This is a genomic window from Siminovitchia thermophila (assembly GCF_016909185.1).
GTDB classification, from domain to species: domain Bacteria; phylum Bacillota; class Bacilli; order Bacillales; family Bacillaceae_C; genus Siminovitchia; species Siminovitchia thermophila.
Map to the genome: position 1 here is coordinate 57,672 of NZ_JAFBFH010000004.1, position 115,343 is coordinate 173,014.

102 protein-coding genes, 1 tRNA gene, 1 other RNA gene and 2 pseudogenes are annotated in these 115,343 nt (G+C 41.8%); 80 read left to right on the plus strand and 26 right to left on the minus strand.

Annotated features, from left to right (window positions below):
* The first annotated feature begins 151 nt into the window (after positions 1 to 151).
* The 11 genes from hprK to JOC94_RS04045 all read left to right on the plus strand — a co-directional run bounded on the left by hprK (position 152) and on the right by JOC94_RS04045 (position 11,013).
* Positions 152 to 1,081, plus strand: coding sequence for an HPr(Ser) kinase/phosphatase (gene hprK, locus JOC94_RS03995; protein WP_139345676.1), 930 nt, complete (start codon positions 152 to 154; stop codon positions 1,079 to 1,081).
* Between the two features lie 49 nt (positions 1,082 to 1,130).
* Complete coding sequence (lgt, locus tag JOC94_RS04000; RefSeq protein ID WP_077112882.1) at positions 1,131 to 1,940, plus strand: prolipoprotein diacylglyceryl transferase; 810 nt, start codon at positions 1,131 to 1,133, stop codon at positions 1,938 to 1,940.
* Between the two features lie 29 nt (positions 1,941 to 1,969).
* The gene (locus JOC94_RS04005; protein WP_205178725.1) at positions 1,970 to 2,908 is read left to right on the plus strand and encodes a nucleoside recognition domain-containing protein; all 939 of its coding nucleotides are present in this window, start codon (positions 1,970 to 1,972) and stop codon (positions 2,906 to 2,908) included.
* Positions 2,909 to 2,910: 2 nt separating this feature from the next.
* Positions 2,911 to 3,564, plus strand: a complete 654-nt coding sequence (ppaX, locus tag JOC94_RS04010; RefSeq protein ID WP_205178727.1) for a pyrophosphatase PpaX — start codon at positions 2,911 to 2,913, stop codon at positions 3,562 to 3,564.
* Positions 3,561 to 4,103, plus strand: coding sequence for an acyltransferase (locus JOC94_RS04015; protein ID WP_077112879.1), 543 nt, complete (start codon positions 3,561 to 3,563; stop codon positions 4,101 to 4,103). The genes ppaX and JOC94_RS04015 overlap by 4 nt, the downstream gene beginning before the upstream one ends.
* A 264-nt stretch (positions 4,104 to 4,367) precedes the next feature.
* Positions 4,368 to 5,894 (plus strand): tetratricopeptide repeat protein, encoded by a 1,527-nt coding sequence (locus JOC94_RS04020; RefSeq protein ID WP_236016965.1) that lies wholly within the window; start codon positions 4,368 to 4,370, stop codon positions 5,892 to 5,894.
* A gap of 655 nt (positions 5,895 to 6,549) precedes the next feature.
* Positions 6,550 to 7,497, plus strand: a complete 948-nt coding sequence (gene trxB, locus JOC94_RS04025) for a thioredoxin-disulfide reductase (RefSeq protein ID WP_077112877.1) — start codon at positions 6,550 to 6,552, stop codon at positions 7,495 to 7,497.
* 380 nt (positions 7,498 to 7,877) lie between these two features.
* Positions 7,878 to 8,771, plus strand: a complete 894-nt coding sequence (gene rapZ / locus JOC94_RS04030) for an RNase adapter RapZ (RefSeq protein ID WP_077112876.1) — start codon at positions 7,878 to 7,880, stop codon at positions 8,769 to 8,771.
* Entirely contained in the window at positions 8,768 to 9,751 is a 984-nt protein-coding gene (locus JOC94_RS04035) for a gluconeogenesis factor YvcK family protein (RefSeq protein ID WP_205178729.1), read from the plus strand. Before rapZ ends, JOC94_RS04035 begins: the two co-directional genes overlap by 4 nt.
* Before the next feature lie 25 nt (positions 9,752 to 9,776).
* A complete protein-coding gene (gene whiA / locus JOC94_RS04040) occupies positions 9,777 to 10,736 on the plus strand; it encodes a DNA-binding protein WhiA (protein WP_205178737.1) in 960 nt (319 codons plus the stop codon).
* A 19-nt stretch (positions 10,737 to 10,755) separates the two neighbouring features.
* On the plus strand, positions 10,756 to 11,013 hold the full coding sequence (locus JOC94_RS04045; protein WP_077112873.1) for an HPr family phosphocarrier protein: 258 nt from the start codon (positions 10,756 to 10,758) through the stop codon (positions 11,011 to 11,013).
* 55 nt (positions 11,014 to 11,068) lie between these two features.
* Here JOC94_RS04045 and clpP read toward each other — a convergent pair whose 3' ends face one another.
* On the minus strand, positions 11,069 to 11,677 hold the full coding sequence (gene clpP / locus JOC94_RS04050; RefSeq protein ID WP_077112872.1) for an ATP-dependent Clp endopeptidase proteolytic subunit ClpP: 609 nt from the start codon (positions 11,675 to 11,677) through the stop codon (positions 11,069 to 11,071).
* Between the two features lie 237 nt (positions 11,678 to 11,914).
* On the opposite strand from clpP, the gene JOC94_RS04055 reads away from it, so the two are divergent.
* From JOC94_RS04055 to JOC94_RS04065, 3 genes are all read left to right on the plus strand, one after another.
* Positions 11,915 to 11,986 (plus strand) — tRNA-Arg (locus tag JOC94_RS04055).
* 715 nt (positions 11,987 to 12,701) lie between these two features.
* Positions 12,702 to 13,058, plus strand: coding sequence for a VOC family protein (locus tag JOC94_RS04060; protein ID WP_077112870.1), 357 nt, complete (start codon positions 12,702 to 12,704; stop codon positions 13,056 to 13,058).
* A gap of 339 nt (positions 13,059 to 13,397) precedes the next feature.
* Complete coding sequence (locus JOC94_RS04065) at positions 13,398 to 15,077, plus strand: hypothetical protein (protein ID WP_077112869.1); 1,680 nt, start codon at positions 13,398 to 13,400, stop codon at positions 15,075 to 15,077.
* A gap of 507 nt (positions 15,078 to 15,584) precedes the next feature.
* Here JOC94_RS04065 and JOC94_RS04070 read toward each other — a convergent pair.
* Positions 15,585 to 16,136 carry a hypothetical protein gene (locus JOC94_RS04070; protein WP_077112868.1) on the minus strand — a complete coding sequence of 184 codons (552 nt, stop codon included), beginning with the start codon at positions 16,134 to 16,136 and terminating at the stop codon, positions 15,585 to 15,587.
* Between the two features lie 26 nt (positions 16,137 to 16,162).
* The gene (locus JOC94_RS04075; protein ID WP_077112867.1) at positions 16,163 to 16,516 is read right to left on the minus strand and encodes a DUF4064 domain-containing protein; all 354 of its coding nucleotides are present in this window, start codon (positions 16,514 to 16,516) and stop codon (positions 16,163 to 16,165) included.
* A gap of 636 nt (positions 16,517 to 17,152) precedes the next feature.
* On the opposite strand from JOC94_RS04075, the pseudogene JOC94_RS23470 reads away from it, so the two are divergent.
* The 9 genes and pseudogenes from JOC94_RS23470 to JOC94_RS04125 all read left to right on the plus strand — a co-directional run bounded on the left by JOC94_RS23470 (position 17,153) and on the right by JOC94_RS04125 (position 24,779).
* Positions 17,153 to 17,936, plus strand: a pseudogene (locus tag JOC94_RS23470) (pyridoxamine 5'-phosphate oxidase family protein).
* Between the two features lie 241 nt (positions 17,937 to 18,177).
* Entirely contained in the window at positions 18,178 to 18,846 is a 669-nt protein-coding gene (queC, locus tag JOC94_RS04090) for a 7-cyano-7-deazaguanine synthase QueC (protein ID WP_205178755.1), read from the plus strand.
* Positions 18,846 to 19,334 carry a 6-carboxytetrahydropterin synthase QueD gene (gene queD, locus JOC94_RS04095; RefSeq protein ID WP_205178789.1) on the plus strand — a complete coding sequence of 163 codons (489 nt, stop codon included), beginning with the start codon at positions 18,846 to 18,848 and terminating at the stop codon, positions 19,332 to 19,334. Before queC ends, queD begins: the two co-directional genes overlap by 1 nt.
* Positions 19,327 to 20,055, plus strand: a complete 729-nt coding sequence (gene queE / locus JOC94_RS04100) for a 7-carboxy-7-deazaguanine synthase QueE (RefSeq protein WP_077112864.1) — start codon at positions 19,327 to 19,329, stop codon at positions 20,053 to 20,055. Before queD ends, queE begins: the two co-directional genes overlap by 8 nt.
* Positions 20,056 to 20,830: 775 nt before the next feature.
* Entirely contained in the window at positions 20,831 to 20,989 is a 159-nt protein-coding gene (locus JOC94_RS04105; RefSeq protein ID WP_205178757.1) for a hypothetical protein, read from the plus strand.
* Between the two features lie 340 nt (positions 20,990 to 21,329).
* A complete protein-coding gene (locus JOC94_RS04110) occupies positions 21,330 to 22,451 on the plus strand; it encodes a sensor histidine kinase (protein WP_205178759.1) in 1,122 nt (373 codons plus the stop codon).
* On the plus strand, positions 22,429 to 23,118 hold the full coding sequence (locus JOC94_RS04115) for a response regulator transcription factor (RefSeq protein ID WP_077112921.1): 690 nt from the start codon (positions 22,429 to 22,431) through the stop codon (positions 23,116 to 23,118). The genes JOC94_RS04110 and JOC94_RS04115 overlap by 23 nt, the downstream gene beginning before the upstream one ends.
* 246 nt (positions 23,119 to 23,364) lie before the next feature.
* Complete coding sequence (locus JOC94_RS04120) at positions 23,365 to 23,973, plus strand: DUF5957 family protein (protein ID WP_205178761.1); 609 nt, start codon at positions 23,365 to 23,367, stop codon at positions 23,971 to 23,973.
* Positions 23,974 to 24,278: 305 nt separating this feature from the next.
* Positions 24,279 to 24,779, plus strand: coding sequence for a hypothetical protein (locus JOC94_RS04125; RefSeq protein ID WP_077112859.1), 501 nt, complete (start codon positions 24,279 to 24,281; stop codon positions 24,777 to 24,779).
* Between the two features lie 532 nt (positions 24,780 to 25,311).
* Here the strand turns inward: JOC94_RS04125 and JOC94_RS04130 are convergent.
* Positions 25,312 to 25,761 carry a YrvL family regulatory protein gene (locus tag JOC94_RS04130; protein WP_205178763.1) on the minus strand — a complete coding sequence of 150 codons (450 nt, stop codon included), beginning with the start codon at positions 25,759 to 25,761 and terminating at the stop codon, positions 25,312 to 25,314.
* A gap of 185 nt (positions 25,762 to 25,946) precedes the next feature.
* Between JOC94_RS04130 and JOC94_RS04135 the strand changes: the two genes are divergently transcribed.
* Positions 25,947 to 26,954: a YHYH domain-containing protein gene (locus JOC94_RS04135; protein ID WP_236016966.1), complete on the plus strand. Its 1,008-nt coding sequence runs from the start codon at positions 25,947 to 25,949 to the stop codon at positions 26,952 to 26,954.
* Between the two features lie 916 nt (positions 26,955 to 27,870).
* Here JOC94_RS04135 and JOC94_RS04140 read toward each other — a convergent pair.
* Positions 27,871 to 28,191 carry a CotD family spore coat protein gene (locus JOC94_RS04140; RefSeq protein ID WP_083717621.1) on the minus strand — a complete coding sequence of 107 codons (321 nt, stop codon included), beginning with the start codon at positions 28,189 to 28,191 and terminating at the stop codon, positions 27,871 to 27,873.
* Between the two features lie 179 nt (positions 28,192 to 28,370).
* Between JOC94_RS04140 and rpoN the strand changes: the two genes are divergently transcribed.
* From rpoN to JOC94_RS04220, 16 genes and pseudogenes are all read left to right on the plus strand, one after another.
* Positions 28,371 to 29,711, plus strand: coding sequence for an RNA polymerase factor sigma-54 (gene rpoN / locus JOC94_RS04145; RefSeq protein ID WP_205178771.1), 1,341 nt, complete (start codon positions 28,371 to 28,373; stop codon positions 29,709 to 29,711).
* 15 nt (positions 29,712 to 29,726) lie between these two features.
* Positions 29,727 to 29,969, plus strand: a complete 243-nt coding sequence (locus JOC94_RS04150) for a glutaredoxin family protein (RefSeq protein ID WP_205178773.1) — start codon at positions 29,727 to 29,729, stop codon at positions 29,967 to 29,969.
* Between the two features lie 110 nt (positions 29,970 to 30,079).
* Positions 30,080 to 31,117 (plus strand): sugar-binding transcriptional regulator, encoded by a 1,038-nt coding sequence (locus JOC94_RS04155; RefSeq protein WP_077112918.1) that lies wholly within the window; start codon positions 30,080 to 30,082, stop codon positions 31,115 to 31,117.
* Between the two features lie 29 nt (positions 31,118 to 31,146).
* Positions 31,147 to 32,157 carry a type I glyceraldehyde-3-phosphate dehydrogenase gene (gap, locus tag JOC94_RS04160; RefSeq protein WP_205178799.1) on the plus strand — a complete coding sequence of 337 codons (1,011 nt, stop codon included), beginning with the start codon at positions 31,147 to 31,149 and terminating at the stop codon, positions 32,155 to 32,157.
* A 121-nt stretch (positions 32,158 to 32,278) separates the two neighbouring features.
* A complete protein-coding gene (locus JOC94_RS04165; RefSeq protein ID WP_205178775.1) occupies positions 32,279 to 33,472 on the plus strand; it encodes a phosphoglycerate kinase in 1,194 nt (397 codons plus the stop codon).
* Positions 33,473 to 33,508: 36 nt separating this feature from the next.
* On the plus strand, positions 33,509 to 34,270 hold the full coding sequence (gene tpiA, locus JOC94_RS04170) for a triose-phosphate isomerase (protein WP_077112852.1): 762 nt from the start codon (positions 33,509 to 33,511) through the stop codon (positions 34,268 to 34,270).
* On the plus strand, positions 34,263 to 35,795 hold the full coding sequence (gene gpmI, locus JOC94_RS04175) for a 2,3-bisphosphoglycerate-independent phosphoglycerate mutase (protein WP_205178777.1): 1,533 nt from the start codon (positions 34,263 to 34,265) through the stop codon (positions 35,793 to 35,795). The genes tpiA and gpmI overlap by 8 nt, the downstream gene beginning before the upstream one ends.
* Before the next feature lie 28 nt (positions 35,796 to 35,823).
* A complete protein-coding gene (eno, locus tag JOC94_RS04180) occupies positions 35,824 to 37,113 on the plus strand; it encodes a phosphopyruvate hydratase (RefSeq protein ID WP_077112850.1) in 1,290 nt (429 codons plus the stop codon).
* Positions 37,114 to 37,310: 197 nt separating this feature from the next.
* Entirely contained in the window at positions 37,311 to 38,675 is a 1,365-nt protein-coding gene (locus JOC94_RS04185; RefSeq protein WP_205178779.1) for an MFS transporter, read from the plus strand.
* A gap of 159 nt (positions 38,676 to 38,834) precedes the next feature.
* Entirely contained in the window at positions 38,835 to 40,190 is a 1,356-nt protein-coding gene (brnQ, locus tag JOC94_RS04190) for a branched-chain amino acid transport system II carrier protein (RefSeq protein ID WP_077112848.1), read from the plus strand.
* A gap of 555 nt (positions 40,191 to 40,745) precedes the next feature.
* Positions 40,746 to 40,979: a preprotein translocase subunit SecG gene (secG, locus tag JOC94_RS04195; protein WP_077112847.1), complete on the plus strand. Its 234-nt coding sequence runs from the start codon at positions 40,746 to 40,748 to the stop codon at positions 40,977 to 40,979.
* Positions 40,980 to 41,094: 115 nt separating this feature from the next.
* Positions 41,095 to 41,841 (plus strand): alpha/beta hydrolase, encoded by a 747-nt coding sequence (locus tag JOC94_RS04200; RefSeq protein ID WP_205178780.1) that lies wholly within the window; start codon positions 41,095 to 41,097, stop codon positions 41,839 to 41,841.
* Between the two features lie 23 nt (positions 41,842 to 41,864).
* Positions 41,865 to 44,195 (plus strand): ribonuclease R, encoded by a 2,331-nt coding sequence (rnr, locus tag JOC94_RS04205; RefSeq protein ID WP_205178782.1) that lies wholly within the window; start codon positions 41,865 to 41,867, stop codon positions 44,193 to 44,195.
* A 76-nt stretch (positions 44,196 to 44,271) separates the two neighbouring features.
* Positions 44,272 to 44,739 (plus strand): SsrA-binding protein SmpB, encoded by a 468-nt coding sequence (smpB, locus tag JOC94_RS04210; RefSeq protein ID WP_077112844.1) that lies wholly within the window; start codon positions 44,272 to 44,274, stop codon positions 44,737 to 44,739.
* A 109-nt stretch (positions 44,740 to 44,848) separates the two neighbouring features.
* Positions 44,849 to 45,213, plus strand: a transfer-messenger RNA (tmRNA) gene (gene ssrA, locus JOC94_RS04215).
* Positions 45,214 to 46,378: 1,165 nt separating this feature from the next.
* A pseudogene (locus JOC94_RS04220) lies at positions 46,379 to 47,779 on the plus strand (alanine/glycine:cation symporter family protein).
* Positions 47,780 to 48,452: 673 nt separating this feature from the next.
* On the opposite strand, the gene JOC94_RS04225 reads toward JOC94_RS04220, so the two are convergent.
* The gene (locus JOC94_RS04225; protein WP_077112842.1) at positions 48,453 to 48,857 is read right to left on the minus strand and encodes a DUF1259 domain-containing protein; all 405 of its coding nucleotides are present in this window, start codon (positions 48,855 to 48,857) and stop codon (positions 48,453 to 48,455) included.
* A 237-nt stretch (positions 48,858 to 49,094) separates the two neighbouring features.
* Here JOC94_RS04225 and JOC94_RS04230 point away from each other — a divergent pair, with 237 nt between their 5' ends.
* The 15 genes from JOC94_RS04230 (at position 49,095) to JOC94_RS04300 (ending at position 66,198) form a co-directional block, all read left to right on the plus strand.
* Positions 49,095 to 49,424: a PadR family transcriptional regulator gene (locus JOC94_RS04230; RefSeq protein ID WP_077112841.1), complete on the plus strand. Its 330-nt coding sequence runs from the start codon at positions 49,095 to 49,097 to the stop codon at positions 49,422 to 49,424.
* Positions 49,421 to 50,053 (plus strand): HAAS signaling domain-containing protein, encoded by a 633-nt coding sequence (locus tag JOC94_RS04235; protein ID WP_077112840.1) that lies wholly within the window; start codon positions 49,421 to 49,423, stop codon positions 50,051 to 50,053. Before JOC94_RS04230 ends, JOC94_RS04235 begins: the two co-directional genes overlap by 4 nt.
* A 68-nt stretch (positions 50,054 to 50,121) precedes the next feature.
* Complete coding sequence (locus JOC94_RS04240) at positions 50,122 to 50,676, plus strand: hypothetical protein (RefSeq protein WP_077112839.1); 555 nt, start codon at positions 50,122 to 50,124, stop codon at positions 50,674 to 50,676.
* 59 nt (positions 50,677 to 50,735) lie between these two features.
* Positions 50,736 to 51,110, plus strand: a complete 375-nt coding sequence (locus tag JOC94_RS04245; protein WP_077112916.1) for a hypothetical protein — start codon at positions 50,736 to 50,738, stop codon at positions 51,108 to 51,110.
* Positions 51,097 to 51,615 carry an RNA polymerase sigma factor gene (locus JOC94_RS04250; RefSeq protein ID WP_077112837.1) on the plus strand — a complete coding sequence of 173 codons (519 nt, stop codon included), beginning with the start codon at positions 51,097 to 51,099 and terminating at the stop codon, positions 51,613 to 51,615. Before JOC94_RS04245 ends, JOC94_RS04250 begins: the two co-directional genes overlap by 14 nt.
* Entirely contained in the window at positions 51,605 to 51,835 is a 231-nt protein-coding gene (locus tag JOC94_RS04255; protein WP_077112835.1) for a hypothetical protein, read from the plus strand. Before JOC94_RS04250 ends, JOC94_RS04255 begins: the two co-directional genes overlap by 11 nt.
* A gap of 12 nt (positions 51,836 to 51,847) precedes the next feature.
* A complete protein-coding gene (locus JOC94_RS04260; protein WP_077112833.1) occupies positions 51,848 to 52,096 on the plus strand; it encodes a DUF2164 domain-containing protein in 249 nt (82 codons plus the stop codon).
* Positions 52,097 to 52,645: 549 nt separating this feature from the next.
* The gene (locus tag JOC94_RS04265) at positions 52,646 to 53,386 is read left to right on the plus strand and encodes an IclR family transcriptional regulator (RefSeq protein WP_077112829.1); all 741 of its coding nucleotides are present in this window, start codon (positions 52,646 to 52,648) and stop codon (positions 53,384 to 53,386) included.
* A 163-nt stretch (positions 53,387 to 53,549) separates the two neighbouring features.
* Positions 53,550 to 55,253, plus strand: a complete 1,704-nt coding sequence (locus JOC94_RS04270; protein WP_077112827.1) for a M20/M25/M40 family metallo-hydrolase — start codon at positions 53,550 to 53,552, stop codon at positions 55,251 to 55,253.
* Between the two features lie 900 nt (positions 55,254 to 56,153).
* Complete coding sequence (locus tag JOC94_RS04275) at positions 56,154 to 57,557, plus strand: APC family permease (RefSeq protein ID WP_077112825.1); 1,404 nt, start codon at positions 56,154 to 56,156, stop codon at positions 57,555 to 57,557.
* Positions 57,550 to 58,431, plus strand: coding sequence for an agmatinase family protein (locus tag JOC94_RS04280; RefSeq protein ID WP_077112823.1), 882 nt, complete (start codon positions 57,550 to 57,552; stop codon positions 58,429 to 58,431). The genes JOC94_RS04275 and JOC94_RS04280 overlap by 8 nt, the downstream gene beginning before the upstream one ends.
* Positions 58,432 to 59,096: 665 nt before the next feature.
* Positions 59,097 to 59,570, plus strand: a complete 474-nt coding sequence (locus tag JOC94_RS04285) for a CarD family transcriptional regulator (RefSeq protein ID WP_077112821.1) — start codon at positions 59,097 to 59,099, stop codon at positions 59,568 to 59,570.
* A 161-nt stretch (positions 59,571 to 59,731) separates the two neighbouring features.
* Positions 59,732 to 62,692, plus strand: a complete 2,961-nt coding sequence (gene fdhF, locus JOC94_RS04290; RefSeq protein ID WP_077112819.1) for a formate dehydrogenase subunit alpha — start codon at positions 59,732 to 59,734, stop codon at positions 62,690 to 62,692.
* Entirely contained in the window at positions 62,685 to 63,245 is a 561-nt protein-coding gene (locus tag JOC94_RS04295) for a DUF1641 domain-containing protein (RefSeq protein WP_077112818.1), read from the plus strand. Before fdhF ends, JOC94_RS04295 begins: the two co-directional genes overlap by 8 nt.
* Positions 63,246 to 64,545: 1,300 nt before the next feature.
* Positions 64,546 to 66,198: a PucR family transcriptional regulator gene (locus JOC94_RS04300; protein ID WP_077111048.1), complete on the plus strand. Its 1,653-nt coding sequence runs from the start codon at positions 64,546 to 64,548 to the stop codon at positions 66,196 to 66,198.
* Here the strand turns inward: JOC94_RS04300 and pepD are convergent.
* From pepD to JOC94_RS04335, 7 genes are all read right to left on the minus strand, one after another.
* Positions 66,175 to 67,635 carry a beta-Ala-His dipeptidase gene (gene pepD / locus JOC94_RS04305; protein ID WP_077111050.1) on the minus strand — a complete coding sequence of 487 codons (1,461 nt, stop codon included), beginning with the start codon at positions 67,633 to 67,635 and terminating at the stop codon, positions 66,175 to 66,177. The two genes, JOC94_RS04300 and pepD, sit on opposite strands and share 24 nt — an antisense overlap.
* 215 nt (positions 67,636 to 67,850) lie before the next feature.
* The gene (locus tag JOC94_RS04310) at positions 67,851 to 68,798 is read right to left on the minus strand and encodes a S66 peptidase family protein (RefSeq protein ID WP_077111052.1); all 948 of its coding nucleotides are present in this window, start codon (positions 68,796 to 68,798) and stop codon (positions 67,851 to 67,853) included.
* Positions 68,799 to 68,965: 167 nt separating this feature from the next.
* A complete protein-coding gene (locus JOC94_RS04315; protein ID WP_077111054.1) occupies positions 68,966 to 70,177 on the minus strand; it encodes a M20 family metallopeptidase in 1,212 nt (403 codons plus the stop codon).
* Between the two features lie 23 nt (positions 70,178 to 70,200).
* The gene (locus JOC94_RS04320) at positions 70,201 to 71,616 is read right to left on the minus strand and encodes a YfcC family protein (RefSeq protein ID WP_077111056.1); all 1,416 of its coding nucleotides are present in this window, start codon (positions 71,614 to 71,616) and stop codon (positions 70,201 to 70,203) included.
* Between the two features lie 1,002 nt (positions 71,617 to 72,618).
* A complete protein-coding gene (locus tag JOC94_RS04325) occupies positions 72,619 to 73,911 on the minus strand; it encodes an MFS transporter (RefSeq protein WP_077111058.1) in 1,293 nt (430 codons plus the stop codon).
* Between the two features lie 119 nt (positions 73,912 to 74,030).
* Positions 74,031 to 75,209: a metal-dependent hydrolase family protein gene (locus JOC94_RS04330; protein WP_253191868.1), complete on the minus strand. Its 1,179-nt coding sequence runs from the start codon at positions 75,207 to 75,209 to the stop codon at positions 74,031 to 74,033.
* A gap of 53 nt (positions 75,210 to 75,262) precedes the next feature.
* Positions 75,263 to 75,973 carry a GntR family transcriptional regulator gene (locus JOC94_RS04335; protein ID WP_077111062.1) on the minus strand — a complete coding sequence of 237 codons (711 nt, stop codon included), beginning with the start codon at positions 75,971 to 75,973 and terminating at the stop codon, positions 75,263 to 75,265.
* A gap of 820 nt (positions 75,974 to 76,793) precedes the next feature.
* On the opposite strand from JOC94_RS04335, the gene JOC94_RS04340 reads away from it, so the two are divergent.
* Both JOC94_RS04340 and JOC94_RS04345 read left to right on the plus strand, forming a co-directional pair.
* Entirely contained in the window at positions 76,794 to 77,135 is a 342-nt protein-coding gene (locus JOC94_RS04340; protein WP_077111064.1) for a DUF3139 domain-containing protein, read from the plus strand.
* Positions 77,136 to 77,343: 208 nt separating this feature from the next.
* Positions 77,344 to 78,921: an esterase/lipase family protein gene (locus JOC94_RS04345; RefSeq protein ID WP_077111066.1), complete on the plus strand. Its 1,578-nt coding sequence runs from the start codon at positions 77,344 to 77,346 to the stop codon at positions 78,919 to 78,921.
* 799 nt (positions 78,922 to 79,720) lie between these two features.
* Here the strand turns inward: JOC94_RS04345 and opp4C are convergent.
* The 5 genes from opp4C to JOC94_RS04370 form a co-directional block, all read right to left on the minus strand.
* Positions 79,721 to 80,623 (minus strand): oligopeptide ABC transporter permease, encoded by a 903-nt coding sequence (opp4C, locus tag JOC94_RS04350; RefSeq protein WP_077111067.1) that lies wholly within the window; start codon positions 80,621 to 80,623, stop codon positions 79,721 to 79,723.
* A 19-nt stretch (positions 80,624 to 80,642) separates the two neighbouring features.
* Positions 80,643 to 81,593, minus strand: a complete 951-nt coding sequence (locus JOC94_RS04355; RefSeq protein ID WP_077111070.1) for an ABC transporter permease — start codon at positions 81,591 to 81,593, stop codon at positions 80,643 to 80,645.
* 95 nt (positions 81,594 to 81,688) lie between these two features.
* Complete coding sequence (locus JOC94_RS04360; protein ID WP_077111072.1) at positions 81,689 to 83,341, minus strand: peptide-binding protein; 1,653 nt, start codon at positions 83,339 to 83,341, stop codon at positions 81,689 to 81,691.
* Between the two features lie 62 nt (positions 83,342 to 83,403).
* A complete protein-coding gene (locus JOC94_RS04365; RefSeq protein WP_139345602.1) occupies positions 83,404 to 84,420 on the minus strand; it encodes an ABC transporter ATP-binding protein in 1,017 nt (338 codons plus the stop codon).
* Positions 84,401 to 85,399, minus strand: coding sequence for an ABC transporter ATP-binding protein (locus JOC94_RS04370; RefSeq protein WP_077111074.1), 999 nt, complete (start codon positions 85,397 to 85,399; stop codon positions 84,401 to 84,403). Before JOC94_RS04370 ends, JOC94_RS04365 begins: the two co-directional genes overlap by 20 nt.
* A gap of 668 nt (positions 85,400 to 86,067) precedes the next feature.
* Between JOC94_RS04370 and JOC94_RS04375 the strand changes: the two genes are divergently transcribed.
* Positions 86,068 to 86,517, plus strand: a complete 450-nt coding sequence (locus JOC94_RS04375; RefSeq protein ID WP_077111076.1) for a GNAT family N-acetyltransferase — start codon at positions 86,068 to 86,070, stop codon at positions 86,515 to 86,517.
* A gap of 326 nt (positions 86,518 to 86,843) precedes the next feature.
* Here the strand turns inward: JOC94_RS04375 and JOC94_RS04380 are convergent, their stop codons facing one another.
* Positions 86,844 to 86,993: a lmo0937 family membrane protein gene (locus tag JOC94_RS04380; protein ID WP_139345603.1), complete on the minus strand. Its 150-nt coding sequence runs from the start codon at positions 86,991 to 86,993 to the stop codon at positions 86,844 to 86,846.
* 330 nt (positions 86,994 to 87,323) lie between these two features.
* Here JOC94_RS04380 and JOC94_RS04385 point away from each other — a divergent pair, with 330 nt between their 5' ends.
* The 7 genes from JOC94_RS04385 to JOC94_RS04415 all read left to right on the plus strand — a co-directional run bounded on the left by JOC94_RS04385 (position 87,324) and on the right by JOC94_RS04415 (position 95,899).
* Positions 87,324 to 87,926, plus strand: coding sequence for a spore coat protein (locus tag JOC94_RS04385; RefSeq protein ID WP_077111162.1), 603 nt, complete (start codon positions 87,324 to 87,326; stop codon positions 87,924 to 87,926).
* A gap of 144 nt (positions 87,927 to 88,070) precedes the next feature.
* Positions 88,071 to 89,249, plus strand: coding sequence for a rod shape-determining protein RodA (gene rodA, locus JOC94_RS04390; RefSeq protein WP_077111078.1), 1,179 nt, complete (start codon positions 88,071 to 88,073; stop codon positions 89,247 to 89,249).
* Positions 89,250 to 90,084: 835 nt separating this feature from the next.
* On the plus strand, positions 90,085 to 90,897 hold the full coding sequence (locus JOC94_RS04395; RefSeq protein WP_077111080.1) for a carbon-nitrogen hydrolase family protein: 813 nt from the start codon (positions 90,085 to 90,087) through the stop codon (positions 90,895 to 90,897).
* A gap of 386 nt (positions 90,898 to 91,283) precedes the next feature.
* Complete coding sequence (locus JOC94_RS04400; RefSeq protein WP_077111082.1) at positions 91,284 to 92,438, plus strand: iron-containing alcohol dehydrogenase; 1,155 nt, start codon at positions 91,284 to 91,286, stop codon at positions 92,436 to 92,438.
* A gap of 17 nt (positions 92,439 to 92,455) precedes the next feature.
* Positions 92,456 to 92,626, plus strand: a complete 171-nt coding sequence (locus JOC94_RS04405; protein ID WP_171973863.1) for a hypothetical protein — start codon at positions 92,456 to 92,458, stop codon at positions 92,624 to 92,626.
* Positions 92,627 to 92,652: 26 nt separating this feature from the next.
* Complete coding sequence (locus JOC94_RS04410; protein ID WP_077111086.1) at positions 92,653 to 94,056, plus strand: purine-cytosine permease family protein; 1,404 nt, start codon at positions 92,653 to 92,655, stop codon at positions 94,054 to 94,056.
* A gap of 283 nt (positions 94,057 to 94,339) precedes the next feature.
* On the plus strand, positions 94,340 to 95,899 hold the full coding sequence (locus JOC94_RS04415; protein WP_077111088.1) for a multicopper oxidase family protein: 1,560 nt from the start codon (positions 94,340 to 94,342) through the stop codon (positions 95,897 to 95,899).
* Positions 95,900 to 96,065: 166 nt separating this feature from the next.
* Here JOC94_RS04415 and JOC94_RS04420 read toward each other — a convergent pair whose 3' ends face one another.
* Positions 96,066 to 96,344, minus strand: coding sequence for a spore coat protein (locus JOC94_RS04420; RefSeq protein WP_236016975.1), 279 nt, complete (start codon positions 96,342 to 96,344; stop codon positions 96,066 to 96,068).
* Between the two features lie 94 nt (positions 96,345 to 96,438).
* Positions 96,439 to 96,714, minus strand: a complete 276-nt coding sequence (locus tag JOC94_RS04425) for a hypothetical protein (protein ID WP_077111092.1) — start codon at positions 96,712 to 96,714, stop codon at positions 96,439 to 96,441.
* A gap of 230 nt (positions 96,715 to 96,944) precedes the next feature.
* Between JOC94_RS04425 and JOC94_RS04430 the strand changes: the two genes are divergently transcribed.
* The 12 genes from JOC94_RS04430 to sufB all read left to right on the plus strand — a co-directional run bounded on the left by JOC94_RS04430 (position 96,945) and on the right by sufB (position 110,441).
* Entirely contained in the window at positions 96,945 to 99,368 is a 2,424-nt protein-coding gene (locus JOC94_RS04430; protein ID WP_077111094.1) for a 3-hydroxyacyl-CoA dehydrogenase/enoyl-CoA hydratase family protein, read from the plus strand.
* A gap of 36 nt (positions 99,369 to 99,404) precedes the next feature.
* Positions 99,405 to 100,583 carry an acetyl-CoA C-acetyltransferase gene (locus tag JOC94_RS04435; protein WP_077111096.1) on the plus strand — a complete coding sequence of 393 codons (1,179 nt, stop codon included), beginning with the start codon at positions 99,405 to 99,407 and terminating at the stop codon, positions 100,581 to 100,583.
* A 17-nt stretch (positions 100,584 to 100,600) separates the two neighbouring features.
* Positions 100,601 to 102,385 carry an acyl-CoA dehydrogenase family protein gene (locus JOC94_RS04440; RefSeq protein WP_077111098.1) on the plus strand — a complete coding sequence of 595 codons (1,785 nt, stop codon included), beginning with the start codon at positions 100,601 to 100,603 and terminating at the stop codon, positions 102,383 to 102,385.
* Positions 102,386 to 102,536: 151 nt separating this feature from the next.
* Positions 102,537 to 102,896, plus strand: coding sequence for an arsenate reductase family protein (locus JOC94_RS04445; protein ID WP_077111163.1), 360 nt, complete (start codon positions 102,537 to 102,539; stop codon positions 102,894 to 102,896).
* 71 nt (positions 102,897 to 102,967) lie between these two features.
* Positions 102,968 to 103,351 carry a glycine cleavage system protein GcvH gene (gene gcvH, locus JOC94_RS04450; RefSeq protein ID WP_077111100.1) on the plus strand — a complete coding sequence of 128 codons (384 nt, stop codon included), beginning with the start codon at positions 102,968 to 102,970 and terminating at the stop codon, positions 103,349 to 103,351.
* 775 nt (positions 103,352 to 104,126) lie between these two features.
* The gene (locus tag JOC94_RS04455) at positions 104,127 to 104,459 is read left to right on the plus strand and encodes a toprim domain-containing protein (RefSeq protein WP_408021900.1); all 333 of its coding nucleotides are present in this window, start codon (positions 104,127 to 104,129) and stop codon (positions 104,457 to 104,459) included.
* 20 nt (positions 104,460 to 104,479) lie between these two features.
* Positions 104,480 to 104,785: a thioredoxin family protein gene (locus JOC94_RS04460; protein WP_077111102.1), complete on the plus strand. Its 306-nt coding sequence runs from the start codon at positions 104,480 to 104,482 to the stop codon at positions 104,783 to 104,785.
* A gap of 464 nt (positions 104,786 to 105,249) precedes the next feature.
* A complete protein-coding gene (gene sufC, locus JOC94_RS04465; RefSeq protein WP_077111104.1) occupies positions 105,250 to 106,035 on the plus strand; it encodes a Fe-S cluster assembly ATPase SufC in 786 nt (261 codons plus the stop codon).
* Positions 106,036 to 106,052: 17 nt separating this feature from the next.
* Complete coding sequence (sufD, locus tag JOC94_RS04470; protein WP_077111106.1) at positions 106,053 to 107,363, plus strand: Fe-S cluster assembly protein SufD; 1,311 nt, start codon at positions 106,053 to 106,055, stop codon at positions 107,361 to 107,363.
* Positions 107,363 to 108,592, plus strand: coding sequence for a cysteine desulfurase (locus tag JOC94_RS04475; protein ID WP_077111108.1), 1,230 nt, complete (start codon positions 107,363 to 107,365; stop codon positions 108,590 to 108,592). Before sufD ends, JOC94_RS04475 begins: the two co-directional genes overlap by 1 nt.
* Entirely contained in the window at positions 108,582 to 109,025 is a 444-nt protein-coding gene (sufU, locus tag JOC94_RS04480; protein WP_077111109.1) for a Fe-S cluster assembly sulfur transfer protein SufU, read from the plus strand. Before JOC94_RS04475 ends, sufU begins: the two co-directional genes overlap by 11 nt.
* An 18-nt stretch (positions 109,026 to 109,043) precedes the next feature.
* Positions 109,044 to 110,441 carry a Fe-S cluster assembly protein SufB gene (gene sufB, locus JOC94_RS04485; protein WP_077111111.1) on the plus strand — a complete coding sequence of 466 codons (1,398 nt, stop codon included), beginning with the start codon at positions 109,044 to 109,046 and terminating at the stop codon, positions 110,439 to 110,441.
* Between the two features lie 130 nt (positions 110,442 to 110,571).
* Here sufB and JOC94_RS04490 read toward each other — a convergent pair whose 3' ends face one another.
* The 4 genes from JOC94_RS04490 to JOC94_RS04505 are packed head-to-tail and all read right to left on the minus strand — an operon-like array spanning position 110,572 to position 112,112.
* Positions 110,572 to 110,886 carry an ABC-2 transporter permease gene (locus JOC94_RS04490; RefSeq protein WP_077111112.1) on the minus strand — a complete coding sequence of 105 codons (315 nt, stop codon included), beginning with the start codon at positions 110,884 to 110,886 and terminating at the stop codon, positions 110,572 to 110,574.
* Entirely contained in the window at positions 110,864 to 111,205 is a 342-nt protein-coding gene (locus JOC94_RS04495; protein ID WP_077111113.1) for an ABC-2 transporter permease, read from the minus strand. The genes JOC94_RS04490 and JOC94_RS04495 overlap by 23 nt, the downstream gene beginning before the upstream one ends.
* Positions 111,202 to 111,735: an ATP-binding cassette domain-containing protein gene (locus tag JOC94_RS04500; protein WP_077111114.1), complete on the minus strand. Its 534-nt coding sequence runs from the start codon at positions 111,733 to 111,735 to the stop codon at positions 111,202 to 111,204. The genes JOC94_RS04495 and JOC94_RS04500 overlap by 4 nt, the downstream gene beginning before the upstream one ends.
* Entirely contained in the window at positions 111,735 to 112,112 is a 378-nt protein-coding gene (locus JOC94_RS04505; protein ID WP_077111115.1) for a GntR family transcriptional regulator, read from the minus strand. Before JOC94_RS04505 ends, JOC94_RS04500 begins: the two co-directional genes overlap by 1 nt.
* 388 nt (positions 112,113 to 112,500) lie before the next feature.
* Between JOC94_RS04505 and JOC94_RS04510 the strand changes: the two genes are divergently transcribed.
* On the plus strand, positions 112,501 to 112,716 hold the full coding sequence (locus JOC94_RS04510) for a DUF3955 domain-containing protein (protein ID WP_077111116.1): 216 nt from the start codon (positions 112,501 to 112,503) through the stop codon (positions 112,714 to 112,716).
* A 377-nt stretch (positions 112,717 to 113,093) separates the two neighbouring features.
* A complete protein-coding gene (locus JOC94_RS04515; RefSeq protein WP_077111117.1) occupies positions 113,094 to 113,570 on the plus strand; it encodes a glutathione peroxidase in 477 nt (158 codons plus the stop codon).
* Between the two features lie 204 nt (positions 113,571 to 113,774).
* Here the strand turns inward: JOC94_RS04515 and JOC94_RS04520 are convergent, their stop codons facing one another.
* On the minus strand, positions 113,775 to 114,443 hold the full coding sequence (locus JOC94_RS04520; RefSeq protein WP_077111118.1) for a helix-turn-helix transcriptional regulator: 669 nt from the start codon (positions 114,441 to 114,443) through the stop codon (positions 113,775 to 113,777).
* Between the two features lie 271 nt (positions 114,444 to 114,714).
* Here JOC94_RS04520 and JOC94_RS04525 point away from each other — a divergent pair, with 271 nt between their 5' ends.
* Positions 114,715 to 115,098, plus strand: a complete 384-nt coding sequence (locus tag JOC94_RS04525; RefSeq protein ID WP_077111119.1) for a hypothetical protein — start codon at positions 114,715 to 114,717, stop codon at positions 115,096 to 115,098.
* Positions 115,099 to 115,343: the final 245 nt, after the last annotated feature.

Here is a 115,343-nt window from a genome sequence, read left to right on the forward strand (position 1 = left end):
AAAAGTTCCCACGCCATGTAAAACGACAGGCTTTCCTGTCTAAAATAGAAGAAAGATGTTGAAGGGTAGAGATTCACTCTGATAAAATGCTAAAATAGATCTATGATTTTGGAATTGAACAGCAAGAGGCTTTGTTATGGGAGGGATTCCGTTGGCGACAGTTCGTACGGAAGATATTATAAAAGAATTCAACTTGGAGTTGATCAGCGGTGAAGATGGGGTTCATCGGCCCGTGACAACGAGCGATATTTCAAGGCCGGGATTGGAAATTGCCGGCTTTTTTCACTATTATCCAGCGGAACGTCTGCAGCTTTTGGGAAGGACGGAAGTGAAATTCACTGAGATGCTCATGAAGCGGGAAAGGCGTTTCCGGATGGAGCAGTTATGCAGTGATTTGACTCCGGGCATTATTATTACAAGGGAGCTGGATGTTCCGCAAGAATTGATTGAAGTATCTGAAGAAAAGTCTGTTCCGGTAATGCGGACTCCGATGAAAACGACTGGCTTTGCAAGCCGTTTGACATATTATTTGGAAAACAAACTGGCGCCAACGACTGCCGTACATGGAGTGCTTGTTGATATTTTCGGCGTCGGTGTCTTAATTACGGGTCAAAGCGGAGTCGGAAAAAGTGAGACGGCACTCGCTCTCATAGAAAGAGGACACAGGCTAGTGGCGGACGATTGCGTTGAGATCAGGCAGGTTGACATGGATCGCCTTGTCGGAACGGCTCCTGAATTGCTTGAGCATCTGCTTGAAATCCGCGGGCTCGGCATTATTAATGTCATGACCCTATTTGGAGCGGGGGCCGTCAGGCCGTATAAGCGGATTACTTTAACCATCCATTTGGAATTATGGGATGAAAATAAGCATTACGATCGTCTCGGCTTAGATGAAGAAAAAGTAAAAATTTTCGACACGGAAATTACAAAATTGACGGTGCCCGTCAGGCCCGGCCGCAACCTCGCCGTTATTATTGAAGTGGCGGCTATGAATTTCCGATCAAAAAGAATGGGAATGAATGCAGCAGAACAATTTGCCAATCGCCTTTCGGAAGTCATGACAAAAGAACAAGATGATTAATGTTGCTGGAAAATTTTCATATATATTAACAAATTGGAGTTGAGAACGTATGGAGTCGGAAATTCAGCCGTTAAATCCGGTTGCGATCGAGTTAGGACCGCTTCCAGTCCATTGGTATGGGATTATTATCGGGCTTGGAATTGCCATTGCCCTTTATCTCGCCATGCGCGAAGGTCAAAAACATAAACTTGATAAAGAAATTTTTCCCGACTTGCTGATTTGGGCCATTCCCATATCGATCCTTTCAGCGAGAGCTTATTATGTATTGTTTCAATGGGAATATTATTCTCAAAATCCGGGAGACATCATCAAAGTCTGGGAAGGCGGCATCGCGATTCACGGGGCATTGATCGGTGCGGTCGCGACAGCCGTTATCTTTGCAAGAGCGCGCGGACTATCTTTTTGGAAGCTTGCTGACATTGCAGCGCCAAGCATCATTTTAGGGCAAGCGATTGGACGATGGGGAAACTTCATAAACCAAGAAGCATACGGAGAAGAAGTATCCAGGCAGTTTCTTGAGGGTTTACATCTCCCTCAATTTATCATTGATCAGATGTACATAAACGGGGCGTATCACCACCCTACATTCCTATATGAGTCAATTTGGAACATATTGGGCTTTATACTGCTGATCGTGCTTAGAAAAGCAAACTTGCGCCGCGGGGAGCTCTTTTTGTCCTATGTGATTTGGTATTCGATCGGCCGCTTCTTTATTGAAGGCATGAGGACGGACAGTCTCATGTTAATGGGCAGCCTCCGAATGGCTCAAGTCATTTCCCTCATTTTAATAATCGGAGCCATCCTTTTGATCATTTATAGAAGAAAAGCTGGCTATGCCAAAGCCGGTTATAACGAATGAAATATAATACGTTATGAGGAGAATAAAGAATGTTTGCAACTTCGCTGAAAAATGGCGGCATCGTCGGTCTTAAGACAACGTGGACTTTGGGAAAAATTATATTTCCTGTCACGCTGATCGTTGTTTTGCTGCAGCATACGCCTGTCTTGCCAGGGGTGGTCCGCCTTCTTGAACCGCTTATGGGACTGTTCGGTTTGTCCGGAGACGCGGCTATTCCGCTTGCTCTAGGAAATTTCTTAAATCTGTATGCTGCTATCGGTGGTATTTTATCGTTGGATTTGACGGTGAAAGAGGTCTTTATCATTGCCGTCATGCTTTCTTTTTCACATAACTTATTAATCGAATCGTCTGTTGCCGTCAAAGTCGGGGTTTCTTTTTGGGTGATTCTTGCTGTTAGGATCGGTCTGGCCGTCATGTCGGCAATTGTCATTAATCTTGTTTGGAGCGGCGGACAAGAGATGGCCCAATATGGGATGATTCCCGCCCAAGAAGAACAGGTGGCCGGGATGGTCGCTATCATTCTGCTCGCTTTAAAAAAAGCGACGTTGGGGATTGTTCAGCTAGCTATCATTGTCATCCCGCTCATGATGGGGATTCAACTTTTAAAAGACTATCGTTGGCTTGATACTTTTTCCCGCTGGACTTCCCCATTCACCCGGATGCTTGGAATGAAAGAAAATACATCTACAACATTGGCAGCCGGATTGGTGTTTGGGCTTGCTTTTGGGGCAGGAGTCATGATCCAGGCCGTCAAGGAAGATGGGGTATCCAAAAAGGATGCAACGCTTGCCTTTATATTTCTAGTGGCTTGCCATGCTGTTATTGAAGACACTTTAATATTCATTCCCCTGGGGATTCCAATATTGCCGCTGTTTTTAATTCGCCTCGTCACAGCTATCCTGCTTACCATGTTTGTGGCTGTTGTTTGGAGGCAAGTTGAAACTGCCAGAGAAGGGAAAGTGGCTTAAATATGAATGAACAAATTACAACGATTTTATTTGACCTGGACGGAACCTTGCTCGACACGAACGAACTGATCGTTACATCATATTTGCATACGTTTGAGCAATTTTTTCCCGGACGTTTCAAACGTGAAGATGTCATGCCGTTTCTCGGACCGCCATTGTATGACGCCTTTGAAAGTGTCGATCCGGACAAAGCGGAAGAAATGGTGAAAATTTACCGGGATTTCAACATGGAAAAGCATGATCTTCTTGTTCGGGAATTTGAAGGTGTATTTGAAACAATCCGGACACTCCACGAAAATGACATGAAAATGGCGATTGTTTCCACAAAAATTAGAAAAACAGTTGTAAAAGGCTTGAAGCTTACAGGTTTGGATCAATTTTTTGATGTCATCATAACACTTGACGATGTGGAAAAAGCCAAACCCGATCCTGAACCGCTTTTAAAAGCGCTTGGCGCACTTGAATCAGAGCCGCATGAAGCCATTATGATCGGGGATAATTACCATGACATTTTAGGCGGAAAAAATGCTGGTACGTTTACGTGCGGAGTCGCATGGTCTTTAAAGGGAAAGGATTACCTGGAGCAGTTTCATCCAGACTTTATGTTGAAAAAAATGCCTGATTTATTGGATATTGTCAAGGTGGGTGTACAATGAGAAAAACGGATCGTTTTCCCGTCAAGGGAGCCAATTCCCTTTGGCATGTGTATAAAACAGTTCCATTTTGGAAAGTGATCCGAAATTTTATTGTGATACAGCTAGCCCGCTATACCCCCTTTTTGGCAATGAAAAATTGGATGTATCGCTTTTTTTTAAAGGTAAAAGTCGGGGAAAACACTTCGTTTGCGCTGATGGTTATGCTTGATGTGATGTTTCCTGAAAAAATATCAGTCGGTAAAAACTCGATCATCGGCTACAATACGACTATCTTGGCACATGAATATTTGATCGAAGAATACCGGCTCGGAGATGTGGTGATTGGGGATGAAGTGATGATCGGTGCCAACTCCACCATCCTTCCGGGGGTAACGATTGGAAACGGGGCGATTGTTTCCGCAGGTACGCTCGTTCACAAAGATGTCCCTGCAGGTGTTTTTGCCGGAGGCAATCCGATGAGGATCATCTATACGAAAGAAGAAATGGAAGAGCGAAGGAAATCCGATCCTTTATATAATAAAACCGAGACCCGTCAATAACCTCCGACACGGAGGTTATTTTTGTTCCAAGTAGTATATAGAAAGTATATGATTAAATTGTCGCTGTTCTTGGGGAAGGTCGCCTTCACCAAGTTTTTGGCGTTAAAAAAATAAGGAACCTGCCGACATGTGAATTCTGAATTCCGAACATCCTTCATACATTATGTAAGCGGTATCTTCGGTAGATGATTTTTGAGATACAAACAAGATTGTTAGTATGATATACTACAAAAAGCGACAAAGGACGATAAAAACGGAGGAAATATGATGTCCAAACACCCAAAGAAACATGAAGGGCGTGCGAAAGTCTACTCGTTTATACCAACGGGAGAATACTATTTTCATAAAGGTCTGGAAGCGTACGACCGCTTCGACTTTCAAAAGGCGAAAAAATATTTGAAGCGTGCTCTGGAGCTGGAGCCAATGGAGCCGATGATTGCCTGCCAGCTGTCCCTCGTTTATACAGAAACGGGAGAATACGCCCAGTCTAATGAATTGCTTTTAGCCATTTTGAATGAAATGGATGAGAGGATGACGGAATGTCATTACTTTTTGGCGAATAATTATGCCCATTTAGGTGTGTACTCGGAAGCATACCGGCATGCGAAACTATACTTGGAAAGAGATGAAATTGGCGAATTTGCGGAGGATGCGGAAGATTTGCTGGAATGGATCCATCAGCATGAAGGCGATGCAGAATCCTCAATGGAACAAGAAACACTTCTTTATTTGCAGGAAAAGTCCAGAGCGATGCTTGAAGATGGCCACTATATGGAAGCCGTCAAACTGTTAAAAAAACTGATCAAATCCCATCCGGAATTTTGGCCGGCTTATAATAATATGGCCCTTGCTTATTTTTATGGAGGGAATACAGATGAGGCATTCCGCACTCTGGAAAAAGTTCTGGACCACAATAAAGGAAATCTGCATGCGCTATGCAATCTGGCCGTTTTTTATTATTATGAACAAAAAACAGAACGCTTGCAGTCTCTTTTAAAGCTATTGGAAAAAATTCAACCGCTTAATCCAGAACACCGATACAAACTGGGGACGACTTTTGCCCTGACAAAAAGGTATGAAAGAGCATATTGTTTGTTAAAACAACTGCAAAAAACCGGTTACGCCGGCAGTCCGGGATATTATTACTGGCTCTCTAAAGCCGCCTTTTTTACGGGCAATCAAAAGACTGCGGAAGCGGCGTGGAACCAGCTTCTCGTTCTGGAGCCCCAAAAAGCGGGTTCCGAGCCGTGGAATGAGGATGTTAAGCGATCAAAAAATGGGGAAGATAACCAGTATGAGGAACTTATTTTAAAATTGTTGCGCAGCCACGAAATACCAGAACGGCTATGTGCCATCTTTTTCATGGAAATATCCGGGCGAAAGCGCACGATTATATCCAGTCCTTCTTTCAAATCATTGGAAGAGTTTACCTTTCCGGAAAAGGTATATTTAGCAACGATACTTCAGCTGGAAAAAGACCATGAGATGAATATAAATGTGAATGTGAAAACAGGCCATGAAACAGCACTCGAGTTGTATGAGCAACACGCTAGTGACCAATCGGAATTATCTGTACTGCTTGTCGACTGGTTTACGGCTTTTGAAAAGATGCTCGAAACGGGGGAAAAATTGTCAAACCCTTCCGCTTTGGCAGCCGCTACCGAGTATCTTTCTGCAACAGAAAGAAATAAGAAAAAAACACAGCGTGAAATTGCTAAGCAATATGGAATATCTCCGGCCACTTTGCGCAAATATACGAATAAAATTGCAGATTACTTTATTCCGCTCTAACTGGCAGCATTTTAACATGAAAAAGTAGAAGATGACGAAAGAGGAGACGAATCACTGGTAAAACCTGGAAGGAATTTGGCGGCTATACACTTACGCATAAAAAGTACCGTTCTTTTTCAAGGTGTCGATCCCAAAGATATGACGATGTACTGGATATATAAGTAAAAGGGCGAAGTGACAGGACAAGGAAAGCTTCGCCAGCATCGTCATCACACGGCGAATAAGCGCGAGCATCGAGAACGTCGCTCCCAGAGCTGGCAACACCATTGGGATTCTAACCTCTGTTCTACATCCAATCAGGAGGATCGAGTATAGCAAAATCTCGTTTTTCAATAAAACATTGTACTCAATCCGGATGATTTACTTTTTTCGACATTTCGTAGAAATCAGCGTTCGCGCATTTAGATCCATCGTCAGCACCAATCATTTTTCACCTCAATCTTCCATTTTGTTTGCTGATAGCATCAGACTAAGAACGTAAGGCCGTATGGCGACGTCTGGAAGGACTCCACCCGGCGGGCTCGCTTCACTGACTTTATTTGAGCATATGTTTGGACGTTCGGTAAATACTTTATTACGATAGCTATAAAGTGAACTTTACAAGATAAGGTCCACATTTTCAGTGGGTCTTTACCTGCAGAAGGAGTGTAGAAACATGTCAGAAGATAAAGTGTACGATGTAATCGTTGCGGGTGCCGGGCCAGCAGGAATGACGGCCGCAGTGTATACATCAAGAGCGAATTTGTCGACTCTTATGCTCGAGCGGGGCGTTCCGGGAGGGCAAATGGCCGATACGGCAGACGTTGAAAACTATCCTGGTTTTGACCACATTTTAGGTCCGGACCTCTCTGCCAAGATGTTTGAGCATGCCAAAAAATTCGGGGCAGAATATGCATACGGTGATGTTCAAGAAATCGTTGACGAAGGATCATATAAAATTGTAAAAGCAGGTTCGAAAGAATACAAAGCATTGTCTGTTATCGTGGCTACGGGAGCCGAATACAGAAAGCTCGGTGTTCCGGGGGAAACTGAATTGACGGGGCGCGGCGTTTCCTACTGCGCGGTTTGTGACGGAGCTTTCTTTAAAGATAAAGAGCTTGTTGTGATCGGTGGAGGAGATTCGGCTGTAGAGGAAGGGGTCTATTTAACCCGATTTGCCTCCAAAGTAACCATTATTCACCGCCGGGATGAGCTCCGTGCCCAAAAAATTCTTCAACAGCGGGCATTCGCTAACGAAAAGGTCGACTTTATTTGGAGCCATACCGTAAAACAGATCAACGAAAAAGACGGGAAAGTAGGATCGGTCACACTTGTTTCAACGGAGACAGGTGAAGAAAGAGAGTTTTCAACGGACGGCGTGTTCGTCTATATCGGGATGGACCCGCTCACCAAATCTGTGGAGAATCTCGGAATTACGAATGATTCTGGTTATATCGAAACGAACGAAAACATGGCGACAAGCATACCAGGCGTATTTGCTGCAGGAGATGTTCGTGACAAACTGCTAAGGCAAATTGTCACCGCGACCGGAGATGGGAGCATCGCTGCCCAAAGCGCGCAAATATATATTGAACACTTGAAGGATCAACAGCTTGCCCAGTAAGCCGTAATCGCCATTTAATCTGTTTGTAACAGTGGTGAAATGTTATTTGTGTATATTTGTATATGAGATATTGACCCCCTTTTTATACAATATCCCTTTTTGAGCACAGGTGATCCTGTGCTTTTTTTAGATGCTTTTATTATGACGCTGATTCGTCACTGTTTTTCTCGGCGTGAAAATAGTATAATATAGTGAACAGTGTTTTATCTCGTTTCAGAATAATGTGCGGCGAGCGTTGAAACAGAGTCAAGGTGCGATTACGCACTGTTATGTGGATAATCGGCAAGGCGCTTTCGTGTTTACGGAAGAACTCTCATACGGCCTTGCATATACATATAGAAAGGTTCTTATTAGTTGATTAGTGGCAAGGGGTGAGGTCATTGTTAAATGGGACTTCTGAGGACATCCAATTGGTCATCATCACTGGAATGTCCGGAGCGGGAAAAACAGTAGCGATACACAGTTTTGAGGATCTTGGGTTTTTCTGTGTGGACAATTTGCCGCCTGCATTAATGCCGAAATTTCTAGAACTGATGAAGGAATCCGGCAATAAAATGAATAAGGTGGCATTGGTGATGGACTTGAGGGGCAGGGAGTTTTTTGACACGCTCCTTCGAGTGATTGATGAGTTATCGGATTCTAATTGGATTACCCCGCAAATCTTGTTTCTTGATGCTGATGATGGTGTGCTTGTGAGGAGATATAAAGAAACACGCCGCTCACATCCGCTTGCTCCGTCAGGTCTGCCGTTGGAAGGCATCATGCAGGAGCGTAAACTGCTGGAAGAATTGAAAGGCCGGGCACAGCATATTTACAATACGTCGGTCATGAAGCCGAAAGAGCTTCGTGAAAAAATTCTCACGGAATTTTCCGCGGATAGGCAAGCGATTTTTACGGTAAACGTCATGTCGTTTGGGTTTAAACACGGCATTCCGATTGATGCCGATCTCGTATTTGATGTCAGGTTTTTGCCAAACCCGCATTATATTGACCATATGAGGCCCAAAACCGGATTGGAAGAAGAAGTTTCCAATTATGTGTTAAAGTGGAGCGACACGCAAAAGTTTTTGGCCAAAGTGACTGATTTGCTTAGCTTTATGCTTCCCCATTACAAACGGGAGGGAAAAAGCCAGCTTGTCGTGGCAATTGGTTGTACCGGAGGACAGCATCGTTCCGTGGCACTTGCCGAATATATTGGCCAATATTTTGAAAATGATTATCAAATCCGGATCACTCACCGTGACATCGAGAAAAAGAGGGGATTGGCTACATGAATAACAAACCATTGCCTAAAGTTGTCGTCATTGGCGGAGGAACCGGATTGTCGGTGTTGCTTAGAGGACTAAAGAAATATCCTGTTGACTTAACAGCGATTGTTACCGTTGCCGATGATGGCGGCAGTTCAGGGCGCTTGCGCAATGAGCTGGAAATACCGCCGCCTGGTGACATCAGAAACGTTCTAGCGGCTTTGTCGGATGTTGAACCGCTCATTGTAGAGATGTTCCAACATCGCTTTAACACGTCCAACGAGCTTTCCGGGCATTCTCTTGGAAATTTGATTATCGCTGCATTGACGTCTATTACCGGTGATTTCGTCTATGCTGTGAAGGAAATGAGCCGTGTTTTAAACGTACGGGGAAAGGTTCTTCCCGCCGCAAACCAGAGTGTGATTCTTCACGCGGAAATGATGGACGGTACGTTCGTTTCCGGGGAATCAAAAATTCCATATTCGGGAAAAGTAATTAAACGCGTCTATCTGACGCCGGAAGTGATTCAACCGCTGCCGGATACAATTGCAGCGATACAGGAAGCCGATTTAATCGTGATCGGGCCAGGAAGTTTATACACGAGTATTCTACCAAATCTGCTTGTTCCAGGGCTCGGTGAGCAAGTATGCGCTGCAAAAGCGAAAAAAGTGTATATTTGCAACTTGATGACCCAGCCTGGAGAGACCCATGGTTTCACGGCGGCGGATCATGTCAAAGCGCTCAACGATCACATGAAGTGCTCGTTTATTGACACGATCATCGTGAATGACAATGGCATTCCTTCAGCCTTGCAGCATCGATATGAAGAAGAAATGGCTGTTCCTGTATATTATGATTTTGACCAGCTCCGTTCGTTCGGGATGGAAGTAATTTGCGACGAAATCGCCAGCATTGAGCAAGGGCTGATTCGGCATGATACTGAAAAAGTAGCTAACATCCTCTATTCATTATTGGGAACCAACGTGAGCCGCATTGCCAACTCGTAGGAGGTTGGTAAAGGAGGAATATCTCATGTCATTTGCCTCGGTAACGAAAAAAGAGTTGACAAACTTATCTATAAAAGATTGTTGTACAAAAGCCGAGCTGTCAGCACTGATTAGAATGAACGGTTCACTTTCTTTTTCCAACCGGGAACTGATCGTCAATATCCAAACTGAAAACGCGGCCATTGCAAGAAGAATTTATATTCTCATCAAAAAAAATTACGATACGGTGGTTGAACTGCTCGTCAGAAAAAAAATGAGGCTGAAAAAAAACAATGTGTACATTGTCCGACTTCGGGATAAAGCAGAACCGCTATTAAAGGATTTAAAAATTTTGGGGGACAATTTCACGTTCATCCGTGAAATATCCCCAGCTTTGATTAAAAAGAAATGCTGCAGGCGATCCTATCTTCGGGGAGCTTTTTTGGCCGGGGGCTCAGTGAATAATCCTGAGACTTCTTCGTATCACTTGGAAATATTTTCGATTTATAAGGAACATAATGATTCCTTATGTGAATTAATGAACTCATTTCAATTGAACAGCAAGACGTTGGAGCGAAAAAACGGTTTTATCACATACTTAAAGGAAGCTGAAAAAATAACCGAGTTTTTGAATATTGTCGGGGCCCACAGCGCATTGCTCCGTTTTGAAGACGTCAGGATTGTCAGGGATATGAGAAACTCGGTCAACCGCCTTGTAAATTGCGAAACAGCCAATTTGAACAAAACGATTGGGGCGGCACTCCGGCAAGTTGAAAATATCCGCTATATTCAAGAAACCGTTGGCCTTGATTTACTTCCCGATAAATTGCGGGAAATTGCAGAGCTAAGAATGGCCCATCAAGATGTAACACTAAAAGAATTGGGAGAAATGGTGTCAGGCGGACAAATCAGCAAATCCGGCATTAATCATCGCCTTAGAAAAATCGATGAAATTGCCGATAAGCTGCGTCACGGCGATCGCTCTCTTTTATTAAATAAAAAATAAAGAATGGGAGGAAATTATTTTGGCAGAAAAAGATGTAACAGTAAAATTAAAATCAGGATTGCAGGCAAGACCTGCGGCTCAATTTGTTCAGGAGGCAAATCGCTTTTCATCCGATATTTTTATTGAAAAAGACGGAAAAAAAGTAAATGCGAAAAGCATCATGGGCTTAATGAGCTTAGCTGCGGGTTCCGGAGCAGCCATCAAGTTGATTGCTGAAGGACCTGACGAAGAAGAGGCATTGAAGAAGCTTGCCGAATTTGTGGAAAATGAACAGTAAAACAAAAAGGCCACCCCTTGGATTCCGTAAAGAACCCGGGATGGCCTTTTTCATATCATTCATTTTTATCCGTCTTCAAACCTTCATTACGCTGGATAATATGGTCAATGAGACCGTACTCTTTTGCTTTTTCTGCGGACATGAAATTGTCGCGGTCAGTGTCACGCTGAATGACTTCGAGCGGTTGGCCGGTACGTTCAGCCAAAATATTATTTAATTTTTCACGCATGGAAAGGATGCGCCTTGCAGCGATTTCAATTTCAGTCGCTTGTCCCTGCGCTCCGCCAAGCGGCTGATGGATCATAACTTCACTGTTTGGCAACGCGTACCGCTTTCCTTTCGTGCCGGCTGCAAGCAGAAATGCACCCATCGATGCAGCCATGCCGATACAGATCGTTTGTACATCTGATTTGATAAATTGCATCGTATCGTAAATGGCCATTCCGGCTGTAATGCTTCCGCCAGGGCTGTTGATGTAAATGGATATATCTTTTTCAGGGTTTTCCGCTTCAAGGAATAATAATTGAGCTACGATGGAATTCGCCACCGTGTCGTTAATGGGGCTGCCGAGCATAATGATCCGGTCTTTGAGCAATCGCGAATAAATGTCATAAGCACGTTCCCCACGGTTTGTCTGTTCAATGACTGTTGGAATTAAGGTCATAATTTATCCTCCTCATTTTTCAAGGCTTTCAACAAGCCTTTGGTAATTTGTGTATTACATTATATGTAATGATATCATACATGGATGGTCAAGGAAGGTCAAACAATTCGCTTTCTTTCCCAAAAATATATTTCCATACAAACCATATTATCCATATTACCGCATTTTAAACTAAAATAAAGGTTGCAACCTTTATTTAATTGGACTATAATAATATATCGTACGGAAAAAAAACAAGCCCTCGTAGTGTAACGGATAACACGCAAGATTCCGGTTCTTGAAATGTGGGTTCGATTCCTGCCGAGGGCGCTAAAACTTTGAAGCATCAACGTTTGTTGGTGCTTTTTTAATTGAAAGACCGACAATAGTCCGACTGGCTAATTTATTTCCTCTAACTTACGTGAACAATTCTTCTATTGTTTTATTGGGCTGAAGCTTCGACATATGCCCATAGGTTTCTAATAATATACTTTTGTCTCCAATGTAATTTAAAACAGAAATACCAGCTTCCCACATCGTCATTTCATTAGTATGACTAAACATATGTGGTGTTGTGTGTATTAGACCATTACTTTTACACAATGTTTTTAGTGCCCCGCCATAGTTTGGCATTTTAATCAATTCGCCTAGGGATTCATGAAAAACACTTTGGTCTTTTCTTTTAATCTGAGAATCATTTGTTAGCCATTCATCCTATTTGGAAATGTAAAGTCATCCAAACCAATCTCTCTTTCTCCTGTTTTGTCGTGCCATCTTCTCTCATAAGTGTTTTATCCAAGTTTAGTGTACATTTATCCTCATCAAAGTCAGAGAGCCGCAGAGCGCAAATCTCGCCTGCCCTGGCGTCAGTTACTGACAGCAAGCGGGACGCAGGTTTTATTTTTTAACGGCCAAATGTAACAGTTTTAGCTCCAATAACCTGTAAATCCCATTATTTGCTATTATCCTGCCGAATCGATAAGATAAAAAAACAATGATGTTCTGTTGGATAAAATAAGATATGAAAAACGCAGGAGGATGTAGAATGAAGGTTAAAAGAATTGTTGCCAATGTGGAGACACCGAACATTTCTAAAGCAATGTACTTCTATGGAGAAGTGCTCGGACTTGACCAGTTGATGGATATGGGATTCATTGCAACTTATGGCTCCCATGAGAAAATGGACACTCAAATTAACTTTCTTTCAGAGGGCGGCTCTGGGACACCAGTGCCCGATTTGTCAATTGAAGTTGATAATCTTGATAGTGCCCTGGCTCGGGTGAAAAAAGCAGAGATTCCAATTGAGTATGGGCCAGTTGAGGAGCCTTGGGGAGTTCGACGCTTTTATGTAAGGGATCCATTCGGAAAGCTCGTCAATATTCTTACCCACCTGCAGGAATAAAATGAATCTTGCTTTTTTAAGACTGGTTCTTTGCCTTATTTGAGGAGTGTTTATCATCCACTATTGCGTTTTACTTTTTAAAAGTAAATGCCTGTACTTCCTTTAATGACAATAGCAAGTATGCTGAGTTTAGTCACTTAAAAGTATAAGTGATCTTCGCGAAATCCCAGTAATGATGGAAAAAAATGTGTTTTACTCTACCGCAATCATCCAGACTATGGTATTTTCTTCTTAAGAGATCAATCGCATGATTAGGTGAATGTTTCCCTTAATATGGCGGAAACTCTATGGGATCTCTGTATATGACAAAAAGAAGTATTATAGAACAGGGTGGGCAAATTGGTAGAACTGAAGTTAAGAAAAATTTTAAGAAAGCTCAAAAGCAAGCATCCGCAAACGAGATATGATGCGCTTGGTGAGCTTTTTCAATTTAAGCAGCAGGATGATCTTCAGGTACAGGTTGAAGTGCTTGTAGATTGTGTTAAAGTGGCTGCCTCCAAATTTCCTGAACGTGTGGATCATTGGGATAATCCTTCTTATTATCTGATTGATTTTGTCTGTGATTTTCCAATGCCGCAGATTATGGAAGCTCTTATGAAGCATTTCGATGATCTCGATATATATGCAAAGGAGAGGACAATTGAATTTTTATTAACGACGGAGGATGATAAGGCTTTTTATTTTCTTCAAGATAAAATCATCCATTTAATTCAAACGGAAGAATTTCCTCTTCCGATTAGAGCACTTGGTTCATACCCCGTTTTAGTGAAAAATATTCTAAATGCGACTTTGGACAAGATTCATACCGATTATTATAAATTCATGTTCTATCCTTTATTATCGATCATCAATGATTCAGGACTCGATCAAGGATATAAAAAAGAGTTCATTCTTCCTCTTTTACTAGAAGACTATCAGGCTGTAAAACAAGAATATTTACAGTTCGATCCTGATTATTCTACGAGATTTGTCTATGTGTCTTGGAAGGATAGTTATTTTCTGATTAGAAATAAAATGTGTTTGTTGATTCGTTTAATGAATTACTATTTTTCAGCAGAGATTGCAAAAGAGTTAAAAGATGCTTTATCTTTTCGCGATCCTATTATCAAGACTGATGCTTTGCTCGTCTGTATATCAAAAAGCTTGCCTTATGACGATCAGATATTACTGGAGTGTGCGACTCATATTGAAAGTGCTGAAATGCTCTATTGGAATTTTTTGGAACATAATTGGGAGCATCTTTATCCCGTTCACGAAGAAGTTCAGCTATTATTAGCGAGAACAAGGTTCTTTCATACAATAGCAGACAGCCCTAATGAAGATGGGACAGTGAACTATCCCGAGGATATTGAGATTGTAGACCACCTTGATACGGAAAATATCCATGGACGTCTTGTCCGTTACTATTTGATTCGTTTTAAGGTCCAGAATACTGAATATGCTGGTTGGGCCGGAGGCTATTCACTTGAAGCTGAAGACGCGCAAGGAACAATATGGGATGAGACATATTCAGATTATGTTGAATTTGACTCTGTAAGCATAGAAGAACATAAGCAAAAATTTCTTGAAAGAAGAGGCCAGTATTTTGATGCTCATGAGAACCATGTATTTTATGAGAGTTCACCGAAACTTGGTAGTGGTGTTTGGCTCACTTTAGGTCTGTTACTCCCGATTACCATAAAAACAGCCTATACAGTATTTGAGTCCCCGCTTAAATTTATTTTTACCATTGTCGCTTTAGCAATTGGTTGGTCTCTCAATGAGGCAAGAAGAAATAAGAAGAAAAAGGTGCTGATCATAGGTGACCAGCTTGTTGTTCAACACGGTTCCAAGCAGCAAAGTATTGAATTGCAAGAAATCGAGAAAATAGAGTACGACCGTAAGAATGTATTCGTTTATAATAAAAAACTTGAGCTAGCTTTCAAATTCCCGCTTAAATGGGTTCATTATTTTTTATTTCAACAACAAATGAACGAAAATGTAGCTCACTTCAAGAACAGACCATTTATACAGGCTTAGAATGTAAGCAACTGTCCCAATAGCGAATTCCATATGACTTCCTGGGACAGTTGTTTTTCTTTGATAAACCTTCTAAAGAGAAAGCGCGCCATTCGTAACATCAGGTACACGAACAACGCCGTGGAGCCAACATGTTAAGAGTATTGTTTTTGCCCATAAAAGAACTGTAAACGGATGGCGAGCTGACAGATAAAATAGCTCGAATAATGAAGTTACACACTTCATTTGAAAAACCTGCTCTTTGTTAGAGAATCGTTTCTGATAGGAAGTCCCCTGTCCCAGGAATACTGCCGGAAATAGTCGTTTCTCGGCCGCTTTTGCTCACTCCTTTTATTCTAATAGCGTTTTGACTGATTTACTTCCGAATACAAACGGTCTTTAAAAAATTAAATACTACGTTTTCTTCCTATATAAACAACAGATTGTTGCTTTTTTTACTTCTTTTGCACACATTTCAAGTTTCTCACTGATATTTGCATAAAAAAAAGCCCTTTCGGGCTTCTTTCATTACTTTACAGGAACTTCAAAGCTTACAGGCTCAGTTTGCATAAAATCGGCAGTAGTGATATCTCCAAAAACCAATTTAATGCTAGTTATAGATTCAACATCGATTTTCTTTCCTTCAGGAGCTAAAAATTCTATTACTCCATCTTGTTTCACGCCACCCTGAACTTCACCGCCGACTTTACCGGAAGTCATAAACAAATTTGCATCTAATTGCATGTCGCCAATTATAGCTTGGCCCTGGTCAGGGTAAAAATTTAGAGCAGCGCCTGTAGTATTTTCTATGTTCATACCTACAGAAACTTTATCCTCGGCAATTTTGATTTCACCAAGCGCAACCTTCATGCCCAAAACTTCTGTAGACTGATCGGAAGCGTCAAACTTTTTGGCTCCATCATCTTTGCTTTCCTCTTTGTTTTCTTCTTTTTTACCTGCTTCTTCTTTCTTTTCAGCTGTGTTTCCTTCTCCGCCTGTACCTACATCAGATGATCCGCAAGCTCCTAGCATCAAGCCTAAAATTAAAAATACTAAAAACAACCATGACTTTTTAAACATATGAATCCCCCTAATTTGTATGAATATTATGCACTTATCATTTCTGTTTTTGGTTTTGTTTTTCTAAAAATACCCATTAAACCTGCAATCAATAACAGCACAAAAGGCAACAAGTAAAGTAAAAAAATAGAGATTAATCCGCCTATTGCAGATACTAACATAAGTATCCCGCCGACTTTTGGTTTCCCTTTTACCATGACAGAGCCGATGATGCCCAAAATGGATAGAGCAATTGCAACCCAACCCGAGCTGATGATGGAGCTTTCTCCCGAGCTATTAATTGTAGCGTCTACTCCGCCAATAAACAAAGCCATTATTGCTCCAAAAAAACCAAAAATGCTGCCGATTAAACCTAGCACAAATTCAGTAGTCCTTTTCAACTGTGCACCCCCCTGTATGTTATTTTTATATAAACAAGAAAAAGGTCTTGTTTACAGCATGTATAATGGTTACATCTTCATTTTCATGAAGGTGTCGATACATTCGCTCTGCTCGTTTTCCTGAGAAAGTCAAGATCATCTGTATTTATGTATAGAGCAGAACAACTCGAATAAAAACAAAGAGAACATAAGTATGTCGTAAAAATGTAATGAGACAATATATCTAGTTTTTGTCTAAAATTTTTTATGTAAGATAACATTCAAATTTTTTAGAATGGACCACTTATTATCCGCGAAAATATATTTGTCGAGATTCATATTTTTTAAAATCAAACATTTTTTATTCGGTGATGTCTGATCGCTTGAATCTATGTTTATCCATTATCTCAGCCACACTAATGATCTACTTTCTCTTCATATGTCTTGTTGGAATTAAACATTACACACCCATTATATAACCTTACATGGTATCTTACTAACATGCAAGTGTTTGCGGCAATTTTTTCATATGCTTACATAATATGTTTCCCAGCCGCTGTAAAGGCGGGCTTAATTGGTGGATAAAAATAAGTGAAAGGTGCAGGTAGAACTGCTTTTGTGTATATAATAAAGGTAATAAAGGAGGAGTGATTCGGAATGGGGGTTACTCAACGGTTTAGCCAAACGATTGAATCTGAAGAAGAACTTCGTACCATTGTAGGGTTCCCTAGTACAATAGTAAAAAATAAGGTTATTACATATGTAGATGATCATTGTTCAAACTTTATTTCTAAATCACCATTTTTAGTTATTTCCACAGCAGATGAAGCTGGTTATTGCGATGCTTCTCCAAGGGGAGACATGCCAGGGTTTGTTCTTGTCTTAGATGAAAAGCATTTGATTATACCAGAAAGACCGGGAAATAGAAGAATTGATTCTATGCGTAATATTTTATCCCGCATGTAAGGTGCCGTAATACTCCCGCTTCAAGACCTGAGTTGATACAAAAGGTCTAAGTGAGAGCAAACGGCACCTAAATGCCCGATTCGTTCAACTAACATTCAGTAGGAGAAGGAAGAAAACGCCTACTGAATGAAGTTTCACTTTATCCAATCCCAGAGTGGGCCTTCTTTTTATCATCCCAGGTATGGAAGAAACGCTGAGAGTGGATGGCAAGGCAGTCTTAGTGAAAGATGAAGAACTTCTTGAAAAATTGAAAGTGAAAGAACGAAAACCACTATTAGGTATTGGTGTAGAAGTGGCAGAATGTTTTATCCATTGTGCCAAAGCATTTAAACGCTCTCATTTATGGCAACCGGATTTCTGGGAAGATAAAGAAACATTGCCTTCTGCTTCAACCATTTTATCTGCTCACTCGAAAATGTCAAATCAAGATGTTGTTAATATGTTAGAAGAAAGTTATACGAAAAGGCTTTATTAAGTTTCCGTTGTTGAATTGAAATAGCTACTAAAAAGAATATGCACCATCATAGTTGGCGATAGGGAGACTGATATCCGACCGGAGGGGCAGTCTCCAAAGTATTTTTCGTTTATGCTATAATGAGTTGACAACTCGATAATATGTGGTAGAGGTTCTAGCCCCCCTCGTTAAAAAAACTAAGCAGAAGCAATACTTCTATCTTGGGGGTATTGTTTTTTCTTTTTTGTAAAGGAGTTTATCAATGCTAAAGAATGAAAAAGCGATTGTGGTTTTTAGTGGTGGACAAGATAGTACGACGTGTTTATTTTGGGCATTAAAAACGTTTAAGGAAGTAGAAGCTGTAACATTTGATTATCAGCAAAGGCATAGAAAAGAGATTGAGTGTGCCAAAGCGATAGCACAAGAGTTACATGTCAAACATCATTTGTTGGATATGCAGCTGCTAAATCAATTAGCTCCGAATGCTTTGACAAGGGATCAAATTGAAATAACAAACGAAGAAGATGGAGAGTTGCCTTCGACGTTTGTTCCAGGGAGGAACTTGCTCTTCTTTTCATTTGCCGCTGTTTTGGCAAGCCAAGTGAATGCGAAGCACATTATAACGGGTGTGAGTGAAACGGACTTTAGCGGATACCCCGATTGTAGGGACGCTTTTATAAAATCTCTAAATGTGTCTATTAATTTGTCAATGGACAAGCAGTTTGTCATTCATACTCCACTCATGTGGCTAGACAAAGAAGAAACTTGGAAACTAGCCGATGAATTACATGTGTTAGATTACATCCGAGATAAAACATTGACATGCTACGAAGGAATCATCGGTGATGGCTGTGGCGACTGTCCTGCATGTCAGTTGAGAAACAAGGGGCTAGAAAAATACCTTACAACACGAAAAGGAGGGGAGGCATGATGGGCAAAGACTTTTTCGGGTTTCGAATTGTAGAAGATTTACAAAAGCTGGGCCGGGATATTCAAAAAGATGAACTTACATACCATCATAAACGCGTACTTGTCAGTAAGGAGTTTACCTTTGATGCGGCCCATCATCTTCACTGTTATGACGGGAAATGCAAAAATCTGCACGGGCACACTTATAAAGTCATATTTGGTATTAGCGGGTTTGTCGACGAAATAGGTCTTGTGATTGATTTTGGGGAAATCAAAGAGATTTGGAAAGAGGAAATTGAAATTCAACTTGATCACCGCTATTTAAATGAAACCTTGCCAAAAATGAATACAACTGCTGAAAACATGGTTGTTTGGATATATGAAAAAATGAGAGATTCTTTGAAAAAGAGGGCAGGAACATATAATGATGTAAAGGTGGAATTTGTTCGTTTGTATGAAACCCCTACTAGTTACGCGGAAGCTAGACGGGAGTGGATGGAAGTTGAGTAAAGTACCTGTAATAGAAATTTTTGGACCAACGATTCAAGGAGAAGGGATGGTTATCGGCCAAAAGACGATGTTTGTCCGAACAGCTGGTTGTGACTACTCTTGTTCATGGTGTGATTCTGCTTTTACGTGGGACGGTTCAGGAAAAGATACGATCAAGCTCATGGACGCGGAAGAAATTTGGCAAGAGCTCAAGTTACTTGGCGGTGATGGTTTTACTTTCGTGACGATATCTGGCGGCAATCCCGCATTATTAAAAAACCTCAGCTATTTCATCAACCTATTAAAAAAGAACAACGTACAAATCGGCTTGGAAACACAAGGAAGCAAGTGGCAGGATTGGTTTTTGGAAATTGATGAATTAACGATTTCTCCAAAGCCGCCAAGCTCTGGGATGGTAACGAACTTTTCCGCGCTTGATATGATTTTTGACAAACTAAAAAAAGCTGGCCCAACGCATAGCAGTAGTTTAAAGGTCGTTGTTTTTGATGACCGGGATTTCGACTATGCAAAACAAGTGCACTATCGATACCCGGAAATTCCATTTTATCTGCAGGTAGGAAACGCCGATCATCAAACACGTGACAATCAACAGCTCGTTGAACGGTTATTGCAGAAATACGAATGGCTTGTTCATAAAGTAGTAGCAGATAACGAATGGAGGAATGTGAAAGTCCTGCCCCAGCTTCATACGTTGATTTGGGGAAACAGGCGTGGCGTTTAAGAGCGATTGTAAGATGGCAGTTGATATGGTATTACCGCAAAAATTTTTGATGCTGGGACATAACTAAATCAGCTGATGAAAAAACGAACAATAAAGTGAAACTTCATTCAGTAGGGCTACTACTGAATGGTAGTTGAACCAATCGGGCATTTAGGTGCCGTTTTCTCACACTTAGACCTTTTGTATTCACTCAAGTTTTTGAAGTGGGAGTCTAACGGCACCTTACATACGGGATAAAGTAAAACTTCATTCTGTAGGCGATTTTTCCATCTCCTACAGAATGTTCGTTCAACGGCTGGGACATAAGTTGAAAGCTGATTCATATTCGTAAAATCGTGAGAATAAAACCACGTGAAATCAAGGTTTTAAACTTGATTCCACGTGGTTTATTTCATTTTTACAGGGTTTTGTCCGGGCCCCTTTGCTATTTCATATTTGCTTATGTCCCGGCCCTTTTTTATTCTTTCAAAAATAAGTGATGAAGGAGGAGTCGTTTAGAACCCGATTGAGAGTGAAACGCTTTTTTTAAGGATTTAAGAAAAATGTAATCACTTCGTAATTGTTTGGTTAGAATCTTTGTTTACGATTTTGATGTATTCGAAATGGCACCCGAGCAACGGAGGAATTACTATCTGTTGCTGATACGGAAAAGAAGCGGGCTAGCGTTTTCCGATAGAGCTGCCGTGGGCATACTGCTGTTTATTGCTGCTGACTGAAACTTGCTCTGGAACGTCATGAAGATGGATCCGTTAGAGGCCAGGGAGAGGATTGAATAATGAGAAATGACATTTTAAAATTGGAACATAATGGAGATGCGCAAGCAAAGGTTCTGAAAGTTTTTTCATTGGCAGTTAAGGTCCTTACGTTCTGGAAAAAGCTATTTAATGGCGCCGATAGGCAGACTCACCATCGGCCGTGGATTCCAAGTCTTTAAACTGGGAGTCCGGCATGTCGATATGAGTCTGGATGGGAGAGGCGGCCAAGCATCATTTCCCAAAACAATATCAACGGTTGGCACTTGCGAGAGCTTTCATCAATCATTCTTCCATTACTTTCGCTGATGAGCCGACAACGCTCAAAGCAGGGAAGGCGAAAGGAGAGTAGTTGAAATACCTCAAGGTTAAATCCCGCAAAAGCGCCCATCATTGAAGAGCGTATGTTTGATCTCTGTAAAAGTTATCAGATCGGTAATGATAATAATGAGTGTAAAAGATTCGTTTCGTACACTCCGTTTGAGTCACTTTTATATAGCAGTTCATTATTGGGGTGAATAGATGTCCATCAAAAAACGTTTACTTTTATCAAATATAGGCATGGTGATCATTCCTGTTATTTTATTTATTGTTTTGGAAATGATTATTGGATATATTTTGTTTTATCCTTTGAAAGGTGAGATCAATAAAGCATCACTGGATTTTTTTCTGTCGATTAGGCTTTTCATTTTAATCTTTGTACTTATCTTAACGAATGGGCTTTTGACATTTTTAGTGTCAAAAAGTATTATTAATCCACTCCGAAATTTAAAGAAGGCGACCCGTGAAATCAGCAGTGGAAACCTTGATGCGAAAGTGGAGGTAACAGGTTCAAACGATGAATTAAGTGAACTTGCCCATGCTTTTGAAATTATGAGGCGTAAGTTAAAGGAAGCACATGATATACAAAAACAATATGAAGAAAACCAGAAGGAGTTAATAGCGAGTATCTCGCATGACTTGAAAACCCCTTTGACAAGCATCAAGGGATACATTCGGGGCATTTCTGATGGAGTAGCCAATACACCTGAAAAGATGGATCGCTATATAAAGATCGTTGAAAAAAAAGCTGATGAAATGGAATCATTAATTTCCGAGCTGCTCCTGTACTCCAAACTGGATTTACCCCATGTTCCTTATGAAATGCGTGAATTGGATTTGTTAGCGTATTTCGAAGATTATTTGGAAGATTTACGCCCCCATTTGGCCAAGCGAAACATTCACATAACGTTGGAATATGATCGCAGCCATTCTTATTTGGTTATGGCCGATCGAGAAAAACTGAATCGTGTCGTTGCCAATATTGTCCAAAACAGCATTAGTTTTATGGATAAGGAAAATAAACATTTGAAATTCAAGTTGACATCAAACAACAAAGAGGTGCTGATTGAAATTCAAGATAATGGGATGGGTGTTTCAAGAGATGAGTTGCCCTATCTGTTTGACCGTTTCTATCGCACCGATGTGTCCCGCAATTCAACTACGGGAGGCAGTGGACTGGGCTTGGCGATCGTTAAAAAAATCATTGATGGCCACGGCGGGGCAGTTTGGGCAAGAGGTGATATTGGACAAGGATTACGTATATATTTCACTTTGAAAAAGCGAGTGGAGGCGGATCATGTTGAGCAGGATATTGGTGATTGAAGATGAACTGAGTATTGCCGAGCTGGAGCGGGACTATCTTGAATTGAACGGATATGAAGTTGATATTGCCACAAACGGGCGGGAAGGACTCAAATTATTTAAAGAAAAATCGTATCGGTTAGTTCTTTTAGATGTTATGCTTCCCGACAGTGATGGTTACGAAATTTGCAAACAAATGAGAGATATATCCGATATCCCAATCATCATGGTGACTGCTAAAAATGAAGACATAGACATGATTAGGGGACTAGGGCGTGGTGCGGATGACTATATTGAGAAACCTTTCAATCCGAATAAATTAATAGCTAGGGTAAAGGCTCATATAGCAAGATATGACCGCCTTGTATCCCGCGACCAAAAAGCACTGGACGAAATAAAAATAAGAGATTTGCTCATACAGCCTGCTACTCGGAAAGTATATGTACATGATCAGGAAAAAATATTGACAGCCAAAGAGTTCGACTTGCTTGTCTTTTTAGCTTCTTCACCAAATCAGGTCTTCAGCAAAGAACATTTGTTGGAACAGGTGTGGGGATTTGATTTTTATGGCGACATTACGACTGTTACGGTACACATCAGAAGACTTAGAGAAAAAATGGAGGAAAACCCCTCCCAACCAGAATATATTGAAACCGTTTGGGGTGTTGGGTACCGATTGAAACGATAAGCAGGAACCGGGACAAAAGTTGAAAGCTAATGGATATTCTTAAAAATCGTGAGAATAAAACCTAAACCGCGTGAAATCAAGGTTTTCTAAACTTGATTCCATGCGGTCTTTTCATTTTTATAGGGTTCTGTCCCGGCTTTTTTTGTAAAAAACCACATTTAATATTTATGTAAGAAATTCATAAGAGTGTTGTTAGAATGGCTGGATAAAATGACGTTGTAAATAACGTAAACCGGAGGGAATCATATGAATGAAACAATGTCACGAAGGCCGTTACTTCAAAATACGTATATAGGATTGGGCTTTATTTTTTTAGTTTGTTTATTGATTCAATTTTTGCTGGCAGGTTTGTCTATTTTTAAAGATCCGGCAACATGGGCCGCCCATAGAAATTTTGTCCATTTGTTTGGCTATACGCTCCCTATACTGATGATCATTTGTTCAATGATGGGAAGATTTTTTGGCCTTATTTACAAAGAGTTGTTGGCTATTTTTCTTCTCATTTTCTTGATGTACCTAACTGCAAATTCGGGCTGGAAAGTTGGCTGGTTAGGCGCCCTTCACCCGGTTGTGGGCTTACTTTTAATGTGTGTAACAGGTGTTGGTTTAGTGAAAGTGTACAAAAGAGGCGGGCAGAAAACCGATAAAAAAGTGGAGAATAAGAAGAGAGGACTCATTTCGTTGGTTTTGATCGGTGCTGTCGGCGGTTTTGTTGCCGGGCTTCTATTATCAAATATAGTAGGGGGGATTGGAGTTATTCTATTTGAAAAAGCAATAGGGGTTCAATTTTTGCCAATCTATCTTGCTGTTATTTCATCTATTATGGTTCCGGTTTTAAAGTACCGAAGAGAATAAAATGAAAATGCGAGTCTAGAGATGAAGCCATCTGATAACAGGTATTATGGATTGGATATATAAGATAGTTACCGTTGTAGAAAATGCCAATCATGAGGTTTCCAGATGTTGGGCATGAACGGAAGGCTGCCTTTACAGGATGGGCAGGTTATAAAGACTTTTGCCAATTTGATGAAAATGGACGTAATAGAACTCACTCTGGCTGTGGAATTGAGCTCAGAAAAAAGCATATGCCATCTTTTTACTGAGGATAAAAGATTAAGTATATGGCATTTTCATTACCCTACTAGAAAAGAGGAAATAAAATGAAGCAAAAGATAGCTTATGTCTTTATGTTATCCTACCTGTGGGTAACGTTGATTATGTTGGGGGCTTTTGCTCTGGAAGTTTTTATGGTGTATCCTAATATATTTCACGATGTTCCAAATTCATTTGAAATTTCAATGGACTTTATGAAAGTGGCCAGTCCACACACTTTCTTTCCTCCTCTTGGATTGGCAAGCTGGTTGACTGGCCTGGGAGCTTTAATCCTGAGTTGGGAAGCAAAAGCAGCGCGTTACTGGATATTAGGAAGCATTATGGTGATGATTTTATTAGGGTTGATATCAATGGTGTTCGAATGGCCCCGAAACGAGATTATGTTTATCGAAGGAAATAAAGTACATTCAGTTGCTTTTCTTAAACAAACCGCCCGCGAATTTTTGGTCATCAATTGGTTAAGGATAGCATGTAATACGATTGGCGCAGTCCTAGTATTTAAGGGTTTTCTGATGTTTTATCAGTATAGATTGCGTGAAGGTAAATGATACTCGACGAATCAGCGATATTGTGAAACATGCTTCCTGGCGAGAGCCAGACTCCCTTGGAGCGTGTTCGATAAACTGTAAGCCAAACAGGGATCTTCTAAAAAGCCCCAAAAATCTATCAGTCGGAAGAAAACAAAGTGTTTTCCTTCGGCTGATTTTGTACTTTCAGGCCCTCACCTTGCAAGCAACTGAGGTGGGTAATTCATTAAACAAAACTATAACTAAAATAAAGTTTCATTATACTGATTGTAAAGGGATTTACTTCGCCTTTCCGCTTATATTTCTCAGCTCCCAAGCTCTCACAATTGCGAACTTTACTAGTTATTGGATCCTATAAGGCCGAAAATTGTTTAAGGAATGATTCGATATCCTTTACATTCTTTGAATGTGAACGGCCAGTTTATTGCTGAATACCCTACGATGATTTGTATAAACTTCCAGAAAATTGAATGGGTCATGGCCGATATTGAAACGACGAGGGCCTTTAAAAAGTGTTAAAGGTGGTCATGATGCCCAATGAAAATATTCAACTTTACACTGACTTTTTTTCGTCTGTTTCCATTGCGAAATCTATTATTGCAAAAATTAAAGATAATATCATTTTCGTAATGAACTGCAAATCAATAGAATTCATGAATGCATCCAAAAAGGAAATGATAGCCCAGTTTACTAAAAATGAAAACATGAATAGGCCCATTTTCATATGGAGTTTTGACCATTTTCCGGAAATCTTCATTAAAGAGAGCAAAACTTTTACGACACCATCGCCAATAATTCCTAAAAGAAAATAAAATAGGGTAAACAAAAACAGTGACCAAAGAGTATCGTATTTGACGCCTAATATGCTGAATAAACCTAGAATCCCAAAATAATAAATTGCTATTACAAAAGCAATTGCCCCTACTACCAATAAAGTAAGGATCGTAATAATAAAAACCTTTGATCCAAAGCTTTCATCTTTGGATGATGTATGATTGCTCATTAAGAAACACCTCGCTTCTATTATAACAATAAGGGGTAGCATCCAAAAAGGATATTTACAAAAATGAAACACGATACATCAAAAAACACGAAAAAACTTTTATGAGAGGACGTTATTTTGGGCAATTAGTTGCAGAAAAATATATCCTTTTGTCGAAATACAGTATGTGGAAGGGGGAGATACTCTTGTTTAGAAAAATTTTTTCAGGGATATGTTGCATTCTCATTTTTATGCTCATTATTCCAAGCTATTCTCATGCTCATCCTGGCAGAACTGATGCAAATGGAGGGCATACTTGTAGAACGAATTGCGAAAAGTGGGGGTTAAAGCAAGGAGAATATCATTATCATAATGGTGGCAGTTCCGGAGGGGGAGGAGGTTCATCCAATAACAGCGCACCCACTCAAACTCCAAATGTGAATAAGCAAACGGAGGAACAACGCAAACAAGAGGAATTAGCTAGACAAAAAGCGGAAGAAGAAAGAAAAAAAGCGGAAGAAGAAAAACAGAAGGCTGAACAAGAGAGGCAATTGGGGGTAAAAGAAGGAGCCGCCCAAGCTGCAAAAGATTTCGAGGAAAATGTAAATGATCCTGATAAATATCTTAACGACAAGTCAACACATTACGTGGAAGGGTTTAAAAAAAGTTATAACGATACCTGGAACGATAAGCAAGATGAAAAAGATTATTATCAAAAGGGATATGATCAAGGATTACATCAAGAAGAACTTAATGTAGATCAAGTTCCGGATCATAGAGTAGACGTTTTCAAAGAAGGTTTTAAGTCGGGCAACGATGAAAGAATAGAAAAAATAAAAAAAGAGCAGTACAAATTGGGGAAAAACCACGGTAAGAAAAAAGAAGAAATGAATCCTGGCAATACCGACCGCGAGGAATATGTTAAAGCTTATAACAAAGGTTACAGGTCCGGCATAAAAAAGACAATCACTAAAGAGGGAAAAAAGTTTGCAAAGACTAACTATAGTGTCAAAGTTCCCAAAGAGTATAAAAACAATAAAGATTATTCCAAGTGGTTTAAGCAAGGGTTTAAGTCTAATAAAAAAGCAGCAGAAGTTAGAAAGGCGGGATTCAAAAAAGGAAAGAAACTTTTTTCAACTAGTCGAGTCCCCAAAGAGTATAAAAAGTATAGTGAATTATATAAAGAAGCCTATAAAAAAGGCAAGGCCTCTTAAATTATTTTCTTTCCCGCTTTCCATAGGGATCTGCCATTTGGCTATATTAAAAGCCAATAAATGAGCACTTATATTTATTAGCACGAATCCGGTGCTTTATAACATGAAACAGATTATAGTGAAGTTTGGGGAGTCAACCGCCTGGGGCGCTTTGATTCCCGTTTTTTATACACTTTAACGTCCCTCTCACTGTATGCGCGAACCTTTTACCATTATATCCAAGTAGCCTATGAAGAACATATTGGCGATAACTTAATCCTCAAGCGGGCTCTCGGTAACTAAATCATATAAATGGCCCGGCGTTGGCCGGGATTTCGTACTTGATTAAATCGTCGTGACTTTATACTTCCTTTTCGGATAGTCTCGACCTTGCCTGTCCGCTAACCGTGTACATTTACCAATGCATTTTTTCTCTGTATAGTCGCTATTCATGTGATTGTGCGTTTAATCCCTCATCATGCAGAGCGTTTTTGTAAGGATTGTTGCGCTTGACAATATTTCTCTCGACATTTTTCGCAACCTTGAGTAATATCAATATATGAGTAGGTTTAACTGATCTCATTCATGTAGCTACATTTCTTCAAGGTGCAAGCAAAGTGATTATATGAAGCGATAAAATCTTTTATGGCCATAATGGTTAAAGCCTTGAATCATCAACATTTGTTGGTGTTTTTTTGTACAGTCGACCCATTTTTCCTTTTTGTTAGAAAAAAAAGCCCGGAATATCCGGACGGAAAGAAAAAAAGGAGATAACCTCCTGGGAGGCAAAGTCTCCATCTATACTAAAAAGGGGGTATTTACAAGGCCATTCACCTTGCTTATCATCATTGTACAACAAGTTTTTATTGATTACATGTGCCATTAGGCTCGACATTTTATGAGAAAAAAGCCCATATTTGGACTTTATGTTGCATATTTACCAATATTTTTTATGCTTCCAGCCGCAATGGTGTTTTGGAGGGCAGACACAATAATGTTCTTCCGAAATGGAGTTGACGGCAGATTTTGTATGTGGATAGGAATGCATGTATTTATAAGTCGTATGGTTGATTTGGGTTGTATGGCTCGGGTGCATAACCGGGATATAGACATCTTGCCCGACATATTCAGTGTTTTGCTTAGTGGGGCTGATTTGGGCAGGCATCGTTTTGGCGGGCAATTGCATAGCCGGTTTGACCGGTGGATAGCCGCACTTACACGGTTTTTTGCAGCTGCAAGGCTTATGGTACATTCTCATGAAAAAAGCCTCCTTTTTAAAATATCGTATACTCATTCTTATGAAAGACAACCGTCCAACGGTTGTACAACGGCCTAGTTCGCTGAAAAATAGGCCTGATGGGTGAGGCGACGAGAAAATGATTCTATATACGCGAAAATCAAAATATAGTAAAATAGTTGTGGGGGGAGGAAGGGCAAATGAAAATGGAACCGGCTTTACTACAGAAACAGACGCTTAATTTGACAATGACACAGGAATTGCAGCAAGCAATCACCATTTTACAATACACTGCCCATGAGTTAACGGCGTTTCTTGAAATGAAAGAAATGGAAAATCCGCTCATCCAGTTGGAATCACCGATCGTCCAGTCCGTCGATCCCCGCTACGACATGGTGAAGAAGCGGAAAATAACGAACCAGGAACACGATCAAAAGAAGTGGCTCGAACAAATGGCGGAGCCGACTGAAAATTTGGCGGATCACTTGTTTTCTCAGCTCTTGATGAAAGCGTTATCGGAAAAGCAACGCAAATTGGCAGAGCAGTTTATATATAATCTGGATCCTAACGGTTATTTAACGATTACCCTGGAGGAAGCGGCTGCTGCCGAACAAGCAACTATAAACGAAGCGGAAGAAGTGCTTGAAATCATTCAAAGCCTTGAACCGGCTGGAATCGCCGCCCGTTCATTGCAGGAATGTTTGCTGCTCCAAACAAAAAGAAAGCAAAGCACACCGGCGCTTGTGATCGATTTGCTCTCGGGCTTTTTCACAGAGTTTGCGGAGAAGAAATGGAAGCTCCTTTCTGAGCAACTGTCTGTCAGCTTGCAAGAAATCCAAAAAGCGGCTGATTTTATCACGACACTCGATCCGCGGCCCGGCATCCAGTTTGATCATGAGAGGACACAATATGTCATACCGGACCTTATTCTTGAAATCAATGACGGAACACTTGAGTTACGTCTGTTTGAAAGGAACCTTCCCGACATTCGCTACCAATCAGACTATTATAATACGATGTCGCAAATTGCGGATGAAAAGGTGAAGCAATTTTTAAATGATAAACGCCAGGATTACCGCTGGATTGTGCGCAGTATCGAACAGCGGAAGCAAACTTTGATGAAGGTGGGCATGGCCATTTTGGAAGAACAGCAGGATTTCTTTTTAAAAGGCCCGAGTTATCTAAAACCGCTCACGTTAAAGGATGTGGCTGAAAAAATTGATATGCATGAATCAACTGTTAGCCGGGCCGTTAGAGGCAAATACATCCAAACGCCAAGCGGTATGCATGAACTAAAGAGATTCTTCTCGCAAGCTCTCCAAACCGGAGCCAATTCGGATACCGAACAGGCTTCTGCCGCTCAGGCGAAAGCGCTGATCGAGGCAATGATAGCCAAAGAAGACAAAAAGAAGCCTCTTTCCGACCAATTAATCGCGGATAGGCTGAAGGAAAAAGGGTTGAAGCTCTCCAGAAGAACGGTAGCCAAATATCGGGAACAGCTCCGCATCCCTTCATCCACGAAAAGAAAACGGTATGAGTAAGGAATGGAATACAACATGGAAGTTTATTATTATACAAGAAAAAAATGCCCCCTCTGCGATGAGGGACTGCTGGTTTTACAAATGCTTCAACGAAAATATTCGTATGAGTTAATTGAAAAAGACATTGACGAAAGTGATGATTTAACAGAAAAATTCGGCTTAATGATCCCGGTAGTAGAAATTCGTGGAAAAATTGTTCAATATGGGATGATCGATCCTGTCACGATAGAAGATCAATTACGTAAATTTGAAAGTTGAAACGTTGCTGCGTACCTGTTACAATCAGTATGAAGGTAACAGGTTTCTTTTTTTTTTGATGAATTGGGACAAAAAACGTCCATGTGGGACGATTTTGAGGGGGTCGCATATTGCAAAAACTGTTAAAACTTCAACAAAAGCTGGTGCCAGATCTCCTTAAGATCATCCAAAAGCGGTACCAAATTTTAAAGTCCATTCAATTGACAGGACCTATCGGAAGAAGACCGCTCGCACATATGCTCGATATGACGGAACGTGTACTCAGAAGCGAGGTTGACTTTTTAAAAGAGCGGCAACTGATATCGGCACGGCCGGCGGGAATGGAAATTACAGATGACGGCATGGTGCTACTGAAGGAGCTGGCTGAATTAGTTCGCGGGATAACAGGGATTCATGAACTCGAAGAGCAGTTGAACAGGCTGCTCGGAATCGCTGAAGTGAAAATTATTCCCGGCGATTCAGACGACACTCCTGTTGTCAAGGAAGAGTTGGGCCAGGCCTGTGCCGATCAATTAAAAAAGATTTTGAAAGCCCAAAATATCATTGCCGTGACCGGTGGGACAACAATGGCCTGCGCCGCGGAAATGATGACACGGGAAATCGGTAAAGGAAAACAGATACTATTTGTACCTGCCCGGGGAGGCGTTGGGGATGATGTGAAAAATCAAGCCAACTCTATTTGCGCCAAAATGGCCGAACAAACGGGCGGGAGCCATCGGGCATTATATATTCCGGATCAGGTGAGTGAAAAAGTACGTGAGTCGCTTTTGCAAGATCCCAATATATCGGAAGTATTAAATTTGATTCAATCGGCTAATATCGTATTACACGGAATCGGGGATGCCATTAAAATGGCAACACGGCGAAACACGAACGATGCAGATATGGATAAACTGCTCAAAGAGCAGGCAGTGGGGGAGGCATTTGGCTATTACTTTAATATCGAGGGAGAAGTTGTCCATAAGGTATCCACTGTCGGCTTGCAATTGGCAGATCTGCACCGCGCCCGTCATGCCGTTGCGGTTGCCGGAGGAAAGTCAAAAGCAAAAGCGATCCAATCTTATATGAAAAGTGCTCCACCCAACACGGTGTTTATTACAGATGAGGGTGCGGCCAAAGAATTGTTCAAAGCACTGACAAACATATAAACAGCAACCTTTGAAGGAGGACATACATGATGACAGTGAAAATAGGAATTAACGGGTTTGGAAGAATTGGCAGAAATGTGTTTCGGGCGGCCTTGGACAATCCAAGTGTCGACATTGTGGCAGTGAATGATTTGACGGACGCGAACATGTTGGCGCACTTGCTAAAATATGACTCGGTTCACGGCACACTTCGGAATGACATTACAGTTGAAGGCAATGACATCTTAGTGGATGGCCAGCGCTTACAGGTGATGGCTGAAAGGGATCCGTCTCAATTGAAATGGGGAGACCTTGGTGTTGATATTGTCATCGAATCAACTGGCCGTTTTACAAAACGGAACGATGCGGCCAAACATTTGGAGGCTGGGGCAAAAAAAGTCATTATATCTGCGCCTGCAACTGATGAAGATATCACGATAGTCATGGGCGTGAACGAGGAGAAATATGATCCGGCGAATGATCATATTCTTTCCAATGCATCTTGTACAACAAACAGTCTGGCCCCTCTTGCGAAAGTGCTTCATCAGGAGTTCGGCATACGCCGCGGAATGATGACCACGGTTCACTCTTATACGAATGACCAGCAAATCCTGGACCTTCCCCACAAGGATTACCGACGGGCTCGAGCTGCCGCCGAATCGATTATTCCGACTTCAACAGGCGCCGCAAAAGCTGTCTCTCTTGTGCTTCCGGAGTTAAAAGGCAAGTTGAACGGAATGGCGATGCGGGTTCCGACCCCGAACGTGTCAGTCGTTGATTTGGTCGCGGAACTGGAAAAGCCTGCTACGGCCGAAGAGGTGAATGCAACATTGCAAGCCGCCGCGGAAGGGGAATTGGCGGGTATTCTCGCTTATTGCGAAACGCCGCTTGTTTCCCGGGATTTCAACGGGAACGCCCATTCATCCATTGTGGATGCTCTTTCGACGATGGTATTAGATGGAAATATGGTTAAGGTTGTCTCTTGGTATGACAACGAAACGGGCTACTCCAATCGTCTTGTCGATTTGGCGGAATATATCGCCAAACGCGGATTAGCATGAAAAATGGAGAATAGTATTGGATAAATCACGGGTTGGCATCTATAATATAGAGGGGAAATAAAAAAAGGGAGCGGGAAAGACCCACTCTCTTATTTTCTGCTTGAAATAGGAGGCTGTCCAAGTGAGGAAGAAAACAATAAATGATTTACAAGTAAAAGGGAAACGAGTTTTTTGCCGCGTGGATTTTAATGTGCCGATGGATGGTGGAGTGATCGCCGATGATACAAGGATTCGGGCGGCTTTGCCAACGATTCGGCATTTGTCTGATAATGGCGCAATGGTCATACTGGCAAGCCATATGGGACGGCCAAAAGGCAAGATTGTCGAAGAATTGCGGTTGGCGCCGGTTGCAAAACGCCTTGAGGAATTATTGGAGAGAAGCATTCATTACACAAGGGAAGTCATCGGCGAAGAGGTTGAAAAGCAAGTTTCCGAACTCCGGGAAGGCGATATTTTATTGCTGGAAAATGTGAGATTTCATCCAGGAGAGGAAAAAAATGATGCGGAGCTTGCGAAGGCGTTTGCCAACCTGGCCGAACTATATGTCAACGATGCCTTTGGCACTGCGCACCGCGCCCATGTTTCTACAGAAGGGGTGGCAAAATACTTGCCTTCCGCTGCCGGCTTTTTAATTGAAAAGGAATTGGAAGTGCTGGGCAACGCATTGTCCAATCCTCAGAGGCCTTTTACGGCGATTATTGGCGGCGCAAAAGTGAAGGACAAGATTGGTGTTATTGATAATCTTCTTGACAAAGTAGATCATTTAATGATTGGTGGCGGGCTTGCCTTTACGTTTGTCAAAGCCCAAGGTCACGATATCGGAAATTCGCTGCTTGAAGAAGATAAAATAGAACTTGCCAAAAGCTTTATGAAAAAAGCGGAGGAAAAAGGCGTACAATTTCTATTGCCGATTGATGCAATTGTAGCAGATTCTTTTTCTGAACATGCTCAAACGAAGGTAGTCGATATTGAACAGATTCCTTCTGGATGGCTAGCCTTGGACATCGGTCCCAAAACAACCGAGCTGTACAGCAATGTCATAAAAAAATCGAAGCTTGTCATTTGGAATGGGCCAATGGGTGTATTTGAAATGGAGCCTTTCGCTCAAGGAACGAAAGGTGTCGCCCAAGCGCTTGCAGAAGCGGACAATACATATACGATCATCGGCGGCGGCGATTCTGCCAGAGCGGTGGAACATTTTGGCCTTTCGGAAAAGATGGACCATATTTCGACAGGCGGGGGAGCATCGCTCGAATTTATGGAAGGAAAAGATTTGCCGGGCATTGCTGCGCTGGATGACCGTCATTCCGAATAACAGGTGCTTTCGTACAGAAAAGAAAGGATGTATGGTATGCGAAAACCGTTGATAGCAGGTAACTGGAAAATGAATAAAACGATACAAGAAGCGGTCGATTTCGCGAATGAAGTAAAAGGGCTTGTTCCCGACCGCTCCAAGGTTGACTCGATCATTTGCGCACCGGCCCTGTTTTTAGACCGGCTCTTGGCGGCGGTTGATGGCTATAATGTACATATTGGAGCGCAGACTATGCATTATGAAGAAAGCGGAGCCTTTACGGGAGAAATCAGTCCTGCGGCCCTGGAGGATTTAGGTGTGTCTTATTGCATTATCGGCCATTCCGAGCGCAGGGACATGTTTAATGAAACAGATGAATCCGTCAACAAAAAAACAGCGGCCGCTTTTCGTCATAACATTAAGCCGATCATCTGTGTCGGGGAGACATTGGAGCAGAGGGAGCGAAATGAAACAAAAGGGCATGTGGCTAATCAAGTGTCAAAAGCCCTTCAAGGGTTGACCGAAGAACAGGTAAAACAATTGATCATTGCTTATGAGCCTATTTGGGCGATCGGCACTGGAAAATCATCGACAGCAGAAGATGCCAATGAGGTATGCGGACATATCCGCCAAGTTGTTGAAAGCAGTTATTCCGGTTCTGCGGCACAATCAGTGAAAATTCTCTATGGAGGAAGCGTTAATCCCGGCAATATTGATGAATTGATGGCAAAGCCGGAAATTGACGGGGCTTTGGTTGGCGGAGCAAGTCTTGACCCACACTCATTCCTTCGCTTATTGGAGGCGGCCGCCAATGGGTAAATCCCCAGTAGCCTTAATCATTTTAGACGGCTTCGCATTAAGAGAGGAAGGGCATGGGAACGCTGTTGCCCAGGCAAATAAGCCGAACTTTGACCGCTATTGGAATATGTACCCCCATAATACACTGACAGCATGCGGTGAAGCAGTCGGCCTTCCAGAAGGGCAAATGGGCAATTCCGAAGTAGGACATTTAAATATCGGGGCAGGACGGATTGTTTACCAAAGTTTAACGAGAGTGAACATTGCCATTCGAAATGGTGAATTTGCAAAAAATGAAACCATTCAGGAAGCCCTTGCCCATGCAAAGAAAAACGGCAAAAAACTCCACTTGCTCGGTTTACTTTCTGATGGAGGCGTGCATAGTCATATCGACCACCTTCATGCTTTATTAAAACTGGCAGTTGAAGAAGGAATAAAAGACGTATATGTACACGCCATATTGGATGGACGGGACGTCGGGCCGCAAACGGCTGAGCGTTACCTTCGAGAAACAGAAGCGAAAATGAAAGAATGCGGTGTTGGAAAGTTTGCCACCGTTTCCGGCAGGTATTATTCAATGGATCGCGACAAGCGTTGGGATCGTGTGGAAAAAGCCTATCGGGCAATGGCTTTCGGAGAAGGACCGCAATACACAGATCCGCTTCAAATGGTGGAAGATTCTTATAAACAAGGCATATTTGATGAGTTTATGCTTCCATCTATTATTACGGATGAAAATGGAAAACCAAATGCGACTATTGACAGTGGTGATTCGGTCATCTTTTTCAATTTCAGGCCCGACCGGGCGATCCAAATTTCCAATGTGTTTACAAACAAAGATTTTCCTTCGTTTGACAGAGGTAAAAACAGGCCGAAAGATTTGTATTTTGTCTGCATGACCCACTATTCTGAAACAGTGGACGGACATGTGGCTTTTAAAACAGTGGACTTGGAGCAGACGCTGGGAGAAGTAGTGTCCCGTCATGGGCTTCAGCAACTGCGCATCGCGGAAACGGAAAAATATCCGCATGTTACTTTTTTTATGAGTGGCGGCAGAGAAGCGCCATTTCCGGGTGAAAAGCGGATATTGATTGATTCGCCTAAAGTGGCCACTTATGATTTAAAGCCTGAAATGAGCGCTTATGAAGTGACAGAAGCATTATGTGAAGAAATCCAAAAAGATATATTCGATGTGATTATTTTAAACTATGCCAATCCTGATATGGTCGGACATTCCGGCATGCTAGAGCCAACCATACAAGCGGTGGAAGCAGTTGATGAATGTCTCGGCAAAGTAGTGGATTTGATTTTGGAAAAAGGGGGAGCGGCGATCATTACGGCAGATCATGGCAACGCGGATGAAGTTGTGACACCGGAAGGCACCCCGATGACAGCCCATACGACCAATCCGGTGCCTGTTATCGTAACAAAACATGGCCTTCAGCTTCGCGATGGGGGCATTCTCGCCGATCTTGCGCCAACGATGCTCGATTTGCTAAATGTAGAACAGCCGCCAGAAATGACAGGCAGCAGCTTGATCAAATAAAACTTCATTTTTTTAAGGGGAGATATCGATGCCATTCATAGCAAATGTTTATGCCAGAGAAGTGTTGGATTCCCGCGGTAATCCAACGGTGGAAGTCGAGGTTTATACAGAGACAGGAGCTTTCGGAAGGGCTCTTGTTCCGAGTGGGGCATCCACTGGTGAATATGAAGCAGTTGAACTCCGTGATGGCGACAAAGACCGCTATTTCGGAAAAGGCGTTGAAAAAGCCGTCAACCATGTTAACGAAGTGATTGCCGAAGAACTCATCGGATACGATGTGACTGATCAGGTTGGAATTGACATGGCGTTGATGGAACTTGACGGAACAGATAATAAAGGAAAATTGGGCGCCAATGCCATTTTGGGAGTATCCATGGCAGTTGCCCATGCTGCTGCGGATTATTTGGACATGCAACTTTATCAATACTTGGGAGGATTTAATGCCAAACAGCTTCCAGTGCCGATGATGAATATTTTAAATGGCGGGGAGCATGCCGATAATAACGTGGATATCCAGGAATTTATGGTCATGCCTGTCGGAGCTTCCAGCTTTAAAGAGGCGCTCCGCATTGGTGCAGAGATTTTTCACAGCTTAAAAGCTGTTTTGAAGGAAAAGGGTTTGAGTACAAGCGTTGGAGACGAGGGAGGGTTTGCGCCAAACTTGAAATCCAACGAAGAAGCGCTTGAAACGTTAATGACAGCGATTGAAAAAGCCGGCTATAAACCGGGTGAAGAGATCAAGTTGGCAATGGATGTTGCTTCTTCGGAAATGTATAACAGAGAAGACGGCAAGTACCACTTGAAAGGTGAGGGAATTGTCAGAACATCTGAAGAAATGGTCAAGTGGTATGAAGAGCTCGTCAATAAATATCCGATCATTTCAATCGAAGATGGTCTGGATGAAAATGACTGGGAAGGCCATAAACTCCTGACAGAGCGGATCGGCTCCAAGGTACAGCTTGTCGGGGACGACTTGTTTGTGACAAATACGAAAAAGCTTGCGCGCGGTATTGAAGAAGGTGTTGGCAATTCCATTTTAATTAAAGTAAATCAAATCGGCACGTTGACCGAAACATTTGATGCGATTGAAATGGCAAAGCGTGCCGGCTATACGGCGGTGATTTCCCATCGTTCAGGTGAAACGGAAGACACCACAATTGCCGATATCGCCGTTGCGACAAACGCCGGCCAAATCAAAACAGGGGCCCCGTCCCGCACGGACCGTGTTGCCAAATATAACCAACTGCTTCGTATCGAAGATGTACTTGGAGATGCGGCGAGCTACGCGGGTGTCAATGCGTTTTACAATATAAAATAATGTGGGCAAAGGGTCTGGCGATGCGCCGGGCCCTTTGGCTCCAACCATTCCCCTTACACTTGTTCCTCTGACAGAAATCTTCCACTTTTATCTTTCCGGCAGTTCCGTTAAACTTAAATAGTTGTCTGTTTGAAAAATCTGTTCTATAGTAATTCGGAGCATGAATGTAACGAGCCGTATAAAAAACAGGTGATGAAATGGCGAAATACATGGAAAAAAAGCAGTGGATATTCGTATTGACCATCGGGCTTGGCACTATGCTGAATCCGTTAAATTCGTCAATGATTTCAGTTGCTTTGACGCGTTTGCAGCATGACTATCAATTGTCGTTTGCGGATGTTTCTTGGCTCATCTCCATTTTTTATTTGGCAAGCGCAGCGGGTCAGCCGGTGATGGGAAAATTAAGTGACATGTTTGGCGCAAAAAAACTATTTTTGACCGGGTTAATCATCGTGACTGCAGCGTGTCTATTAGCCCTGTTTTCTCCTAACTTTTTGTTTCTGCTTGGCTGCCGGGCATTACAGGCAATTGGGAGTTCCGCATTATTTCCGAGCGGCATGAGCATGGTCCGCTCTCATATTTCAAAAAACCAGGCGCACGCTTTGGCCGTGTTATCTGTCTTTGCTTCGACTTCAGCGGCATTTGGTCCCTCCATAAGCGGTTTTCTCATCGCGGCGTGGGATTGGCACGCCATTTTTTGGATCAACTTCCCATTCACAATCATCGGTTTTGTCTTAGCCATTTTTATTTTGCCCAAAACCGAGAGTGGAACGATTGATATCCGGCGTATCGACTTTAAAGGAATTTTTCTTTTTATCGCTTCCATTGTCGGCTTAATTTTGTTTTTATTATCCCTGGATGGATATATTCGCTGGTGGGCATTGCTGATCTTTTTGGTGGGCGGCATTTTATTTTACGTTCAGGAAAAAGGGCATAATGAACCATTTATTGATATACAAAGCTTGAAAAAGAACCGGAATGTGACGATGGTCTATTTGCAGTTTACAAGTATTAATACGGTTTATTATTGCTATTTTTTCGGTTTTCCGACTTTTTTGCAACAAGTGCAGGGCTATACAGAGGAGCGCACTGGTTTGATCATGCTGGCACTGGCGGGGTTTGGTGTAATTGTTTCACCTATTGCCGGCGGACTCATTGACAGGCATGGTTCGAAATTGCCGATGATGATTGGAGCGGTTTTGCTTTTAATCGGGACGGGGCTCTTGTTGACCTACAGGGAAACTTCCCCGCTTCTTTGGCTGCTCGTTATTATGGCTGTACTGGGAATGAGTAATGGATTTAACAATATTTCGACCCAAACGGCTTTGTATGAACATGTGAACCCGGAAGACACGGGAACGGCTTCAGGCCTATTTCAGACAAGCCGTTATCTTGGCTCTATCCTCTCGGGAAGCTTGCTCGGTCTAACGTTCAACCGCCAATTGGATTTGTCCCAATTTCACCTTGTCGCGATGGTTTGCTTTACTTTTTGCTTATTGATTGTCGCCATGTCTTGGAAGCTTCCGGGGCAAATGGAGATAAGCAGGGAGAAAAAGGTGTAACTGACATAAAAAACCGGTTTTTATTTCGAGTATCTACAACGGGATAGATCGCGTTTTTAGATTTTAGGTCATACATTGCAAGCTGTCGTAAAAAAGAGTAGGATAGTACACATAATCGAATGAAATAGTAGAGGAACACATCTTAGGGGGAGCTATATTTTGAGTAAAAACCTGACATTTTCATCATATTTTGTTATTGGCGTTATGTTATTCGCATTATTCTTTGGAGCCGGAAATTTGATTTTTCCTGCATCGCTTGGTCAAAATGCCGGTACAAACATTTGGCCTGCCGTATTTGGATTTTTAATAACCGGAACCGGACTGCCTTTCCTCGGGGTGTTGGCAATGGGTTTTTCGGGAAGCAGGAATCTTCAGGAGCTTGCCAGCAGAATTCATCCGTGGTATGGCATCATTTTTACCGCACTTCTTTATTTGACAATCGGGCCATTTTTCGCCGCGCCTCGTACAGGGGCTGTTGCTTTTGATATTGGCATTTCTCCTTTTATAGAAGCAGATTTCACAAAAACCGGACTATTTATTTTTACATTTATATTTTTTGCTGTGACAACATGGCTTTCTTTAAATCCATCGAAATTAGTCGATCGAATTGGTAAAATTCTTGCGCCGGGGATTATCATTTTACTTGCTGTATTATTAATCACTGCGCTGGTAAATCCGATCGGATCGATCGAGTCACCACAAGAAGCATATGCCAGCGGTGCTTTTGTGAAAGGATTTATGGAAGGGTATAATACGATGGATGCACTTGCCTCACTTGTTTTCGGAATCATTGTGATCAATGCGATCAGCTCTATTGGAGTGACGACAAAGGCCGGCGTATTATCCGCAACCATTAAATCTGGAATTGTCGCCATTTTCTTTCTTTCTGTCATTTATGTGGGGATTGCTTTTCTTGGCGCGACGAGCACAAAAGAATTTGGCCTTTTTGAAACAGGAGGCCCTGTCCTCAGTCACGCATCTACCTATTATTTCGGAACATTCGGTTCTATTATATTGGCAATCATTATTATATTAGCATGTTTAACGACAAGCATCGGGTTAATGACAGCTTGCGGTGAGTATTTTCATACATTGATTCCAAAGGTAAGTTACAAATGGTTCGTCATTTTCTTTTCACTGCTTTCTTTTATAATTGCGAACTTCGGATTGGCGAACATCATCAATTATTCAATTCCAATTCTTATGTTCCTTTATCCGCTTGCCGTAGTGCTGATGCTTCTGACCTTTCTGTCACCGCTATTCAACCATGCCCGGCTTGTTTATGTGTCAGTGGCGGCGTTGACATTTTGCATAAGTATCATAGATGGTTTCAAAACATTTTGTGACCTGATTAAAATTCCTTATTTTGATTGGATGTTACCTATTATTTCTTTTTACGAACAAACATTACCGTTATATAAGCAAGGGCTTGGCTGGCTTGTTCCCGCCTTAGTCGCCATCCTGATTACTGGAACGATCAGCCGCCTTGCCGGGCTAACTGCTTCAGAAAGTTAAAACGAGCCTTTAGGCTGGGACAAAGCCTTGTAAAAACGAATAAACCGCATGGAATCAAGTTTAAAAGCCCTGGTGGTTAACCCTTGATTTCACGCGGTTTTATTTTTAAGTTCTTTACGAATATCCATCAGCTTCCAACTTATGCCCAGCCCTTCAGCATTAAATGAAGAGATTGCGGATGGGGTGTGGAGAATGGATGGGTGCGAATCATTACATGGAAGCGGCCAGTAATCGAAAAAGTGGTCGTAATCGCTAAAGTCGGTCGTAAAAGGAAAACTAAAGTATAAATGTTGGGGCCCTCTTCACCCTTTATACGTTGCCGAGAAAGCGTACCCTCTAGTCGTTGCTGAAAAAAGGGCTATGTATGGTCATTCTGATCGCTATCGTATTCGGACATCATTCATGCCGACTTTTCCCGATTATTAGTCACGTTTTGATTACCGAAAGATGAAACGCCGGCGGGGGCAGTTTGACGGTGTAAAAAGCACTCTTGTGCAGAAAGGCTGTTTATGCTACATTAAAATTACTGTAGGCAGGCTCGGGAGGTGTGTACCAGTGCATACATTGGCCATTACTTTATTAATTATTGTTTCAATTGCATTGATTATTGTTGTATTATTGCAATCTGGAAAAAGTGCAGGTCTTTCAGGCGCTATTTCCGGAGGGGCGGAGCAGCTTTTTGGAAAACAAAAAGCTCGCGGAATGGATCTAGTGCTCCAGAGAATCACAGTCGTACTTTCGATATTATTTTTTGTACTAACAATGGCCGTTGCTTTTTTTGAAGTATAATGTTGACACAAACCTGGTTTCAATGATAACCGGGTTTTTATTTTGCCTGAAACTGTTACTTTGCTTAAAATAGGGTAATAGTGTAAATAAAGGAAGATATAGAAGGAGAAAGACCATGAAGATAAAACCACCGAAACCCTTTTTGTTTGAAGCCGGGAAGCGGGCTGTCTTGTTGTTGCACGGATTCACGGGAAGCACTGCAGACGTGAGAATGCTCGGCAGGTTTTTGGAAAAAAAAGGATATACCTGTCATGCGCCCCAATATAAAGGACATGGGGTGCCTCCTGAAGAGTTGGTTGTGACCGGTCCGAATGATTGGTGGCAGGATGTAATGGAAGGCTATCAATTTTTACAAGAAAAAGGGTATGAGGAGATTGCTGTTGCCGGGCTGTCGCTTGGAGGAGTATTTTCCCTGAAATTGGGTTACACTGTTCCGGTAAAAGGAATTGTTCCGATGTGTGCCCCGATGTATATAAAGAGTGAAGAAGTCATGTATCAGGGGATATTACAATATGCGCGTGAATATAAACAGTTTGAAGGAAAGTCCAAAGAACAGATCGAACAAGAGATGGAACAGTTTCAAGAAAGACCGATGAGAACATTAAGGGCGCTTCAACAGCTGATTGGCGATGTGCGGGATTGTGTCGATATGATTTATGCCCCTCTTTTCGTAGTACAGGCGCGGCATGATCATATAGTAAACCCCGACAGCGCAAATATTATATATGACAAATCGGAATCCATTCAAAAAGAGTTGAAATGGTATGAGAATTCCTCCCATGTGATTACTCTTGGAGAGGAAAAAGAACAATTGCACGAAGATATACTAAGTTTCCTCGAAGGGCTTGATTGGTCCGTTTAGGGTTATTTTAAGGAGAGATGTATATGGAAGAACAAATACAGCATCAAGTGGACAAAATATTGGCGTATATGAGAGAAGAAGCCTACAAGCCACTAACCGTCAAGGAATTGGAAGAAGTTTTTCAAGTTGAAGGATCGGAAGAATTCAAAGATTTTGTAAAGGCGCTTGTACAGATGGAAGAAATGGGGCTTGTCGTCAGGACAAGAAGCAATCGATATGGCGTTCCGGAAAAAATGAATCTCGTTCGCGGGGTATTGACAGGCCATGCTAAAGGATTTGCCTTTCTCATTCCGGATGAGGCGGGAATGGATGATGTTTTTATCCCCCCTCATGAAAAAAATGGGGCGATGCATGGCGATCATGTCCTTGTCAGAGTATCACCTTCCAGTTCTGGTTCCCGGAGAGAGGGTGCTGTTGTCCGCATCTTAAAGCGGGGGACGGTTCAGGTTGTCGGCACTTACAATGAAAGCCAATACTTCGGTTTTGTAATACCGGATGATCCGAAAATTGCAGATGACATTTTTATCCCGAAAAATGCCAATATGGGAGCGGTTGAAGGGCACAAAGTGGTTGTTCGCCTTACCGCCTATCCAGAAAATCGGAAAAATGCCGAAGGTGAAGTTGTAAAAATCCTTGGGCATAAAAACGATCCGGGCGTGGATATCGTATCGATCATTTATAAGCATGGTTTGCCACTCGCTTTTCCAGATGAAGTCATGGAGCAGGCGAACAGCATTCCAGAGGAGATTGTCGAAAGTGAAATAGGAGATAGGCGTGATTTGCGAAATGAAACGATTGTCACAATTGATGGCGCAGACGCCAAAGACCTTGACGATGCCGTGACGCTTTCCAAACTCGAGAATGGCCATTATAAATTGGGCGTCCATATTGCCGATGTAAGCCACTATGTAACGGAAGGCTCACCGATTGATCGGGAAGCGTTTGAACGCGGTACGAGTGTCTACTTGGTCGATCGGGTAATCCCGATGATTCCCCATCGATTGTCGAATGGAATTTGCTCACTCAATCCGCAAGTGGACCGCTTTACCTTGTCTTGCGAAATGGAAATCAATCCGCAAGGAGAAGTCGTAAACCATGAGATTTTTCCAGGGATCATCCGTACTACCGAACGGATGACCTATTCCGATGTCAATAAAATTTTGATCGACAAAGATCCAGAGCTCCGAGCAAAATATGAGCCTCTTGTTCCCATGTTTGAGTTGATGGAAGAGCTTCAGGGCATTTTGCAGCATAAGCGAATGAAACGTGGCGCGATTGATTTTGATTTCAAAGAGGCGAAAGTGATTGTGGATGAGGAAGGAAAACCGGTCGATGTCGTGGTCAGGGAGCGCTCCATTGGCGAACGCATTATCGAGGAGTTCATGTTGGCGGCCAATGAAACGGTTGCTGAGCATTTTCATTGGCTGGATGTTCCGTTTATTTACCGGATTCATGAAGACCCTAAAGAAGAAAAATTACAGCGTTTTTTTGAATTCATAACGAACTTTGGTCTTCTTGTCAGAGGCACAGCCAATTCCATCCATCCGCGGGCTTTGCAAGAAATCATCGAGGCTGTTCGGGAAAAGCCGGAAGAAATGGTTGTCTCGACCGTCATGCTCCGTTCCATGCAACAGGCCAAGTATGATCCAAAGAGTATCGGACACTTCGGGTTGTCGACGAAATTTTACACGCATTTTACTTCACCGATCCGCAGATACCCTGATTTGATCGTTCATCGGCTGATCAGGACCTATTTATTTGAAGGGAAAATGGACGAGACAACGCGTGAAATTTGGAAAGAAAAATTGGCGGATATCGCCCACCATTCATCAAAAATGGAGCGTCGGGCAGTGGATGCGGAAAGAGATACGGACGAGCTGAAAAAAGCGGAGTTTATGGAAGATAAAATTGGTGAGGAATTTGATGGCATCATCAGTTCCGTCACAAATTTCGGGTTGTTTGTTGAACTGCCCAATACGATTGAAGGCTTGGTCCACGTCAGTTACATGACCGATGATTACTATCACTATGATGACCGGCAATTTGCCATGATCGGCGAACGGACTGGGAATGTATTCCGGATAGGCGACGAAATTACTGTACGCGTCATTAATGTCAACAAAGATGAACATGCGATCGATTTTGAAATCGCCGACATGAAAAAAAGCCGCAAGCAGCCTGAAGAAGGCAAACTCAAAATTGTCAAATTGAAAAATGGGAATGGCAAGAGCAAGGGACCCCAAGGCCATGAAGAAGGGGAATGGACGACAAGGCGCCCGAGAAAAAAGAAAAAGTCATACGAAAATACACCCGCCAATGTTCGGCGTAAGCGCGGGAAAAAACGAAAAGGTTAGAGGGCCAAACTTCTAACCTTTTTCCGTTTCATGTTATAATTGTCCGAAGAGAAAACGGCAAGGGAGGGAAATCAGAATGGCGAAGGGAGAAGGAAAGCTGGTCGCTCAAAACAGAAAAGCGAACCATGACTATTTTATAGAAGACACGTATGAAGCAGGGATTGTTTTAAAAGGAACGGAAATTAAATCGATCCGCGCGGGACGGGTCAACTTAAAAGATGCTTATGCCCGCATACAAAACGGCGAAGTATTTCTTCATAACATGCATATTAGCCCCTATGAACAGGGAAACCGATATAATCACGATCCGCTCCGAACGAGGAAATTGCTGTTGCACCGCAAACAAATCAATAAGCTGATCGGGGAAACGAAAGAACAAGGATATACACTTGTTCCGTTAAAGCTCTATTTGAAAAACGGATTTGCCAAAATTCTTATCGGTCTCGGAAAAGGGAAAAAGCAATATGATAAACGCGAAGATCTAAGACGGAAGGAAGCGAAACGGGATATCGAAAGAGCATTTCGTGAACGCCAAAAAATGTAAACTCGAGTGACAAGTCTTGCATTATTTGCGTTTTCTGCTATAATATAATTTGTACCTGACAGACAGGTACTCCCGAAACGATCCTTTTTAAAGGTGTTTCTCATTTCATGGGGACGTTTTGGATTCGACAGGGATAGATCGAGCTCGAGTTGCGAGTCGAGGGGATCGTCCTCGTAAAAAACGTCAACGCCAATAATAACTGGCAAATCTAACGATAACCTCGCTTTAGCTGCCTAATAAGGCCTAAGCGGATCCTCCCTCCATCGCCCATGTGGTAGGGTCAGGGTCTCACTCTCAGTGGGCTACGCCGGAAGTCCTCCGCCTGGGGACCATGGAAGAGATGAATCAGGCTAGCGCTTTGGAAGCCCGTCGATAGGCCGAAGAAGACGCGAAACGCTAATATATCGACTACACTCGTAGAAGCTTGAGTGGCGATATTCTTGGACGTGGGTTCGATTCCCACCGTCTCCACCAATACATACCTGCGTTCATATGACGGAGATTGTAATTGTGTGGTAACATTCGTGGAATAAGCTATGGTAGCTTTCATTTAATAATTTTAGCAAGCTTGAAGTCGTCTTCTATTTTGAGGACGGCTTCTTTTGTTGGTTCTATGTCAAATGTTGGGTAAGGTGATTTCTGCTAGAATTATTTTCAGATTGTGTTTTTAGGAGTGAGTCAAAAAATGAAAGAAAAATCAATCATAGGACTACTGTTGATACTTACAGGTATTTTAATCACCTTTTTCCTAAATACAGCTACAATGATTATTTCATTAATAATCCTTATATCAATAGCAATTTTTGATATATTTACCAAGCCTTCATTGAAAAAAATTCTTTTTTATGTGATTTTGTTTTTCATCTTTTTTCTTTATCTATATTTCAGATAGAGCTTTTGCATTACTCAAGAGTTTTAATTTCCTAACCCGATCATTAGTCTAGTCGAAAGTTAGTGTAAACAATGATTATAGATTTAGTTTTTTAGTGTACTTCTCCCTTTTCCGTGGCAAGAAAATGGTAAGAACATATTAAAATTATAGACTTATCCTCAGAATTCACAACTCTATTAACCCTTGATACAAAGGCTATAGGGTTTTTTCCTACGTTAAATTTTCATTATGAACAAAAAAAGGCTATGACAGAGGTGTTGACATTTGTTCATTTATTTGACAAGGATTGTGGATATGATGGGGCTTATGTTAGGGGGACAGACTTTAAAGGATTGAAGCGTATTCGCATGGAAGAGAGAATACCGATTGTAAGTTGTCGCAGTGGATTTACCGTGACTTGAAATAAGTTACTGGATTGAGCGAGTACAGGGACATCTTTTGACATCATGAACTCCTATTCGAAAAGCGGAACAGACATCATGAACCCATGTTACGAACATTTTATAATATGAAAGGGATGAAGCCCGGTTACCACTCCACCCTCCACACTTTGGTGAGGGTATTTTTTATGTCAATAACTTTTTTTTCAGTTGATAAAGTAAAAAAATCAATGGACAAATTTTTCTGGGTTGTTTATAATATGAACATGAATGGAAACGTTTTCCGTATATCAGAAAAATAAAGGGGAGCGTTTTCTTCGTCTGCACTAAATGAAAGCGCTATTGCGGATCGAAGGAGAGAAGATTGTTGGAAAAATTGATGGAGCTAATTTCGAAAATATCCGAAGTGATTTGGGGTCTTCCCATGATGTTGCTTTTGCTGGGGGGCGGTTTATTTCTTACTTTTCGTTTAGGTTTTTTTCAGTTCAAGTATTTCCCTCACATTATTAAGCAAACTTTTGGGAAGATTCTGAGCAAACCGGATTCTGGCGAAGGAACATTAACCCCTTTCCAGGCAGCAACTTCCGCATTGGCTTCGACTGTCGGAGCTGCCAATATCATCGGTGTGCCGGTTGCCATTGCTTTTGGTGGGCCGGGTGCTATTTTTTGGATGTGGCTAGTCTCATTAATTGGAATGGCATCTAAATATTCAGAGGTTGTATTGGGTGTCAAATATCGTGAAAAGAATAAAAAAGGGGAATGGGTCGGGGGACCGATGTATTATATCGAAAAAGGTTTGGGGTGGAAACCTGTCGCACTCTTTTTCGCATTTGCCTTAATGCTGGAAATTGTAGCAAGCACGATGGTGCAGTCCAATTCATTGTCAACAACGATTAAGGGCGCTTTTAATATACCTCCAGAAGTGACAGGACTGATCGTAATGTTTCTTGTTGGGATCATCGTTTATGGTTGAATTTCCAGGATTGGCCAGGTGGCGGAAAAGTTTGTCCCCTTTATGGTTGGAGTGTATATTATCGGGTCACTCATCATTGTATTTTCTAATATATCCGTTATTCCGTCCGTATTCACCATGATTTTTAAGCATGCTTTTACGCCAATTTCAGCTGCCGGAGGCTTTGCCGGTGCGGGAGTTGCGGCCGCGATTCGCTGGGGGCTTGCGAGGGGAACCTATTCCAATGAAGCAGGAATGGGAACGGCGCCAATCGCCCATGCCACGGCTAAGATTGATCATCCTGCCAAGCAAGGTTTTTGGGGAATATTTGAAGTAATTGTCGACACACTCATCATTTGTACAATAACGGCTATTGTTATTTTAGGGACCGGGGTATGGAAAGAGGTTAAGCGGGAACAAGCTTCTTCCATGGTGACAGAAGCTTGGAGCCAAGTTTTCGGAAGTCAGCTGGCTGGAACCTTTATGGCGGTCAGTTTATTCTTTTTTGTCCTCTCCACTGTCGTGATCATTATTTTTTACGGCGAGAAACAGGCGGAATATTTATTTGGCACAACATTCTCCAAGGTCATGCGATTTATTTATGTGGTTGCCATTTTTATCGGAGCGATCGGGGGACTAAAGTTTGTATGGCAATTCCTCGACATATTATTGGCTCTGATCGTTGTTCCTAACGTTTTGGCACTCATATTACTAAATAATGATGTAAGAGAAGTGACAAATGACTATTTTACACGAATTTATAAGAAGAATAGGTCATCTTCACAGTCAAACTCCTCTGAGAAACAGGCCGAGTAGTCTTTTGTAAAATAATGTAAATCCGTATACAAAACTTTTGCTCTTTAAATGACCGAAGTGCGGCGTTAAGAGGAAATGATTTTGTTCAAATGACAGTCGGGGTGAGACTAGTTATAAAAGGTGCGAATTGCTCTATCCTTCATTTTAAAAATGCCAAGATCTCGAAGAAATTTTAAAAGTGACCCATTTTAAAATGTACGCATTCTACGTAAGAGGCTCTTGAACAACAACTATCAGTCGCCCATCATGTCAATCATGTCAATTGGAGTTTTTTGCCCATTTTAAAAGAAAAAAGAAAATGTTCTTTAGACTATGGGCTTTGCAATATTTCGGCAAGCATTTGGGATGTCACGGTATACTTGATAAATGGATTCGATTGATTCTGTCCGTCCAGCTTTCAATGAAGTTCTGTCAAGTTGGTGGAGAAAATCACTGGGAGATTGTTCCCTACGATCTGATATGTAAGAGTGATTTGTTTTTTACAGTTTGCCATTTTGAATCTTGGATGTCCCGCGCCTCAGGCCATTAAGAAAATTTCCGAACATGTTGATGTGCATTCATGTCATCATTCAGTTCCACTTTTATAAAATATGTCTCTCTTTCATGAAAGTATCATTTAAAAGTCAATCTTATAAATGTAGGGCACCTCATCAGTTTGGGGTGCCCTGAAAATTTAGTAATCGCGTCCTTTAAATAGTCCTGCTTCTACGGCCGCTTCGAAGCTCGCACGTGCGAAATTAAAAGGGTTGCCTGTATTCTCCCAGTGCATGTACATAAGGCGCGGTTTATCAAATAGCCAGTGGTTATGGACGGCTGTAACAATCAGTCCGCGTTTTCTTAATGCTGACATAAACGGGTTGATTTCCCGCTGAAGTATCACGGTTTCACCCAGGTTTAATGTGTTGCCCCCTTTATTATTCTCAAATGACAATGCAAACGGAAGAGCCAATGGTGAACGTGTTCTTCTGCCTAAAATAGTGGCATTTATATTTCTAAGGCGTTGAACAACACAAACAGGTGCAGCCGTAATGACCTGTCCTCCAATAATATCTGCTAATTTCTGGCATGTTTTGGACATGGGTTCTCCTCCTTTCGAACCTTTAGAATATGCTATGTAAAGGCGGGGGAGCTTGTATAGATAAGAATCTAATAGTAGAAAAACAAGGCAATTAAAATAGAAAGGAATATATAGAAGGAGAAAGCCTGTCTGTCCTCCAGGCTCTATAAAATCCCGCACAACACTTATGAAATCATTGCTTTTTTGACAAAAAAAAGGTATGTTTTATATACATAGAATCTCTAGGTAGGTGCGGACATGTTTGACAGAGAGCTTTTAAAAGGAAGTACTTCTTTGCTCATTTTACAATTATTGGGTGATCGTCCGATGTACGGCTATGAGATTGCCAAGGTCATGGAACAAAGAAGTGATCATACATTGCGTGTCAGGGAAGGGACATTATATCCTGCCTTGCACAAGCTTGAACAGCAGGGGTATATTGATTCCTATTGGGAACAGCAAAAAAAAGGAAAGCCGCGTAAATATTACCGTTTGACAACGGAGGGTGTTAAAATGCTGGAAGCCAAAACGAAAGAATGGACGTTATTTTCAAATATGATGGACCGCATGTTGGGGAAAGAACAATGATACATACAAAGAACGAATATATTGAGCAGCTCAGGGAATTGTTAAAAGATCATTCGGATCGGGATGCCATTGTGGATGAAATTTCGGTTCATATTAATGAATGTTTGCGCCAAGACGGGCTGTCTGAACAGGAGGCGATATCACTGGCAATCAGTCAAATTGGCAGCCCCCAACAACTGGCGCAAGGTTTTATCCGTTCATCCACACCTCATACAACAGCGGCTAAAAAATGGTTTATTTACATGAACTTCATGTTTTTCCTTGCCGGTGGATTCCTTGCGGTTGGGGCGAATGTCTTACAAATCGATATGTTGCAGTGGATGTGGGACATGTTGTCGCAATCCGGTTGGACGATTTTGCTGGCGTATACGGGATACTGGGCATTTTTGGGATTTGAAATGGGCAAAGAATATGGCGTTTCGGGTAAAAAGCTTTTGTCGCGCACGATTGGAATCGCGGTTATTCCCAATTTCATCTTAATGTTGGCGACATTGTTCGGTGTTCTTCCCATTGGGTGGTTTCACACCTTGCTGAACTCTTCATTTCTTATTGCGTGCCTGCTTGCCACATTTTGTTTTTTTCCAATTAGCCATATGGGATATTATGTTGGAGTACGTAAAGCTTTTTAAAGGAGTACTCTCTTTTTTTTGAAAATATACCTAGAATTACGATGTATAAACAGATAGAGGTGAATGAAATGGGATTAACAAGTATTGTTGGTATTGGTATTGTACTCGTCCTGGTTGTTTTGATTAAAAAGAATACAATGATGGAATGGGTGGGGAATCATTGGATAGTACGAAGATTATCTAAGCAACGATGGTTTAAAAATAAGTGGCTGAGCGGTTTGTTTTTATTTTTCTTGAATGCTGTATTATTTTTCTTGGCAACGGCGTTCATTGTTTTGTCAAGTTATATGTTGATTCCTTACCTTCATGTCGCATTCATGTTTGCGGCAACCATTGCGAGTATCTATTTATGGATCGCAGTTCGCCGCTCGGGAAACAAAGGCCGTACAGAACAACGCATTATGGGTTTTGTCGGAAGCAGTTTTTATATGATTCTTTTTTTCATTTTTCTCTACCTGTTTTTGACGTTGGAGCCGGCAACACCGGAGCATGATCCATTCATGGCGGCCATCGGCTTGATGTTTGGGATGATCGTTTCTTTTGTTGCCTGGCTAACATGCTTTTTGATTACTGGAGGGGGAAGCGGGAAACATCGTTTTATAAATAATGTGATGAAAAAATGAACCTTTTTGTTTCGCCAATTGTATTACATATAAAGAGACAAGAAGGGATGTGCTTTGTGATGCCGGTAACAGGATGGGTGGCCAGCAGTATTGTCGCGGGCGTACTTGGTTCCATATTCGTTGTAATCATTGCGCCCATGAATAAAAAAGTTGTTCGCGATAAATGGGGAAGAATTGATTTTTCAAAAACAGATATTTATTTTTATTGGACCCGCTGGGATACGATTATTCTAATTGCTGCGATTTACACAATACTCAATATAACAGGGCTGTTTGTTTTTCTTTTGAGGGGAGATAATATTGAGAGCCCGTTGATCCAATATTTTATTCACCAAACATTTGTGTTCGGCCTTTTCACGTTTATGTGGTTGATTACGAAGCTTGCTTACGTATTTAAGGGAATTAAAGAACGGTGGCCCAATGAATTCAAATAAGGAGATTCGATTGGAAGATGGACGGGTAGAAACAATCGAATCCATTTATCAAGTATACCGGGACCCTCTATATCGGTTCGTTTATCGCTATTCAGGCGACCAGCAATTAAGTATAGACATCGTCCAAGACATATTTGAAAAACTGATCAAAAAACAACAATATTCCCCAGAAAAAGGCCGTTTTAAAACGTACTTGTTTCAAATTGCGTATAATACAATGATCACAAAGTTGAAAAGAAGGCAAAAGCTTAGAACGCTGCTTCCTTTTTTGGCTTCCGAACGGCCCACCGCCATATCGATTGAAGAAAAGATGTCCGTGCAAAAAGCGGTGCAACGATTGCCGGAAGAGCAAAGAGCGGTTATATTATTAACGTATTATCATGATTTGCCGCAAAAAGAAATCGCCACAATATTGGAAGTTCCAGTTGGAACAGTGAAGTCGCGAATACATCATGCGATCAAGAAACTGAAGGAAGAGTTGGAGGTGGACGGGGATGAACGATAAGGAGCCTGAAACGCTTGTTCAAAAGCTTGACGAGTATCAAGTCGATGTGCCGGATTTTCCCATGAAAAAATCAAGATTGGATAGAGTTGCTAACTGGCTGTTTGATCCGGTTTCGCTACCGGTATGGGAAGTTCATTTCACGAAAAAAGGGATGGCAGTCGCCATGTTTTTCCCCGTTTTATTGACCATTATTTCCGCAATTCCCTTCATCTTTTTGTAAAGAGGTGAGTCCATGTTTATGCCCAGGTTGTCACTGGAAAAGAAGCGAAAAATGATCAAAGAAATTCAGGTGTTTTTCCTAAAAGAACGTGGCGAAGAGATAGGAGAATTGGCCGCAGAAATATGCTTTGAATTTATAAAAGACCGCCTTGGTCCCGTCTTTTATAACGAGGGCATCCGTGATGCGCGAGAGGTTGCCAACGAAAGAATGCAAATGCTGGAGGAAGATCTATATTCGTTGGAGCGAAAACTTTTTAATTAGGGCTGGACTTGAAAATGCCGCAGTGCCTTTTTCAGTTTGCTAATTTGGGACGGGGATGCCCCATCAGTTTATTGGGGCTTCCTATTTTTATGGCCTCATCTGTCCCAGCTTTTGAAAAAACAGGCCCTTGTAAAAATCGAAAGAAGAGGGATGGAACCGGAGTGGCCGATTTGGCGGCTTTATGGAACGCCTTCAAAGTATTTTTCGTAGTAAAAAAGCGGCTTTTTTCAAGCCGCATCGAAAGATGGACCGCTTTTTTCTTCCATCACCAACTGTGATATTCGGAAGCACTTGTACATTGTGAGGCAGTAGAGCGAAATACCCGCGGAACGGTTTTTGAGATTTGCCGGAGATAGTGGATGGCGGCGGAAGGACGGGGAGCCCTCATTCCAGTTTGTTGTCAATATGGGGATTAAAAAAAAGATAGTGTTGTATCCAATACAAGTGGAAAAGTTCTCTAGATTCTAGTTTCATCAGCATATTTACTGTAACCTTTTTAAAAAAATAGTATAATTATGGAAACGCTTTTATTAGAATAGGAGAAATAGGATGATCCAGTCGATTGACAGAGCGATGGCCATTATTCACATTTTAATATCTGACCCGTATAAAAGAGAATGGTCGATCTCCGATTTATCAGAGCGGGCAGAATTGCCAATCAGTACAATGCATCGTATATTAAGTTCGTTGATTAAGCACAGACTCGTGACGCAAAATCCTGTTACAAAACACTATAGAGTCGGATATTTTTGGATGGAAGTTGGGATGCAGGTGCTTGAAAGCATTGATTTTCGAGGCGCAGCCCAGCCAGTGATGGAAAATCTCGCCAAAGAAGTGGAGGAAAGCATCTATTTGAACATCCAGGATGGAACCTTTGGCATTACAATTGAGATTGTGGACAGCCCGTTAAAAGTTCGTATCGCTGAAACAGTAGGTACTCGCATTCCCTTATATATCGGCGCTCCCAATAAAGCCATTTTATCTTTTTTAATGGAAGATGAGAGGGAACAGATTCTGGAAGAATCAGAGCTGACCAAAGAAGAAAAAGAAAGTTTGCGTAAAAGCATTGCCATGATTCAAAAAACAGGCTATGCCTATAGTGTGTCCGAACAGACAGAAGGGACAGCGTCGCTTGCCGCGCCGGTTTTCGGTTATGGCAACAAAGTTGTGGCGGCAGTCAGTATCAATGGGCCCAGTTTTCGCATTACGAAAGAACGCATGCCGCTGCTTATTGAAAAGGTTAAAAAAGCAGCGGAAGATATATCAAAAGAATTAGGAAGGCATTACTAATCCACCTCCCCTGATAGTATCAGGGGTATTTTTTGCGCCTGTTATTCTGAATATTCTTTTATTAACTAGAAAGTGATGACAAGAGGAGAGAAATGTTATATATTTAAATTAATCCACGAAGTAGAAATGAATTCCACAATACGGAAACAAAGGGGTGTCAACAATGTATGAACAATTAAAAACAATGAATTTGCCTGAACAGGCAGAATTTTTGACAAAGTATCTTGTGGGAGTCAACAGCATAAATGGCACGGCAGGGGAAGGAACCATAGCTGACATCCTCCAAAACATTCTTCTTAGCTTCCCTTATTTCCGGAAACGTCCGGATCATGTATGGGTGCAAAAAATACCCGATGATCCATATAGAAAGAATGTATTTGCCCTGATAGAAGGGCAGAAAAGATCTAGTCAAACAGTCATTTTTCATTCGCACATAGATACAGTGGGCGTAGAAGATTTTGGACATTTAAAGCCTGCCGCCTTTCAGCCGGATGTGTTGGAAGCGTTTTTTGCCACTTATGATTTAGACCCCAATGTGCAAGCGGATGCACAATCAGGAGATTGGATGTTCGGCAGGGGAGCGGTTGATATGAAAAGCGGAGTTGCCGTCCATTTAGCCAATGTATTGTATTTTTCAGAGCACTTAGACAGGCTTCCCGGAAATATTCTTCTCATGTTCAATCCTGATGAAGAAAGTCATCATAAAGGAGTCATTTCAGCTATTTCGGAGCTAAAGCGGTTACGAGATGAAAAAGGTTTGACATTTGTGTCGGCCATTAATAATGATTTCATTACGCCCCTTTATGACGGCGACCCGCATCGATATATTTATACAGGTGCTGCCGGGAAAATCTTGCCGAGCTTTTATATTTATGGCCGTGAAGCGCATGTGGGGGATACCCTTTCTTCTCTCGATCCCAACTTTGTTGCGGCGGAAATTACCCGTCGGATCCATAATAATGTGGAATTGGCGGAACATATCGAAGGAGAATTGACGCTTCCTCCAACTTGTTTGCAGCAAAGAGACAATAAGGAGTTCTACACGGTACAGACTGCAACAAGCAGTTATCTCTATTTCAATTATTTCCTCTTTGAGTTGTCTGCAAAAGAAGTGATGGAGAAGTTGATGGCCATTACGAAAGAAGCATGTATGGATGTGGAGTATTATTTTAAGAGGCAATATCAGCAGTTTATCGAGCGTACCGATTTACCTGGCAAGGACATTTCTTGGCACATTGAAGTTGTTAGTTTGGCGGACTTCATAAAGGAATTGGAAGGGAAAGGAATTCCGGCGCGGGAAGTGGCGAAAAAAGTGTGTTTGGAAAATAGTGAAATGGAACCGAGGGCGCTCTGTTTTAAAATGGTAGAAGAATTGCAGAACCTTGATCCTAATAAACAACCGAGAGTCGTGATTTTCTTTTCTCCTCCCTATTTGCCACACAATTATTTAAATGAGCAGAATGAAAGGGATGCCAAACTTCTTCAGTCCGTAAAAGAAGTATTAGAGGAAACAAAGTTGCAAACTGGAGAAACATTTGCCTTGAAAAGATTTTTCCCTTATTTGGCTGACGGCAGCTTTCTATCGCTGCACGAGACGGAAGAAGAACTTCACTCATTGATTCAAAATTTTCCCGAATGGGAATCGATTTACCCGTTGCCAGTCAATGACATACGTGAACTAAATATTCCATCCATCAATATGGGCGTATACGGGAAAGACGGACATAAATGGACGGAGCGGGTGTATAAACCTTATTCATTCCACGTATTGCCAAAGCTGATTCGTCAAACGACTGTCAAATTGTTGGAACAGAAAGAAAGCGCCATTATTCATTCATTTTTGAAAACAAAAAGTGCTCGCTTATAGGCTATTTACAATGTCACTTTCATTTATAGAAGTGACTACGACTTGTTGGTATGAGTCCGGTGTTGTGCCGGACCATACCTTTTCATTTTGCCTGAATCCCGTTTCATGCTGCGTTCCAGTGTTCGTTCGACTTTCATCTTGATTACGCCGTTATGTAATAGTATCCTTTATAAATGGCATTTTTGCCTAAGAAGTTAAACAAGGTCTAATACAGTCAAACTCAAGCATTTTTCAAGTTGACATAGGGTTCGCCAATTTCATTGATCGCTTCAAAAGGCGGAAAAATGCAGCGATGTATGTGAGGAAAGAAAGGACTCTAGTAAAAAAGTATTGACAAAATACATAAAAACTTATTTAATATAGTTATGCAATTTCAGAAAGCGATTCCATAATACGGAAATAAGGAGTAGATACATCTCGTACATGCGAACAATAGATGTAACACTTAATTATCAGTCTTTTCCGAATAATAAATAATAACACAATAAACAATCTGTCGTAAGCGATTACGACAATGTATGGGTTAAATGAAATGTAACTGAAATATTGAAAAAGGAGTCATCCAAGAGTAATTATTTTCACCTTGCCATCCCGGGTTTAGGGGAAAAAGCAAAAGATCTCGCAATTCATCAACGACTTTATTCCAGGAACAAGCACATTCCTTTTACCAATAAAGGAAATGGTATGAAAGGAATCCTTTAAAAAATGCTTTAAGGAATGGCAACAACAAGACGGCTTGGAGTCCAAGGGTGTCTTTCGCATTCAAATGGGAGTTTACCTGGATTGCCTACTTGAGTACCATGAACATTTACAATAAAGATTGGAGCGTAAAATGACGATGTAATGATGAAACAAGTTGCACCCAAGATCATTTAACTTTATTGAAGGAGGTCTTTTGTTTTGGCGAAGAATGGGATGTCTCCAAGAGATTATTTTAGTTTGGCATTTGGAAGTATGATTGGGATAGGATGGGTTATTTCAGTTCCTGCCTGGATGTCCTCTGCGGGCAGCATTGGCGCCGTTATCGCCATATTGATAACGATGTGCATCATTATTCCCATCGGCTTTGTTTATGGAGAATTAACCTCGAGCCTTCGGGTTTCTGGCGGAGAGTTTGCTTATACGTTTAAAGCGCTTGGCAAGCTTCCGGCATTTATATGTGGATGGTTTTTAATTTTGGGGTATTTGATCATTCTTCCTTGGGTAGCTATTTCTGTTGCCGCTCTAATTGCTTATTTATTTCCTGTCATGAATTCCATTCCGTTATATACAGTGCTTGGAAGTAAGATTTATTTGCCCCATTTGCTGATCAGCTTTCTTATGGTAGGAATCATTGTTTATTTAAACTGGAAAGGTGCTAAACAGTCCAGTACTTTTCAAAATATAGCAACCCTGTTAATGGTGATAACATTTCTTGTTTTTATCATCGGAGGTTTTATCAGTGGATCTCCAACCAACATGAAGCCGCTTTTCCCAAGTGGAAATTTGTCCAGCGGTATTGCGCTTGCGATAGCTTCCATCATCTTTTTTATGAATGGATTTGATACCATTCCAAAAACAGTTTCGGAGGCAGATTCTTCCATAAAGTATTCGAATCTTGGGAAGGCGATTACGGGAACAATAGTGATGGGGAGCTTGCTCTATGTTCTCATCGTTTTATCTTCAAGTTTTATTATGCCGGCATCACAATTGGTAAACCTGGGTGAACTTCCGCTTATTGCCGCTTTCGAGACAGCTACCGGCTCCAACCTTTTGGCAGGCATAATCGTCTTTGGGGTTTTAATGGGAGTCATCACAACGTTTAATGGCTTTTTGTTTGCGGGGAGCCGTTTAATTACTTCTTTTGCGAAAGCCGGATTTTTACCAAAAATATTTTCCAAGGTTGACTCTCGGTATAAAACACCTAAAAACTCTCTGATATTTATGTTGGTGATCTCGGTAGCCGGTATTGTGATGGGACAAGGAATTCTTCTTCCGTTGATTGTAATGGGGGGAATCTCCTTTTTAATTGCTTGGTTTTTCATGGCGCTCAGCAGTATCAGCCTCAGAAAAAAAGATCCCAACTTGCACCGTCCGTATAAAGCGCCAGGCGGTATTGTGATGGGATATATCGCTGCTGTATTTTCGGGCCTGCTTTTGCTGTTGATGATTGTCCCCGGGACCCCTATTTCTTTAAAAGGCATCGAATATGTTCTATTTATCATATGGGCAGCTGCCGGCTTGCTGATGTATGCTATATATCATAAACAATACATTCAGATAGAGGAATTAACGTATACAAAGGGAGAGATTGTAAATGAGTAATGAAAAGTTTGGCATTGTAGGTTTTCCGTGGGATGGGGGAGCATCTTTAGGAAGACCTGGCGCCCGCTTTGCACCAAAAGAAATACGGGAAGCTTTCTCATGGTTTGCCAATCGAATTGAAGATAATCAAGTGTACGATGTTGAAAAAAGAAAGACATTTACACTAAGAGAAGACGGAATGGTAGATTACGGGGATATTGATATTGTCTCTTACAGTACAGAAGAAACATTTAAAAATGCGGAGACGAAAGTAAAAGAGCTGCTACAAAAAGATGTTTTTCCTTTTGTTCTAGGAGGGGATCACTCCATTTCGTACCCTATCATTAAAGCTTTGCATGATGAGTCAGAAGGAAAAGTCGGGATCATACAATTTGATGCGCACCTCGATTTAGTCGATGAAACACCAGTTCAGGGAAGATTTTCCCAAAGCAGCCAAATTCGCCGTTCCTTGGAATTGCCCAGGATTCAGCCCGAACACGTCGTGCAGATCGGTGTGCGAAGCTATAATTATCCATGGTATGGAAAATATTTAAAAGAAAATGGCATTGTTCAAATATCAGCAAGAGAAGTACATGAATCTTCTCCTGCCCAAGTTGTTAAACAGGCTCTTGATGCCTTAAAAGATGTTGAGAAAATTTATTTGACATTTGATATCGATGTATTGGACCCGGCATATGCACCCGGATCGGGTGCCAACGAACCGGGTGGCTTGACCCCTGTCCAGTGCATGTCCATGTTGGAGAAGTTATACAATGTCGTTGATGCTTTCGATATAGCTGAAGTCAATCCGCTATATGATCATCAGGATATTACAACTGCCTTTGCCGCCCGCATCATGTTTGATTGCGCAGTCGCTAGGTTAAGTGTTGAATAAAACAAGGAAATAGAGGAGAAGCAACTTTTTGCGATATTTGTTGGCGCCAGTTAGTCAACGAAGGGAAAAAAGCAATTTGCCGAATGTAAAACAAGGCTAACTATATAAAGTCAATACTGTGTTATTGATGTACTCCATCCATTTTCTCAGTGAAAATTAGGCATGACAAAAAAGCTTGATGATTCAAAAATGTAAATTTGGATCATCGAGCTTCTTTATAATCCTCATCAGTTTCGTGCCTATCCAAGAGTAAGTCGAAAAGCGTTCCCCCAACCCTAGTCTCGTGCCTGTAAGGAGAAAGTCGGAAAAACGTTTCCCAACTCGGGTCTCATGCTCATCCCAAATCAAAAAAAGCGTTCATCCAATCGGTTTTGTACCCGCTCAAGGTAAGAAGTCGGAAAAAACGTTCCTGCCCGAGTTATTCATACATACTCCAAGTAAGAGTGGTTCTATCACCTTTTGCCGCCCCTGCTTTCCCTTTAAAAACGTTGTAATATCAACGTTTTTCAATTTTCCCTTTTAAGGAGTCGGTCCTTTATTTTTGGATATAAAAAGCCTATATAAAATCGTTGACATTGTATTAAAATCATGATATTATTACAAATTTTGCATTTTTAATTATTTGTGATATAATGAACATAAGAGATGAATGGGAGGTCGGTCTTTTGTTTAATGTTGGCGATAAAGTATTTTATCCAATGCATGGTGCTGGAATGATTCAGGCGATTGAGGAAAAAGATTTTCTTGGTAAAAAAGAAACCTATTACACGATCTTTATTCAGACAAGCGATATGAATGTCATGATTCCAAAAAAGAATGCGGAGGCTGTAGGTCTTCGCTCAGTCACCGACAGGGAAACGGCCAAAGAGATTTTAACAATTCTTCACGACTCGGGGACAGCTTCCAATTTGACGTGGAAACAGCGATACAGTTCAAATGTGGAAAAAATGAAAACAGGCGCTTTTGATGCGACTGCAGAAGTGATACGTGATCTTTTAAGCCAAAGAAGCGCAAAGCCGTTGAACGGCAGTGAGAAACAATTGCTGAATGAGGCGAGAAAATTGATGATCAGCGAATTGGCGCTTATTACAGGTGTAAGTGAAACCCAAGCGGCCAAATTATTAAAGCAAACTAGCTAAGGGATGATTCCTCATATAAAGGAGTCGTCCCTGTTTTTATTTTTAAAAAAAGGGTACATAATATAAGGGTATCCGATTTTATCGTTTGAAAACCGAGGTCCTTATGTTAGACTTTTAACTAATCAGAACTTTCTAAAATATGAAAAGGAGGAGAGAGCCGGGTGGCGAAAGAATACTTTGTAACCATTAACGGTGAAAAGGTTCAAATGAAAGGCGTCGGAACGATCATGGAAACATTGAAGGCTTTGGAAATTTCCGTTCCGGACGTCTGTTTTCATCCGAGCCTTGGTGCGATTGAAACATGTGATACGTGTCTCGTAAAGGTGAATGGGGAATTCGTCCGATCTTGTTCAACTGAAATTAAGGCAGAAGATGTTGTTGAGACGATAACGGATGATGTCAAAAAAGCCCAAGTCATCGCAATGGATCAAATTTTGCACAACCATGAATTGTATTGTACCGTTTGTGATTACAATAATGGAACATGCGAAGTACATAACACAGTCAAAGAGATGAAAATCAACCATCAAAGCATTCCGTTTGAGCCCAAGCCTTATGAAGTAGATGACTCTCATCCGTTTTACCGCTATGATCCCGATCAATGCATTTTATGCGGACGCTGCGTGGAAGCATGCCAAAACGTCCAGGTAACAGAAACGCTGACGATCGACTGGGAACGGGAACAACCGCGGGTGATATGGGACAACGATGTTCCCATCAACGAGTCGTCATGTGTTTCTTGTGGCCATTGTTCCACCGTCTGCCCTTGCAATGCCATGATGGAAAAGGGAATGGAAGGGGAAGCGGGATATTTAACACGTCTTAAAAGGGAAACGTTGCGACCGATGATTGACTTGACAAAAGACGTTGAAACCGGGTACGGCTCGATCTTGGCGATTTCTGATATGGAAGCGGCAATGAGGGAAGAACGGATAAAGAAAACAAAGACAGTCTGCACGTATTGCGGAGTTGGCTGCAGTTTTGATATTTGGACAAAAGGACGGAAAATCTTGAAAGTGGAGCCGACCGTGGAAGCGCCCGCCAATGGCATTTCTACATGCGTAAAAGGCAAATTTGGCTGGGACTTCGTGAATAGTGAGGAACGTCTGAAAAAGCCGCTCATCAGGGATGGAAATGTTTTTCGGGAGGCGGAATGGGACGAAGCTTTAACACTTATTGCCGAACGGTTGACCGCCATCAAAAATGAATTTGGGCCCGATGCCCTCGGTTTTATCAGCTCTTCTAAATGTACGAACGAAGAATCTTATTTAATGCAGAAATTGGCAAGAGGGGTAGTCGGTACAAATAATATTGATAATTGTTCCCGCTATTGCCAGACTCCGGCGACGGTAGGATTGTTCCGGACGGTGGGATATGGGGGAGACTCAGGTTCCATCACAGACATTGAGCAATCGGACATGGTGTTAATTGTCGGCTCCAACACGGCCGAATCTCATCCTGTCCTGGCGACAAGGGTGAAGCGTTCCCATAAGCTCAAGGGGCAAAAGCTTGTCGTTGCGGATCTGAGAAAACATGAAATGGCGCAACGGGCAGATGTGTATATAAAGCCGAAACCGGCATCCGATCTTGTCTGGTTGTCTGCTGTTACGAAGTATATCATTGATCAAGGATGGGCAGATGAAACGTTTATCGCTTCTAAGGTCAATGGCTTTGATGAATATTATAAGAGTTTAGAGTCATATACGCTTACATTTGCGGAAAAAGAAACGGGTGTATCACAGGAAACACTTATCAAGATTGCCGAAATGATTCACGAATCAAAAAGCCTGGTCGTTCTGTGGGCGATGGGTGTGACGCAGCAGCTTGGCGGAAGTGATACGAGTACAGCCATATCCAACCTTCTGCTTGTTACCGGAAATTATGGGCGGCCCGGTACTGGATCCTACCCGCTTCGCGGCCATAACAATGTCCAGGGGGCAAGTGATTTCGGCAGTATGCCGGATCGGCTTCCCGGATATGAAAAAGTGGTGGATGAGCAGGTGCGAGCCAAGTATGAAAAGGGCTGGGGCGTAAAACTTCCGAAGCATCCGGGATTGAATAATCATGAAATGGTAGATGCCATGCATGACGGCAAGTTAAAGGCCTTATATTTAAAAGGGGAAGAGATGGCCCTCGTTGATTCAAACATTAACTACGTGCAGGCGGGATTTGAAAAATTGGACTTCTTTATTGTGCAGGACATCTTTTTTTCAAAAACGGCCCAGTATGCGGACGTTGTTCTCCCGGCAGCGCCAAGTTTGGAAAAAGAAGGTACATTTACGAATACAGAGCGCCGAATCCAAAGACTTTACCAAGTATTTGAACCGCTCGGCGAATCCAAGCCCGATTGGCAAATTATGATGGAAATCGCCAACAGGCTCGGAGCAAATTGGAAATATGAGCACCCAAGCGATATCATGAGTGAAGCCGCCAGCCTCGCCGCACAATTTGCCGGTGTCAGATATGAACTGCTTGAAGGCTATAACAGCCTGCAGTGGCCTGTAAAAGAAGATGGGACAGACACCCCGCTTCTCTTTACAGACGGATTTCCATTCCCGGACGGAAAGGCACGATTATTTCCGGTTCAATGGACAAGACCATTGGAGTATGACGAACAATATGATCTTCATCTGAATAATGGACGATTACTTGAGCATTTCCACGAAGGAAACATGACATACCGCTCCGAAGGCATTTCTTCGAAAACGCCAAGCGTATTCCTGGAAGTGTCTCCGGAATTGGCAAAGGAAAGAAAACTCGTAAGCGGCACACTCGTCCGGCTTACGTCACCTTATGGCCAAGTCGTTGTCAAGTGCCACGTCACTGACCGTGTACATGGAAAAGAAATATACTTGCCGATGAATGATGTCGGCGATGCCACGATTAACAAACTTACGAGCAGTTACGCGGATAAAGACACCGATACACCTGCCTATAAGGATCTCATGGTCAAACTTGAAGTTCTTCAAGAAGAAGGGGAAGACCCACTCCCGCCAGTGAATCATAGATTTGGCAACCCGCAACCGCAAAAAGGAGTGGAAGTGGAAAGAAAATGGGCAAGGTCTGATTACGTATTTCCGGGTGATCTCGTAAAAAGGGAGGGCAAAGCGACACATGGCTGAACCGATTAAAGATATTCAATTTCAAGTACCCGATAAAGAAAAGCAGAAACAAAAAGAACTGCAAGAAATACAAGAAGCCCTTTTAAATAACAAAGAGGCAATACTTGAGACGATGGAGATCCTCGGTTACTTGAAACAAAGGGGCCTCCTTGATCTTGTAAAGGGATTGCTCGGACAAGGCGACAAAGTGCTGGAAGTTCTTGTGAATACGGCAAACATGAACGAAAATAAAAATACCATTAAAAATATTCTCCTCTTGCTCGGCACAATTGGAATGATTAATGTTACTCAACTTGAACCATTCCTTCTCAAACTAAATGCGGGAGTCGCAAGAGTGGCTGAAGTTGAGGAACAGCAACAGGGGAAAACAGGCTATATTGAGCTTGCCCGTGCTTTAAAGGACCCTGAAATCAACAGAGCCATTACGCTGATGCTTGAATTCTTAAGAGGGATGGGGCAAGATATGAGCGATTTGGAAAAAAACAAACCATCCTCTTCTCCGGATACTAAACAGATGATGGACAGTGGAGAAACAATGGAACCAAAACGATAAAATGGAGCTGGTGAATCGCCTGATCTTTAAGAGCGGGCGGTCTCTGAGCTTCCTAATGAGAACGGTGCTGGGACATAAGCAAATACGAAATAGCAAAAACCGAACAATTCATTTATAATTGTTCGGTTTATTTGTGTTAAAAAAATCCCTATCATCGCTACGTCAAAATACTTCGCTTTCCGCAGGTCTCTTCAGCTTCTTCGGCTTTCCTGCGGGATCTTCAGCTCGAGCTATTCCCGCAGGAGTCTACCTATTTTGACCACGCTAAAAGCTTGCGTATTAAGCACTGGGGCAATTTATCCCGCATGTAAGGTGCCGTAAAAAAGACTCCCACTTCAAAATCTTGAGCGAATACAAAAGGCCTAAGTGTGAGAAAACGGCACCTAAATGCCCGATTGGTTCAACTAACATTCAGTAGGAGATGGAAGAAAACGCCTACTGAATGAAGTTTCACTTTATCCCGCATGTAAGGTGCCGTAAGACTCCCACTTCAAAATCTTGAGTGAATACAAAAGATCTAAGTGTGAGAAACGGCACCTAAATGCCCGATTGGTTCAACTAACATTCAGTAGGAGATGGAAGAAAACTCCTACTGAATGAAGTTTCACTTTATCCGGCATGTAAGGCTCCGTAAGACTCCCACTTCAAAATCTTGAGTGAATACAAAAGATCTAAGTGTGAGAAACGGCACCTAAATGCCCGATTGGTTCAACTAACATTCAGTAGGAGATGGAAGAAAACTCCTACTGAATGAAGTTTCACTTGATCCCGCTCAGTTACTTTTTTTCCGGACGGTAAAGACAGAAAAATATCTGAAACAGTCATACATCCTCGAATAACATTTTGAAATGGTGGCGACTTTCTTTCATATGTCTACAAGCATCATTTTTAAATGCCTGATCTTCCCGGTTCGATGTTCGTTTATAACTTTGAATCTATGCTTTTTCTTTCTTTTTACAATCAAAAAGGGCTGTGTGAGGGTTCGCGCTGTTTTGCTTGAGTATTGCATTGTGAATCGTTTTGCCACGATAATGTATACTAGAAGCAGGATTGTAGAGGTAGTCTAACGCCTAGGCACCCTAAACGAATCGATCGGGTTTATTTTATCACACATGTAAGGTGCCATATACACCACTTCAATACTTGAGTCGATACAAAAGGTCTAAGAGGGAAAAACGGTATCTAAATGCCCGATTGGTTCAACTAACATTCAGTAGAAGCCCTACTGAATGAAGTTTCACTTTATGGCGGATGAATAAATGGTTGTGGCTTCACCATTTATTTGCAGGGGGTTAAGAACATGTCTAATGAGCTAACGCTGACCGTACAAGATATTATGCGTCGTCCTCTTTTTCAACGAGCTAACATGATTGCCGGATTAAAAGGGAGAGATCGTCCGGTAGAGTGGGTGCATATTCTCGAAGATGGCCACTCTGGCATTGAGATCAATGGAAATGAATTCATTCTGACGACTGTTCATTTTTTTGATCGTGCCAAAGACGTATATATGTCTTATTTGAACGAGTTATTACGTCAAAAAGCGGCTGCGCTATGTGTCGTGGCTACAGCCGAACAGATTCCGAGTGACGTATGTCGATTTGCCAATGAGTATGAATTTCCGATTATTTTGTTGGATGACAAAGTCAGATTTGTCGATATAACAAAGGATATCCATATGTCTATTGTGAATGACCATGCGAAAACGGTTTTAGAATTGGAAGCTTATTCAAAAGAGCTATCTCATCTCACGTTACAATCCAGAAGTATCGGTCATATTTTGCAGGCTTTTTATCGATTCACCTCACACCACATTGTATATTATCCGATGGAGGGAAATGCTGTTACGTTACCGCAGACTCAAAAGCAAGATTATGAGAGTTGTATACAAATATTCCATGAACAGATTCTCCGTGACCATCAAGGGGCACTCACTCGAACTGAAACGATAACGGCTGGCAACATCACCATTTTATATCAACCAGTAACGGCAATGGGGCAAGTACTCGCGTATGTTGCTGTTCTGCTGCATGAGGGCGGGGGCGATCGTTATATGACTCGTGCGTTGGATTATACGGTAACAGCGATCGCGCATCACTTATTACGGGAATTATTTATTGAAGAACGAAATTTACAGAATCAAGCATTGTTGTTAGATGATTTGGTGAACAACCGAATGCAAAGTGAAGAATTGATGCGGACGAAGCTAGGGATTGTTACTCAAGATATTCATAATTTTTCTTATTATTGTGGCGTGATTCAGTGGGGCTTTTCGAAGTCGAATTGGAATGTGGGGGAACGTAATTCATTATTGCAGAACATCGCTATTGTTACGAGGACGATTATGAACCGGCATCAGTTTCATCCGATTACTCTTACAATGGGCAACCGTCTTTATTTTCTTGTTTATCAAGTGCAAGCGGAACATAAAAATATGTTGCCCATTCAAAAGCGAATTGAAACAGCGACAGATCAAGTGAAACATGCGATGACTCAATTTTTAACAGATGGGGATTTTCTGATTGGCATGAGTAAAGCCAACCATATGTTGACGGATGCATATGAGGCGTTTCAACAAGCGCGGCAAGTGATTGAAGTGGCGCAAATTACGGAGTCTTTTACGGATCCGTTTTATGAACACATCGGGATTTTTCGCATTTTACTCAATGTAAAAAACAATCAGACTATTCATTCGTTAATCCAAGATTATGTGGGAGAGGTATTGAAACATGATCAACAAAATGGGGCGGAATTATTAAAAACCCTTAAAGCGTATTTGAATAATAATGGTTCCAAACAAGCTACAGCCAATGAGTTATTTATTCATCGGCAAACGGTCAATTACCGTGTGGAACAACTGCATGAGTTGCTTGGTGATTTTATGCATCCAGACCGTCGTATTTGTATTGAAGTTGCTTTAAGGGCTTATGAATTACATCGTATTCATTTCTTTTAAAATAGTAAGTAAGTATTCCCACGTTTTCAATGTGGATGAAATGCTTAAGTGTTCACTGGGCGTATCAATGTTATGGATGTCAGGACCAATACAGACCGCGTCGACATCCATTTTTTTGACGAGGATGCCACACTCAATTCCTGCATGAGTAGAAACAAATGTCACTTCTTCATTATATGTTTCCTTGTAAATTTTTTTGCAAAGGGAGCGAATATTCGAAGTGGGGTGATACGGCCAAGCAGGATATTCTGAATGAAAAATAACACGACTTTGTAATAGCCTGGCTAACACCTTCATTTGCTGGCTGATATGTTCTTGCAAGCTATATACGGAGCTTCTGATTTCATTTTTTAACATGATGTGATCACTATTTGTCCGCATTGTACCTAAGTTATTCGAACTCTGAACCAATCCAGGGACTTCAGTAGACATGCTTTGCACACTATTTGGCATGAATGTTAAAGCTGTTATTACTTTTGTCATTGTTTCTTGGGAAAAGACGTTATTTCCTTTTCGCATCGAGGACGTACACTGTACGTAAACTTCAGGATCTGCCATATCCAGTTCTTTCTTTAATGTTTCATCCCATTTAAATATGAATGAATGGATCAGAGGAATATGTTTTCGTTCTATCGCAATCGTCGCTTCTGCTTCTCTTGGAATGGTATTTGCCTTTGCGCCTCCGCGAAGGTGAACGAGTTGATAGTCAAAATGTTCCGCGCAATGTTGCAGCACTCTACCGAGCAGTATATTGGCATTGCCTCTTCCTTTAACGATGGAACCGCCTGAATGTCCACCTTTCAGTCCGCCAATATGAATGTCGTACAGTACAGTATCTGGCTGTCTTTTATCGTACATAATCGGGATTGTAAATTCAGCAATCACTCCGCCTGCACTGCTGACAAGCAATGTTCCTTCTTCTTCCGCATCAATGCTGATGAGGATACTTCCGTTTAGAAGTGCCGGATCAATACGTTTGGCTCCGTTCATAGTTGTTTTTTCTTCTGTTGTGAGCATGACTTCAAGGTTAGGATGTGGAATATGTTTCGAATCTAATAATGCCAGAGCATAGGCGATTGCGACTCCGCTATCGGCACCTAGTGAAGTGTCCGTAGCATAGAGCATATCTCCTTCTATCCTTAATTCAAGAGGGTCTTTGTTAAAGTCATGAGGATTGTCTCGATTTTTTTCACAAACCATATCCATGTTTCCGTGGATAATGACGGTCGGTGCGAATTCATATCCGAAAGTTGCCGGTTTTTTAATAATGACGTTTTTTGCTTCATCTTGAATGACTTGCAGACGATGTTTGTGAGCAAAGGAAACTAAATAATCGCTCATTTGTTGTTCTTTACCTGAACACCTTGGGATACGTGAGACTTCAGAAAAATAATGAAAAATACGGTATTTTGTCAGTTCCTGTATACTTGTATACAAATTTGTCCCTCCTGTAGCACTATCATCTGAATAGGCGGGTAGTCCAATAGATTAAAAAAAGAAACAAGCACTGATTTCGTCGCTTGTTTCTTTTTATTGTAACATATGGATTACAGGGGGACACATGGTGAAATCATACCCCGATCACCCTGCGTTGTGCTGGCAGATGTTTTTCGCAAGGAACAGGAAGGTTGCATATAATGTTCCGGCGTGAATTATAATACTCCCGATTCTTCAATAATCAGTTGTCGTTTTGTCGCATTTACATATGCTTTCGCACCTATCGGGATTGTTGCAAGGTCATTTGTATGGCCTAAAGGCAGCCCGTAAAAGGCCGGTTTTTTCACTAGTTGCGTAAAGTGTTCAAAGATTTCTTCCAAGGTTAAAGAGTTTTCAAAGCCGATATTGTTAAAAGGTATACAATTCACACATTCCCCAAATACAATTCCGACCGCATCGTGGAGCTTTCCGGCATTGTATAAATGGTTCATAAAATGATCAATTTGCCATGGTTCCATGTTCCATTCTTCAATGAATAAAATCTTTCCTTTTGTATCTATTTCGTACTCTGTTCCTAGCGAAGCACTTATTAACGCTAGATTTCCACCGACAATCTCCCCGCGTGCCTCACCAGGAAAAAAAGTATGCAACCATTTTCTCTCGTCGGCCCGCTTTATTTCTCCCAGTGTTTCATTCGTAGTGATCGCTTTTAACATTTGTTCTTTTGTATATTCCGTCAACTCTTCACGATTCAATCGCAAGAGACCAGGGCCATGGAATGTTGTCAGCCCTGTAAACTGATGAATGGCGATATGGAGCGTCGTAATATCACTGTAACCGATTATTATCTTTGGGTTCTTTTTGATTACGTCATAGTCAATTTTATCAACGAGCCTTGCGGTCCCATATCCCCCGCCTGTCACCATAATGGCATCGACTTCATCATCTCTGAACATTTCATTTACATCATGGGCACGTTGTTCATCACTTCCAGCTAAATAGCCCATTTGTTCATAAATATATTTGCCTAGTTTTACGTTATATCCCCATTGTTCTAACTCATAAACGCCTCTTGCCAAAGCGCTTTTATAGTAAAATGGGCTTGCCGGTGCAATAATACCTATCGTATCGCCTTGATGTAAGGCTTTCGGCTTTAATGTCATTTGCGTAAACCTTCTTTCCTATATTTGCTAGGACGCATGTAAGGTGCCATATACACCACTTCAAGACCTGATTTGATACGAAAGGTCTAAGTGGGAGAAAACGGCACCTACATGCCCGATTGGTTCAACTAACATTCAGTAAAAGCCCTACTGAATGAAGTTTCACTTTATGAAATAATGTGTTGATGTTCTTGTTTTATCTCCGCCACTTTTTTTGGATCGCGAAATAGTTCTAATGCACTTGACGATAATGCACGGATTACTTGTGTCATTTTAAGATAGGCGTAGTGAGAGTTTACGTATTTCAAAGCATCTTCTTCATGCACCCTAAGCGGTTGGTCAGCCTCCAGATCAACTTCTACATACAAAGTCGGGCATTTATAACTGACGTTTCCAATGTCTGTTGATCCAGGAGGCGGTGCTTCTTCTTTCGATAATATGTTATGGATTCCCGCTGCTTCGAGATGTTTCTTTGTCAGTTCCATCAAGGAAGGAACATTGATTAAATCGTCGAAGGAGTTCCCGAGCTCTTTGTAGGAAAAAGAGGCGCCAGTCATGAGCGCAGCTCCTTTTCCACAATCAATGATGCGTGATTTTACATGCTTTAAGTATTCCCTGTCTTCAGATCTTACGGTAATAAGACATACTCCTTTATCTGGAATAATGTTTGCTGCAGCGCCACCTTCCGTAATAATTCCATGGATACGAACATCCGGTTTCACATGCTGCCGCAGGGCATTGATTCCCATAAAGGTTAGTTGGACAGCGTCAAGTGCATTAATGCCTTCCTCTGGATAAGATGCGGCATGGGCAGCTTTTCCAGTAAATTCAAATTGAAAGTCGGTCATCGCAAGTGCTGACGAGTCGATGACAGTTTCATCCGCCAAATGTGCTTGAAAAACAACATCGACGTGATCAAAGGCCCCTTTTTTCAACATGTTAATTTTTGCTCCGTAAGTTTCTTCAGCAGGTGTGCCAATAAGGAGAATTTTTCCTTTAAAGTGTTTTTTTAGCTTAGATAAAACGATTGCACAACCACACATTGTCGCGGCAATCCAATTATGTCCGCAAGCATGGCCGTTTCCGCTTGGCGTATTGTATCCCGGTAACGCGTCATATTCCGCTAAAAAGGCAATAGCAGGACCGTCTTCATCCCCGAACTCTGCAATAAAAGCCGTTTGCAATTCGGCATCATCAGGGTATGGGAAATGAACGCTAAATCCAAACGCTTCCATCATATCCGCTACATACTGAGAGGAGATATATTCTTTTCCACTTAATTCGGGGTGATGAAATAAATAATCACTGATTTGTTGAAACTGTTCCCGATAAGTTGCTTCGATTTCATTTATTTGATCTTTTAAAGCATTGACATCCATTTTCAGCCCTCCGTTTTATTTCATTAAAATATTGCTGTCGCTACCATCATTAATATGACTTGTAACACAAGCATGATTCCAAATAAAGGCATGATAAACCTGTACCATCTAACCATGGAAATGCCCATAATCGCACATTCAATCGCTACCCCGGTTGGCCAGAACATGTTGGAAAATCCATCACCAAATTGAAAAGCAATAACGGCAATTTGTCGGTCCATTCCCGCCAAGTCGGTAATGGGGGCCATGATCGGCATGGTTGCCATCGCTTGTGCAGCTCCTCCCGATATAAATAAGTTTATTAGATTTTGAGAAAAAAGCATCCCTAGTGAGGTCAAGTAACTATTTGTGCCTACTAAGAAAAACGACAAATAGTAAATGACAGTATCGAGAATCGCGGCATCTTCCATCGTAATAATGGCTCCCTTTATAAAACCGATCGTCAGAATCCCGAATAAAATTTGTTTCGCGCCATCAATAAAGATGTCCATGATTCTTCCCAAGGAATATCCGCTCAAAAATCCTACAATGAAAAACATGAGTAAAAACAGCGCGGCTAATTCATCAATATACCATCCCAATTTTAACGTAGAATAAATGATCATAGCGAATGTAATGATTAATGCAAGGAGACTTAACTTATGCTTCCATAACAACTTCTCTTTTTTTAGTGTGATTTGATTAATGGCGGCCACTTTTGTTCCATATAAAATTGATTTTGTAGGGTCTTTTTTTACTTTATGCGCATAATACATCACATAAGAGATGACTGCGATTTCAAAGATGATAAAGACGATCAAACGAAACGATAAACCAGAAGAGAGGGGGACATTTGCAATTTCTTGAGCAATTCCGATTGTAAATGGATTTGTAAGCGCGGCGGCAAAGCCTGTCGCAACACCGACAAAGACGATGGCCCCGCCAACGATGGCATCGTAACCAAGGGCGATTGCCACGCCGATAAATACAGGAATGAGTCCGTATACTTCCTCATAAAGTCCAACAGTTGCCCCTAAGATTCCGAACATCACCATTGAAATAGGAATAAATAGGAACGTTTTATTTTTTAATTTATCTACAACATTACCTAATACGACACTGAGTGTTCCATTTACTGTTAATATGTGGACAAACACATAAGCGAAAATAATAAAGAACGTGATCGATGCTGTATCAACGAATCCCAGTTGAATATTTTTAAATAAAGCAAAGACAGATGGAAGGTCTTTTTCAATGGTTTTATAAGTGCCGGCAACGACAGTTACGTCACCATTTTCATTTTCAACCCGGTCAAACTCTCCTGATGGAAGTACTAAGGAGAGAATGTAAATAAGAAAGACGATACTTAAAATGACAACATATGGATGAATGTTTTCAAGATTAAAAAATTTCTTTTTAAAGTTACGAGGTTCTTGTTTTTTTGCTTGAACAGTATCCAATATTTTACCCTCTCTTCATCGCTTTGTTCTGTCATTTTGCTTGGTTGTCGTCAGGGGAGGTGGGCGTGACAATAGTGTAAAAGATTGTAAAAGTTGACTGACAGAACTATGGCATTGCTGTCAGAAGCAAGTTAACGGATTATATAACTAAAGTCTGAATGAAAGGCAGAACACATTTTTAGCAATCGCTTTCAAAAAGGATTCAACCACGTTCTTGCTTCCAAGATGATTGCCCTCAGACCTACCGCACCTATCGACAAAACAAAATACAGACAAAGTTAATATGGACCTTATCATTCTCTTTCTTCGAGAAGAAAGAGAATCACAAGATAGTAAATGTATCTTATCCCATCTTTATCTTCCTTCGATATATACAACTTGTATAAAAATAACAAGTATACTTATCCGATACGTATAAATCCCTTATAAAAGCTTATATATCCGGACATTCTATCATCTTATAAAAGACTAAGCACGAATATAAAGACGAGGCTGGCATTAATAAGGTTGGTGGTATAACTCGATCTAGAAACATTCCGTGGGCGGCTGGTGAGCCTCCCCGTGCTTGTGTGCTTTTGCAGAATCATTCATGCCTTTCTCTTGCGGGAGAGTCTACGTATCTTCCATCGTTAATACAGTGCATTGTGTGTCGCCCATTAGCGTCGATCCTTTGAGATATGCTCCAGGCTTGTTTTTCCTTCGCATGGAAGGTAGATATTCAACATCGTCCGATTTACGACAACGATGTGTGATCCGGCTTAGCCGAATAGGTGCATAAAGAAAAAGAGGTGCCGGTTTTTCTAAAGAAGACAAAGCTTCAAAGGAGAGAAACGACAACCTCTATCTGATTGATAACTTAATGAGGAATTATCATTTAAAACGAGTTAATCTATACGAGGAAAAACATCAATTCCTCTTATAAGTTAAAAGTGAAAAATAGTCAATAACTTATAACACGTTTGCATCAAGGACTCCATTTTTTAAAAAAAGTGATGTGACAAGTTACTGTTGTTCGTCACCAGCAGGTTCTCCAATTTTCATATTGAAGAGAACGATTGTCGTAATAATGGCACTAAAGATAACATAAAATGCTGGCGCGATTTGCATGTTTGTTACTTGGATTAAATAGGTGGATATAAACGGTGCTGTTCCGCCGAAACAAGCCACTGCGACATTGTAACTAAAGGAAAGTGTACTGTGTCGCACTTTTACTGGGAAAATTTCTACTACGGTTGCCACACCCGGTCCAGAATAAAGCGCGATCAACAATGCATAAATAATCATGGCGATAACAATCAAGACTGATTTACCTGTTGCGATCATGAGAAACAGCGGATATATTAAAATGCCTAACGAAATAGAGGAAGCGAGCAATAATGGTTTCCGCCCAACTCGATCAGAAACAAATCCAAAAATCGGAACAAAAATTAAAATGATCATTGGTGCGATAATTTTTGCAATTAAAGATACTTTATCTGGAAGTCCAAGTACACCAGTTAAATAAGTCGGAATAAAGGTTAATAATCCATAATAAGAAACTGTCCAAAAAATGGTAAAGCCAATTCCGGTTAACATTTGTTTTCTGTATTTTGAAAATAATGAAATAATATTCCCGTTACTTGTATCTTCACTTTTCTTGGCATCCTCGAACTCAGGAGATTCATTTGCTTTTTGGCGAATATATAACCCTGCCACACCGAGAATACCTGAAACGAAAAATGGAATTCTCCATCCCCATTCTTCTAACACAGGTGCGGGCATGAATGTCGTTAAGAGTACGAAGAACATTGCGCCACTTAGTGTGCCGACCGTGACACTGACTTCTTGAAAGCTGCCCCAAAAGCCCCGTGAATGTTTGTTTGCTGATTCAACGATATAGGATGCGGCGGCTCCGTACTCTCCGCCTGCTGAAAACCCTTGTGATAATCGGGCGATCACAAGTAAAATCGGTGCCCAAATCCCGATTATTTCATGGCTCGGTATGATCCCCATTAAAAAAGTTCCGAGCGACATGATGATGATTGTTAACGATAAGGCTTTTCTTCTCCCCACTTTATCCCCATAGCGACCGATAACGAGTGCTCCGATCGGCCGCATCAAAAATCCAACTGCGAAGGTAGCGAATGTTTGCAGAAGACTTGATAAAGAGTCATCTGTCATAAACACATTGGCTGCGATATATGTTGCAAAATAAGCATAAATACTGTAATCAAACCACTCGACGACATTTCCGATACTTCCTGCAAAAACGGATTTACGGATGTTTCTATTGTTATTTACTGCTGTTGAGGCCATCAAAAAACCCCTTTCTTGTAGAAATATGAGCTGTCGCGGATCGTTTTGTTTTTATGTTTGACGTAAAAATGTATTTGGATCCGCTATCATTGCAGTATTTATGATGATAAATGGCGTCGTTATGGATAATTGTCGACTAACTTGCCATTTTTCATGACCATTTTATCCGATTTTAAGATGTGTAGGTTTTCTAATGGGTTGTTAGGTAATATGAGTAAGTCAGCTTTTTTTCCTTCGGCAAGCACGCCTCGATCAGGTAAATCCAAACATTCCGCAGCTACCCGGGTCGATGCGTGGATGACTTGCATAGGTGTCATGCCGACATCATGCATAAACAATAGTTCATCGAAATAGGCGTCTGCACCCGTGACAGATGAACCGGCATCTGTTCCAGTAACGATATTGACACCGATTTCAATTGCTCTTTCAAGCATTTGGCGATGGGGTTCTAATACTTTTTCCGACTTCATACGAACCCACGCTGGCACACGTTCATCAAACGCCAGTCGTTTGTAAACTTCGAGTGTAGGAATCAAATAAGTTCCCTGTTCTTTCATCTGTTGCAATGCTTCTTCATTGGCATATATACCATGTTCAATCGTGTCAATTCCCGCTTCTAAACAAGTAAGAATTCCTTCCAATCCGCCAGTATGGGCCGCCACTTTTTTATTGCGCTTATGTGCCTCTTCGACAACAGCTTGTAATTCTTCTTTCGTTAACTGCGAGGAACCGGGCTCTTCTCCGTAAGTCGTCATTCCACCGGTAGCCATTACTTTGATAAAGTCGGCTCCTTCTTTAAACAGTTGTCTCGTTGCTTTTCTAGCTTCATCTGCTCCATCGATTTCCCGGCAAATATGGTATACATGCCCGCCAGTCATTGAGATGGCTTCTCCACAAGTAATAACGGTTGGACCCATCAATAATCCGGATTCAATGGCGTTGCGCAGTTCAATGATCGTACGATGTATCGAACCGACATCCCGAACGGATGTGATGCCTAATGACAACGTTCTCAACGCGTTACGATATGATTTTAACGCAATAAAACTATCATCTTTATGGTGCATGACAAATTCATCGTCTGCACTCCCATCCCACATTAAATGGACATGGGCATCAATAAGTCCGGGGATAACGTATTGATTTGAACAGTCTATCACGTGATCTTCCAGCCCGATGGAAGGAGGTTCGTTGCTCATTTGTATAATCATATCCCCCTCGATGACAATGTTCATATGAGGTGTCACATCATTCGTTTTCCCATCGATGACATGACAATTTTTTAAAATCGTTTTCACAAAGATCCTCCTTTAGTCATTACGGCTCGAGCAAAACATAGAGTACTAGTTTGCTATCTGAAATTTACTTTATATTTCCAAATGTTTGTGTTGACATAGTGAGTGTTTATATCAATTGGGTTGGAATCGGTATCCGATGAAATACGAGTGATTTTTAATATGGGCTCACCTATTTTTATATCCAAGTGTTTGCCAACTTCTTCATCCGTTATAAAAGGTTCTACTTCTTCTTCCACTTCTTTAATTTCAATATCCATTTTCTCTTTTAACATTTCCCCGAGGACGACAAAATCATCGTTTTCTTCAAACACTTTGATCGGGATATTCGGATCAGGGTAGTGATGAATATAAATAATCGGCTTCTGATCGATGTAGATCACTCTGCTGACCTGTGTAAGAAGCCGTGACGCTTCTACGTGATAAAGTTGGGCGATTTCTGCATTCGTCACTTGATCAATGGAAAGAACTTTCGCTGATAAATGTCCTTCTTGTTCTAGATAGTTTAGTTTAAATCCGGTCATTCTAGTCCAAGCTTCAGAGACTGTGCGACTAGCGACAAAAGATCCTTTTCCTTGAAAACGATAAATATACCCATCGCTTTCTAATTTCGCCAAGGCTTGCCGGACAGGAGAACGACTCGCATTGTACAGTTTGTCCAATTCAGATTCAGAAGGCAATTGTTCACCAACTTTATAAGTTCCACTTAAAATCTTGCTCACCAAATCATCATAAATTTGTTGATGAAGCGCTTTTTTTGCTCGCAAGTTTCTTCCTCCTTTCTTGTCATCGGTAGTATAGAAGAAAACGGTAACATAATGCGTGCTGCTTCTTCTCTCATTTGGTGTTTACATAAAGTGATTGCAACTTATTATAACAAGTTAAAGTTATTATAATAAGTTGGAGAAGCAAAGTAAAGAAGTTTTTTATGGGAAATTTTGGATTTAGTGTTAAGAGTTACGTGTTTTTGGGAGGAAATGAAGTTCAAAAATCCTTAATCGTAATAGAGAACGAGGGAGATGACAACATTAAGGAGGAAATACTAAAGGATAGGAGGAAGTTGTGAAAGAATAACCGTTTTCGGTGTTCAGATATTGTGGCAAACAAAACAAGGTGACTTTGATAAAGACTAGAAGGTTTTCATCGGAGGGTCCTTCTTGGCTTGATCGCCATTGAAAAACATATGAATGTGTGTTATTGATTGTTAAAATCTCATTTTATTCTAAGAGATGAGTCAGAAAGCAACAAAATCGGCTAGTTTCAGCTTTGAAAATACTATTGTAGGAAGCCTTTCAAAGGCTATGTGCTTGAACCATGACGGCAATCTTTAAAAAGCGCAATAAAGCCAGCGCTTCGTGGTTAATAGAACACTGTCTAATTTTCCAAAAGGGAGGCATCCTCTTATTTTTATAGAGAGCCAACGGCGCTCGATATATAGCGAATGCGTCATCCAGCCCATTCAAATAATGGTGCCAGTTTTTCTAAGGAAGGCAAAACTTTAGCGACAACTTCTATATTGAAACATGATACTTTGAACTAGCACTTGTAAAAAGACAGGTAATCACAATATACGGGGAGGTCGTCATAATGAAAAAGTATGTAATTGTCATTTTTTGTTTGATTACGTTTATTTTGGGGAGTGTTTTTGCTGTTAAATGGTACGAACGACACCAAACGAATAAAATCGTGATGAATTATTTACAAGAAAAAAAGTACGATAAAAATATTAAAACCAAAGAAATCAAGTATGATTGGAAGCAAGGGGGGTTTTACATAGAAGTGATCTATAAAGATGAGCCGGAATACAGGTATGAGTATTATCCTCGACGTAGTGAGAAGCATGGTGTTTTTATAATGGGATTTGATGAACAAAATGTTAGTCTTAGAATTAATAATAAAGGTAAGTATATGGATTATGATGATTCGTGAATCTTCACGATCGTTTCAAAATGTAAACACGACACTGTATGCAGCGACTTTACCCTTCGCGTCAAGCTTTCAAAGAATAAAGGATAAATATTCCAATATTTACACACTGATTATTCAGTTTATTTAAAAACATCATTCATTTTAGAATTGAACAACCACCCGCTTTCATAATGATCAATAAATGATCAATTAAATGGAGGAGAATTAAATGAGAAGCCGCTTGCTCGTCATGTTCTTGTTGGGATTGTTTGTCCTATCCACTCCAATCCATGCATTTGCCCAATCAGGAGGTTTGCAAGAAGAAAGATGGGGCAGCAAAGAAAATGATTTTTCGAAAATGGGGAAGATCGGCAATAGAAATAATGAAACACCAGGGGAATGGTTTTTAGGAGACACGCCCCCTAATCCACAACCAGATGCTCCGGTTTTGTTGTTTGTTCCTGGTTTAAACAACGTTGCTCAAATTTTTCTAGAGAAAAATGGTTTGTATCAAGCGGCATATGAGGCAGGTTATGAAACGGCCTTCATCCAATTGTATGATGCAGGTGGAACCTCAGCAGATATGTGGAAGAATGGAAAGTTACTTGCTGAAAAAATAAAAGAAATATCGGAGTATTTTAATGGTAAGCCGATTACCATTATCGCTTATAGTAAAGGGGGGATTGATACACAAGCAGCGGTGACGTATTATGGTGCATGGCCATATGTGCACAATGTGATTACATTGTCCAGCCCCCATCATGGGTCTGAATTGGCGGATTTGGCAAATAGTAAGTGGGCTGGATGGTTAGCAGATTTATTAGGTGTACGAGGCGAAGGAATGGCAGCAGTAGAAACAGGTTATATGGAATATTTCCGCTCAATGACAGATGACAAACCGTATGCGTATGTAAATGATTTTTATACTGTTGGCGGAAGAGATTGGGGAAAAATATTTTCTCCGACGTGGTTTGGTGGTGTATACTTATCTAAATTTGGCGAAAATGATGGAGTAGTTACAGTAGCGAGCTCACGTTTGCCAAAAGGACAAGAAATAGAAATTGGTAATTGGAATCACATCTCCATCCGTAGCAGCATTATTTTCCCCGTCATTGAACATTATCTTTCAGCCCCTGGGAAGAAAAATAATAAACAAAAATCAAACTTAATGTACCTGACAGTACCTAACGGTGACCGATTTATACAAGGGAATAAAATAACTAAGAATAAGAAAACCAAACAGTTTTTTCCAATTGAGACGCATGTAGATAAGGCAACATTACAACTATACACTGGACATCAACTAGCTGAAGTACACCTTGTTGATCCCAAGGGAAATGTTCATGCTGTCACACAAAATGTGACCATGGAAGACACAGGTATTTTTGATGGCGCAAAAGCCTACTCTGTTGAAGTGGAGAACCCTTTACCAGGAGAATGGTCGATTCAAATGAAGAGCTTACAAGAAAATGCTTATTTGCTTCATGCTCAGTTTAACAAAGCAAAGACCAAGAACATTATTTCACATGTCAACCATGACAAAAATGTCGTTAAAGAATATCAATTAAAAGTGGATAAATCTGCTGTAAAAGAAACTAGTTTGGAAGCGGTATATACAGTAATTGATTCGAAAAACAGGACCAACGTATGGACATGGAAAACGAAGGGAACTTTAAATTTATCAAAAGATCTCTCTCATTTGCAAAAGAATCGCAACTATAATATCACGGTTGATATTACTGGAGAGACGAATTCGGGATCGCCATTCAAACGGACAATTATCGATTCCGTGTACTTGTCTAATTAAAGGGAGCATATCCAATCTCGTCCATGATCAGGATGGTAGGACTCGCATGTTGACGCAGAAATTTTTGGATCTAATTTGAAAAAGAGTTAAGAAGAAAATTCTAATAATTGGCATATTTATTGTTGTATTAGTAGTGATTGCTGTTGCTGTAGGTTTTATTTCATTAGCGTTGCCGTACCTTTCTTTAAAATGATACTGATTGACTATCGCGGATATGGTGGATCTGGGAAATATTTCCCGCAATATAATAACTGAAGATATTTCGGCTTTTTTAGATGCTCTTTCTCTTGATCGTGTAAACCTTGTGGGAGTATCTCGAGGGGGACAGAATGCTACCTTTGTTGGCCATAAAGAGATCTGACATAATAAAGAATTTAGTTATCGCAGATAGCTTCAGTAACCTCCCTCATTGAGCTCTAAATTTGTATAAATATCAAACGCTTTGTTTTCATTACTTCCTTACAACGATTATCAATCTTATGCCATATCCATTATGAGTATTATCCTCGGCGTAGTGAGAAGCATGGTGTTTTTATAATGGGATTTGATGAACAAGGTGTTGATCTCAGCATTAATAATAAAGGTAAGTATATGGATGATGATTCGTGAATTTTAGATGAATGAAAAAACATGATTTCGAGTTTAGGTATTTGTGGCAAAGGTGACAACTGGTCACCTTTGTGATTCCAATGACACAATCGCGGGGTAATGATAAAAATGTTTGTGCAAATATATACGCTTTACGCGCTTTTGTTGAAACAGGGAAGGTAACTTAATAAGTATATTCGCTCTTGCCTCATTAACGTTCTTTTGGATCGAGTGCATCCCGAAGTCCGTCTCCCACGAAGTTAAAGCATAAGACCGTAATGAATATCATGAACCCGGGAAAAGCGGGATACCAGGGAGCTTTCATAAGGACGGTGACATTTTGGGCATCCTGCAGCATATTCCCCCAACTTGGTGTTGGCGGCTGGACGCCCAGTCCAAAGTAGCTCAAGGCGGCTTCAGTCAAAATGACCGTGCCAATCAGTAAAGTAGCCGTTACGATAATCGGACTCATGGCATTTGGCAACATATGGCTGAAAATTATTTTATACGACCTTGTCCCGATCGTTCTTGACGCTAGTACAAACTCTTTTGTCCGCAATGCTAAAAATTCCCCGCGAACAATTCTTGCAGTGCTTGTCCATGATATCAGGGCTAAGATGAAAATAAGTTTGTTCATGCCGGGCTCAAAAATCGTGACAATTGTGATTAAGAGAAAAATAGAAGGAATGGAGAGCACAATATCTACTAATCTCATTAAAACAGCGTCGAGGAATCCGCCATAATAACCTGCAAGCGCTCCAATGGTCGTGCCGATGACAAGGGTGCCTGCAACTGAGCTGAATGCTATAAGCAAGGAAATTCGGCCTCCATATAGTAAACGCGCTAAAATGTCACGCCCCAACCTGTCTGTCCCAAGCCAGTGTGCGGCACTGGGCGCCGCGAGTTTATTCGCTACATCTGTTTCAGCCGGATGATAGGGGGAAATCCACGGGGCGAGTATTGTTAAGAAGATAATGATCAGTAATACAATAGCACCAAAAACAGCTAGTTTATTTTTCTTGAATTTATGAAAATATAGCTTCATAAGCGTTTCAGGCTTCTCTTGGATTGATTGAATATCGTTTAACATTGATTCACAGTCAGGGTGTGCCATCCTAATCCCCCTTTCTCCTTTAATACTCGATCCTCGGATCAATGACAGCATATAGTATATCCGCCAATAAATTTCCGAAAACGACAAAAATGGATGAGAGAAATGTAAGAGCCATGAGAACTGGATAGTCACGGCTAAATGCGGATTCAATAAAGAGTCTGCCAATACCCGGCCAGCTGAAAACCGCTTCTGTAATGGCTGCTCCCCCAATAAGTGATGGAAGCATCAGGCCGAAGAGGGTAATAATGGGAATCATTCCATTTCTTAATCCGTGCTTCAACACGACTGTCCTCTCATCAAATCCTTTTGATCTGGCGGTTCTGATATAATCTTGTTGTAACACCTCCAACATGCTGGCGCGAGTGTATCTCGTCAGAGCCGCCATATCGGCAACAGCAAGCACGAATGCCGGCATGATCAGATGGTGGAGCCTGTCCCATATGCTGAAAGGAGCATTCAATGTTGCCGCACCACCGGTCGGAAACCACCCAAGCTGTACTCCGAACAAAATAATCATCATCAGGCCCAGCCAAAAATTGGGGGTAGCCATTCCCAAAAATGAGCCGGCTGTCACTGTATAATCGAGTTTCGTATAGGGCCTTATGGCCGACAATATGCCAAGCGGTATCGCAAGGAGGAAAGTGATAAGTAAGGATACGCCCATTAGTAAAAGGGTATTGGGCAAGCGATTCATGATCATTTCACTAACCGGGACACCTCTTCTGATCAAAGAAGTTCCAAAATCGCCTTTCAGGATGTTTCCCAGCCATTTCCCATATTGGACGTGGATTGGTTCGTTCAACCCGTATGTTTCTTCAAACTTTTCGATATCCTCATGTTTGATCCTCGGATCCATATACAGACTTGCGGGGCCGCCCGGAGCTGCTTTCATAATGGCGAATGAAATCATTGTGATGCCGATCAGCAGCGGGATGGCCATCAAAATCCGGCGAATAATGAAAGAAATCATTCGTATGCTCCTTCCGCTAAATCAGAATGCCCGACCCGCTCTATCATAGGTTGGATGAAAACAGAGTGGATCCCCATCCCTTTTCATCAATTATCTTATTTGCTCAGCCACCATTTATGTGGTTTATATATCTTGTGTAGGGGATGGAACTCATACCCTTCAAGTTCTGCGGGCATTGCCCGATATTCTGTTGGATAGAAAAGCAACGTATAAGGCAAATCTTCAGCAAGTTTTACTTGAATGTTTCCAAGCAGTTTTTTGCGCTTTTCGCGATCTCTTTCTTTCAACTGTTGTTCCAGCAATCTATCAAGTTCCGGATTGGAATAGCCAATAAAGTTGAGTCCTTTTTCAATTTCCTTTGAATGAAAGAAAATGCTTGGATCCGGGTCTGTCCCAAGTAACCAGGCGAAAATGACCGCATCAAAATTCCAAACACCTGGTTTAACGTCGTTGGTAAAAGTACTGTACTCTACAAAAACCGGCTTTACTTCGATCCCTACTTTTTTCAATTGTTCTTGTAAAAGAACAACAACATCTTCTCTTACTTGGCTGCCAAGGTTTGTTTTTAGTTCAAAGGAAAATCTTTTACCGTCCTTTTTAAGAATGCCGTCTTTTCCCGGCTTCCAACCCGCATCGGCAAGGATGCGCTTTGCTTTGCCGGGGTCGTATGTAAACTTTGGCACATCATCATGATAAGCCCAGCTTAAAGGACTTTCTGGAACATGGGCCACTTCGCCGTGACCTTCCAAAATTTCATTTACAATCGCTTCCCGGTCAATTGCGTGGTTGATGGCCTGGCGCACTTCTTTGTCTTTGAATAATTCATTTCTCATATTCCCGGCAAAAAAGGTGTAGGAAGGGGCCAATCCTTCTTTCAGTTTAATTCCGATCTTATCTTGGAATGACTTTACTGTTTCAATATCCGAAGCCGGGATGCCGGCATAAAAATCAATGTCGCGGTTTTGTAACTGGGTGAGCAAGGCATTGGTGTCAGTGGCAAATTTCACCGTAATCGTGTCCAAATGAGGCCTGCCCTGATAATAATCTTCAAAAGCTTCGACCTTTACAAACTCCCCATCTTTCCATTCAACGAATTTAAAAGGCCCTGAACCGATCGGTTTTTTTGTGTTGAATTCGTGTTCAGCCAGTTCGTGAATGGGAACATCTTTTAAAATGTGTTCCGGCAGGATCCCAAAACTCAAGCCAATCGAATGAAACTGGGCATCCACTTTGTTCAAGTGGAATTTGATTGTTCTATCGTCAATTTTTTCAACACTTTCCAATGCTTCAAAGTAGGATTTTCTGGGCCCGTCGTAATCATCGTTCAGGGGAATACGGTAGGTAAAGACAACATCATCTGCAGTAAGAGGCTCGCCGTCATGAAATTTGATTCCTTCTTTTAATTTGACTGTGTAAGTCAGTCCATCTTCTGATTCCTTAACACTGGCTGCCAGTTTTTCGGTGTTAGGGCCGAAGTCTTTCTTGTTTGAACCAACAAGACCTTCAAAAAGGAAGTCTTGAATATCTGCACTAACGCCATCAGAGGAATAGAGCGGATTAAAAAGGATAGGTGAACCAATCGATCCAATAATCAAATCTCCGCCATCCTCAGGATCTTTCTGTTCTGTCAGTGTTTCGCCCCCCTGAGACGCGCGATCGTCGGTTGTCGTTTTTTTTTCCATGCATCCACTAAAAAGCAGCGATAGAAAAAGCATGATGCCTAGCAATAACCATGCAGGTTTTTTCATGAAAAATCCTCCTAACTGTCTATATAGAAAAACCCCCATGTGTTTGATGATTTGTGTCTTTTTCAAGTCATTTTGCAGTTTTTATATAAATGACATGTGACAAAATGCTCTTTCCTTATCTCATAAAAGTGAGGCTCAGTATGCTGGCAAATATCTATTGCTGCCGGGCAGCGGGTATGAAATACGCATCCCGTCGGGGGATTTGCCGGACTGGGCAAGTCTCCTCTTAATACAATTCTTTCACGGGGTTTTGCCCCTTTTTTTCGTAGAACCGGTACTGTTGACAGCAAAGCTTTTGTATATGGGTGAAGCGGGTTTTCATACAAGGATTTTTTATGGGCAAATTCCATTATTCTTCCAAGATACATCACAGCAACGCGGCTGCTGATGTAACGTACGATGCTTAAATCATGGGAAATGAAAATATATGTAAGACCAAACTCAGCTTGCAACTCTTTCATTAAATTAAGAATTTGTGCCTGGATGGAAACGTCAAGTGCCGACACGGCTTCATCCGCGATAATTAGTTCGGGATGAAGAGCCAATGCCCTGGCGATGGCTATCCGTTGGCGTTGGCCTCCAGAAAGTTCGTGTGGATAACGATTCATATACGCCGGGCTTAGGCCTACTTTCAAGAGTACTTCCGCCATTTTTTGTGTGCGCGTGTTGCGGTCGTATAGGCCATGGGTTGCAAAAGGTTCGTTTAAAATGGATTTTAGTGCTTTTCTCGGATTCAAAGAAGCGTATGGGTCCTGAAAAATCATTTGGATATTTTTTCTGACGGAGCGGAACAGTTCCCTTTCCGATAGATGCGATATATCTTGTCCCTTAAAAAAAATCTTTCCTTCCGTTGGTTCGTATAAGCGAACAAACATCCTGCCGGCTGTTGACTTGCCAGAACCCGACTCTCCGACAATACCGAGTGTTTCTCCTTTTTTGACATACAGATTGATACCGTCCACAGCTTTTATTTGCCCTACAGTCCTTCGGAAAACACCAGCTTTGACAGGGAAATGTTTCTTAAGATTTACGGCTTTCAACATATACTCGTTTGACTTATTAACCGGTATTTTCGACATCTCTTTCCCCCTTGACATCATATAAAAAGCAGCGCACAGATCGGGCGGTGCCGATTTTTTTCAAATCGGGGGAGTCTGTAAGGCAACGGTCAAATGCGTGAGGGCAACGCCCAGCAAAACGGCAGCCTTTTGGAAGGTGTTCCGGTAAAGGAACGTTACCCGGAATCGGAATCAGTTTCCCGGTGTCATCATCCATGACAGGAATCGAATTAAGCAGACCAATTGTGTATGGATGAAGCGGTTCATGAAACAGGCTATCTACTGGAGATTCTTCAACAATTTGTCCACAATACATGATCAGCACTTTGTCTGCTACTTCGGAAACAACCCCAAAATCATGGGTAATGAGGAGAATCGCTGTTTGAAATTTTTTATTTAGCTCCTTCATCATATCTAAAATTTGCGCTTGTATCGTTACATCCAATGTTGCGGTTGGTTCGTCTGCTATCAGAAGCTTTGGGTCACAACTCATTGCCATGGCAATCATAACCCGCTGTCTCATTCCCCCTGACAGGCTGTGGGGATATTCATTTACCATTTCCCTCGCCCGCGGGAACCCGACCATTTTTAGAAGTTCAACGGCTTTGCGGGAAGCTCCTTTTTTCGATAGTTTTTTATGATACATTAAGACATCGATTATTTGCTCTCCTATTGTTAAAACAGGATTTAAAGAGGTCATCGGTTCCTGAAAAATCATTGAAATCTCGTTTCCCCTTATGTGATACATTTCCTTTTCCGGGAGGGGGAGCAAATCAACGTCATTAAATATCATTTGGCCCTCCACTATCTTGCCCGGCGGATTTGGAATGAGTTTCATAATGGATAAAGCTGTGATGCTCTTTCCTGATCCCGATTCTCCGACCAGGGCAACGGTCTCTCCCTTTTTGATGAATAAGTCGACTCCGTCAACTGCTCGAATGCACTTTTTATCAACAAAGAAATACGTCTTTAAATTTTTTACTTCGAGCAATGCGGTCAATCATACCACCATCCTTGTTCAGACTTATCATGATGCTTGTTTGAGGTAATGATAAAGGGAACTCGATTGTGTCATTATAGGAAAATTTTGAACAAAAATAACAAGGAACCGCCTCAATAATTCATTTCCGAATATATCATAATTCAGTATTTTATTCATGAGTGTAAAGGGCTATTCATAGGACCAGGAAGCATCATGATTGAATAAATAAGAACAGGTTTTCCCTCTAATTGTTTCTGTTTTCAGCATTCCGTGATCCGACTGTTCATGAACGGTGGAATTGTCTGGTTGTACAGATCAAAAGGCCTATACCTAATAGCTGACCATGCAGCTATGGTTTATAAGACCATACTAGTACAAAATGTATTCCAGCACAATCAGTTTTTGGCGAAAATTGTCAAATGATGTCGTTAAAAGTAATAGTAACCGTTTTCTTTCGTGTTTATTTGTACCACCACGTTGCCGGGAGTTATTAATGAGTTTTCCTCTCCGTACTTGCCGGATATTAGGCAACATAAAAAGTCTGTACGTCGGCTGATTCATCTGCCCTGTTTGTTTAAATAAGTATCGACATTGCTGAATGACCAAGCCGGTTTTCTATTATTTTTTGAAACTTAAGTCATGTGTTATAATGAAAATTTTAAAAAAGTTGGCAAGGGGTAGAGGAAATGGAATGGAAATTGAAAACGTTCGATGAATTGACAGTGGACGAACTGTATTCAATACTGCAGGCAAGGGTAGATGTTTTTGTTGTAGAGCAGGAATGTGCTTACCGTGAACTTGATGATCATGATCGGGTCGCTTTTCATCTGTATGCTGTCGATGCTGGAAAATTGGCCGGATATGCCCGGATTTTGCCTCCGGGAAGTGCTTATCGAGAACTGTCGATAGGAAGGGTGCTCATTCGAAAAGAGTATAGAAGAAAGGGGTTGGCGAAAGAGTTAATGAAAAGGGCTCTGCGGTTTATTCAACAGCAGACAACGGTAGACTGCGTAAAAGTTCAAGCCCAGGAGTATTTATTATCCTTTTATGGCTCATTTGGTTTTCAACCTGTTTCGGAAGTCTATATGGATGAAGGAATACCACACGTAGATATGATCTTGCAATTGGATGACTAAAGCCCGTTCGATGGTCTAAATGGTGTTTGTCGAAATATATACTCAGACGGGCAGGACGGTTTTTGGACCTCTATCGCCACCGGACCTGAAGGGCTTTGATCAAGAGGCAAACTTGGAACAATACATGCTCCTGCGACGTACGGTATTTACTAAATAAGATTCAGGCATTTCCTGCGATGAGCCGGTCAGCATCGACTTGGTTAAATGTATCCAGTCAAGTTCCATGAACATCGCAGGAAATTGAAAACGAGCTGATTGAATCGGGGGTTTCATACGTGAGCAGGCAAATGAACGGGAAAACGGAGCCACTCAAGAAACGTGCTGGATCAATCGGTGCCGCGTCTTCCTGTAATCAAGTTAATAATGAAGATAATGATCGCTGCAACGAGAAGAATATGGATAAGGGCGCCGCCTACTTTGACAACAAGTCCGAGGATCCACAGAACAATTAATATCCCAATAATGGTCCAAAGCATATTTTTCACTTCCTTTCTTTGTCATAAATTACCCAAAAACAAGCAAATGAAACAACTATTTTCAACAGAGTGTCCCCCTCAATCTTTCGAATGCGGTTCAGGTAAAGAACAGATACAGGCGGATGGGCGGAATACTCTTCTTTTACTGTGTATTTTATGGATGGTTGATTGATTTTATAAATCGGACAAGAAATTTTTGGGAAAATCAATCGCAGGCTGTTTTAAGCGAAAGATCGGTGGAACAGGTGCTTTTAGCATTTTTCATGCTTATTTTTTTCGCATAAAAAAGAGAAAGAGATCAACAATAATCGAAGATGGAGGTGAAAAATGATGCAATTAGCAGGACATGAACTACGGGATCTCAGTGAACTCATTGCAAGCTGTTACAACACGGTCACTTGCATGGGAGCTTTTATCAACCAGGCGCAAGATCCTGATTTGAAGTCGATGCTTCAAAGGCATTACCCGAAGCATATTGCCGACTATAACTTGAAAGTGGAGTTTGTCCAAAGCAATACCACTCCTGATATTTCCAAGTTTATGCCGGATGATTTAATGACGAAACTGGATAACTACACGACTCCGCCTGTACAGCCTGTGCCTGCCGGAGCACCAAGAACAAATGCTCAGACACATACAGACAGGGAGATTGCCCTTGCCTACTTATTGAACCAAAAGGCAGCGGCTAAAAATTATGCGGCAGCCGTTTTGGAGTGTGCCAACCCGCACCTGCGGACTTTTTTGGAAAATGCTTTCTTGAACAGCAGCAGGCATTCCTATGAGGTGTGGCAGTATATGACAGAAAGGGGATATTACCCGCTTTCCCCAGCACCCCAGCCAGATATTCAAATGGTGGGGAGTATGTACGAAGTTGTTCCACAGCCGGCGACTTACATGGGAGATCAAGAGCCTCCCCAGCAGTTTTTACAGTGAGAAATGGAGACAGGCAAACGTTTGCCTGTCTCAGTTTCATTTCGGAGGCGGCATCTTCAAAATTTGTTCCTTTTTAATTCGTCCCTAATTCAGTATAATGTTAAGATGGTAGAGCGTTATTTTTATGGAAGAGGAGTAATCGAGATGACCTCTGAGAAAAAGCCCATCCCTAAACTGGATTACGGAATTGTTTTAACAATCATGTTAATGATGATTGCAAGCGCAGTTGTCATTTACAGTGCCCAAACGACGGGACAATATGGTGGAACAAACTTTGTTTTACAGCAACTCGTGTGGTATGGAATCGGAACGGCTGTTGCAGTGTTTGTCATACAGTTTGATTCCGATCAGCTAAGAAAAGTGTCCTGGTACTTGTATGGAATTGGCTTGTTGATGTTAATCATCTTATTTCTCGCACCTGAAACCTGGTCGTTTACAAAGAAGACAAATGGTGCGCAAAGCTGGTTTTTTATTCCTAAAGCCGGGGCTATTCAACCGTCGGAGTTTATGAAAGTGTTCACGATTCTTGTCCTTGCAAAAGTGACGGCTGATCATCATGTGAAATTTATTCGAAAAACGACGAAAACGGATTTTTGGCTTCTGACCAAGCTAGGTCTCATCGTGGTAGCTCCCGTTGTGTTTATTCTAAAACAGCCCGACCTTGGAACATCTCTTGTGTTCGTGGCCATTTTTCTTGGAATGGTGTTTGTGTCAGGCATCACCTGGAAGCTTTTGGTCCCCATTTTTTCTGCAGTCTCGTTATTGGGCGGCACGGTCCTGTATATCGCGATCAACAAACCGGAGCTGTTAAAATATTTTGGTGTGAAGCCATACCAATTTAAGCGGATCTATTCGTGGCTTGATCCATACACACATCAATCGGATGCAGGGTTCCAGCTCATGAGATCAATGCTTGCCATTGGCTCGGGACAAACGAGTGGAAAGGGATTTGGGAACCGTGAAGTATACATGCCGGAAAGCCATTCAGACTTTATTTTCAGTACGCTCGGCGAGGAATTTGGTTTTATCGGCGGAAGCATTCTCGTTAGTTTATTCTTTTTATTGATTTATCAGATTACAAGAGTGGGACTAGATACAAAAAACCCATTTTATTCTTATATTTGCGTCGGGGTAATCTCGATGATCACTTTTCATGTTTTTCAAAATATCGGTATGACAATCGGGCTTTTGCCGATTACGGGAATCCCGCTTCCGTTCATCAGTTACGGAGGAAGCTCGCTCTTGTCGAATATGATGGCGATCGGACTTGTTCTATCCGTCCGATATCATTATAAAAAATATATGTTCTCTTCAAGTGAATAGCATGGGCAAGCTGATTCAAAAATGAATTGCAAGTCACTTTTGCATCGATTAAATCGACAAAGATGCATAAGTGACTTGTTTTTTTGTTTTAGCATGTGTTTGTTAGTTGGCATGAATTTTGCGAAATATAAAAAAGAACTACAGGCAAGACATGCTTGCAGGTGAAATGATCAAAGAAGGGAGATAGATGATGAGAGGCAACAGTGTCCGATAAACGATCCCGTGATGATTTAACCAGTTTCAGTCATTTAGGGCAAAATGAGTGCGTGGATGGAAATAAATAACAGAACAACAGAACTTCTGTTTGTGTTTTTCACACCCATACATTGTTGTAGTATGACTTGCGGAATTCACGACATTGATGAAATGCGTTTTGTATGTCTACTGCGATGAGAGTATTCAGTGGTTTTCACAATAGGTCAACATACACTCTGGAAGTATCGCTGCTTTTGGCGTTTCCCTTGAAACCGCTTTTTTAATGTCTGAGTTTAAGACGATTATGGGAGCGTGGATTGTAACCCGGCTAAACCGATTTTCGCGATTGTTTAACTGTTTTCGATATCGTTACAAAAATATGCTTCATCGCGGATGATAGCGCTTGAAATACTGTCTTATAAAAGATGCTTTTTGGGCATTTGTGTTGGCGTATTTGAGTCCGCTTTCTGTGGGTACGTTAGGAACGTAATGTGCTGGTGTTCCTTTCCAAATTTCAGCGCCAGGGGATCGAGAGGCTTGGCACTTGCCAGGTTTAATGAAATGACTGGATTCTATGCGTTGGTCTGGCAAAAGCAACGTATTCCAGTTCCATCAAGAATATGGAAGGTGAATAAGGGGTATGGCGAATTGGATGCTGGCAGTAGTACAAGATGATTTTAATAGTGAAAATAACTTGGGATTAATCGAATTCTATATACATGATTGTGTCGAAAAGTATCCCGAAACGAAGCTTATTTTATTTCCTGAAGCGGCAGCCTCGGGCTATCTTTTTTCGGAAGACCATGTGAAATGGAAAGCGGAGGCCGCAGATGGAGCTTCATTCGTTTTTCTATCCAATTTGGCAAAAGTGTATAAGCTATACATTGGCTATGGTTTTATCGAAAAGAAGGATGGCAAGATTTATAATTCAGTGAATTTGATTGGACCCGACGGCGAACTTTTGGCTACTTATCAGAAAATGCACTTGACTCCTTTGGAAAAGCATCTGTTTACACCAGGAGGCCGCCTTGTCACTGTAAAGACCGAGCTTGGAACGATTGGTTTTGTTATTTGTTGGGACATGGCTTTCCCGGAGTTATCCCGTCTGTTGGAAAAACAGGGAGTGGATTTAATCCTTGCTCCCAGTGCATGGGAACGTCCTTATGAAGATTCATATGAGCGAATGGCGACTGCCCGGGCAATTGACAATACTGTATTTTTGGCAACATGCAATTACACTGGTGGCAAAGGAGAAATTCAGTTTTTCGGAAGGTCCGCCATTTATGGTCCCGATGGCGGGATGATCAGTGGGAGGCCAAAAGAGGAGAAAGGTATTGTCGTGGCTCCTATAGAAATCGGCAAAAGAAAAGAATTGAAAGAAAGCTTTTACTCTATGCGTGTGGATGAACGAACGGATTTATATACGATTCTATGGAGAGACAAAACGGACTGAGAATCAGTGGGGCATATTGGGATGTTTCCGGTTGATGCCAAACCGAAATCCGGCCCGAACATGCAGGGGTATTGAAATCATATAACTGTACTGATCACATACGAGCACAGGAATAGCTGTTTCCTGTTTTTCCATAAGGATGAATTGCCTGCTTCAGTGAGGAACTTTTAAAAAAGACGTGAACTTTACAATGTCGCTTTACTGATGGGAAGTAAGGCAAGTCAAATGCTGAGGCCTAGACGCTTTTTATTGATGTGAATAGGGGGAAGGATATCGCGCACTTACCTGGTGAATGCTCTATATCATTCTCGTCGGTCTTTAGAAGTTTGTGGAAAGTTTTCAGTGACCTAGGAGATATAGGAAATGAACGCTAAGGAGGCAATAAAATGGAGTATCAATTTATTTTGCGTACAAAAGTGATTTCTGAACAAGGCGCAACGAACAAAGCAGGCAGCTTTTTGAAAGAATATGACGTCAAAAAAGTGCTTCTTGTGACGGATCAGGCGATTGTCAATGCAGGTCTGTTGGGAGGCATGCTCGAGAATTTGAGGAAGGAAGGTTTAAGCTGCGTTGTTTTTGACCGTGTGAAACCTAATCCTAAGAATACAGAAGTGGAAGCTGTAGCCAGCATTGCCAAGGAAAATTCTATTGATGGCCTGATCGCTATCGGCGGAGGAAGTGTGATGGATTTTGCCAAAGGTGTGGGCGTGTTGCTGACACATGAGGGCAGTGTAAGGGAGTGGGAGGGCGATTTTACGCTTGAAAGGGATATTGCTCCTTTAATTTGTATCCCTACGACGGTTGGGACAGGTAGTGAAGTAACATGGATTGCGGTTATAACGGATACGGACAGAAATTTTAAGATGGGAATCGTTGATCCAAAAATTGCTCCAAAAATAGCATTACTAGATCCGGATGTAATCAAAACATTGCCTTCTTCTACTGTCGCCAGTACCGGCATGGATGCATTAACACACGCGATTGAAGCATACACTTCCCGTCTTTCGTCACCAATGACAGAAACACTGGCTTGCAAGGCGATCGTGATGATCAAAGAGAATTTGACAAGTTTGGTTAACGATTCAAGCAACCTCCGGGCTTCCCGGGCCATGCTGAGTGCCAGCATGATGGCGGGAATTGCTTTTAACAACGCTAATGTCGGGAGTGTGCATTGTCTTTCCGAAGCGATAGGCGGCTATTATGATCTTCCTCACGGTGTTTTAAACAGTATTTTCTTGCCTTTTGTATTCCGGCGTAATATTTCGGCCGATCCCGCCAGACATGCAGAAATCGCTTATTTATTAGGTGCCGAGAAACGATTTGCATCTGAAGAAGAGGCGGCTCTTGAAGGGCTCAACATAATCATGAATATAAGAAAAAGCTTACAGCTTCCCAAATTCAATGAATTGAAAAAGGTTTCGCCGGAAAACTTTGAATATTTGGCGAAGGTGGCGAAGGAAACGCCTATGGATGAAAGCAATATAAAAGAAATAAGTGAAGAGGAATATTTGGACATCATTAAAGAGGCGTTTAATGAGTGAAACAGGAGGAAATTGTGATGGATGAGAAAAACCTTGAATATAGAGAAGAACTTGACCGGAGAATTTCAATACTCACGGAAAACGGAAAAAAAGATAGTGTTATTGAACAACTGCAAACCTTAGATTATATCATGATGGTGATGATTGGAATGGCTTCATTTCTAACCTTTTATTGGGGTTGGCAGTAAGCTTACTATAAAAAGGGGAATTAGTGATGAATAAAAACGATAGTGCATTTGGTCTTTTACCCGTTTTGCCTAAGGAAAGGGTATGGAATGGCTTTGATTTTTCGATGGTGAATATTGGACTGGCTATTGCCACTTGGGGATTTTTAATTGGCGGCACACTGTCGGAATTTGTCGATTTAAAAATGGGAATTGCCGCTTCACTTGCGGGTAATACTCTTGCAGTAATGATTATGGCACTGGTTACGACTTTGCCGTCGACTAAATATGGGATCGATCAATATGTTTCTTTTCGAAGTGTGTTTGGCATTCAAGGAGTTAAATTGACTCTGGCGGTGATGGTTTTGATCGAGTTCGGCTGGTGCGCCGTTTTGGCGATTATGTTTGGCCGCGCTTCCAGTAATATTCTTGGAGAAGTGACCAATATATCATCTACATCGGTGATGCCAATTATTATTTTTGCATTTATAGCGATTGTCATAAGTTGGCTCATTGTCGCTAAAGGACCTGTTTCTATTAAGTGGCTTAATCGAATTGTTGCCCCTGGCTTAGTTTTGATCCTTCTTATTATGCTGGGCATATTATTAAGCAAATATTCGGTTGCTGAAATTTTTTCCTTCAAACCTTCTAATCCCGCTCCCGACCGCTGGTGGAATTATATGATCGCCTTTGAATTAAACCTTGCTGCTGGGCTTTCATGGTGGCCTATCATGGGAGGGCTTTCAAGACTTTGTAAAACACAGCGTGCCGGCTTTTGGCCGAATTTGATTGGATTAAACTTTTTCGCGGTATTTGGGCAAATTGTCGGTTTGATGGCAGGGCTTGCTCTTGGAACGAGTGATCCTACAGAGTGGATGATCCCGCTTGGGGGAGCGGTGCTTGGTATGATCGTACTTATATTTATAGCATTCGCCAATATTACGTCAATTACCTCGCTTGTTTTTTCAACATCTATGGCTTTAAAGCAGATTAAATGGGTTGAAAAAATGGAGTGGTCAAAGCTCACATTTTACTTTTTGTTATTGACCGTACCGCTCATCTTTTTCCCAGATGAAGTGTATAGTCGCTTTAATACATTTCTAGCGGTGTGTGGAACTTTCTTTGGGCCGCTTTCCGGGATATATTTTGTGGATTATTTTATTCTTCGGAAAAGACAGCTTGATATTCGCAATCTTTATTTCACCGATTCCGGAAAGCCATATTACTATTGGGGCGGATTTAACTGGTCCGCAATAGCGGCATTTGTGATTTCGACGGCCGCTTATTTCATTATGTTAGATCCGATTACATTTGAGCATTCTACGGCTTTTCTCTATTCATCAGCGTCCATTCCAGCGACGATTTTTGGTGGAATCCTCCATTATATTTTCACAAAAATGATTGTGATTCCGAAACAATTGGGTGGATATGTTAAAAGACAAGAGGAGACATGAACATGAAAAAAGCTGTAATTGTCGGTAAAGGTGTCTTTCAGCAGTCTCCTAAAGGCGTCGCAAGGGGGTGCTTGCGATCTTAGCTTTTTTTTCTGCTTCTTAACAGCGGACTAAAACCCCGCTGCTAGAAATTTTGCTTATTTTCATGAGGGAACGCTCCCGTTTGTACCTCGCTAAACGGGCGCTCGCCATTTTCTGAGCATTTCCAGAATAAGCAGGCACTTGCTCCAAACAAGGCTGTGTTGCATAACATGGCATTAAAAACAGTGGAGGTGCCTTTTAAATGAAAACACATGATAAACCAGCGGCTGCTGTTGACCCTTCGAAACCCGAGACAATCCCAAAGTTCATTGATGATCTGCCCATTCCTGTAACGGCCAAACCCAATCATAGAGAGGGGAAGGATTATTACGAAATCACAATGTTGCAAACTAAACATCGCTTTCATACATTTTTTCCGCCCACAACGGTATGGGGCTTTAACGGGCAGTATGCCGGACCGACCATTCAGGCGGATTCACATAAACCAGTGCATATAAAATGGAGAAATAATCTTCCTGATAAACACCTTTTGCCGGTGGATCGGACGCTCCATGGTGTAGAGGGTAATCCCGAAGTACGAACCGTTGTCCATCTTCATGGAGCACATGTGTCCCCGGACAGCGATGGAAATCCCGAAGCCTGGTTTTCCAGAGATTTTGCGCAAACAGGCCCTGCTTTCAAACGAAAAATATACGAGTATCCCAATTCCCAACCGGGAGCCACCTTGTGGTATCATGACCATGCAATCGGTATTACAAGATTGAATGTGTATGCGGGGCTTGCCGGTTTTTATTTCATTCGTGACCCCTTTGAGAAACAGCTGAATCTTCCGGACGGAAAATACGATATACCGCTGATGATTCAAGATAAAGCTTTTCATGCGGATGGCTCCCTGTTTTACCCTGAAAATTCAAATCCTCCGGCATCAGTGAATCCATCCGTTCTTCCCTTTTTTGTCGGCAATACGATTACAGTGAACGGAAAGCTGTGGCCTCGTCTGAAGGTTGAGCCAAGGAAATACCGCTTGCGATTTTTAAATGCATCCAATACGATTGGGTACACATTGAGGCTGGGGGACGGACGGGAGTTTTACCAGATCGCGACGGATGGAGGATTGCTGGAAAAGCCGGTTAAACTTCAGACGTTTTTGCTGGAGCCGGCTGAGCGGGCAGAGATCATTGTTGATTTTTCAAAGTTTCAAGGTAAAAAAATGATCCTGCAAAATACAAATGTTGAAGGAGATATGGGAGTGATCATGCGCTTCGATGTCACTTTGCCACTTTCTAAAAAAGATACGAGCCAGGTTCCCGAACATATGAGGCCCACACAATTTCCAGTAGAAGAGGCAGCTGATAAAATAAGGCTGCTTACATTAAGTGCCAGTACGGACAAATACAATCGACCAGTTTTCTTGCTTGATAATCGGACGTGGGATGACCCGGTGACTGAGAAGCCGGTTCGCGGCAGTACAGAAGTTTGGAAGTTTATCAATCTCACAGATTTTCCGCACCCTATGCATATCCATCTTGTCTTCTTTAAAATTTTACATCGGCGGCCGTTTGATCTTGAACGTTTTCAAGAGGACGGATCGATCGTGTATACGGGACCTGAGGTGGAGCCGGAGCCGTATGAACGGGGATGGAAAGACACGGTGAATGCCGCACCCGGTATGGTCACCAGCATTATCATGGAATTTAAGGAATTTACCGGCGACTATGTGTGGCATTGCCATATATTAGAACATGAGGATTATGATATGATGCGGCCGATGAAGATTGTCGATGGGCCTGAAAAGTTTTAGAAAGCAAGTTTCGTTCCATCAGCCGGCGCTATTACATTCAAAGTCGGTGAGATGTTCCATAGTTCTTGTTTTCCAACTTTACCTGGATTGGGAGATCTAAAATGCGCACCCACGCTGTTCAAAATAAAAAAGCAGACCAAAAGGTCCGCTTTTTTATTTTGAAATTTTATTGGATGTTGCCGCTATAGGGGAATTGATTCGTATAGCCAGTGTGCTGCTGGTATGATTGCTGGATTTTTTGCTCGTTTTCAGCATCCATTGCATACCAGCCCTTTTTGAACATGAGTTCAAACAGTCTTCTTTGTGCATGCTGGGTTTCATTAAAAATAGTCAACAAATCGTCGTATAAATGTTGATGGCTCGCTTCGTGCAGAGCGACCGCATAACTTCTTGTCAAGTATTTTTCCGTGGAAAGCATGTCATTCGTAAAGTCTCTTTCATTCATTTGCGGCGTTTTCGGCACTTGTGTGGCCGGGTTCTGGATTTTACGGCCTGTCTGGTTGTTGTGGTTTGTTTGCAAAATGATTTCTCCCTTCATCTTACATGAATTGGTTGTTCTGTTGTTTTTCTTGTAAATGGGTCATAAGTAATTCGTAGTGGCGTTGATGCATTTGCCCGCACTGGTCCAGTTCAGATTTTATGTCCCTATCCTGGCACTGCTGTGCAAAGAAATGGGCTTTTTTCATCGCCAGCAAGTTCCACGCCAACATATCATTGATATACGCCAAATCTTTCGTTGTAATAACATGGGGCGGCTGCTCCATCATCGGCTGCTGATTTTGTGCTTGCTGCGGATTCATTTGTTCATTATGCATTTATTTCCCTCCTCAATGATGTCGGGATTAGTCTTTGTGGAAAAAATTGTTTTTATACATAATGTTGAGGAGAAGCCATTTTTTAAAAGGCAAAAATGGCTGGAAAGAGTCTCTAAAAGATGAAAAATAAAAAATTTTATAGAATTGATTGCTTCACATAGAAAATTTCGATATATTAATAAATAACCATACTTCATTTTCTAAAGGCATTTTTTTTAAAAGGAAAATGAATGAGCATTCATTCAAAAAGTTGCAGAGGAGGAATTGCATTGTCATTTCGCATTCGAAAAGCGGCAGTCCTTGGCTCGGGTGTTATGGGATCCGGCATTGCCGCGCATCTTGCCAACGTGGGCATTCCAACTATCTTGTTGGACATCGTCCCGAAAGAACTGACTGCAGAAGAAAGGGAAAAAGGCCTGACACTGGAAGACAAAGCAGTACGGAACCGAAACGCGGAACAATCTTTAAAAAAGCTGTTCAAACAAAAACCGGCTCCGCTTTCCAGTAAAAAGAACATCAAGCTTATCACCGCCGGAAACTTGGTGGATGATTTGGAAAAGCTCGCTGAAGTAGACTGGATTATTGAAGTCGTTGTCGAAAATCTTTCCGTTAAAAAGCAAGTGTTTGAACAGGTGGACCGATACAGAAAGCCGGGAACACTTGTCAGCTCCAACACTTCGGGCATCTCCGTTGAAGCAATGGCCGCAGGGAGATCGGAGGATTTTCAAAAACATTTCATGGGAACGCATTTTTTTAACCCGCCGCGCTATTTAAAGCTGCTGGAAATCATTCCGACAGAGAAAACAGATCCGGAAGCATTGGCGTTTATGAAAACATTCAGTGAGGATGTCCTTGGCAAAGGAGTTGTCATAGCGAAGGATACACCTAACTTTATTGCCAATCGAATCGGGACGTACGGGTTGCTCGTAACGGTCAGGGAAATGTTAAAGGGAGGCTACAGCATCGGGGAAGTGGATTCGATAACCGGACCGCTCATCGGAAGGCCGAAAAGCGCCACATTCCGCACCCTTGATGTTGTCGGGCTAGATACTTTTGTCCACGTCGCCAATAATGTATATGAACAAGTTGACGGGGAAGAGAAAGAAGTATTTAAAGTCCCCGGTTTCATGATGAAAATGCTTGAAAACGGCTGGCTGGGAAGTAAATCGGGACAAGGATTTTATTTGAAAAAAGGAAAAGAGATCCTTGAACTAAATCCGGAAACATTGGATTATGGAGAGCGAAAAAAGCTAAAAACCCCTGCTTTGGAAATGGCAAAACAGGCCAAGGGAACGAAGAAAAAGTTGAAAGCGCTTATTTATTCGGATGATCGAGCAGGGAAACTGCTTTGGAACATCACTGCCCCCGTTTTGTCCATCTCAGCTGAATTGCTAGGTGAAATCGCCGATGACATTGTGTCCATTGACCGGGCCATGAAATGGGGATTTGGCTGGGAGCTTGGGCCGTTTGAAATATGGGACGCCATTGGAGTCGAACAATCCGTCCAAAAAATGGAAGAAGACGATATCAAAGTGCCTGAGTGGGTGAAGCAAATGATCGCCCGCGGAGAGTCCCGTTTTTACAAAGAAACGGAATCAGGACGGCAATTTTACATGGGCGGCGAGTATAAGGAAGAAACACAGAATCCGAAGGTCATAGATTTGCGGCAATTGAAAAAACAAGGAAAAGTGCTCAAGAAGAACACTGGCGCGAGTTTCATAGATATCGGAGATGGAGTAGCCTTGCTGGAATTCCACTCTCCCAATAACGCGATCGGCTTCGATATTATTCAAATGATCAATCATGCCATCGAAGAAACGGAGAAGAACTTTAAAGGACTTGTCATTGGCAATCAAGGAAAAAATTTCTGTGTCGGCGCCAACTTAGCGATGATATTGATGGCTGCCCAGGATGACGATATTTTTGAAGTGGATCTCGTTATCCGCCAATTCCAGCAGGCGATGATGAACATTAAATACAGTGAGAAGCCCGTTGTGGCAGCCCCATTTGGGATGACGCTGGGCGGAGGCACGGAAGTATGCCTGCCAGCTGCGCGTATACAGGCATCTTTGGAAACATATATGGGTCTTGTTGAAACAGGTGTTGGCCTGATTCCGGGCGGAGGCGGAAATAAAGAGCTGTATATAAGAACGTTAAAACATTTTCCGGAAGGCATAGAGTTCGATTTGCAGAAAGTGGCAAACAAAGTGTTTGAAACGATCGCTATGGCGAAAGTATCGACATCCGCAGAAGAAGCAGCAGAAAACTTCTTTTTAAGTAAGGACGACGGGATCTCCGTCAATGGCGATCATTTGATCCATGATGCGAAACAGGTCGTTCTTGACCTCCACGAAAAAGGATACAAGCCGCCTGTTCGAGAGAAGGTTCCGGTTACGGGCGAAACAGGCTATGCGACACTGTTGCTTGGCGCGGAAGCGATGCGTCTTTCAGGGTATTTAACGGAGCATGATATGAAAATAGCGAAAAAGCTGGCATACGTCATTGCTGGGGGAAAAGTGCCTTATGGAACTGAAGTGGATGAGCAATATTTGCTTGACCTGGAAAGAGAGGCATTCATCAGTCTCGTGGCAAACCCGAAATCACAACAGCGCATGCAGCATATGCTCGTTAAGGGAAAACCGTTAAGAAACTAATTATAGATAGATTGATAGAAAGCGAGGAGGAACATCATGCGTGAAGCGGTCATCGTAGCCGGTGCGAGGACACCGGTGGGAAAAGCGAAAAAGGGGACACTTGCCCATGTGCGTCCGGATGATCTAGGGGCGCTCGTGGTCAAAGAAACGCTAAAGCGTGCGGGCAATTATGACGGAAATATTGATGATGTCATTTTTGGGTGTGCGATTCCGGAAGCGGAGCAAGGATTGAACATGGCCAGAAACATTAGTGGACTGGCGGGCTTGCCGGACGATGTTCCGGCCATTACGATCAATCGGTTTTGCTCATCAGGCTTGCAGTCAATCGCTTATGCGGCGGAAAGAATCATGCTTGGGGCATCCGATACGATCATTGCCGGCGGCGCGGAGTCGATGAGCCTCGTACCGATGACGGGGCATATTGTCCGTCTAAATGCCAAGCTTGTCGAATCAGCTCCAGAATACTATATGAGCATGGGCCATACGGCGGAGGAGGTTGCCAAACAATTTGGCGTAACCCGGGAAGACCAGGATGCATTTGCCGTCAGAAGCCATCAAAAAGCAGCGAAGGCCATTTCTGAAGGGAAATTCGATGAGGAGATCGTTCCGGTTGATGTGGCAGTTAGAACTGTTGGTCCCGATTTTAAACTCAAGGAAAAACAAGTCCAGTTTACAAAGGATGAGGGTGTGCGTCCTGATACCAACATGGAGGCACTCGGAAAACTGCGGCCGGCATTTTCAGTCAACGGCTCGGTGACAGCGGGCAACTCATCGCAAACAAGCGATGGGGCGGCAGCTGTTATGGTCATGGAGCGTACAAAGGCCGACTCCCTTGGACTTACCCCCTTGGTAAAATTCCGTTCTTTTGCTGTGGCGGGTGTTCCACCGCAAATTATGGGAGTAGGGCCTGTAAAAGCCATACCGAAAGCACTCGAATTGGCAGGCTTGGAATTATCCGACATTGGTTTGTTTGAATTGAATGAAGCATTTGCGTCACAGGCAATTCAGGTGGTAAGGGAGTTAGGGATTAATGAAGAAATCGTAAATGTCAACGGCGGTGCCATTGCGCTTGGGCATCCGTTGGGATGTACGGGCACAAAACTCACTTTGAGCCTTGCCCATGAAATGAAAAGAAGAAATGTTGAATTTGGCGTTGTGACGATGTGTATTGGCGGAGGAATGGGCGCCGCGGGAGTATTTGAATTACTATCCTAAAAAGGGAGGTTACTATTATGGAAAAAGAAACAAAAGATTTGGTAAAAGGCGGGGCATTTTTAATAGAAGATATTTCTCCGGATCAAGTGTTCACACCAGAGGAATATACGGAAGAACAAAAAATGATTGCGAAAACGACGGATGACTATGTCACGAATGAAGTCATGCCAAACATGGAGCATCTTGAAAACCACGAGTTTGACCGCTCAGTCAAATTATTAAAACAAGCAGGAGATCTTGGCTTGCTCGGAGCGGACGTACCGGAAGAATATGGCGGACTGGCGCTTGATAAAATCAGTTCTGCACTCATTGCGGAAAAAATGTCAAAAGCAGGCGGCTTTTCGATTTCTCACGGGGCGCATGTTGGCATCGGTTCCTTGCCGATCGTATTGTTTGGAAATGAGGAGCAAAAGCGAAAATACTTGCCCGCTTTAGCCACGGGCGAGCTGTTGGCGGCTTACGCCCTGACAGAACCAGGCTCGGGATCAGACGCGCTGGGAGCCAAAACAACGGCCAAACTGAATGACGCCGGGACTCACTATGTTTTGAATGGTGAAAAACAATGGATCACAAACGCGGCATTTGCCGATGTGTTTATCGTGTATGCCAAAGTGGATGGCGAGCATTTTACAGCATTTATCGTTGAGCGCCAATTTCCTGGTGTCTCAACGGGGGCCGAAGAAAAGAAAATGGGCATCAAAAGTTCCTCCACTAGGACACTTATTTTGGATGACGCCCACGTTCCTGTCGAAAATGTTCTTGGTGAAATCGGCAAAGGCCATAAAATTGCGTTCAATATTTTAAATATAGGCCGTTACAAGCTTGGTGTCGGCGCAGTTGGCGCATCAAAACTGGCATTGGAAATGACGCTGAAATATGCGAATGAACGCAAGCAATTTAAGACGCCGATTTCCCAGTTTAATTTGACGAAGGAAAAATTCGGAACGCTTGGAGCGGAAATTTATGCTTGTGAAAGCTCAGTCTACCGTACAGTTGGCCTGTTTGAAGAGCGGATGAGCAGGTTGACGGAAGAAGAGATCAACGACGGAGCGGAAGTGGCGAAGTCGATCGCTGAGTATGCCATAGAATGCTCACTGAATAAAGTGTTCGCAACTGAAGTTCTCGATCATGTTGTCGACGAAGGTGTGCAAATTCACGGCGGCTATGGTTACATGCAGGAATACGAGATTGAAAGAGCTTATCGGGATTCGAGAATAAACCGCATCTTTGAGGGAACAAATGAAATTAACCGCCTGCTGGTGCCTGGCACTTATATAAGAAAGGCATTTAAAGGGGAACTGCCGCTTCTTGCCAAAGCTCAGAGTCTGCAAGAAGAACTAATGATGCTCATGCCGGATGAGCCGGGTGATGAGCCACTTGCCAAAGAAAAACATTTGGTAAGGGGTGCTAAAAAGGCGGCTTTAATGATCGCCGGCCTTGGCGTACAGAAATATGGTCAGCAATTGGAAAAAGAACAGGAAATATTGGCGAAGCTTGCAGATATCGTTTCTTTTGCCTATGCAATGGAATCGTCTGTACTTCGGACGGAAAAAGCGATTGACCGTGATGGTCTCGAAAAAAATAAGCAGAAGCATTTGTATACGGAAATCTTTTGCCAGGATTACATCGTTAAGGTGGAACACTTGGCAAGAGAGTGCCTGGCCGCTCTTGAGCAAGGGGATTCGTTCCGCATGATGAACTCTGCTCTCCGCAAGCTGATCCGTCACAACCCGATTAATGTAATCGCCAAAAAACGCGAAGCGGCCGATGAATTGATCGCGGCGGAACGTTTTATCGTGTAACCATTTTTTCAAGCCATCGTGAAGCAGTCATTTGCCTGCGCACGATGGTTTGTTTTATATTTATGGTATATTTTATTTTTTTAAAAAAAGGTTTTTTGAAAAAATTGGCGAATCTATTTGTCGTATGCATGAAGAAAAGGAAGGTGATTCAATGCCACTTACGATGTATTCCTATCCAAAATGCGGAACTTGCCGAAAGGCGAAAAAATGGATGGAAGAAAATCAACTTGAGTTCGAGGAAATACACATCGTTGACAGTCCTCCGTCAAAGGAGGAGTTGAAAAGCCTGCATGAAAAAAGCGGCTTGAATGTAAAAAAGTTTTTTAACACGAGCGGAAAAAAGTATCGTGAGCTCGGATTAAAAGACAAAGTAAAAAGCGCTTCCGACGAAGAGCTCTTTGACCTATTAGCGTCAGATGGAATGTTGATCAAGCGCCCGATTGTAACGGATGGAAGCAAAGTCACTGTTGGATTCAAGGAAGAAGAATATGAAGAAACATGGCTGAAATAAGCATGTTTTCTTGCTTTACACGTTTTCTTTTTGTACATTTAAATCAGTAAAGTGAAGATGGAGGGATTTGGATGAATACACCAGCTGAGCTAAGATATTCTGAAGAGCATGAATGGGTAAAAGAAGAAGGGGAGAAGGTGAGAATCGGGATTACCGATTTTGCCCAATCCGAACTTGGGGACATTGTTTTCGTTGAACTTCCTGAAGTGGGTGACGACATTACAGCGGACGAGCCTTTCGGAAGCGTTGAATCCGTGAAAACAGTATCTGAATTATATGCTCCGGTCAGCGGCAAGGTTGTTGAGGTAAACGAAGAACTGGAAGACAATCCGGAATTTGTAAACGAATCTCCTTATGAAAAAGCCTGGATGATCGTTGTGGAACTGTCTGACCGCAACGAGTTAGAAAATTTAATGTCTGCTGAAGATTACGAAAAAATGACAAGCGAAGGATAAATACAAAGCGCCTTGGACGAGTGCCAAGGTGTTTTTTAAAAGGTCGGAAAAATACCTGTTTTATAATGCGTTCGAACATGAACATCTGAAATAATCTCGCTTTGCCCGACTTCGCCGTACAGGACTTCCCAGTGCGTTCGACTTGACAGTAAGTTGCCGCCTGATCCAGATGCGGTTCAGGACTTCCCAGTGCGAGCGAACCGGCAGTAATTCGTCGCCTGATCCAGTTGCCGGATAAGGCCCCCAGTTCGTTCGACTCGACAGTAAGTCACCGCCCGAGCCAGTTGCGGTTCAGGGCGCCCCAGTGCTGGTGAATGTCCAGGGCGCAAATAAGGCTTTTCAGCATATGATCTTATAAGGAAACAGTGCAAGCTCAAGCTTCGAAGATATCGGTCTTTGAATGATGATATATGCAGGACACCTTAGTGTTGCCTCGCCTTTAAACAAGAACTTTTGCGCCGCTATCATCTCATGGAAGAAATGAGCAAGTCTGGCAAGAAGCCAGTTACTTGATGGGCAGGCTTCATGTTGAACTTCTACAGTACTGCTTTATTCAGGAAGAAATAGCTGCTCGAGCTTTATCGAAGGTGTTTCCCGTGAGGCAGCAACATTGGCAGCTTTCTGCGGGACGCCCAAAATCGGTTTGCCTCTGGTCTATGCGTCAAAAAGCAAGGCGCTTGCGTTTTTCTTGCCTCCTTCTATGGCGCTAAGACAGCCGCGACTTTTGGCAACTATGGTTTTTCGTGAAAGCGAGGTTAGCAACGTGAATGTTTCGATGGAGAAAGTGATTATTGTTGAAGGATTGTCAGATAAGAAGAAAATCATGAAACTCATTAAGGAATCTGTGGAGATCATTTGTACAAATGGTACAATCGGGCTGTCCAGACTGGATGAGCTGTCAGAAGAACTTGAGGGAAAGGATGTATACATACTCGTTGACGCGGATGGCTCCGGTGAAAGTTTGCGTAAACAGTTGAAGCGGGAGTTTCCCCAGGCGCGGCATTTATACATTGACCGAAAGTTCAGGGAAGTGGCCACTACCCCATCTGAGATCCTCGCTAATATTTTAATTAGGGCACATATCGATGTTTATGCCGATTATCTTTAAAGAAGGACGATGTACAGCTTATGAAAGAATGGACAAAACAAGACATCCATGAAGCCATCGAAAAAAAAGAAAGTGCAATCATTTACTTTTATACGCCATTATGCGGAACCTGCCAAGTGGCAGGCCGCATGCTTGATGTCATTGAGGACATGACAGGCAAGATCATTTATCAAGCCGACTTGAATTATCTTCCGGATATTGCGGAACTTTTCAAGATTGAAAGTGTTCCGTGCCTACTGTTGTTAAACCGCGGTTGCGTCTCCAAAAAAATATACGCTTTTCGCTCAATTCCATACTTGCTTGAAATCTTAAAGGAATACAGTTAAAATAAAATCCCAGCCAAAAAGTTTAATTGCCTCCAAAAGAGGCAAAACATATCATTGTAAACAATGATAAATGAAAGGATTGGTTTTTTATTAACTCCCTAGACATTCAATACACGAATGTAATGGAAAAAGCTCTACATGGAGCACACGGCATTGGGTATGAAACATACAGGCATGATCATGCCGCCAGAATGGAAGTGGAAAAAAAGCGGGAAGCGGAATATGTAGAATCCCGACAGGTAATATTAACGATATCCGGAAACATGACGCATGGACAATGACAACCAGGCCTTTGTATTAACAAAGGCCTGTTTTTAATGAGAAAATTCTCAAATAAAATTTGAAAAACCGATACTTTTACGCTGTCTAGTTGATAATAATTTTAAAATGCGATAATATGGAGACTAGGAATTAGACAAAAAACAATTCAAGCTTCAAATACTTTTCTATATCCGGAGGTAATGATGATGGCTTCAACGTTAACAATTAAAGATCTTAATGTATCCATTGACGGAAAAGAGATCTTAAAGGGCGTAAACCTGGAAATAAATGGCGGAGAATTTCATGCTGTAATGGGACCAAATGGAACCGGTAAATCGACATTGTCCGCTGCAATCATGGGTCATCCCAGATACGAAGTAACGAGTGGAAGCATTACGCTGGATGGCGAAGATGTCCTGGAAATGGAAGTGGATGAGCGTGCGCGGGCTGGTTTGTTTGCGGCCATGCAGTATCCGAGTGAAATCAGCGGAGTGACAAATGCCGAATTTTTACGCACAGCGATAAATGCTCGCAGAGAAGAAGGAAAAGAAATTTCCTTAATGAAATTTATCCGTGACATGGATAAGAAAATGGAACTTCTTGAGATGGACCCCAACATGGCTCAGCGCTATTTGAATGAAGGATTCTCCGGCGGGGAGAAAAAGCGCAACGAAATATTGCAGTTGTTAATGTTAAAACCGAAGATTGCCATTTTGGATGAAATTGACTCTGGCCTTGATATAGATGCATTGAAAGTAGTTTCGCAAGGAATCAACGAGATGAGAAGCGACGACTTTGGGTGCTTGATCATTACTCACTACCAACGGCTTCTTAACTACATCGCCCCCGACTATGTCCACGTAATGATGCAAGGAAGGATCGTAAAATCCGGCGGTCCTGAACTGGCACAGCGTTTGGAAGCGGAAGGGTATGACTGGATCAAGGCAGAACTTGGCATTGAAGATGAAACAGTTGGCCAGGAAGCATAAGCGGTAGGGGGATTGAAATGACAACTGATACGAAAATGACGATCGATCAACAATACATTCGCTCTTTTTCAAGCAAGCATAACGAACCTGAATGGTTTACACAGTTTAGATTGGACGCATTTGGCAAAATGGATGAACTTCCGATGCCAAAGCCGGACAAAACAAGGATTACGAATTGGAATTTCACCGAATTCCCGAAACATGAGGCCGAAGGCCAGACATTTGCTTCTCTTTCCGATTTGCCTGAAGCGGCTCAATCTGTCATTAATATAGAAGAAAAAGATCAGAATTTATATGTCCAGTTTAATCAGCAGGTTGCATATATAAATGTATCCGAACAATTGAAAGAGCAGGGTGTCATTTTTACTGATATATTCACAGCCATTGCGGAGCATTCCGATCTGGTGAAAAAATATTTTATGACGGATGCAGTAAAAGTGGATGAACATAAATTGACGGCGTTTCATGCAGCGCTTGTCAATGGTGGAGCATTTTTATATGTGCCGAAGAATGTTCAAATAAAAGATCCTGTTCAGGCTGTTTATATTTTTGATGATAAAGACGCCGCCATGTTTAACCATGTCCTCATCGTGGCGGATGACAACAGTTCGGTCACATATGTGGAAAATTATTTGTCCACGAACGATGAAGTAAACGGAATCGTCAATATTGTTTCCGAGGTGATTGCCAATCAAAACGCCAAAGTGGTTTATGGGGCGGTCGATACGTTGGCAAAAGGCTCCACTGTATATATCAACCGCCGGGGAATTACCGGACGGGACGCACAGCTTGATTGGGCGCTTGGATTAATGAATGACGGCAACACGATTGCAGAAAATACAACAAACTTAATTGGCGAAGGTTCAAGCGGGGATGCGAAGACGGTTGTGGTTGGAAGAGGCAGCCAAACGCAAAACTTTACGACAAGCATTGTGCATTTTGGCAGACATACGGAAGGTTTTATTTTAAGCCATGGTGTGATGAAAGATTCTGCTTCGTCCATCTTTAACGGAATTGGGAAAATTGAAAAGGGCGCATCAAAGGCAAACGCTAATCAGGAATCTCGTGTCTTAATGTTAAGTGAAAGGGCAAGAGGGGACGCCAACCCGATTTTGCTCATTGATGAAGATGACGTTATTGCGGGACATGCGGCATCAGTAGGCCGTGTAGATCCATTACAGCTCTTTTATATGATGAGCCGCGGGATTTCCAAAGCGGATGCTGAGCGTCTCATTATTCATGGGTTCCTCGCTCCTGTTGTAGAAAAGCTGCCGATCGAAGCAGTGAAACGCCAATTGGTCGAGATTATTGAAAGGAAAGTGCAATAATGAACTGGAGTGAGGTTCGCAAACAGTTTCCCATATTGGACCAGGAAGTGAATGGACATCCGCTTGTGTACTTGGATAGTGCTGCGACCTCTCAAAAGCCGATCCAAGTCATTGCAGCTCTGGATGAATATTATAAAGGCTATAATTCGAATGTTCACCGTGGTGTGCACACGCTGGGGACGAAGGCAACAGACAAATATGAAGGCGCCCGCGAAAAGGCAAGGAACTTTCTCAATGCTTCCTCTGCCGAAGAAGTGATTTTTACAAGAGGGACGACAACGGCGCTCAACATAGTTGCCGCCAGCTACGGACGTGCCAATGTAGAGGAAGGCGATGAAATCGTCATCACCTATATGGAACATCACAGCAACATTATTCCTTGGCAGCAGATCGCCAAGGAAAAAGGGGCAACTCTGAAATATATACCTCTTCAAGAAGACGGCACGATCAATCTGGACGATGCGGCCAATACGATCAGCGAGAAAACGAAAATTGTTTCCGTTACACACGTATCGAATGTGTTGGGTGTTATCAACCCGATTAAAGAATTGGCTGCCATTGCCCACCGAAATGGCGCGGTCATGGTCGTGGATGGCGCCCAGGGTGCGCCGCATATTAAGGTTGATGTAAAAGATCTGGATGTCGACTTTTATGCGTTTTCCGGCCATAAAATGGGCGCGCCGACAGGGATTGGCATTTTATATGGAAAAAAAGAACATCTTGAAAACATGGAACCGATCGAGTTTGGCGGTGAAATGATTGACTTTGTCGGGCTGTACGAATCAACGTGGAAGGAACTTCCATGGAAATTTGAAGCCGGAACGCCGATTATTGCCGGCGCAATTGGTCTTGGTGTCGCGATCGACTTTTTAAATGAGATTGGACAGGAAGCCATCCTGGAGCATGAGCATAAACTTGCGGCTTATGCGATGGAGAAGATGTCCCAACTTGACGGTTTAACCATTTATGGACCTGTTGAACCGGAAAAGCGGGCAGGCGTTGTCACATTCAATCTGGAAGAAGTCCATCCCCATGATGTAGCTACAGTGCTTGATTCGGAAGGGATTGCCGTCAGGGCAGGTCATCATTGTGCACAACCGCTTATGAAATGGCTGGATGTTTCTGCGACAGCCAGGGCAAGCTTTTATATATACAACAACGAACAAGACATTGACAGACTCGTTGAAGGCCTTGTCAAAACAAAGGAGTATTTCACGAATGTCTTTTAACAACCTTGATAATCTGTACAGGCAAGTGATCATGGACCATTACAAAAATCCGCGGAACAGAGGGAGTTTACAAGACGGAAGCCTGACGGTGGACATGAACAACCCGACATGCGGAGACCGAATCCATCTAACGATGAAGCTGGATAACGGAAAAGTGGCTGATGCCAAATTTGAAGGGGAAGGCTGCTCCATTTCCATGGCATCGGCTTCCATGATGACACAGGCAATCATTGGCCAAGATACGGATTCGGCTTTGAAACTTGCGCATATCTTCTCTGAAATGATTCAAGGGAATGATCTTGACGACGAAGAAGAAGATCTTGATCTTGGCGATATCGAAGCCTTACAAGGAGTATCCAAATTTCCAGCGCGTATTAAATGCGCCACGCTCGCATGGAAAGCGATGGAAAAAGGATTAAAGCAGCACCAATAAAAGAGGGAGGAATGTACAATGGCGAAGCAAATACCCGAAATTGGTGATTACAAGTATGGTTTCAGGGATCGAGACGTTTCCGTTTTCCGTACCGAGCGCGGTTTGACGCGGGAGATCGTTGAAGAAATATCAAAAATGAAAGAAGAGCCTCAATGGATGCTCGATTTCCGGTTGAAATCACTTGAACACTTTTACAAAATGCCAATGCCGCAATGGGGCGGCGATTTAAACGCCCTAAACTTTGATGAAATTAGATATTACGTGAAACCGTCTGAGCATACAGAGCGTTCCTGGGACGAAGTGCCAGAGGAAATTAAGCAAACATTTGACAAGTTGGGCATCCCGGAGGCTGAACAAAAATATTTGGCCGGTGTTTCGGCGCAATACGAGTCTGAGGTTGTTTATCACAATATGAAAGAAGATCTCGAAAAAATGGGGATCGTCTTTAAAGATACGGACTCAGCTCTGAAAGAAAATGAAGATATTTTCCGTGAGCACTGGGCGACAGTTATTCCGCCAACCGACAACAAGTTTTCTGCTTTGAACTCGGCAGTCTGGTCCGGAGGATCGTTTATATACGTGCCGCCTGGCGTAAAAGTCGATACGCCGCTACAAGCCTATTTCCGGATCAACTCCGAAAATATGGGACAGTTTGAACGGACGTTGATTATCGTGGATGAAGGCGCGTCCGTCCACTATGTGGAAGGGTGTACGGCGCCTGTTTATACGACGAATTCATTGCACAGCGCAGTCGTTGAAATCATCGTCAAAAAAGACGGGTACTGCCGATATACGACCATTCAAAACTGGGCGAACAACGTTTATAATCTTGTTACAAAACGGGCAGTCTGCCATGAGCGTGCGACGATGGAATGGATCGATGGCAACTTCGGCTCCAAGGTTACGATGAAATATCCTGCCGTCTTTTTAAAAGGAGAAGGTGCAAGAGGCCTGACATTATCTATTGCGTTGGCCGGAAAAGGCCAGCATCAGGACTCAGGCGCTAAAATGATCCACCTGGCGCCTAACACGACATCATCAATCGTATCCAAATCAATGTCACAGCACGGCGGTAAAGTCACATACCGCGGAATCGTTCATTTTGGACGTAAAGCAGATGGCGCGCGATCCAATATCGAATGTGATACGATGATTTTAGATGACAAATCCACTTCCGATACAATCCCGTATAACGAGATATTAAACGACAATATCTCGCTTGAACACGAAGCGAAAGTGTCCAAAGTTTCGGAAGAACAGCTCTTCTATTTGATGAGCCGCGGAATCAGCGAACAAGAAGCAGTCGAAATGATCGTTATGGGCTTCATCGAGCCCTTTACAAAAGAACTGCCAATGGAATACGCGGTGGAAATGAACCGTCTCATCAAATTTGAAATGGAAGGTTCGATTGGTTAATAGATGATAAAACCCGTCACAACAACGCTTGTGGCGGGTTTTTTGTACCCATTTATTTTTCGCGAAACATGTACGATTTAGAAACAAAATCAAGTGACATAGGATATATATAATAGCTCTTTATCCTTTTTTAATATTCTTTCTTCATCATAATACGAGCAGAAAGCATGTAGCCGATGAGCATCCAAATGATGACGAATATAGGTGAGAAGGCAAACAGCTTTAAAATGGTTTGTTGTGTGAGTACGATGCCCATCTCTGATAGTTTTGAAAAGATAAAGGCGATGATGGCACCAGGAACAGCATAGCTTACGAATAAGTACATACGTGTTTTTTCGGCACCGAATTTAAAGAGCATGACTATGGAGTTTGTTCCGAAAATAAGTGATAATAATACGCCTAAAGCGATAAAGGAGGTAAATTCAGAATGTTGGTATTTTTCCAATAATAAGTGCTATGAGGCCGCCAATAATAGTGGACAGGATAACGCCAATCAAGACAAAGACAACTAGCGTAATAAATTTATTTTTTGCAATGTCCTGTCTTTTTATCGGAAATGTGAGTGCGAATTTTTCCCACTCACTTTGATGGTCTATTGAAAATGAAGTAATACTCATCATGCTACAGATGGCAATGCCAGCAATCACGAATGAAGCTAGATCTTGTGTCGGTACAATGGCAACGGCTAAAATGGTCATCATAAGCAGCAAACCTTTTCCATTGTTTATGACGGTTAATAAGTCTTTTATAATTAAACCTTTCATGCGGTGTTTTTCTCCCTTCTAATATAGATCGCTAATAGTTCATCGAGTGCGACTTTGTCGACGACAATTTCGGGATACGCTTCTTTAAATCCATGTGCGTCGTTAATAATGACATGATAAATTGCTTCATGTTGCAGATAAGCAAATATTAGTCCTTTTGGGATCAACTCAAATTGTTGTTTGGAACAACGCGCAATCCCGTAACCATACAATAAATCATCTTTATTCATTATAATTTTATCAATTTTGACAGCGTTTAATTTGTCATAAAAATTTATGTCATCATAGACGATGGCAATATCTTCTTTTAAGTCGGTACTGTTTACTTTTTTTTGATCGGAAAAAAATGTTACATCACCACTGTCTTTTTTCATAACGTCCATCAATAATTTTATGGTAGTTGTTTTATCAGCGCCATTCTCACCAACCAAACCGACAATTGCTCCTTGAGGCACGGTAAAGCTAATATCGTTAAGTGTGAATGTATCAAGTTTTTTACATAAACGATTAACATCAATTGCATTTGCCATTAGTCTTCCTCCTCGTTAAAAAAATCAATGAGTTCATGCAAAGTTGTGATGGGTATATCGAAATCGTGTGCGATTTGCACCGCTGATTGTAAATGCATTTCAAGCTTTTTTGTCATTTCTTCTTCAAAAAATGCCAAACAGTTTTCTGAGATAAATGATCCCTTTGCTGGAATCGTCTCAATAAAACCTTCTTTAGCAAGTTCATCATAAGCACGTTGAACGGTGATGACGCTAATACCGAGCTTTTTAGCAAGCGCCCGCATTGAGGGAATCGCTTCACCTGGCGATAGTTTTCCTTTTGAAATAAGTGCTTTGATTTGGGTCGTCACTTGTTCATATATAGGTAAATCGCTGTTTTTGCGAATGAAAATTTCCATTACAACACCTCTATTTAAAGTGTGCTAACTGTATAATCTGTATAAGTACAATATAGTCAAATTGTGCGAGAAGTCAAGTGAACCTAATGATTTATTATTACCAATTTTCGTTGCTAAGATTTAGTCCTTCACTTCATACCTATAATGTAAAAGGGTAAAAATATATTGAATTACGATAAAAAAATATTGAAAATTGATCAGGTTTGTATTAGAATGCAATAGTAACAAGAGAGGGGAATGGTATTTGAAACAAAGAATTAGCAAAGTGGTTAAAGATGATAAGCATGAGCGTTGCCTTTTTTAGGTTTGCTGTTTTGGCGTTTGTTGCCAGCCAGGCCATATTTTTAAATATCAAGAAGATACATTAAATGAATGAAGGAGAGTTAACATGAAAAAAAGATTTTTATTAGCTTTATTACCAATTGTAGCGGGTGTTATTTGTTTGATTAGTTATGAGGTCATAGGAGCAGAGGTTGAAGCAGATGGAACATTAAAAGAACCTTTTTTCTTAATTCCGATTAGTTTTCTTTTGTTATTTAGTGGAATCGCAGCGTTATTATTCGTGACTATTGTGACAGCCATCCAAAGAGGGAAACATGATTAAGAAGGATAGTATAAAAAACGACATAGCAGTCAGTTCGGTGTTATTCATGGAATATTATGAATAGTGGGGTTATTATAAAGGTTTCATTTGAATTTCAAGAAGTGAAAATATATGAGTTCTTGATCCGATACGGGCGTGGTAAAACAACAACCATGTGCAAGATGGCAGGTCTTTATTCAATGATATCTTGAGATCACTCTTTGGAGTCTCGTACAAGATTTAAAGAAGAAAATGTTCATCTGCTATTGTATCAATGTTATAGTGTAATCAATGTATGCTCTTGTGGCCATATAGACATCATGGGCAGTTTCAGAAAAAAGTTGTATTGTGTGCATTACATTTCATCGCGATAGATGGATGATGAGGGGGGAATCATCATGACAACTGTTTATGACTTTGAAGTAAGAAAGACAAATGGTGATTTGAAATCTCTGAAAGATTACGAAGGCAAGCCGCTCATTATTGTGAACACAGCAAGCAAGTGTGGATTAACACCACAGTTCAAAGGATTGCAGGAACTGTATGAAAAGTACAAAGACAATGGTTTGGAAATCCTCGGCTTTCCTTGTGATCAATTTCAAAATCAGGAATTTGCTCATATTGAAGAAACGATTGAATTTTGTCAAACTAACTATGGAGTGTCTTTTCCGATTTTCGCAAAAGTCGATGTAAATGGAGCTCATGCTGATCCTCTGTTTATTTTTCTAAAGGAACAGAAAAAGGGGTTCTTAATGAAGAACATCAAGTGGAACTTCACAAAATTCCTTGTAGACCGCAACGGCATTGTGGTTGAACGCTATGCCCCCACAACAGATCCGGCGAAAATCGAAGCTGATGTACAGAAAGTATTATAAGCTTTACTTATCCATTGACCTCATTGAAAGATTTCCGAGTAATGTATCAATCAATAACCTCTTGAATAGGGGTTTTTTATTATGAGGGCCATCATTTATGAGAATTCGGTACGGCATGGTCATTTAATGCTGGTCTTTGTTTATTCGCTTCCGTTTTTACGAGTGTAAAGTTTCGGCAGTATCACAAAAATATCAGGATCTGTTTTATGTTTCTTTCTTTTCAGTCAGCTCTGCGTCTTTTATGATCTCTTTGTAAATTTCTATATTGGCTTCAATGACTGTATATAGCAGCCTTTTTAAGTTTTGCGGCAACACAAAACTTTCCTCGCGCGGTTCATTCCAACTAACAGGTTTATCATTCTGGTTCAGTATACGCTTTAAATTGTATAAATTATTTTCATCTAGCTGTATTTTTATTTTTTGGCCATCCGCAAGGGAATATGTTTCTTCATTTTCAGCTTTGATCCAAGTGTTCCATTTTTTTATGTCTCTTATAAAACTTTCAGGCATGTAACTTTTTTCATGCTCTGCAACAACATTTGCGTTGCGTACGTTACCAGTACCTAGCTGGAGCTTGTCGGGCATTGGTTTTGCAAATTCTAGCGCAACTGATTCTAATAATCGCTGGCCTTTGGCTAACTTTGAGTATCCTGATTTTTCCAGCAGGTCCGCAAAGCTCACTTTATAATGTAGGTTTTTAGTGAGATTGTTAGCGATTTTTTCTAAGATGTCAGGTGTCGGAATTCTTTTTCCTGTTTCGATTTGGCTCATGTAAGGCTGACTCACTCCTGAATATCTGGCCATCTCAGATTTAGATATATTTTGAGATAATCGGATTTCTTTTATAAATCTCCCTAACTCATTTTTACTCACCTTCATCACCTCAATCGTATTATATAACAGAATTATAACTAAAGCAATAAAATTACATTATAAAAAAACATTTGCAATAAAGTGAGGTATGTGTTATTTTTAAAGAAATAATTTGGTAATGGATTTATTGCAATAGAAATAAATGAGAGGTCAAAACGATAATCGACAGGAAAAATGCGATAAGGGATCAAAAAGAATCTATGAGTTATGCTTTGTCAAAGTAATGTTGGAAACTGGCGATGGGATAAAATAATAAATGGGGGAATGGAATATGGATATTGAATTATTGCAGGAATTTCAACGTTATTGTTCAGAAAAAAGGAGCTTTTTGGATTTGAAGCCACATTTAAAGAATTTCGTTGAATTTGACGGCAGGAAAAAAGAATACAAGCTAAAAAACAATATTATGTTAGATAAGGTGGATAAAACAGCTATTTATAGCCTGCTGTGCCTCAAAATACGCATTGGTGGAGACAATTTTGAGTCTTTAAAAGAAGTTCTAGAGGTGGGTGTCACTATGCTGAACTACAGTTATCAAAATGTTATGGCCGCCGAGTTGAAATGGATTGGCTATGGGTTGCAACATCTAATCGCTAAAGCCGAGCCTTTTATTGTTTATACTGACTGCAATCCCAAACATGATATGTCTTATTAATCAGTTTGTTCGCTGTACTTGTGTCCGTAAAATCAAAGAATATCGTAGTATGTGGCTGATAACGATCGTTGTATTATTAAGAAAAAAGCATCATCGAAGTGTTTATTTCAATATTTAGCGACTTTTACTGATAGCAAGGAAGACTTACCTAGTGGGATAAACGCGTTCGAAATGGAAAACAGCAGCTGATAAGCACTTTCATTACGCTCCCCCAGTTATGTCCTCTAGTGGCACGAGTTAATGTT

Bases quoted from the DNA above. Each gene is read 5' to 3' on its own strand.
- JOC94_RS04445 (WP_077111163.1), top strand. From the start codon at position 102,537: ATGCCACTTACGATGTATTCCTATCCAAAATGCGGAACTTGCCGAAAG.
- JOC94_RS04300 (WP_077111048.1), top strand. From the start codon at position 64,546: ATGTCTAATGAGCTAACGCTGACCGTACAAGATATTATGCGTCGTCCT.
- JOC94_RS04360 (WP_077111072.1), bottom strand. From the start codon at position 83,341: ATGAAAAAACCTGCATGGTTATTGCTAGGCATCATGCTTTTTCTATCG.
- rnr (WP_205178782.1), top strand. From the start codon at position 41,865: ATGGAAGAACAAATACAGCATCAAGTGGACAAAATATTGGCGTATATG.
- sufU (WP_077111109.1), top strand. From the start codon at position 108,582: ATGTCTTTTAACAACCTTGATAATCTGTACAGGCAAGTGATCATGGAC.
- JOC94_RS04005 (WP_205178725.1), top strand. From the start codon at position 1,970: ATGTTTGCAACTTCGCTGAAAAATGGCGGCATCGTCGGTCTTAAGACA.
- rpoN (WP_205178771.1), top strand. From the start codon at position 28,371: ATGAAAATGGAACCGGCTTTACTACAGAAACAGACGCTTAATTTGACA.
- JOC94_RS04495 (WP_077111113.1), bottom strand. From the start codon at position 111,205: ATGAAAGGTTTAATTATAAAAGACTTATTAACCGTCATAAACAATGGA.
- lgt (WP_077112882.1), top strand. From the start codon at position 1,131: ATGGAGTCGGAAATTCAGCCGTTAAATCCGGTTGCGATCGAGTTAGGA.
- JOC94_RS04310 (WP_077111052.1), bottom strand. From the start codon at position 68,798: ATGACATTAAAGCCGAAAGCCTTACATCAAGGCGATACGATAGGTATT.
- JOC94_RS04200 (WP_205178780.1), top strand. From the start codon at position 41,095: ATGAAGATAAAACCACCGAAACCCTTTTTGTTTGAAGCCGGGAAGCGG.
- JOC94_RS04375 (WP_077111076.1), top strand. From the start codon at position 86,068: ATGGAATGGAAATTGAAAACGTTCGATGAATTGACAGTGGACGAACTG.
- JOC94_RS04315 (WP_077111054.1), bottom strand. From the start codon at position 70,177: ATGGATGTCAATGCTTTAAAAGATCAAATAAATGAAATCGAAGCAACT.
- eno (WP_077112850.1), top strand. From the start codon at position 35,824: ATGCCATTCATAGCAAATGTTTATGCCAGAGAAGTGTTGGATTCCCGC.
- smpB (WP_077112844.1), top strand. From the start codon at position 44,272: ATGGCGAAGGGAGAAGGAAAGCTGGTCGCTCAAAACAGAAAAGCGAAC.
- JOC94_RS04035 (WP_205178729.1), top strand. From the start codon at position 8,768: ATGAATAACAAACCATTGCCTAAAGTTGTCGTCATTGGCGGAGGAACC.
- JOC94_RS04070 (WP_077112868.1), bottom strand. From the start codon at position 16,136: ATGTTTAAAAAGTCATGGTTGTTTTTAGTATTTTTAATTTTAGGCTTG.
- trxB (WP_077112877.1), top strand. From the start codon at position 6,550: ATGTCAGAAGATAAAGTGTACGATGTAATCGTTGCGGGTGCCGGGCCA.
- JOC94_RS04105 (WP_205178757.1), top strand. From the start codon at position 20,831: ATGAGAAATGACATTTTAAAATTGGAACATAATGGAGATGCGCAAGCA.
- JOC94_RS04325 (WP_077111058.1), bottom strand. From the start codon at position 73,911: ATGGCCTCAACAGCAGTAAATAACAATAGAAACATCCGTAAATCCGTT.
- JOC94_RS04185 (WP_205178779.1), top strand. From the start codon at position 37,311: ATGGCGAAATACATGGAAAAAAAGCAGTGGATATTCGTATTGACCATC.
- JOC94_RS04405 (WP_171973863.1), top strand. From the start codon at position 92,456: ATGGATGAGAAAAACCTTGAATATAGAGAAGAACTTGACCGGAGAATT.
- JOC94_RS04295 (WP_077112818.1), top strand. From the start codon at position 62,685: ATGGCTGAACCGATTAAAGATATTCAATTTCAAGTACCCGATAAAGAA.
- JOC94_RS04140 (WP_083717621.1), bottom strand. From the start codon at position 28,191: ATGAGAATGTACCATAAGCCTTGCAGCTGCAAAAAACCGTGTAAGTGC.
- JOC94_RS04385 (WP_077111162.1), top strand. From the start codon at position 87,324: ATGCAATTAGCAGGACATGAACTACGGGATCTCAGTGAACTCATTGCA.
- JOC94_RS04225 (WP_077112842.1), bottom strand. From the start codon at position 48,857: ATGTCCAAAACATGCCAGAAATTAGCAGATATTATTGGAGGACAGGTC.
- JOC94_RS04440 (WP_077111098.1), top strand. From the start codon at position 100,601: ATGGAAAAAGAAACAAAAGATTTGGTAAAAGGCGGGGCATTTTTAATA.
- JOC94_RS04365 (WP_139345602.1), bottom strand. From the start codon at position 84,420: ATGTCGAAAATACCGGTTAATAAGTCAAACGAGTATATGTTGAAAGCC.
- JOC94_RS04260 (WP_077112833.1), top strand. From the start codon at position 51,848: ATGTTTATGCCCAGGTTGTCACTGGAAAAGAAGCGAAAAATGATCAAA.
- sufB (WP_077111111.1), top strand. From the start codon at position 109,044: ATGGCGAAGCAAATACCCGAAATTGGTGATTACAAGTATGGTTTCAGG.
- JOC94_RS04525 (WP_077111119.1), top strand. From the start codon at position 114,715: ATGGATATTGAATTATTGCAGGAATTTCAACGTTATTGTTCAGAAAAA.
- JOC94_RS04125 (WP_077112859.1), top strand. From the start codon at position 24,279: ATGAAGCAAAAGATAGCTTATGTCTTTATGTTATCCTACCTGTGGGTA.
- JOC94_RS04120 (WP_205178761.1), top strand. From the start codon at position 23,365: ATGAATGAAACAATGTCACGAAGGCCGTTACTTCAAAATACGTATATA.
- gap (WP_205178799.1), top strand. From the start codon at position 31,147: ATGACAGTGAAAATAGGAATTAACGGGTTTGGAAGAATTGGCAGAAAT.
- JOC94_RS04230 (WP_077112841.1), top strand. From the start codon at position 49,095: ATGTTTGACAGAGAGCTTTTAAAAGGAAGTACTTCTTTGCTCATTTTA.
- JOC94_RS04340 (WP_077111064.1), top strand. From the start codon at position 76,794: ATGAAAAAGTATGTAATTGTCATTTTTTGTTTGATTACGTTTATTTTG.
- JOC94_RS04430 (WP_077111094.1), top strand. From the start codon at position 96,945: ATGAGCATTCATTCAAAAAGTTGCAGAGGAGGAATTGCATTGTCATTT.
- sufC (WP_077111104.1), top strand. From the start codon at position 105,250: ATGATGGCTTCAACGTTAACAATTAAAGATCTTAATGTATCCATTGAC.
- JOC94_RS04415 (WP_077111088.1), top strand. From the start codon at position 94,340: ATGAAAACACATGATAAACCAGCGGCTGCTGTTGACCCTTCGAAACCC.
- JOC94_RS04345 (WP_077111066.1), top strand. From the start codon at position 77,344: ATGAGAAGCCGCTTGCTCGTCATGTTCTTGTTGGGATTGTTTGTCCTA.
- JOC94_RS04240 (WP_077112839.1), top strand. From the start codon at position 50,122: ATGGGATTAACAAGTATTGTTGGTATTGGTATTGTACTCGTCCTGGTT.
- JOC94_RS04015 (WP_077112879.1), top strand. From the start codon at position 3,561: ATGAGAAAAACGGATCGTTTTCCCGTCAAGGGAGCCAATTCCCTTTGG.
- JOC94_RS04110 (WP_205178759.1), top strand. From the start codon at position 21,330: ATGTCCATCAAAAAACGTTTACTTTTATCAAATATAGGCATGGTGATC.
- gpmI (WP_205178777.1), top strand. From the start codon at position 34,263: ATGGGTAAATCCCCAGTAGCCTTAATCATTTTAGACGGCTTCGCATTA.
- JOC94_RS04245 (WP_077112916.1), top strand. From the start codon at position 50,736: ATGCCGGTAACAGGATGGGTGGCCAGCAGTATTGTCGCGGGCGTACTT.
- JOC94_RS04265 (WP_077112829.1), top strand. From the start codon at position 52,646: ATGATCCAGTCGATTGACAGAGCGATGGCCATTATTCACATTTTAATA.
- JOC94_RS04410 (WP_077111086.1), top strand. From the start codon at position 92,653: ATGAATAAAAACGATAGTGCATTTGGTCTTTTACCCGTTTTGCCTAAG.
- whiA (WP_205178737.1), top strand. From the start codon at position 9,777: ATGTCATTTGCCTCGGTAACGAAAAAAGAGTTGACAAACTTATCTATA.
- ppaX (WP_205178727.1), top strand. From the start codon at position 2,911: ATGAATGAACAAATTACAACGATTTTATTTGACCTGGACGGAACCTTG.
- JOC94_RS04060 (WP_077112870.1), top strand. From the start codon at position 12,702: ATGAAGGTTAAAAGAATTGTTGCCAATGTGGAGACACCGAACATTTCT.
- JOC94_RS04425 (WP_077111092.1), bottom strand. From the start codon at position 96,714: ATGCATAATGAACAAATGAATCCGCAGCAAGCACAAAATCAGCAGCCG.
- JOC94_RS04150 (WP_205178773.1), top strand. From the start codon at position 29,727: ATGGAAGTTTATTATTATACAAGAAAAAAATGCCCCCTCTGCGATGAG.
- JOC94_RS04255 (WP_077112835.1), top strand. From the start codon at position 51,605: ATGAACGATAAGGAGCCTGAAACGCTTGTTCAAAAGCTTGACGAGTAT.
- JOC94_RS04130 (WP_205178763.1), bottom strand. From the start codon at position 25,761: ATGAGCAATCATACATCATCCAAAGATGAAAGCTTTGGATCAAAGGTT.
- gcvH (WP_077111100.1), top strand. From the start codon at position 102,968: ATGAATACACCAGCTGAGCTAAGATATTCTGAAGAGCATGAATGGGTA.
- tpiA (WP_077112852.1), top strand. From the start codon at position 33,509: ATGCGAAAACCGTTGATAGCAGGTAACTGGAAAATGAATAAAACGATA.
- JOC94_RS04500 (WP_077111114.1), bottom strand. From the start codon at position 111,735: ATGGCAAATGCAATTGATGTTAATCGTTTATGTAAAAAACTTGATACA.
- JOC94_RS04355 (WP_077111070.1), bottom strand. From the start codon at position 81,593: ATGATTTCTTTCATTATTCGCCGGATTTTGATGGCCATCCCGCTGCTG.
- JOC94_RS04380 (WP_139345603.1), bottom strand. From the start codon at position 86,993: ATGCTTTGGACCATTATTGGGATATTAATTGTTCTGTGGATCCTCGGA.
- JOC94_RS04460 (WP_077111102.1), top strand. From the start codon at position 104,480: ATGAAAGAATGGACAAAACAAGACATCCATGAAGCCATCGAAAAAAAA.
- rodA (WP_077111078.1), top strand. From the start codon at position 88,071: ATGACCTCTGAGAAAAAGCCCATCCCTAAACTGGATTACGGAATTGTT.
- JOC94_RS04505 (WP_077111115.1), bottom strand. From the start codon at position 112,112: ATGGAAATTTTCATTCGCAAAAACAGCGATTTACCTATATATGAACAA.
- JOC94_RS04510 (WP_077111116.1), top strand. From the start codon at position 112,501: ATGAAAAAAAGATTTTTATTAGCTTTATTACCAATTGTAGCGGGTGTT.
- JOC94_RS04420 (WP_236016975.1), bottom strand. From the start codon at position 96,344: ATGAATGAAAGAGACTTTACGAATGACATGCTTTCCACGGAAAAATAC.
- JOC94_RS04020 (WP_236016965.1), top strand. From the start codon at position 4,368: ATGATGTCCAAACACCCAAAGAAACATGAAGGGCGTGCGAAAGTCTAC.
- JOC94_RS04250 (WP_077112837.1), top strand. From the start codon at position 51,097: ATGAATTCAAATAAGGAGATTCGATTGGAAGATGGACGGGTAGAAACA.
- clpP (WP_077112872.1), bottom strand. From the start codon at position 11,677: ATGACCTTAATTCCAACAGTCATTGAACAGACAAACCGTGGGGAACGT.
- JOC94_RS04475 (WP_077111108.1), top strand. From the start codon at position 107,363: ATGAACTGGAGTGAGGTTCGCAAACAGTTTCCCATATTGGACCAGGAA.
- JOC94_RS04270 (WP_077112827.1), top strand. From the start codon at position 53,550: ATGTATGAACAATTAAAAACAATGAATTTGCCTGAACAGGCAGAATTT.
- JOC94_RS04395 (WP_077111080.1), top strand. From the start codon at position 90,085: ATGGCGAATTGGATGCTGGCAGTAGTACAAGATGATTTTAATAGTGAA.
- JOC94_RS04435 (WP_077111096.1), top strand. From the start codon at position 99,405: ATGCGTGAAGCGGTCATCGTAGCCGGTGCGAGGACACCGGTGGGAAAA.
- JOC94_RS04400 (WP_077111082.1), top strand. From the start codon at position 91,284: ATGGAGTATCAATTTATTTTGCGTACAAAAGTGATTTCTGAACAAGGC.
- JOC94_RS04280 (WP_077112823.1), top strand. From the start codon at position 57,550: ATGAGTAATGAAAAGTTTGGCATTGTAGGTTTTCCGTGGGATGGGGGA.
- JOC94_RS04455 (WP_408021900.1), top strand. From the start codon at position 104,127: ATGGAGAAAGTGATTATTGTTGAAGGATTGTCAGATAAGAAGAAAATC.
- queC (WP_205178755.1), top strand. From the start codon at position 18,178: ATGCTAAAGAATGAAAAAGCGATTGTGGTTTTTAGTGGTGGACAAGAT.
- JOC94_RS04235 (WP_077112840.1), top strand. From the start codon at position 49,421: ATGATACATACAAAGAACGAATATATTGAGCAGCTCAGGGAATTGTTA.
- sufD (WP_077111106.1), top strand. From the start codon at position 106,053: ATGACAACTGATACGAAAATGACGATCGATCAACAATACATTCGCTCT.
- queD (WP_205178789.1), top strand. From the start codon at position 18,846: ATGGGCAAAGACTTTTTCGGGTTTCGAATTGTAGAAGATTTACAAAAG.
- opp4C (WP_077111067.1), bottom strand. From the start codon at position 80,623: ATGGCACACCCTGACTGTGAATCAATGTTAAACGATATTCAATCAATC.
- JOC94_RS04515 (WP_077111117.1), top strand. From the start codon at position 113,094: ATGACAACTGTTTATGACTTTGAAGTAAGAAAGACAAATGGTGATTTG.